This window comes from Paractinoplanes ovalisporus (assembly GCF_016834655.1).
In the GTDB taxonomy this organism is placed as follows: domain Bacteria; phylum Actinomycetota; class Actinomycetes; order Mycobacteriales; family Micromonosporaceae; genus Actinoplanes; species Actinoplanes ovalisporus.
In genome coordinates, this window is record NZ_JAENHP010000016.1 from 57,467 (window position 1) to 172,809 (window position 115,343).

At 70.7% G+C, this 115,343-nt stretch carries 99 protein-coding genes and 1 pseudogene (2 of these 100 running past the window's edge); 60 read left to right on the forward strand and 40 right to left on the reverse strand.

Annotation, left to right across the window (positions count from 1 at the left end; translation table 11 throughout):
- Positions 1-173: the start of an alpha/beta fold hydrolase gene (locus JIG36_RS35095; protein ID WP_307873038.1), read on the reverse strand. The gene continues 607 nt to the left of window position 1, outside the view; only the first 173 of its 780 coding nucleotides appear in the window; it begins with the start codon at positions 171-173; its stop codon lies off the left edge, out of view.
- Between the two features lie 50 nt (positions 174-223).
- Here JIG36_RS35095 and JIG36_RS35100 point away from each other — a divergent pair, with 50 nt between their 5' ends.
- From JIG36_RS35100 to JIG36_RS35125, 6 genes are all read left to right on the forward strand, one after another.
- Positions 224-1,108 (forward strand): bile acid:sodium symporter family protein, encoded by an 885-nt coding sequence (locus JIG36_RS35100; RefSeq protein ID WP_203380725.1) that lies wholly within the window; start codon positions 224-226, stop codon positions 1,106-1,108.
- A gap of 193 nt (positions 1,109-1,301) precedes the next feature.
- The gene (locus JIG36_RS35105; RefSeq protein WP_203380726.1) at positions 1,302-2,132 is read left to right on the forward strand and encodes a rhamnogalacturonan acetylesterase; all 831 of its coding nucleotides are present in this window, start codon (positions 1,302-1,304) and stop codon (positions 2,130-2,132) included.
- Positions 2,133-2,575: 443 nt separating this feature from the next.
- Complete coding sequence (locus tag JIG36_RS35110) at positions 2,576-3,901, forward strand: protein-glutamine glutaminase family protein (RefSeq protein ID WP_203380727.1); 1,326 nt, start codon at positions 2,576-2,578, stop codon at positions 3,899-3,901.
- 13 nt (positions 3,902-3,914) lie between these two features.
- Positions 3,915-4,169, forward strand: a complete 255-nt coding sequence (locus tag JIG36_RS35115) for a hypothetical protein (protein WP_203380728.1) — start codon at positions 3,915-3,917, stop codon at positions 4,167-4,169.
- Positions 4,170-4,276: 107 nt separating this feature from the next.
- Positions 4,277-4,495 (forward strand): hypothetical protein, encoded by a 219-nt coding sequence (locus tag JIG36_RS35120; protein ID WP_203380729.1) that lies wholly within the window; start codon positions 4,277-4,279, stop codon positions 4,493-4,495.
- Between the two features lie 55 nt (positions 4,496-4,550).
- Positions 4,551-7,130 (forward strand): ATP-binding protein, encoded by a 2,580-nt coding sequence (locus tag JIG36_RS35125; RefSeq protein ID WP_203380730.1) that lies wholly within the window; start codon positions 4,551-4,553, stop codon positions 7,128-7,130.
- Here the strand turns inward: JIG36_RS35125 and JIG36_RS35130 are convergent.
- Positions 7,099-7,941, reverse strand: coding sequence for a helix-turn-helix transcriptional regulator (locus JIG36_RS35130; protein WP_203380731.1), 843 nt, complete (start codon positions 7,939-7,941; stop codon positions 7,099-7,101). The genes JIG36_RS35125 and JIG36_RS35130 overlap by 32 nt on opposite strands.
- Before the next feature lie 100 nt (positions 7,942-8,041).
- On the opposite strand from JIG36_RS35130, the gene JIG36_RS35135 reads away from it, so the two are divergent.
- Complete coding sequence (locus JIG36_RS35135; protein WP_203380732.1) at positions 8,042-8,875, forward strand: oxidoreductase; 834 nt, start codon at positions 8,042-8,044, stop codon at positions 8,873-8,875.
- On the opposite strand, the gene JIG36_RS35140 is transcribed toward JIG36_RS35135, so the two are convergent.
- Genes JIG36_RS35140 through JIG36_RS35150 form a run of 3 tightly spaced genes read right to left on the reverse strand, consistent with a single transcriptional unit; the run spans position 8,841 to position 11,378 of the window.
- Positions 8,841-9,725, reverse strand: a complete 885-nt coding sequence (locus JIG36_RS35140) for a hypothetical protein (protein ID WP_203380733.1) — start codon at positions 9,723-9,725, stop codon at positions 8,841-8,843. The two genes, JIG36_RS35135 and JIG36_RS35140, sit on opposite strands and share 35 nt — an antisense overlap.
- Positions 9,722-11,074: a hypothetical protein gene (locus JIG36_RS35145; protein ID WP_203380734.1), complete on the reverse strand. Its 1,353-nt coding sequence runs from the start codon at positions 11,072-11,074 to the stop codon at positions 9,722-9,724. Before JIG36_RS35145 ends, JIG36_RS35140 begins: the two co-directional genes overlap by 4 nt.
- The gene (locus JIG36_RS35150; protein WP_203380884.1) at positions 11,067-11,378 is read right to left on the reverse strand and encodes a DUF6403 family protein; all 312 of its coding nucleotides are present in this window, start codon (positions 11,376-11,378) and stop codon (positions 11,067-11,069) included. The genes JIG36_RS35145 and JIG36_RS35150 overlap by 8 nt, the downstream gene beginning before the upstream one ends.
- A gap of 226 nt (positions 11,379-11,604) precedes the next feature.
- Here JIG36_RS35150 and JIG36_RS35155 point away from each other — a divergent pair, with 226 nt between their 5' ends.
- The 7 genes from JIG36_RS35155 to JIG36_RS54370 all read left to right on the forward strand — a co-directional run bounded on the left by JIG36_RS35155 (position 11,605) and on the right by JIG36_RS54370 (position 16,218).
- The gene (locus JIG36_RS35155; protein ID WP_203380735.1) at positions 11,605-11,985 is read left to right on the forward strand and encodes a DUF2089 domain-containing protein; all 381 of its coding nucleotides are present in this window, start codon (positions 11,605-11,607) and stop codon (positions 11,983-11,985) included.
- Between the two features lie 5 nt (positions 11,986-11,990).
- A complete protein-coding gene (locus tag JIG36_RS35160) occupies positions 11,991-12,221 on the forward strand; it encodes a hypothetical protein (protein ID WP_203380736.1) in 231 nt (76 codons plus the stop codon).
- A gap of 10 nt (positions 12,222-12,231) precedes the next feature.
- Positions 12,232-12,660, forward strand: a complete 429-nt coding sequence (locus JIG36_RS35165; RefSeq protein ID WP_203380737.1) for an SHOCT-like domain-containing protein — start codon at positions 12,232-12,234, stop codon at positions 12,658-12,660.
- A 14-nt stretch (positions 12,661-12,674) separates the two neighbouring features.
- Entirely contained in the window at positions 12,675-13,442 is a 768-nt protein-coding gene (locus tag JIG36_RS35170; protein ID WP_203380738.1) for an ABC transporter ATP-binding protein, read from the forward strand.
- Positions 13,439-14,200: an ABC transporter permease gene (locus tag JIG36_RS35175; protein ID WP_203380739.1), complete on the forward strand. Its 762-nt coding sequence runs from the start codon at positions 13,439-13,441 to the stop codon at positions 14,198-14,200. The genes JIG36_RS35170 and JIG36_RS35175 overlap by 4 nt, the downstream gene beginning before the upstream one ends.
- Before the next feature lie 208 nt (positions 14,201-14,408).
- Positions 14,409-15,569 (forward strand): MFS transporter, encoded by a 1,161-nt coding sequence (locus tag JIG36_RS35180; protein ID WP_203380740.1) that lies wholly within the window; start codon positions 14,409-14,411, stop codon positions 15,567-15,569.
- Entirely contained in the window at positions 15,559-16,218 is a 660-nt protein-coding gene (locus JIG36_RS54370) for a FadR/GntR family transcriptional regulator (RefSeq protein ID WP_203380741.1), read from the forward strand. The genes JIG36_RS35180 and JIG36_RS54370 overlap by 11 nt, the downstream gene beginning before the upstream one ends.
- Here the strand turns inward: JIG36_RS54370 and JIG36_RS35190 are convergent.
- On the reverse strand, positions 16,215-17,897 hold the full coding sequence (locus tag JIG36_RS35190; RefSeq protein WP_236048824.1) for a CocE/NonD family hydrolase: 1,683 nt from the start codon (positions 17,895-17,897) through the stop codon (positions 16,215-16,217). The genes JIG36_RS54370 and JIG36_RS35190 overlap by 4 nt on opposite strands.
- Before the next feature lie 201 nt (positions 17,898-18,098).
- Here JIG36_RS35190 and JIG36_RS35195 point away from each other — a divergent pair, with 201 nt between their 5' ends.
- From JIG36_RS35195 to JIG36_RS35205, 3 genes are read left to right on the forward strand one after another with little or no spacing between them, the layout of a single operon-like run.
- Positions 18,099-18,611 (forward strand): peptidase M23, encoded by a 513-nt coding sequence (locus tag JIG36_RS35195; protein ID WP_203380742.1) that lies wholly within the window; start codon positions 18,099-18,101, stop codon positions 18,609-18,611.
- Between the two features lie 7 nt (positions 18,612-18,618).
- Positions 18,619-19,116, forward strand: coding sequence for a PH domain-containing protein (locus tag JIG36_RS35200; RefSeq protein ID WP_203380743.1), 498 nt, complete (start codon positions 18,619-18,621; stop codon positions 19,114-19,116).
- Positions 19,113-20,606, forward strand: a complete 1,494-nt coding sequence (locus tag JIG36_RS35205; protein WP_203380744.1) for a PH domain-containing protein — start codon at positions 19,113-19,115, stop codon at positions 20,604-20,606. Before JIG36_RS35200 ends, JIG36_RS35205 begins: the two co-directional genes overlap by 4 nt.
- On the opposite strand, the gene JIG36_RS35210 is transcribed toward JIG36_RS35205, so the two are convergent.
- Genes JIG36_RS35210 through JIG36_RS35220 form a run of 3 tightly spaced genes read right to left on the reverse strand, consistent with a single transcriptional unit; the run spans position 20,588 to position 23,399 of the window.
- Positions 20,588-21,613: an ABC transporter substrate-binding protein gene (locus JIG36_RS35210; protein ID WP_203380745.1), complete on the reverse strand. Its 1,026-nt coding sequence runs from the start codon at positions 21,611-21,613 to the stop codon at positions 20,588-20,590. The genes JIG36_RS35205 and JIG36_RS35210 overlap by 19 nt on opposite strands.
- Entirely contained in the window at positions 21,610-22,626 is a 1,017-nt protein-coding gene (locus tag JIG36_RS35215; RefSeq protein ID WP_236048825.1) for an ABC transporter permease, read from the reverse strand. The genes JIG36_RS35210 and JIG36_RS35215 overlap by 4 nt, the downstream gene beginning before the upstream one ends.
- Positions 22,623-23,399 (reverse strand): ATP-binding cassette domain-containing protein, encoded by a 777-nt coding sequence (locus JIG36_RS35220; RefSeq protein ID WP_203380746.1) that lies wholly within the window; start codon positions 23,397-23,399, stop codon positions 22,623-22,625. Before JIG36_RS35220 ends, JIG36_RS35215 begins: the two co-directional genes overlap by 4 nt.
- 136 nt (positions 23,400-23,535) lie before the next feature.
- Between JIG36_RS35220 and JIG36_RS35225 the strand changes: the two genes are divergently transcribed.
- Genes JIG36_RS35225 through JIG36_RS35240 form a run of 4 tightly spaced genes read left to right on the forward strand, consistent with a single transcriptional unit; the run spans position 23,536 to position 25,914 of the window.
- Entirely contained in the window at positions 23,536-24,252 is a 717-nt protein-coding gene (locus tag JIG36_RS35225; RefSeq protein ID WP_236048831.1) for a YbaB/EbfC family nucleoid-associated protein, read from the forward strand.
- Between the two features lie 27 nt (positions 24,253-24,279).
- The gene (locus JIG36_RS35230) at positions 24,280-24,603 is read left to right on the forward strand and encodes a hypothetical protein (RefSeq protein ID WP_203380748.1); all 324 of its coding nucleotides are present in this window, start codon (positions 24,280-24,282) and stop codon (positions 24,601-24,603) included.
- Between the two features lie 56 nt (positions 24,604-24,659).
- Positions 24,660-25,433: a hypothetical protein gene (locus JIG36_RS35235; protein WP_203380749.1), complete on the forward strand. Its 774-nt coding sequence runs from the start codon at positions 24,660-24,662 to the stop codon at positions 25,431-25,433.
- A complete protein-coding gene (locus tag JIG36_RS35240; protein ID WP_203380750.1) occupies positions 25,426-25,914 on the forward strand; it encodes a hypothetical protein in 489 nt (162 codons plus the stop codon). Before JIG36_RS35235 ends, JIG36_RS35240 begins: the two co-directional genes overlap by 8 nt.
- Positions 25,915-26,131: 217 nt before the next feature.
- Here the strand turns inward: JIG36_RS35240 and JIG36_RS54375 are convergent, their stop codons facing one another.
- Positions 26,132-27,517, reverse strand: coding sequence for a S8/S53 family peptidase (locus JIG36_RS54375; protein WP_307873039.1), 1,386 nt, complete (start codon positions 27,515-27,517; stop codon positions 26,132-26,134).
- A 220-nt stretch (positions 27,518-27,737) separates the two neighbouring features.
- On the opposite strand from JIG36_RS54375, the gene JIG36_RS35250 reads away from it, so the two are divergent.
- The gene (locus JIG36_RS35250) at positions 27,738-29,504 is read left to right on the forward strand and encodes a hypothetical protein (protein WP_203380752.1); all 1,767 of its coding nucleotides are present in this window, start codon (positions 27,738-27,740) and stop codon (positions 29,502-29,504) included.
- Positions 29,505-29,793: 289 nt separating this feature from the next.
- Entirely contained in the window at positions 29,794-30,405 is a 612-nt protein-coding gene (locus JIG36_RS35255) for a response regulator transcription factor (protein WP_203380753.1), read from the forward strand.
- Here JIG36_RS35255 and JIG36_RS35260 read toward each other — a convergent pair.
- The gene (locus tag JIG36_RS35260) at positions 30,398-30,703 is read right to left on the reverse strand and encodes a hypothetical protein (RefSeq protein WP_203380754.1); all 306 of its coding nucleotides are present in this window, start codon (positions 30,701-30,703) and stop codon (positions 30,398-30,400) included. The genes JIG36_RS35255 and JIG36_RS35260 overlap by 8 nt on opposite strands.
- A gap of 219 nt (positions 30,704-30,922) precedes the next feature.
- Here JIG36_RS35260 and JIG36_RS35265 point away from each other — a divergent pair, with 219 nt between their 5' ends.
- The 4 genes from JIG36_RS35265 to wrbA all read left to right on the forward strand — a co-directional run bounded on the left by JIG36_RS35265 (position 30,923) and on the right by wrbA (position 34,498).
- Positions 30,923-31,513, forward strand: coding sequence for a hypothetical protein (locus tag JIG36_RS35265; RefSeq protein ID WP_203380755.1), 591 nt, complete (start codon positions 30,923-30,925; stop codon positions 31,511-31,513).
- Between the two features lie 170 nt (positions 31,514-31,683).
- Complete coding sequence (locus JIG36_RS35270) at positions 31,684-32,043, forward strand: putative quinol monooxygenase (RefSeq protein WP_203380756.1); 360 nt, start codon at positions 31,684-31,686, stop codon at positions 32,041-32,043.
- Positions 32,044-32,047: 4 nt separating this feature from the next.
- Positions 32,048-33,862 carry an FAD-dependent monooxygenase gene (locus tag JIG36_RS35275; protein ID WP_203380757.1) on the forward strand — a complete coding sequence of 605 codons (1,815 nt, stop codon included), beginning with the start codon at positions 32,048-32,050 and terminating at the stop codon, positions 33,860-33,862.
- Positions 33,863-33,895: 33 nt separating this feature from the next.
- Positions 33,896-34,498, forward strand: coding sequence for an NAD(P)H:quinone oxidoreductase (gene wrbA / locus JIG36_RS35280; RefSeq protein ID WP_203380758.1), 603 nt, complete (start codon positions 33,896-33,898; stop codon positions 34,496-34,498).
- A gap of 15 nt (positions 34,499-34,513) precedes the next feature.
- Here wrbA and JIG36_RS35285 read toward each other — a convergent pair whose 3' ends face one another.
- From JIG36_RS35285 to JIG36_RS35325, 9 genes are all read right to left on the reverse strand, one after another.
- Positions 34,514-35,191, reverse strand: coding sequence for a GAF and ANTAR domain-containing protein (locus JIG36_RS35285; RefSeq protein ID WP_203380759.1), 678 nt, complete (start codon positions 35,189-35,191; stop codon positions 34,514-34,516).
- Between the two features lie 138 nt (positions 35,192-35,329).
- A complete protein-coding gene (locus JIG36_RS35290) occupies positions 35,330-35,599 on the reverse strand; it encodes a YciI family protein (RefSeq protein ID WP_203380760.1) in 270 nt (89 codons plus the stop codon).
- Positions 35,596-36,516: an amidohydrolase family protein gene (locus JIG36_RS35295; protein ID WP_203380761.1), complete on the reverse strand. Its 921-nt coding sequence runs from the start codon at positions 36,514-36,516 to the stop codon at positions 35,596-35,598. Before JIG36_RS35295 ends, JIG36_RS35290 begins: the two co-directional genes overlap by 4 nt.
- The gene (locus JIG36_RS35300; protein ID WP_203380762.1) at positions 36,503-37,615 is read right to left on the reverse strand and encodes a vWA domain-containing protein; all 1,113 of its coding nucleotides are present in this window, start codon (positions 37,613-37,615) and stop codon (positions 36,503-36,505) included. The genes JIG36_RS35295 and JIG36_RS35300 overlap by 14 nt, the downstream gene beginning before the upstream one ends.
- Positions 37,602-38,471: an AAA family ATPase gene (locus JIG36_RS35305; RefSeq protein WP_203380763.1), complete on the reverse strand. Its 870-nt coding sequence runs from the start codon at positions 38,469-38,471 to the stop codon at positions 37,602-37,604. Before JIG36_RS35305 ends, JIG36_RS35300 begins: the two co-directional genes overlap by 14 nt.
- Complete coding sequence (locus JIG36_RS53610) at positions 38,468-39,472, reverse strand: xanthine dehydrogenase family protein molybdopterin-binding subunit (RefSeq protein ID WP_203380764.1); 1,005 nt, start codon at positions 39,470-39,472, stop codon at positions 38,468-38,470. The genes JIG36_RS35305 and JIG36_RS53610 overlap by 4 nt, the downstream gene beginning before the upstream one ends.
- Positions 39,469-40,857 (reverse strand): xanthine dehydrogenase family protein molybdopterin-binding subunit, encoded by a 1,389-nt coding sequence (locus JIG36_RS53615; RefSeq protein WP_203380765.1) that lies wholly within the window; start codon positions 40,855-40,857, stop codon positions 39,469-39,471. Before JIG36_RS53615 ends, JIG36_RS53610 begins: the two co-directional genes overlap by 4 nt.
- The gene (locus JIG36_RS35320; protein WP_203380766.1) at positions 40,857-41,336 is read right to left on the reverse strand and encodes a (2Fe-2S)-binding protein; all 480 of its coding nucleotides are present in this window, start codon (positions 41,334-41,336) and stop codon (positions 40,857-40,859) included. Before JIG36_RS35320 ends, JIG36_RS53615 begins: the two co-directional genes overlap by 1 nt.
- Before the next feature lie 437 nt (positions 41,337-41,773).
- Positions 41,774-42,538, reverse strand: coding sequence for an FAD binding domain-containing protein (locus JIG36_RS35325; protein WP_203380767.1), 765 nt, complete (start codon positions 42,536-42,538; stop codon positions 41,774-41,776).
- A gap of 656 nt (positions 42,539-43,194) precedes the next feature.
- On the opposite strand from JIG36_RS35325, the gene JIG36_RS35330 reads away from it, so the two are divergent.
- Both JIG36_RS35330 and JIG36_RS35335 read left to right on the forward strand, forming a co-directional pair.
- A complete protein-coding gene (locus JIG36_RS35330) occupies positions 43,195-43,893 on the forward strand; it encodes a GntR family transcriptional regulator (protein ID WP_203380768.1) in 699 nt (232 codons plus the stop codon).
- 1,093 nt (positions 43,894-44,986) lie between these two features.
- Positions 44,987-46,321, forward strand: coding sequence for a glycoside hydrolase family 6 protein (locus JIG36_RS35335; protein WP_307873040.1), 1,335 nt, complete (start codon positions 44,987-44,989; stop codon positions 46,319-46,321).
- Between the two features lie 233 nt (positions 46,322-46,554).
- Here the strand turns inward: JIG36_RS35335 and JIG36_RS35340 are convergent, their stop codons facing one another.
- Both JIG36_RS35340 and JIG36_RS35345 read right to left on the reverse strand, forming a co-directional pair.
- On the reverse strand, positions 46,555-46,854 hold the full coding sequence (locus JIG36_RS35340; RefSeq protein WP_203380770.1) for a hypothetical protein: 300 nt from the start codon (positions 46,852-46,854) through the stop codon (positions 46,555-46,557).
- A 93-nt stretch (positions 46,855-46,947) separates the two neighbouring features.
- A complete protein-coding gene (locus tag JIG36_RS35345) occupies positions 46,948-47,598 on the reverse strand; it encodes an NAD(P)-dependent oxidoreductase (RefSeq protein WP_203380771.1) in 651 nt (216 codons plus the stop codon).
- A gap of 94 nt (positions 47,599-47,692) precedes the next feature.
- On the opposite strand from JIG36_RS35345, the gene JIG36_RS35350 reads away from it, so the two are divergent.
- Positions 47,693-48,112 (forward strand): winged helix-turn-helix transcriptional regulator, encoded by a 420-nt coding sequence (locus JIG36_RS35350; protein WP_203380772.1) that lies wholly within the window; start codon positions 47,693-47,695, stop codon positions 48,110-48,112.
- Here JIG36_RS35350 and JIG36_RS35355 read toward each other — a convergent pair.
- Entirely contained in the window at positions 48,084-49,844 is a 1,761-nt protein-coding gene (locus tag JIG36_RS35355; RefSeq protein ID WP_203380773.1) for a hypothetical protein, read from the reverse strand. The genes JIG36_RS35350 and JIG36_RS35355 overlap by 29 nt on opposite strands.
- A gap of 51 nt (positions 49,845-49,895) precedes the next feature.
- On the opposite strand from JIG36_RS35355, the gene JIG36_RS35360 reads away from it, so the two are divergent.
- Positions 49,896-50,915 carry an aldo/keto reductase gene (locus JIG36_RS35360; RefSeq protein ID WP_203380774.1) on the forward strand — a complete coding sequence of 340 codons (1,020 nt, stop codon included), beginning with the start codon at positions 49,896-49,898 and terminating at the stop codon, positions 50,913-50,915.
- A 3-nt stretch (positions 50,916-50,918) separates the two neighbouring features.
- On the opposite strand, the gene JIG36_RS35365 is transcribed toward JIG36_RS35360, so the two are convergent.
- Positions 50,919-51,437 (reverse strand): cupin domain-containing protein, encoded by a 519-nt coding sequence (locus JIG36_RS35365; RefSeq protein ID WP_307873041.1) that lies wholly within the window; start codon positions 51,435-51,437, stop codon positions 50,919-50,921.
- A gap of 3 nt (positions 51,438-51,440) precedes the next feature.
- Complete coding sequence (locus JIG36_RS35370; protein WP_203380775.1) at positions 51,441-52,379, reverse strand: NADP-dependent oxidoreductase; 939 nt, start codon at positions 52,377-52,379, stop codon at positions 51,441-51,443.
- Positions 52,380-52,615: 236 nt separating this feature from the next.
- Here JIG36_RS35370 and JIG36_RS35375 point away from each other — a divergent pair, with 236 nt between their 5' ends.
- Positions 52,616-53,038 carry a hypothetical protein gene (locus JIG36_RS35375; RefSeq protein WP_203380776.1) on the forward strand — a complete coding sequence of 141 codons (423 nt, stop codon included), beginning with the start codon at positions 52,616-52,618 and terminating at the stop codon, positions 53,036-53,038.
- Here the strand turns inward: JIG36_RS35375 and JIG36_RS35380 are convergent.
- Positions 53,035-54,237 (reverse strand): MFS transporter, encoded by a 1,203-nt coding sequence (locus JIG36_RS35380; protein WP_203380777.1) that lies wholly within the window; start codon positions 54,235-54,237, stop codon positions 53,035-53,037. The genes JIG36_RS35375 and JIG36_RS35380 overlap by 4 nt on opposite strands.
- 142 nt (positions 54,238-54,379) lie before the next feature.
- On the reverse strand, positions 54,380-57,034 hold the full coding sequence (locus tag JIG36_RS35385) for an AfsR/SARP family transcriptional regulator (RefSeq protein WP_203380778.1): 2,655 nt from the start codon (positions 57,032-57,034) through the stop codon (positions 54,380-54,382).
- 140 nt (positions 57,035-57,174) lie between these two features.
- Here JIG36_RS35385 and JIG36_RS35390 point away from each other — a divergent pair, with 140 nt between their 5' ends.
- From JIG36_RS35390 to JIG36_RS35410, 5 genes are all read left to right on the forward strand, one after another.
- Positions 57,175-58,842 carry an ABC transporter substrate-binding protein gene (locus JIG36_RS35390; protein WP_203380779.1) on the forward strand — a complete coding sequence of 556 codons (1,668 nt, stop codon included), beginning with the start codon at positions 57,175-57,177 and terminating at the stop codon, positions 58,840-58,842.
- A gap of 96 nt (positions 58,843-58,938) precedes the next feature.
- Complete coding sequence (locus JIG36_RS35395) at positions 58,939-59,946, forward strand: ABC transporter permease (protein ID WP_203380780.1); 1,008 nt, start codon at positions 58,939-58,941, stop codon at positions 59,944-59,946.
- Positions 59,943-60,887 (forward strand): ABC transporter permease, encoded by a 945-nt coding sequence (locus JIG36_RS35400; protein ID WP_203380781.1) that lies wholly within the window; start codon positions 59,943-59,945, stop codon positions 60,885-60,887. Before JIG36_RS35395 ends, JIG36_RS35400 begins: the two co-directional genes overlap by 4 nt.
- Positions 60,888-60,892: 5 nt before the next feature.
- Positions 60,893-61,876 (forward strand): ABC transporter ATP-binding protein, encoded by a 984-nt coding sequence (locus JIG36_RS35405; protein ID WP_203380887.1) that lies wholly within the window; start codon positions 60,893-60,895, stop codon positions 61,874-61,876.
- Complete coding sequence (locus tag JIG36_RS35410; RefSeq protein WP_203380782.1) at positions 61,873-62,967, forward strand: ABC transporter ATP-binding protein; 1,095 nt, start codon at positions 61,873-61,875, stop codon at positions 62,965-62,967. Before JIG36_RS35405 ends, JIG36_RS35410 begins: the two co-directional genes overlap by 4 nt.
- Positions 62,968-62,984: 17 nt before the next feature.
- Here the strand turns inward: JIG36_RS35410 and JIG36_RS35415 are convergent, their stop codons facing one another.
- From JIG36_RS35415 to JIG36_RS54380, 3 genes are all read right to left on the reverse strand, one after another.
- Complete coding sequence (locus tag JIG36_RS35415) at positions 62,985-65,663, reverse strand: hypothetical protein (RefSeq protein ID WP_203380783.1); 2,679 nt, start codon at positions 65,661-65,663, stop codon at positions 62,985-62,987.
- Positions 65,664-65,909: 246 nt separating this feature from the next.
- Complete coding sequence (locus JIG36_RS35420; protein WP_203380784.1) at positions 65,910-68,813, reverse strand: LuxR family transcriptional regulator; 2,904 nt, start codon at positions 68,811-68,813, stop codon at positions 65,910-65,912.
- 88 nt (positions 68,814-68,901) lie between these two features.
- Positions 68,902-71,631 (reverse strand): helix-turn-helix transcriptional regulator, encoded by a 2,730-nt coding sequence (locus JIG36_RS54380; protein ID WP_203380785.1) that lies wholly within the window; start codon positions 71,629-71,631, stop codon positions 68,902-68,904.
- A gap of 102 nt (positions 71,632-71,733) precedes the next feature.
- Between JIG36_RS54380 and JIG36_RS35430 the strand changes: the two genes are divergently transcribed.
- From JIG36_RS35430 to JIG36_RS52625, 3 genes are all read left to right on the forward strand, one after another.
- Positions 71,734-72,531: an alpha/beta hydrolase gene (locus JIG36_RS35430; RefSeq protein WP_203380786.1), complete on the forward strand. Its 798-nt coding sequence runs from the start codon at positions 71,734-71,736 to the stop codon at positions 72,529-72,531.
- A complete protein-coding gene (locus tag JIG36_RS35435; protein WP_203380787.1) occupies positions 72,531-73,292 on the forward strand; it encodes an SDR family NAD(P)-dependent oxidoreductase in 762 nt (253 codons plus the stop codon). The genes JIG36_RS35430 and JIG36_RS35435 overlap by 1 nt, the downstream gene beginning before the upstream one ends.
- A gap of 91 nt (positions 73,293-73,383) precedes the next feature.
- Entirely contained in the window at positions 73,384-74,550 is a 1,167-nt protein-coding gene (locus tag JIG36_RS52625; protein ID WP_236048832.1) for an AbfB domain-containing protein, read from the forward strand.
- Here the strand turns inward: JIG36_RS52625 and JIG36_RS35445 are convergent.
- Together JIG36_RS35445 and JIG36_RS35450 are read right to left on the reverse strand one after the other, a co-directional pair.
- Entirely contained in the window at positions 74,502-75,521 is a 1,020-nt protein-coding gene (locus JIG36_RS35445) for an NAD(P)H-dependent flavin oxidoreductase (RefSeq protein WP_203380788.1), read from the reverse strand. The genes JIG36_RS52625 and JIG36_RS35445 overlap by 49 nt on opposite strands.
- Positions 75,522-75,568: 47 nt before the next feature.
- The gene (locus JIG36_RS35450) at positions 75,569-75,931 is read right to left on the reverse strand and encodes a DUF4267 domain-containing protein (RefSeq protein ID WP_203380789.1); all 363 of its coding nucleotides are present in this window, start codon (positions 75,929-75,931) and stop codon (positions 75,569-75,571) included.
- A gap of 85 nt (positions 75,932-76,016) precedes the next feature.
- On the opposite strand from JIG36_RS35450, the gene JIG36_RS35455 reads away from it, so the two are divergent.
- From JIG36_RS35455 to JIG36_RS35480, 6 genes are all read left to right on the forward strand, one after another.
- The gene (locus JIG36_RS35455; RefSeq protein WP_203380790.1) at positions 76,017-76,589 is read left to right on the forward strand and encodes a TetR/AcrR family transcriptional regulator; all 573 of its coding nucleotides are present in this window, start codon (positions 76,017-76,019) and stop codon (positions 76,587-76,589) included.
- Between the two features lie 79 nt (positions 76,590-76,668).
- Positions 76,669-77,427: a hypothetical protein gene (locus tag JIG36_RS35460; RefSeq protein ID WP_203380791.1), complete on the forward strand. Its 759-nt coding sequence runs from the start codon at positions 76,669-76,671 to the stop codon at positions 77,425-77,427.
- On the forward strand, positions 77,427-77,858 hold the full coding sequence (locus JIG36_RS35465) for a hypothetical protein (protein ID WP_203380792.1): 432 nt from the start codon (positions 77,427-77,429) through the stop codon (positions 77,856-77,858). The genes JIG36_RS35460 and JIG36_RS35465 overlap by 1 nt, the downstream gene beginning before the upstream one ends.
- On the forward strand, positions 77,855-79,087 hold the full coding sequence (locus tag JIG36_RS35470; RefSeq protein WP_203380793.1) for a hypothetical protein: 1,233 nt from the start codon (positions 77,855-77,857) through the stop codon (positions 79,085-79,087). The genes JIG36_RS35465 and JIG36_RS35470 overlap by 4 nt, the downstream gene beginning before the upstream one ends.
- Positions 79,088-79,098: 11 nt before the next feature.
- Complete coding sequence (locus JIG36_RS35475; RefSeq protein WP_203380794.1) at positions 79,099-81,738, forward strand: S8 family serine peptidase; 2,640 nt, start codon at positions 79,099-79,101, stop codon at positions 81,736-81,738.
- A gap of 20 nt (positions 81,739-81,758) precedes the next feature.
- Positions 81,759-85,109: a hypothetical protein gene (locus tag JIG36_RS35480; protein WP_203380795.1), complete on the forward strand. Its 3,351-nt coding sequence runs from the start codon at positions 81,759-81,761 to the stop codon at positions 85,107-85,109.
- Positions 85,110-85,155: 46 nt separating this feature from the next.
- On the opposite strand, the gene JIG36_RS35485 is transcribed toward JIG36_RS35480, so the two are convergent.
- Together JIG36_RS35485 and JIG36_RS35490 are read right to left on the reverse strand one after the other, a co-directional pair.
- Positions 85,156-85,911, reverse strand: a complete 756-nt coding sequence (locus JIG36_RS35485) for an AfsR/SARP family transcriptional regulator (RefSeq protein WP_203380796.1) — start codon at positions 85,909-85,911, stop codon at positions 85,156-85,158.
- 77 nt (positions 85,912-85,988) lie between these two features.
- Positions 85,989-86,153: a hypothetical protein gene (locus JIG36_RS35490; RefSeq protein ID WP_236048834.1), complete on the reverse strand. Its 165-nt coding sequence runs from the start codon at positions 86,151-86,153 to the stop codon at positions 85,989-85,991.
- A gap of 490 nt (positions 86,154-86,643) precedes the next feature.
- Between JIG36_RS35490 and JIG36_RS35495 the strand changes: the two genes are divergently transcribed.
- The 3 genes from JIG36_RS35495 to JIG36_RS35505 are packed head-to-tail and all read left to right on the forward strand — an operon-like array spanning position 86,644 to position 92,328.
- Entirely contained in the window at positions 86,644-88,542 is a 1,899-nt protein-coding gene (locus tag JIG36_RS35495) for a hypothetical protein (protein ID WP_203380798.1), read from the forward strand.
- 22 nt (positions 88,543-88,564) lie between these two features.
- Positions 88,565-89,164: a hypothetical protein gene (locus JIG36_RS35500; RefSeq protein ID WP_203380799.1), complete on the forward strand. Its 600-nt coding sequence runs from the start codon at positions 88,565-88,567 to the stop codon at positions 89,162-89,164.
- On the forward strand, positions 89,161-92,328 hold the full coding sequence (locus tag JIG36_RS35505) for an ATP-binding protein (protein WP_203380800.1): 3,168 nt from the start codon (positions 89,161-89,163) through the stop codon (positions 92,326-92,328). Before JIG36_RS35500 ends, JIG36_RS35505 begins: the two co-directional genes overlap by 4 nt.
- On the opposite strand, the pseudogene JIG36_RS35510 reads toward JIG36_RS35505, so the two are convergent.
- Positions 92,318-98,890, reverse strand: a pseudogene (locus JIG36_RS35510) (beta-ketoacyl synthase N-terminal-like domain-containing protein); the annotation flags it as partial. The gene JIG36_RS35505 and the pseudogene JIG36_RS35510 overlap by 11 nt on opposite strands.
- Positions 98,891-99,035: 145 nt before the next feature.
- On the opposite strand from JIG36_RS35510, the gene JIG36_RS35515 reads away from it, so the two are divergent.
- Genes JIG36_RS35515 through JIG36_RS35530 form a run of 4 tightly spaced genes read left to right on the forward strand, consistent with a single transcriptional unit; the run spans position 99,036 to position 102,460 of the window.
- Positions 99,036-99,512, forward strand: coding sequence for a hypothetical protein (locus tag JIG36_RS35515; RefSeq protein ID WP_203380802.1), 477 nt, complete (start codon positions 99,036-99,038; stop codon positions 99,510-99,512).
- A 50-nt stretch (positions 99,513-99,562) separates the two neighbouring features.
- A complete protein-coding gene (locus tag JIG36_RS35520; RefSeq protein WP_203380803.1) occupies positions 99,563-100,186 on the forward strand; it encodes a type II secretion system protein in 624 nt (207 codons plus the stop codon).
- Between the two features lie 10 nt (positions 100,187-100,196).
- Positions 100,197-100,853, forward strand: coding sequence for a type II secretion system protein (locus JIG36_RS35525; RefSeq protein ID WP_203380804.1), 657 nt, complete (start codon positions 100,197-100,199; stop codon positions 100,851-100,853).
- Positions 100,850-102,460, forward strand: a complete 1,611-nt coding sequence (locus tag JIG36_RS35530) for an RICIN domain-containing protein (protein WP_203380805.1) — start codon at positions 100,850-100,852, stop codon at positions 102,458-102,460. The genes JIG36_RS35525 and JIG36_RS35530 overlap by 4 nt, the downstream gene beginning before the upstream one ends.
- Here JIG36_RS35530 and JIG36_RS35535 read toward each other — a convergent pair.
- Together JIG36_RS35535 and JIG36_RS35540 are read right to left on the reverse strand one after the other, a co-directional pair.
- Complete coding sequence (locus JIG36_RS35535; RefSeq protein WP_203380888.1) at positions 102,445-103,320, reverse strand: Sco1979 family transcriptional regulator; 876 nt, start codon at positions 103,318-103,320, stop codon at positions 102,445-102,447. The genes JIG36_RS35530 and JIG36_RS35535 overlap by 16 nt on opposite strands.
- A gap of 156 nt (positions 103,321-103,476) precedes the next feature.
- A complete protein-coding gene (locus tag JIG36_RS35540) occupies positions 103,477-103,647 on the reverse strand; it encodes a hypothetical protein (RefSeq protein ID WP_203380806.1) in 171 nt (56 codons plus the stop codon).
- 172 nt (positions 103,648-103,819) lie between these two features.
- Here JIG36_RS35540 and JIG36_RS35545 point away from each other — a divergent pair, with 172 nt between their 5' ends.
- The 6 genes from JIG36_RS35545 to JIG36_RS35570 all read left to right on the forward strand — a co-directional run bounded on the left by JIG36_RS35545 (position 103,820) and on the right by JIG36_RS35570 (position 111,970).
- Positions 103,820-104,188, forward strand: a complete 369-nt coding sequence (locus tag JIG36_RS35545) for a CU044_2847 family protein (protein ID WP_203380807.1) — start codon at positions 103,820-103,822, stop codon at positions 104,186-104,188.
- Positions 104,189-104,193: 5 nt separating this feature from the next.
- The gene (locus JIG36_RS35550) at positions 104,194-105,906 is read left to right on the forward strand and encodes a VMAP-C domain-containing protein (protein WP_203380808.1); all 1,713 of its coding nucleotides are present in this window, start codon (positions 104,194-104,196) and stop codon (positions 105,904-105,906) included.
- Positions 105,907-105,914: 8 nt separating this feature from the next.
- Entirely contained in the window at positions 105,915-106,922 is a 1,008-nt protein-coding gene (locus JIG36_RS35555) for an AAA family ATPase (RefSeq protein ID WP_307873042.1), read from the forward strand.
- Positions 106,919-109,681 carry an SAV_2336 N-terminal domain-related protein gene (locus JIG36_RS35560; protein ID WP_203380810.1) on the forward strand — a complete coding sequence of 921 codons (2,763 nt, stop codon included), beginning with the start codon at positions 106,919-106,921 and terminating at the stop codon, positions 109,679-109,681. The genes JIG36_RS35555 and JIG36_RS35560 overlap by 4 nt, the downstream gene beginning before the upstream one ends.
- A 76-nt stretch (positions 109,682-109,757) precedes the next feature.
- A complete protein-coding gene (locus JIG36_RS35565; RefSeq protein WP_307873043.1) occupies positions 109,758-111,542 on the forward strand; it encodes a CocE/NonD family hydrolase in 1,785 nt (594 codons plus the stop codon).
- A gap of 44 nt (positions 111,543-111,586) precedes the next feature.
- A complete protein-coding gene (locus tag JIG36_RS35570) occupies positions 111,587-111,970 on the forward strand; it encodes a hypothetical protein (protein ID WP_203380811.1) in 384 nt (127 codons plus the stop codon).
- On the opposite strand, the gene JIG36_RS35575 is transcribed toward JIG36_RS35570, so the two are convergent.
- Together JIG36_RS35575 and JIG36_RS35580 are read right to left on the reverse strand one after the other, a co-directional pair.
- Positions 111,936-112,448 (reverse strand): hypothetical protein, encoded by a 513-nt coding sequence (locus tag JIG36_RS35575; protein WP_203380812.1) that lies wholly within the window; start codon positions 112,446-112,448, stop codon positions 111,936-111,938. The two genes, JIG36_RS35570 and JIG36_RS35575, sit on opposite strands and share 35 nt — an antisense overlap.
- Positions 112,449-112,528: 80 nt before the next feature.
- Positions 112,529-113,914: a carbohydrate-binding protein gene (locus tag JIG36_RS35580; protein ID WP_203380813.1), complete on the reverse strand. Its 1,386-nt coding sequence runs from the start codon at positions 113,912-113,914 to the stop codon at positions 112,529-112,531.
- A gap of 150 nt (positions 113,915-114,064) precedes the next feature.
- Between JIG36_RS35580 and JIG36_RS35585 the strand changes: the two genes are divergently transcribed.
- Positions 114,065-114,853: an NPP1 family protein gene (locus tag JIG36_RS35585; protein WP_203380890.1), complete on the forward strand. Its 789-nt coding sequence runs from the start codon at positions 114,065-114,067 to the stop codon at positions 114,851-114,853.
- 24 nt (positions 114,854-114,877) lie between these two features.
- Here the strand turns inward: JIG36_RS35585 and JIG36_RS35590 are convergent, their stop codons facing one another.
- Positions 114,878-115,343, reverse strand: the 3' portion of a protein-coding gene (locus JIG36_RS35590; protein ID WP_203380814.1) for a hypothetical protein. The gene runs 140 nt beyond the window's last position; the window shows 466 of its 606 coding nt (coding positions 141-606); its start codon lies beyond the right edge, outside the window; the stop codon is at positions 114,878-114,880.

Consider the following 115,343-nt stretch of genomic DNA (forward strand, 5'->3'; position numbering starts at 1 on the left):
TGTCCCGGTCGTTCGAAGGCGTAGACCCGGTGATCGGGAACCAGCGCGTCGGACTGGGCCCGCAACGACTCGAGGGAACAGAAGCCGCCGTGCAGCAGCAGGACCGGTTCGCCCTCGCCGGCTATCTCCGAATAGAGGTCGACACCGTTGATCGGGAGATAGTCCGTCCGCACCCGTCCAGCCTATGGCCGGGACGTAGTGATCCAGGGCACAATCCTGCGCCATGGACTCGCCGTTGACCGCCGTCGGTCTGCCCATCGCGCTCGGCATCATCATGTTCGGGCTGGGTCTCGGCCTGACCGTCGCCGACTTCCGCCGCGTCGTCAGCTATCCCCGGGCGGCCCTGATCGCGCTCGGCTGCCAGGTGCTGCTGCTGCCCGTCCTGTGCTTCGGCTTGGTCGTGCTGCTCGATCTGCCCCCGGCCCTGGCCGTCGGCATGATGCTGCTCGCGGCCTCCCCCGGCGGCACCACGGCCAACCTCTACAGCCACCTGTTCGGCGGCCACGTCGCGCTCAACGTGACCCTGACCGCGGTCAACTCGGTGCTGGCGGTCGTCACCCTGCCGATCGTCGTCAACCTGTCGGCCACCCACTTCCTCGACGGCGGCGGATCCATCGGCCTCCAGTTCGACAAGGTGCTCCAGGTCTTCGCGATCGTGCTGGTGCCGGTCGCCATCGGCATGGCCGTGCGCGCCCGCTTCCCTTCTGTCGCCGAGCGTCTGGCCCGACCGGTCAAAATCGTGTCGGTCGTCGTCCTGGTCGCGGTGGTGGCCGGCACGATCCTGAAGGAGCGCGAGAACGTCGCCGACTACTTCGTAGCCGTGGGCCTGGCAGTCCTGCTGTTCAACGTGGTCAGTCTCGCCATCGGCTACGGCGCCCCTCGCCTGGCCGGCGTGGGCCGCCGCGAGTCGATCGCCGTCGGCATGGAGATCGGCATCCACAACAGCACGCTGGCCATCACCATCGCGGTCAGTCCGGTCCTGCTGAACAGCACCGAGATGGCCGTGCCGGCCGCCGTCTACGGCATCGTCATGTTCTTCACCGCCGCCGCCTTCGGCTACCTGGTGACCCGCCGCCACGCCCGCGAGACAGAGGCAGCCGCAATGTAGCCCGCGAGCGGAACCCTATCGATGGTCAGGCCGCCTGCGACTGCGAATCGCCGCAGCGGGCTCCCACACCTTCTCGCCTCATCCGTGCTCCTCCTCGTGACCGAGCCCGGCTGACTACCCACGCCCCCATCCCGACAGCATCATGGGCAGGAAAGCGCTTGCCTATATTGATGAGCGTTGATTTAATGGCGACATGGTGCTGGATCGGAGAACGCTGCTGCGGGCCGCCCTTGGCGGGGCGGTTGTCTCGGCGTACGGGACGGAACCGGCGCTGGCCGGAGGCCGCGGCAACCGCCGGACCGTCTTCGTGGCCGGCGATTCGACCGCCGCCACCTATGCGACCGCCGACGTGCCGCGCGCGGGCTGGGGGCAGGCGTTGCCCGTGTTCCTTCGGCCGGACATCGCGGTGGAGAACGCGGCACTGTCGGGGGCCAGCTCGAAGAGCTTCGCCGATCTGGGGCGGCTCGACCTCATCCTGGCCGCGATCCGGCCCGGCGACGTGTTGCTGATCTCGTTCGGGCACAACGACGAGAAGGCCGAGGATCCGGCGCGCTACACCGAGCCGTGGACCACCTTCCAGGACTATCTGCGGCTCTACCTGGACGGCGCTCGTGCGCGGCGGGCCCGGCCGATTCTGGTCACCCCGGTGGAACGACGCCGATTCCGTACGGACGGCACGCCCTATCTCTCGCACGGCGAATATCCGGACTCGATGCGGGCCCTGGCCGAGGCCACCCGTACGCCGCTGATCGACCTGACCGCCCGTTCGTTCGCGCTGTGGAGCGAGCTCGGGCCGGAACCGACCAAGGACTACTTCCTCTGGCTCGACCCGGGTGAGATGCCCAACTATCCGGACGGCGTCGCCGACAACACGCACTTCCAGGCGCACGGGGCGATCGAGGTGGCTCGCCTGGTGGCCGCCGCGGGCGCGGGGATTCCGGGCCGCGACCGGCGCGCCCTGCACGATCCGTCCATTCCGGACGACGTGCTGGCCTGGCCGCCCACCCGCCCGGCCGAGAGCTGATCGGCTCGCACCTTTCCGCCCGGCCGCGAGCCGCCCGGCCGCGAGCCGCCCGGCCGCGAGCCGCCCGGCCCGAACCTCGCCGCACGGCCGCGAGCCGACCGGCCCAGACCTCGCCGCGCGGCCGTGAGCTGACCGGCTCGGACCTCCGCACGGGTGATGGCCGCACGGGCGGTCACCGCGCTGCCGGTGATGGACCAGGCGGCGCCGCCGGAATGGCATTTCGGCCTATTTCCCTCTTGCCGTAAATGCAAGGAGCGGCTGTCGGATCTCGAACACGCAAGCGCATCGACTTTGACATGGCGGGCTCGGGAAACGAGACTGATTGACGTCTGAAATGGCTCGTCAATCGCCGGGAAAACAATTCCGGGCCGCCGTTCGCGCTGCCCACGGTGGCTCGACGGCGCCATGATTTCCCAAGCTTGTTCTCCGATCGGAGGTCATCCATGCCACGATCGAATGCTCTCGTCGACGAGGTCCGCGGCATCGGTCGGCCGCTTGGAATCGCCTCGAAAGCGGCCGACGCGGCGCCCCCGGGAATGGCGACCGTAGCCTTTGCCGGCGGGGTCAACGCACGTCTCGACATGTCGCAGGACCACGCGCCGGGCTGGCTCGCCGCGCTCGAGCAGATGCGGTCGGCGGGGCTGAACGCCTACGTGGAGATCGACCCGGGCACGGCCGAGATCACCCGGGTGCTGTGCCCGGTCGAGGTCGGCGTCGGTGCCATGGAGGAACGGGACGACGCGGTCGAGGTCGAGCTCGTGGTATCCCATGCCCGGCACTGGCTCCGCCGCGACAACCCCGACTTCGAGGAGCTGCGGGCGTTGCTCGAAGCCGCCCGGGCCGGCGACACGCTCGTGCTGGTGACCGAGACAATCGACCAACACGAGATCATCGACGTCCGGCCGACCCCAAAAGCGGTGCCGCGGCCCGCGGATGAGCAGGCCGCGACCGACAGCGGTCCCACCGCGGACGCGCCCGTGGCGTTCTCGGTCGCCCAGCAGATGTTCGACCTGGTCAACGGGCGCGTGTGCTGTTCCGCCGGTCCGGGCGGTTCCTGCATCCCGTTCACCTTCCCCGACGACGGGTGCTGGGGCCGGGCCCACGAGATGTGCCGGCTCATGCAGGCGGCCGGCACCCAGCCGGGCAAGGTGTGGATCTATGGAAACCTGCACGTGGTGAGCGCCAACAAGCCGGACTGCAACGTCTACTGGGGCTGGCACGTCGCGCCGACGCTGTCGGTGAACACCGGTTCCGGCCCACAGACGTACGTCGTCGATCCGGCACTGTTCCCCGGGCCGGTGACGCAGCCGGTCTGGGCCTCGGTGCAGGGCGACCCGAATCCGGCCCTGGTGCCCACCGGCGCCGACGTCTTCCACCGCTCGTTCAGCGGCGCCGTCGTGTTCGACCCCACCTACAGCCAGACGAACTCGGTGCTGGCCACCTACCGCGCCCAGCTTCAGCTGCGCTCCGCCTCCAGCGACGGGCCACCGCCCTACCTGAACTGCGAACCCAACCCGCCGCGGGTGCAGTGGCGCGGCACGATCGGGCCCGGCGCGACCCGGCGCTGGTTCACCTTCGGCTGGCCGGCCACCTGGCACGTGCTCTGGACCATCATGCCGACCTCGATCTGCCCGGGGGCGCCGCAACTGTCGTGGAAGGTCGCGGTGGAACGGGCGAGCGCCACGCAGTGCACGTACTGGATCACCGTCAAGAACCAGACCTCGCGGACGGTCCGTTTCGAGGGCCGCTATGACGTCCTGAGCAAGTGACCGGGAGCGAACCATGAGGACCGGAACCCAATTCACGGCGACCATCGGCCCCAACACCACCAGGCGCTGGTTCACGTTCGGCTGGCCGGCCGGGTGGCACGTCGTCTGGTACATCATGCCGACGTCGCCGGCGGTCGGCGCGCCGCAGATCGACTGGGACGTGGCCGTCGAACGCGCCTCGTCCACCCAGTGCACCTACTGGATCACGGTCACCAACCTGACCGGCGCCAACGTCACTTTCGACGGCCGCTACGCCGTCTTTCCCTGACCGGGCCCGGCTCGGCTCGGCTCGGGCTCACGAGCCTGACCGGGCCCGGCTCGGCTCGGCTCGGGCTCACGAGCCTGACCGGGCACAGCACACGAGGAGGCAACGTCATGCGTATCGCGGTCGAGCTCGACGGCTGGGACGGCAAGGGTGAGATCGTCGTGCGGATCAGCACGGAGGGGAACGCCCCGACGGCCGCCATCCGGACTGAGGACGACGCCGGCACCGACGCCGGAGCAGCCCCGGCCGACCTGGCCGACGGGAGCACCGACGCCGAAACGGCGGCCATCGACGCCGGCCCGGCCCCTGACCTGGACGACAACCGGTGATCCGGGCGATAGGGTCGAACCCGGAAGACATCAGGGCATGTCGATGGGGTGATCGATGGGGCGGCCGGACGGACCGGAGACCGACGCCGTCCGGGCGTTCGCCACGCTGCCCGATCCCGCCCAGGCCGGCAGCCTCGACGACGTGGCCGAGCGGCTGCGCCGTCTGAAGGTGTGGGCCGGCGACCCGTCGTACGACACCATCAAGGACCGGGTCAACGCGGCCTGGACCGCGGCCGGACGCCCGGCGCGGGAGCTGACCCGCCGGTCCACGGTGGCCGACTGTTTCCGGGCCGGCCGGCGGCGGCTCAACACCGACCTCGTCGTCGCGATCGTCGAGGCGCTGCACCCCGACCGGGGTTACGTCACCCAGTGGCAGCAGGCCCTGCGAGCGGTCGGCGCCGAGATCGACGCCGTGTCCCAGGTCCGCGTGCAGGACAGCCTGCCGCCGGAGGTGCCCGGGTTCACCGGACGGCGTGGGGAACTCCAGCGGCTGCGCCTCGCCCAGCAGCGCGGCGGCGCCGTCGTGATCTCGGCGATCGCGGGGATGGCCGGCGTCGGCAAGACGCAGCTCGCGATCCACGCCGGGCACGAACTGGGCCGTAGGAGACCGTTCGACCGGGTGCTGTTCGTCAACCTGCGGGGGTTCCACGCCGACCGGGCCCAGCCGCCGGCCGATCCGGCGGCGGTGCTCGACGGGTTCCTGCGTGTGCTCGGCGTTTCCGGTCACCGGATCCCGCACACGCTCGACGCCCGCGTCACCGCCTACCGGGGGCGGCTGGCCGGGACCCGTACGCTCGTCGTGCTGGACAACGCGGCCACCACCACGCAGGTGCGGCCGTTGCTGCCGGACACCCCGGGCTGCCTGGCCCTGATCACCAGCCGGCGTACCCTGACCGGCCTGGACACCGCCACCGCGCTCACCGTCGACGTGTTCACCCCGGACGAGGCGGCGGCTTTCCTGCGGCGCGCGGTGGCCGACCTGCACACGGCCCCGGAGCCGGAAGCGCTGGCCCGCATCGCCGACCGCTGCGGCCACCTGCCGCTGGCGCTGAGCCTGGTCGCCGGGCACATCCGCAGCTTCCCCCACTGGACGCTGGCCGACCACGCCGACCGCCTGGACGAACGCCACCGCGACCGGCGCCTCGACTCCGGGGTCGAGCTCGCCCTCGAACTGTCCTATCAGGATCTGCCGGCCGACCGGCAACGGCTGCTGCGCCTGGCCGCACTGCACCCGGGTCAGGACTTCGACGCGTACGCCGCGGCCGCCCTGGTCGACACCGACGCGCCGACCGCCGCGGCCCGGCTCGACCATCTCGCCCACGACCACCTGCTGCAGCCGACCACACCGGGCCGGTACGCCTTCCACGACCTGGTCCGCGCGTACGCCACCGACCGCGCCCACGACCAGGACCCGCCGGCCGCCCGCCGGGCCGCGCTGACCCGCCTGTTCGACTACTACCTGGCCACCGCCGGGGCGGCCATGAACACGCTGCACCCGGGCGAGGCCCAGCAACGACCCCCGGTGCGGGCGATCACCACCCCGGTCCCCGACCTGACCGGCTCGGAGAGCGCCATCGCCTGGCTGGACACCGAACGGCCGGTGCTGATCGCGGTCACGGCGCACGGCTCCCCCGAACACGCCGTCGCGCTGGCCCGAACCCTGTCGCGTCACCTCAAGGGTGGCCACCACAACGACGCCCTGACCGTGCACGGCCACGCCCTGCGGGCCGCGCGCGAGCTCGGCGACCTCGACGGGCAGGCCCACGCTCTCAACGGCCTCGGTGTGGCCCACCGGCGGCTCGGTTCGCCCAAGCGGGCCACCGACGACCTCGAGACCTCGCTGGAGTTGTTCCGCCGCACCGGGGACACCGCCGGGGAGGCGGCCACCCTCTATGAGCTGGCCACGGTCATGCAGTGGACGGGGCGCTACCCGGAGGCCATCGACTACAAGCAGCAGGCCCTCGCCCTCTACCGGCAGGCCGGCGACCGCATCGGCGAGGCCAACATGCTCAGCGGCATCGGCCTGACCCTGGAACGGCTGAGCCGGTTCACCGAGGCGATCGACCACTGCGAGCAGGCCCTCGCGCTGGACCGGCAGATCGGCAACCGCCACGGCGAGGCCCAGGCGCTGAACATCCTCGGGGACATCGAGACGCGGGCGGGCCGGCACGAGTCGGCGGCCGGCCACCTGGAGCAGGCCCTTGCCCTGTTCCGGCAGCTCGGCAACCACAACAACGAGGCCGGGGCGCTCGACAGCCTCGGCATCCTGAACACCGTCCTGGGCCGGCCGGAGCGGGCCATCGACTATTTCGAGGCGGCGCTGGCCGTCTTCCGCGAGCTCGGCAACAAGGGCGGCGAGGTCGGCACGCTCAACGGTCTCGGCGAGGCCGCCTTCGCCGCCGGGCGGCTGACCGACGCGCTCGCCTACCACGCCGAGGCGCTGACCACGGCGGTCGACGTCGACATGCCCGACGACCAGGCCATCGCCCACGCGGGCCTCGGCCACACCCACCGCGCCCTCGGCGACCACGCCCGGGCCCGGGACCATTACCAGCAGGCCCTGACGCTCTACACCGCCGTCGGCATGCCCGAGGCCGAGGAGATCAGGGCCCTGCTGGATCAGAATCCCGGGTAAAGCTCGCGTGCAGGCTGCCGAGCAGGGTCAGGGCCTCGGCGCTGGGGCCGGCGGGCTCGGGCTGGTAGACGACGAGGAGCTGACCCGCGGCCCCTCGTACGTCGAAGGACTGGGACACGAGCGCAAGCGGCCCGACATCGGGATGGTCGAACCTCGTCGCGGTGCGCGTCTTGCCATAGACCGCGTGGGACGACCAGAGCGCGGCGAAGTCGTCGCTCTCCTCGCTGAGGGCGTTCACCAGCTCGCGCAGGCGTGGGTAGTCCGGGTCGAGGCCGGCCGAGTGGCGCAGGCCGGCCACGATCGACTCGGCGAAGACGTCCCAGTCGGCGAAGAAGTGGCGGGCCACCGGGTCGAGGAACGTCATGCGGGCCAGGTTGCCGACCGCCTTGAACGGGGCGAACAGCGCCTCGGCGAGGGCGTTGACCGCCATGAAGTCCTTGGCCGGGTTGCGCACGAAGGCGGGCGCGCTCGGGTGCCCGTCGAGCAGGTGCTGAAGTGGTTCGCTGACCTTCTCGCGCGGGGCCGGGCGGGAGTCGGGTGCGGTGCCGGCCAGCCGGAACAGGTGGTCGCGGGCGTGGTCGTCCATCCGCAGGGCCTGGCTGAGGGCCTCGAGGATCTGCGGGGACGGGCTACGTTCGCGGCCCTGCTCCAGACGGGCGTAGTAGTCGCTGTTCATCCCGGCCAGCACGGCGACCTCCTCACGCCTCAGCCCGGCCACCCGGCGCCGCCCGTACGAGGGAAGCCCCACGTCCTCGGGTCGCAGCCGGGACCGGAGCGCGCGGAGGAAACCGCCGAGGTCGTTGCCCTGCATGCCTCGAGGCTAAGCCGGGCCCGGCCGTCGTGCCTGGGTATGTCATGCCCAGGAAAGACCTGTCCTGGCCCCGGGCGGCCGCGGCGAACAGGCTCGGTTCATGACCAAGACCTTTCTGATCACCGGGGTCAGCAGCGGCCTCGGCCGGGCCTTCGCCCTCGCCGCGCTGGAAGCCGGGCACACCGTTGTCGGGACCGTGCGCAAGGACACGGACGACTTCGCCGGCCTTCATCCAGAGCGTTCCCACGTACGCCTTCTCGACGTCACCGACGACGACGCCGTCCAAGCCGTGGCCGCCGACGTGGAGAAGTCGGTCGGTCCCATCGATGTGCTGATCGCCAACGCCGGGTACGGGCTGGAGGGCACGTTCGAGGAGACTCCGTTGGCGGCCGTGCGCGACCAGTTCGACGTGAACGTCTTCGGCACCGTGTCCACCGTCCAGGCCGTCCTGCCGTACATGCGCGAGCGCCGCCGCGGCCACATCCTCGCCGTCACGTCCATGGGCGGCCTCGCGGGTTTCCCCGGCGTCTCCGCCTATTGCGGCAGCAAGTTCGCCGTCGAGGGCATCCTCGAATCGCTCGCCCAGGAGGTCGCCGGGTTCGGCATCCACGTCACCGCGGTCGCACCGGGCTCGTTCCGCACCGACTGGGCCGGGCGCTCGATGACCCGGGCGCCGCGCCGCGTCGCCGACTACGACGAGCTGTTCGGCCCCATCCGCGACGCCCGGCGGGACGCGAGCGGCCGGCAGCTGGGCGACCCGGCCCGCGCGGCCGCGGCCGTCCTGCGGATCCTCGATGTGGATCAGCCGCCCCGGCACCTCGTGCTGGGCTCCGACGCGTTGCGGGTGGTCCGGACCGCCCGCGACGCCGTCGACCGCGACCTCGCCGCCTGGGACGAGCTCAGCCGCTCGACCGACTTTCCGCAGCCCGCTTGATCATCGCCCGGCAGCGGGCGGTCAGGTCGGCCCACTGCTGGTCGGAACCGCCCGCGCTGTCCGCGGCCGTGATCTCCTCCAGCAGCGTGGCGTAGTCCGCGGCCAGCCGCCGGGCGGCGGGACCGACAGCCGCCGGCCGGGCCGCACGGTCGAGGTCGATGATCTGCTGGGCCAGCGTGGCCGAGGCGGCGCTCAAGGTGCTGCGGGCGTCGGCGGCGGCCTCCCGGCGATCCAGGCGGGCGGCGGCCCGGCGCGCGGCTCGACGACCACCGGCCCACACGGCGGCCGCTCCGGCCAGCACTCCGGCGAAGGCCGCGGCCACGAGCAGGTAGCGGGGCAGCGACGGGCTGATGGTGCGGGCGCCGTCGGGCACGGTGCCGGCCCGCACGAGCCGGTCGTAGTTGACCGCGACGACCTTGAGGGCCTCCAGCGGGCGGTCGGCGAACGCGTCGATGCCGTCGCCGATCACGGTCTCGGCGACGGCGGCCCGGCCGAAGTTCTCGTCGTCACGGCCGGGCAGCCACGCACATCCGTACCGGTCGAATCCGCCCTCGCCGTCGGGCTTGACGGCCAGCACGACGGTGCCGGCGGCTGCCCGCTCGGTGCCGCCGCAGCTGTCCCGCAGGTCGGCTCCGGGATCGAGCAGCAACACGACCACGCGCCGGTTGCCGAGGACGCGTTCGGCCGCGGCCCGGTCCAGGTCGTAGCTGGGCGCCGCATAGACCGAGGAGCCGCGGACCGTACGGGCGACGGTGTCGTCCAGCAGCCCGCCGGTCCACAGCGCCCACCCGGCCAGAACTAGGCAGCCCACGACGGCCAGCCCGAACGGAGACCTGAGAAGGCGCCTCACGACGGACCGCCCCGCAGATATTCGCCGGGCCGGTAGCCAGGGAACGGCAGGCTCCGGCCGGATTCGTCGAGCTCGGCCTCCGCGGCGTCGAGCAGCCTCTGCACGTGCCGCTCGGGCAGGTTGTCGTCGAGGGCGGCACGGGCCGCGCTCAGCTGGGTGATGCCGCGGGTGAGGGCCGGATCGCCGGAGCGGCCGGTGAGGGCGGACTGCTCGACGGCCAGGGCGGCGAGGGCGGCCAGCCGGGCCGGGCCCGCGGTCGGTCGCCAGCGGCTGGTGGGGCGGGCCACGGGACGTACGGAAAGCAGCAGGAACACCAGAACGCAGGCGGCAAAGAGCCAGGGCAGCGCGGGCATCCCCACCCGGACGGGGTCGAACGGCACGTACGGCAGCGGGCGTTCGAACAGGCCCGCGTAGCGCAGGTCGGTGACCCGACCGAGGTAGGCGCCGAGGACGTTGCGCTGCGGGTACGCGTACCGGCTGATCCGATCGCCGCTCTGGGCGTAGAAGGTGACCGCGGCCAGCTCGGCGAAGTCGGCCGCCTGGGGTCCGCTGTACTCGATCCAGTCGCCGTACATCACCAGGATCGGGGTGTCCGGGAAGACGCTCTGCAGGGCTCGGCCGTAGTGCGGCAGGGGTTCGCCGAACGGTTGCCGGGGCAGCGCGGCCACCAGGGGAGCGCGGTCGGGAAACGCGGTCGTGACGGCCTTCGGCAGCTCGGTGAGGGTGGCGCCGGGGGCTGTGAAGCGTCCGGTGCTCCGCAGCCCGGTCACCATCGGGGCCAGTTCGGCCGACGTCGGCTCGCGCCACTGCGTCACGGCGGCCGGCTGGAGCTGTTCGTCCTCTTCACGGATCGCGAAGATCAGGCTGACCAGGGTCGCGGTGACGTCGCCGGTGGCGAACTCGGCCCGCCACTCGGGCACGGTGCTGTGCGACGACTGGTAGAAGCCTCCGGTCACCTGGGTCCCGATCACCCGTACGGTGGCCTCCTTGACGGCGCGTACCCGGTCGCGTTCGGCCTCGTCCAGGCCGGGCGGAGCGACGATGATGCGGATGTCGGCGCCCGCGATGGCCGCGCCCACGCGCTCGGTGTCCCAGCGCGCCACCGCGCCGGGCAGCCGCACCACCGGCTGCACCTTGACCAGGGCGGTCATCTCCTCGGCGGAAGGCACCGTGGCGGCGCTGAGCTCGCCCGCCGACCCCTCGGCGATGCGGCCGCCCGCCGAGGGTGACTGCCCATAGCTCACGGCGACGCTCTGTCGCTGAGCGAGCAGGAACAGCACGAACACCGCGGCCGCGATTCCCAGCACGATCCAGCGCGCCCAGCCGCGGGCCCGGCGCAGGTCAGGCATCCGTGGCCGCCCGCCACATCGAGTCGGCCCGGCGGGCGTGGTCGGTGGCGGTGCGGGCGGCCGCCGGGCCACCGCCACCGGCGACGACGAGCTCGGCCTCGGCCAGCAACCGCTCGGCCTCTTCAACGGTGACCGGTGCCGCGTCCCGGCTCACGGCCGCGCGGTCGATCGCGGCGCGGGCGGCCGACCAGGCCACGCGGCGTTCCAGGCTCGCGGCGCGCAGGCGGGGCACCAGGACCGAGCCGACGCCGGCCGCGCACAGCAGCACGACTCCGACCGGCCAGACCCACCAGGACAGCGACATGACCTGGGTCATTCTGCCCTATCGCCAGATGACAGCCCTTGATCCACCCCGTCACCCGATGACCCGCCTCCGCGAGCGGCTTCGGAGAAATACCGACGCCTCGTTTCACTGCGAGTCGGATCAAGATTATTAATGTTGATCTTGAATAAGTTAATCACAGGCCTATGAAGACTCAAGATAAGGCGGTATACCTAGAGGGCATCGCGTTACGGGAGAGGAGCCGGCGTTGGACTGGCAGGAGCTGACGGACCTGACCAAGGGGCAACCGTTCACGGTCGAGCGGGTGCGCCTCACCGGCAGCGGCATCGCGATCGAGGGAGCGTTCGAGCCGCCGCAGCTGGCCCAGCTCAGCATCGACGACCAGGTCTTCGTCGCCGCGTTCGTGCGGGCCCATGGCTCGATCAAGGAGATGGAGCGGATCTTCGGGGTGAGCTACCCGACGGTCAAGTCCCGGCTCAACCGGGTCGCGCAGCAGCTCGACTTCGCCGAACACGTCGAGGCCACCGAGACCGGCCCGGCCCCGGCGAGCGCCGAGGTCATCGACCGCCTGCAGCGCGGAGAGATCAGCGCCGAGGAGGCCCTGGCCGAGCTGGAACAGCAGCGGTGATCCCCATGCTGGCGGCTGTTCGCTACCGCGGCCGGGACGGTCGCCGGCGGCGCTGGTTCGTGCCGTTGCTGCCGTTGTTGCTGCTGCTCATCCCGATCCTGTTGATCGCCTGCGTCTACTTCCGGATCAGCCCCCTGGGCGGCCTGCGCGGTCTCGGGCGCGTGGTGTGGGCCCTGCCGGGCGCCGTCTTCGACCTCGACGACGGCGAGACCGCCTTTTCCATACATCTCAGATGAAGGACCCGTCATGAATGAGCAACGCCGTCAGATCCTGCAGATGCTCTCCGAGGGCAAGGTCACCGCCGACGAGGCCGAGCGCCTCCTCGACGCGCTCGACCGGCAACAGCCCGAACCTCCACCCACCCCCGCCGCCTATCCCAAGGCCCGGCCCAAATACCTGCGGGTCGTGGTGCATTCGGAAGAGGGCGGCAGCGACGGTCCGACCCGGATCAACGTACGGGTCCCGATCCAGCTGTTGCGGGCCGGCGTGAAGCTGGCCAGCCTCGTCCCGCCCCAGGCCCTGCTCAAGGTGAACGCCGAGCTGGGCAAGTCGGGGGTGCCGATCGACCTCACCCAGCTCAAGCCGGAGCAGCTGGAGGAGCTCATCGACCAGCTCGACGAGGTCACCATCGACGTCGACGATCCGGGCGCCAAGATCCAGGTCTTCGCCGAGTAGCCGGGACGAGACGCATGGACCAGAACCCGGCGATCCGGGTCCGCGGATTGCAGAAGTCCTTCCAGCAACTCCACGTTCTGACGGGTGTCGACTTCGACGTCGCCCGGGGCAGCGTCTTCGCCCTGCTCGGCTCGAACGGCGCCGGCAAGACCACCGTCGTGAGGATCCTGTCCACACTGCTGCGGCCCGACGACGGCACGGCCACCGTCAACGGTTGCGATGTCGTCGCGCAGCCGGCCCGCGTACGGGAATCGATCAGCCTGACCGGCCAGTTCGCGGCGGTCGACGAGATCCTGACCGGCCGCGAGAACCTGATCATGGTGGCGCGGCTGCGCCGGGTGCCCGATCCGCGCCGGGTCGCCGACGACCTGCTCGCGCAGTTCGGCCTGGCCGACGCGGGCGCACGCCGGGTCGCCACCTATTCCGGGGGCATGCGCCGCCGGCTCGACATCGCCATGAGCTTCATCGGCGACCCGCCGGTCATCTTCCTCGACGAACCCACCACCGGTCTCGACCCCGAGGCCCGGCTCGAGGTGTGGAAGATGATCCGCGACCTGGCCGGTGGCGGCACCACGATCCTGCTGACCACCCAGCACCTGGAAGAGGCCGAGAAGCTGGCCGACCGGATAGCGATCCTGCACCGGGGCACCATCATCGCCTCGGGCACCCTGGCCGAGCTGCGCGAACTGCTTCCGCCGGCGCGGGTCGAATACGTGGAGACGCAGCCCACCCTGGAAGAGATCTTCCTGGCCACCGTCGGCGGCGGGGAGGCCCAGCGATGACCACGCACGCGTTCAACGACACCAACGTGATGCTCGGGCGCTCGCTCAAGCATGTGACCCGCAGCGTCGACACCATCATCACGGTCACGATCATGCCGATCGCGTTCCTGCTGCTGTTCCGCTACGTGTTCGGCGGGGCCATCGAGGCGAACACCGACAACTACGTCAACTACCTCATGCCGGGCGTGCTGCTCATCGCGATCGCGAGCGGGATCTCGTACACGGGATTCCGGCTCTTCAACGACATGCAGAACGGCATCTTCGAACGCTTCCACTCGATGCCGATCACCCGCTCGTCCGTCCTCTGGGGCCACGTGCTGACCTCGCTGGTCGCCAACGCCATCTCGGTGGCCGTCATCGTCGGGGTCGGGCTGATCATCGGCTTCCGCACCTCGGCCGGCGTGCTCGCCTGGCTGGCCGTGGCCGGGATCCTGGCCCTGTTCACCCTCGCCCTGACCTGGATCGCGGTGCTGGCCGGCCTCTCCGCCTCCACCCCCGACGGCGCCAGCGCCTTCTCCTACCCGATCGTCTTCCTGCCGTTCGTCAGCTCGGCGTTCGTCCCGACCGAGACGATGCCCGGCCCGGTGCGCGCGTTCGCCGAGAACCAGCCGGTGACCTCCATCGTCGACTCGACCCGGGCCCTGCTCGACGGGCAGCCGGTCGGCAGCGACGTCTGGCTGGCCCTGGGCTGGTGCGCCGGCATCGGCATCGTCGCCTACGTGTTCGCTGTTCTGGCCTACCGGCGCAAGGTCCGGTGACCGGGTGGCCGCACCGGAGCGTGCGGCCACCCTTCCCCCACGATTCAGCAGCCGAGACGGCCCGCGGCGCTGGTGCGTTGCCAGCGCCCGGCACTGGCGCGACACCCTGACGATCCTGGACGACCTGGGTGATCGCGCCACCGCCGACGTGAGGAGGCTCATTTAGATTCATCCCATCATCCCATGATTTACTGCCGGGGTGACCTTGATGGCTCCTCCCCGGCTGCATCGTGGCGTCCTGCTGGCCGTCGCGCTGACCGCCCTCAACCTGCGCACCGCGGTGACCGGCTTCAGCGTGCTGACCGGCCAGGCGGGCGACGAACTGCACTTCGGCCCGGTGGTCGCGGGCGCCATCGGCACGATCGTGACGGCCTGTTTCGCGGTGGCCGCGTTCGCCGCGCCGCCGCTGGCCCGCCGCCTCGGGCTGGAACGGACGGCCGCGCTCGCGGTGACCGCGACGACGGCCGGCATCCTGCTGCGGGCCGTGGCCTGGTCGCCGACCGTCCTGATCGTCGCCACCGTGATCGCGTTCGCCGGGGTCGGCGCGGCCAACGTCATCCTGATCCCGATCGTGAAGCAGCACTTCCCGCAGCGACTGCACGCGGTCAGCACCATGTACATGGTTCTGCTGCAGGTCGGTCAGCTGGCCGCCCCGCTGCTCGCGTTGCCGCTCGCCCACGCGTACGGCTGGCGGGTCGCCGCGGGCGGCTGGGCCCTGGTGACCGCGGTGGCGGCGGTGCTGTGGTTCGTCACCGTCCCGAGGTCGAGTGCCCCGACCCCGACCCCGGCTCTTATTGACTGGCGTACACCGCTGGTGCTGGGCCTGATCGGGCTGATGGCGATGACCACGCTGCACGTCTACACGCTGGTCACCTGGTTCCCGGCCATGCTCGAGGACGCCGGGCTGAGCACCACCGGGAGCGCGCTGCTGCTGTCCTGGTTCGCCGGCCTGGGCCTGATCGCCGCCTTCGTGGTGCCGCCGCTGACCACACGACTGCGCAACCCGTATCCGATCGTCGTGGTGTGCGCGGCGCTGATGGCCGCCGGTTATCTGGGCATGTTCGCCGCCCCGGCCGCCGGAGCCTTCGTCTGGGCGACCGCGTTCGGCCTCGGGGTGAGCACGTTCCCGCTCTGCCTGACCCTGATCGGCGCCCGGTCGGCCGACGCCGCGAGCGCGTCCCGGCTCTCCGGCCTGGTCCAGGGTGTCGGCTACGGCATCGGCTGTGTCGGGCCGCTGGCGCTGGGCGCGATCCATCAGGTCACCGGCGGCTGGAACACGACGTACGGGCTGCTCGCCGTCACCCTGCTGATCACCCTCGCCGCCGGATGGGCGGCGTGCCGGCCGGTTAGGCTGCAGCGTGCCTCTTGATCGCGCCGGCCTCGGCACCCAGGTGACGGAGTTGTTCCGGTCGCGGATCACCGACGGCACGTGGCCGGTCGGCAGCAAGATCCCGACCGAGCCCGAGCTGGTCGAGTGGAGCGGCGCCGGCCGCAACACGGTCCGTGAGGCGATCAGCTCGCTGGTGCAGGCCGGGATCCTGCGGCGCGAACAGGGCCGCGGAACCTTCGTGGTGTCGACGTCGGACCTGCGCTCGTCGGTGTCGCGCCGGGTCGCCGCCACCTCCCGCCGCGACAGCCTGGAACTGCGACTGGCCCTCGACGCCGCCTCGGCCCGGATCGCCGCCACCCGCCGCACCGAGGCCGACGCCGAACGCCTGGTCACGCTGCTGCGCGAGCGAAACGCGGCGTGGACCGGCCACGACCTGCACGAACGGGTCCGCGCCGATTCGGCCCTGCACCGGGCGGTGGTCGAGGCCACCCACAACCCGCTGCTCGGCGACGTCTATGAGGGACTGCTCGAGGTGTTCGAGGAGGTGCAGCTGCACGACGTGGCCGGGGAGACCGACGACCTCGCGCAACTGCACGCCGACCTCGTCGACGCGATCGTCGCCGGCGACCCGGAGCGGGCCGCCGACGTCATGGCGGCCCTGCTCCAACCGATGATCAACGGTATTTAGCGCACCAGCGGCAGCTCGATGCTGCTGGCGGTCGGGTCGACCGAGAGGCGGGTGCCGGGCAGCGGGCGCAGCGTGTAGTCGTAGTCGGTCGAGATGACGGCGACACCGATCTGGTGGCCGGCCCGGAACACGTGCTCCTGCGGCTGCATGTTCCAGCGGATCCCGTACGCCTTCCCGGGCGCGACCGGCTGCGACCACGACCGGGAGACGCGGTTCTGCGGGTCGGTCCAGCCGCGGGTCACCACCACCGGCTCGGCGCCGCCCGGCCCGAAGTCGACCAGCAGCGCGGTGAGATTGGCGGCGGTGCGGTTGTCGACGCTGACCTTCAGTTTCACGTACGGGGTTCCGCTGAGCCGCACGTCGCGGGTGAGAACGGGCAGCCGGTAGACGAGCCGGTCGGCCGGATCCCCGGCGATCAGCTCCTCCGCCGTCCGGGTGCGGCCGTTGTCGGTGAACGTGTCGGTGCGCGCGGGCCCGGTCGCGAGCGGCACCACCGTCTTGCGGCTGCCGGGGACCGGCCACGACGTCGTCCGTTCGATGACATTGCCGTCGCCGTCCTCCAGCGTGACCGGGGCCTCGCGGTCGATCCCGTTGTCGGCGCCGTAGATGTAGTGGTCGATCCAGCGGTCGACGGCGTCGTTGAACTCCTGCGAGCTCGGGCTGCCGTGCCCACCCTCGTAGAGCCAGAGCTTGCGGTCGACCCCGGCCCGGCCGAGCGCCTGCCAGAACTGGATGCCCTGCTGCGTCTTGACGTTCCAGTCGCGCAGGCCCTGCGACACGAAGACGCTGGCCCGGATGTTGCCGGCGCGGGCCGTGTAGTCACGCTCGGCCCAGACGCGCGAGTAGTCGCCGGTGACCCTGTCCTGGATGCGGGTCAGCTCGTCCATGGCCGAGGCGCAGACCTCCGGGTTGGCCCGGGTGAGGATGTATTTCGCCATGACGTCGAGGTCTTCGCCCTGCCAGCCGCCCGGCGCCACGACCAGCCCGTTGGCGCGGTAGTAGTCGTACCAGCTGGTGACGGCCGAGATCGGGATGATCGTCTTGAGCGCCGACCGGCCGGTGATGGCGGCCATGATGGGCAGGGTGCCGTTGTAGGACACGCCATACATCGCCACCCGGCGCACCGACCAGCTCGCCGCGACCGTTTTTCCGGCGGTGTCGAAGGCACGGCCCTTGCCGTCGAGCCAGTCGACCACGGCCCGCATCGCGGCGGTCTCGTCGTTGCCGCCGGTGTCGGGGCAGCCGGTCGACAGGTTGGTGCCGAGGCTGTCCATCGCGATCATGGCGTAGCCACGCTCGGCGTAGTGCTTCCAGGCACCCTGCTGCCGCCGCTGGGCACTCAGCGCCGCGTCGGCGAGCCGGGCCGAGCGCGCGCCGACGGCGGTCTTCGTCTCCTGCGGCAGGCGGTCGACGTCGACGCTGGGATACGGAACGTCAGGACCGCTTCCCGCGTACGGCGTGGGGAAGACGATCGAGCCCACTCGCGCCCCCGCCGGCCGGGTGATGTTGAGGTGAACCCGGTCACGCACCCCGTCGCCGTCGGAGTCGAGCGGCGTCTCGACCCACACGTCCTCGACAACGTTCTCCGCGGCGGGCGCAGCCGCAGCGGGTGACCCCGGCAGAGCGGGCAACCCGATCACGGCGAGGGTCAGCACGCTCGCCCACATGCGTCGCATCATCCATAGAGGATGACCGATCTCATGATCGTCCGCAGCCCCGCCCCGATCTACGGCGGGAGGCGGTCTCGTCAACCGGGCATTCGAGCACATTGACCTCATCCGCACGCCTGACGATCTCCGCCGTGCTCCCCATACTGCTGGGCGTCGATGGACCGGTAGCCTTCCCCGGACTCCCCCACCCCGGAAGGCATCCCCCTAGTCGTGCGCGCCCTTTTTGTGATCGCCCTGGCCGTGCTGGCCGGTTTTGTACTCAGTCCGATGTTGAAAGCGGGCGCCGACTGCACACCCGCCGCCGCCACGGCGGTCCCGAGCCGGTGGAGCGAGGAACAGGTCGCCAACGCGCGCACGATCGTCACCATCGGCAACGAGCGGCGGGTGCCGACCGAGGCCCAGGTCATCGCGATCGCCACCGCCCTTCAGGAGTCGAGCCTGCGCAACCTGAAGGGCGGTGACCGCGACTCCATCGGCCTGTTCCAGCAGCGTCCGAGCCAGGGCTGGGGCACCCCGAAGCAGCTGCGTGACCCGGCCTACCAGACCCAGAAGTTCTACGACAAACTGCTGCGTACGGACGGCTGGCAGAAGATGCGGGTCACCGAGGCCGCCCAGGCCGTGCAGGTGTCGGCGTTCCCCGAGGCGTACGCGAAACATGTCCCCGCCGCCACCACTCTGGTCGATGCTCTGAGCGACTCGAAGTCCTGCGCCGCGTCCGTATAGTTCGGGCATGACCGATGGCGACATCCGGCTCCGCCCACCGCGTCATCCCGTCGACCGGCGCTCCGTCGGGTGGTGGTCGACGAACCTGATCCTGCTCTTCGCCACTCCGGTCGTGGTGCTGGTCCTGCTCGGTGCGCTGATCCGCCCGGCCCGGTTCTGGCTGGTCGCGCCGGCCGTCGTCATCGCGGTCGCCGGTCTGGTCCTCGTGCTGGCGTTGCCCCGCTGGTGGTTCCGCGTGCACCGCTGGGAAGTCACGGAAACGGCCGTCTACACCCGTACGGGCTTCTTCTGGCAGGAATGGCGGGTGGCACCGCTGTCGCGGATCCAGACCGTGGACACCCGTCGCGGCCCGGTCGAGCAACGGTTCGGACTGTCCACCGTGGTCGTGACCACGGCGTCGGCCAAGGGCGCGGTCACCATGCCGGGTCTCGACCACGCGCTCGCCGAAGAGGTGGCCGAGCAGCTCACCGTGGCCACCCAGGCCGTTCCCGGTGATGCCACGTGAGCCCGGAGTGGCAGCGGTTCGACCGGCGGGCCGTACCGGTGTCGGCGATCTTCATGACCGGGGTCGCGGTAATGGCCGGTGTGCCGTCGGCGATCGGCCTGTCCGACATCTCGGTGGCGGTCGCGCTGGGCTGGGTGCTTCCCGGCGCGGTCCTGGTGGTGGTGGCCGGCACCGTCGCCGAGTGGCTGCGCCTGCGCTACAGCCGCTACCGCGTCGGCCCCGAGCGGGTCGAGCTGCACACCGGCATGCTGATCCGGAACCGCCGTTCCCTGCAGCGCGACCGGATCCGTACGGTCGACGTCACCGCCAATCCCCTGCTGCGTGTCTTCGGCCTGGTGTCGGTGCGGATCGGCACCGGCGAACACGCCGAGAAGGGCACCGTACGGCTGAACCCCGTCACCCGCGCCACCGGGGACGAGCTGCGCCGAACCCTGTTGGACCGCGCCGCCGAACCGGTCGCCGATGGCACCCTGGCTGTGTTCGACCCCGGCTGGATCCGCTACGCACCCCTGTCGTTCGTCGCCCCGCTGCTGGGTGCATCCGCGGTCGGTGGCGCCCTCAACGTGGCCGACTGGGTCGGCCTGTCCGGCGGCCTGGTCGAGTGGACGATCGACCGGCTGGGCGGGCTGGGCCTGATCGGCGGCATCGCCGTGCTGGCCGGGGTGGCGCTGGTGCTCGGTGTGATCGGCGCGCTCGGGCTGTGGGTCGAGATGTGGTGGAGTTACCGGCTCGACCGGGAGCCGGGCGGCACGCTGCGGGTGCGGCGGGGCCTGCTGACCACCCGGTCCATCTCGGTCGAGGAGCAGCGCGTCCGGGGTGTCGACCTGGTCGAGGCGCTCGGCACGCGACTGGCCGGGGCGGCCCGGGTCGACGTGGTGGCGACCGGCCTGGCGACCGGCGCGGAGCAGAACAAGGCCCAGCACAGCACCCTGCTGCCGGCCGCACCCACCGAGCTGGCCCAGCGGGTCGCGGCCGGCATCCTGCGCGAGCCGGTCTCACCGACCGAGGCGGTCCAGCTGACCCCGCACCCGGTCGCGGCGCGCGGTCGCCGGCTGCGCTGGGCCTTGGCCGGGGTGCTGGCCGGCGAGTTCCCGCTGGTCCTTCTGGGCGTGCTGCTGACCGAGGTGCTGCTGCACATCGCGTGGATCTCGGCGCTGGTCGCCGTGCCGGTCGCCGTCGCCCTCGCCGTGGACGCCTACCGCAGCCTGGGTCACGGCATCCACGGCGACTATCTGGTGGCGCGCAGCGGTTCCGTACGCCGCAGCACCGTCGCGCTGCAACGCCGCGGCATCATCGGCTGGACCGTGCGGCAGTCGGTGTTCCAGCGCCGGGCCGGTCTGGCCACCGTGAGGGCGACGACCGCGGCCGGTTCCGGTGCGTACTCGATCCGCGACGTGGCGGCGGGCCGCGGCATCGAGGTGGCCGACGCCGCGGTTCCCGGCCTGTTGACGCCGTTCCTGGAAGAGCCGCCTCAGCAGCTCGACTTGTAGGCGGCCTGACCGCCCTCACCGTTCAGGTTCTCCTTGGTGATGGTCGTGAAGCCGGTCTGGATCTTCGGGGTGATCTGGCCGCCGTCGAGGGCGGCCACGGCCTCGTCGACGCCGTACTGGCCGATGTTGCCCGGCTGCTGGGCGATCAGGGCCTGGACCGTGCCCTCCTGCAGGGCCTTGATCTGGTTGGGTCCGGCGTCGAAACCGACGATCTTCACGGTGCTGGTCTTGCCCGCCTGCCGTACGCCGGTGGCGGTGCCCTCGGCCGCGAACAGGTTGGCCGCGAAGACGCCGATGATGTCGGGGTCGCGCTGCAACGCCGAGGTGATCAGGTTGGCCGCCGTGGCCGGGTCGTTGTGGGAGTACTGCACCGGCAGGTACTGGAACTTCGAGTCGGCCTTGGCCGCGTCCTCGAAGCCCTTGATGCGCAGGTCGACCGTGGAGACGCCGGGGTCGGTGGACATCACCATGACCTTGCCGCCGTCCGGGTTGAGCTTCTTGATGGCCTCGAACGCGGCCGCCCCGCCGCCGACGTTGTCCGAGGCGATGGCGCTCGCGGCGTACGACGGGTCCTCGGTCGTGGTGTCGACCAGGATCACCTTGATGCCGGCGGCGGCCGCGGCCTGCAACGGGGTCTGCATGGCGGTGACGTCGGTGGGGGCGATCAGGATCGCGTCGGGTTTGGCGGCCACGACCGAGTCGAGGATCGGTTTCTGCAGGGTGGGGTCGAACTTCTGCGGGCCCTGCGTCTTGACCGTGACGCCGAGCTTGGCCGCCTCGGCCTCGATGCCGCACTGCATGGTGATGTAGAACTCGTCGCCGGTGACGCCCTGGATGAACTGCAGGCTGTAGTTCTTCGACGCCTTGGCCGGGGCCGCGGGCGCCGAGGCGGCGGGGGCGCTGGGATCACCGGCGGCGGTGTTGGCGGCGCTTCCGGTCGGCTTCGAGCTGGTGCATCCGGCGAGGGCTACGAGCGCGGCGACGGCGACGGCGGAGGACTTCTTCATGAGACGGTCCTTTGCTTGACCTTTACCAGGGAGAGGATCGAGGGGCGGGAACTGCCGCGCTGGGCGGCGGCGCGGCGGGACTGGTCGACGTACACGGCGGCCACGAGCACCGAGCCCACGGCGACGCCCTGCCAGAAGGCCTCGACTCCGATGATCACGAACCCGGCCTGGAGAACGGCCGGGATGAAGAGGCCGACGACCGTACCGAAAATGGATCCTTGGCCGCCGAAGATCGAGGTGCCGCCGATCACCACGGCCGCGATCACGTTGAGATTGGTCAGGGACTGTCCGGCGATCGTGGTGGTGCCGAACTGGGCCAGGGCCAGCACAGCACCCAGCCCGGCGCACGCGCCCGAGAGGGCGTACACGTAAATCAGGTGTCGATCGACGTTGATGCCGACCCGGCGGGCGCCGAGCTCGTTGGAGCCGATCGCGAACGTGTAGCGGCCGAACCGGGTCTTGTGCAGCACGATGCCGCCGGCGATCACGACGACGAGCGCCACGAACGGCAGCGCCGGAATGCCGACAATCTTGATGTACGTGTTGAAGTCGGTCAGCGCCATGGGCACCGAACGGATGTCGATGCCGCTGGTGATCACCTGGGCCAGGCCGAGCGCGACCGAGAGCGCGCCGAGGGTGACGATAAGCGGCGGGATCTTGGCCTTGGCCACCAGGAAACCGTTGAGCGTGCCCCAGGCGATGCCCGCCACCAGCGCGCCGAGGATGCCGATGAACGCGGTGGACCAGCCGTCGCCGCCGACCGCCTCCATGATCTTCGCCGCCACGACCGAGGAGAAGACCAGGACCGAGCCGATCGACAGGTCGATGCCGGAAGTGATGATCACGAAGGTCATGCCGACGCCGAGCACCGCCCAGACCGCGATGTTCTGCGAGATGAGCGAGAAGTTGCTGGTGGACAGGAACTTGGTGCCGGCCGCCACCGAGAAGGCGGCCACGATGACGAGCAGGACCCCGAGGATCCACACCGACTGCATCCCGGCCAGGCGCCTCATGTGTCCCCGCTCCCGTTGACGTCCTTCATGTCCAGGGCGCCGGTCATGGCCCCGACCAGCTGCTCGACGGTCGTGCCGCGGGCCGGCATGGTGGCGACCCGGGTGCCCAGGCGCATCACCTGGATGCGGTCGGCGACCTCGAGCACGTGCGGCATGGAGTGGCTGATCAGCACGACGGCGATGCCCTTGTCCCGTACGCGCTTGATGGTGTCCAGGACGTTCTTGGTCTGCACCACCCCCAGGGCGGCAGTCGGCTCGTCGAGGAACACGATCTGGTCGGCCCAGCTGATCGCGCGCACGATGGCGATCTGCTGGCGCTGGCCGCCCGACATCGAACCGACCGGCGAGGAGAAGGCGGTGACGGTGCCGCCGAGCTCGGCGAACCCGGCCTCGGCCCGCGCCCGCATCAGCTTCTCGTCCATGAAGCCGAGGAACCCCAGAAGGCCGCGCCGGGGGATCTCACGACCGAGGAACATGTTCTGTACGGGGTTGAGGTGCGGAGCCAGGGCGAGGTCCTGGTAGACGACCTCCATCCCCATGCCGGACGCCTGGTGGGGGCTGGTGATGACGACCCGGTCGCCCCGGAACCAGACCTCGCCGGCGTCGACCGCGAGGTTGCCGGTCAGCGCTTTGACCATGGTGGATTTGCCGGCCCCGTTGTCGCCGATCAGGGCGACCACTTCACCGGCCTCGATGTCGAAGGACGCGTTGTCCAGGGCGCGGACGTGCCCGAAGCTCCGGGAGAGACCGCGTGCCTCGAGAAGTGGGGCCATCCCTCTGTAACCTCCTGGACACAAACAGTAGGACATTGATCGACGCCTGTCATCGGTGTCACGGTCCGTGGCGATACAGCGGACGGCGGGGCAGGCGCGACCCCGCTAGAGTGTCGGGTCCAAGGGGGACGTGACGATGTGGCATGGGGATCAGTTCGACGTGACGCGGCTCAAGCAGCTGCAGGGCGAGGCCGAGGCTCTGGCCGGCCAGCTGTCGGCGGCGGCCGAAGCGAGCAAGGGGCAGTTCACCGGTCGTGACAACGACGGCGCGGTCGAGGTCACCGTGGGCGACGACGGCTCGGCCACCCGGGTCGACCTCGACCCGCAGTGGCGGCGCACGGTCGGCGACGGTCTCGGGCTCGCCGTGGTGGCGGCGCTGCAAGACTCGGCGGCCCAGCGGATGGCCGCGTGGGGTTCGGCGCCGGCGGCTCCCGCCGAGGCCACGCCGGCCCCCGACCCCACCCGTGGCACCGAGATCGGTGACCCGTCGTCGCGGCAGTCGATGCTCGCGCTGCGTGACCTGTTCGACCTGATCGGCGAGGTCACGGCCGGGCTGCACGACCTCAGCCACCAGCCGGGCGCACAGCCGGTGAGCTCCACCAACAACAGCCGTACGGTACGGGTCACGGCCGCCGGCGGCACGGTCAGCAGTGTCGACTTCGACGACGAGTGGCTGCGGGCCGCTTCGCACGAGCGCATCGCTCAGGCCGTGCTCGAGGCTCTGGAGGCGTCCGCGCGCGATGCCGCCGCCGAACGGCAGCGGGCGGTCGACGCCGTGCCCGGCCTGGGCCGGGTCCAGCGGCTCACCGAGTCGCCCGAGACGCTGCTGCGTGAGATCGGCCTGATCAGATGAGCATGGTGACGACGGGAGGGCGGGCCGATGGGTAACCCGACGAGCGAAGAGGTCTACGCGGCGACCGGTGGCATGCGCGCCGACGCCGGTGTGTGGGGTGGCATGGCCGGTCAGCTCGACACCGCGGCCCAGGTCGCCCGCGGGCTGACGCTGAGCGCGTTCGAGTTCTCCGGGCTGGGCCATCTGGCCGGGCTCGACGACAAGTACGCCGAGCTGCAGAACCGGGTCGCCACCATGCTGAGCTCGGGTGCGGTCACCTTCGACGGCATCTCCGACGCGTTGAAGAAGAGCGCCGACGACTACGACCGGGACGAGCAGAACACCGTCCACCGCATGAAGAACGTCTACTGAGCTTTCTGCTTTCAATTCACGGGGAGACGAGCCACATGGGCTCCAGCGCAGCGGTGATGTCAGAGGGTGAGTTCCGCGAGAAGCTCGCCGACCTCGATCGGATGATGAAGGAGGTCAGCTCCACCGTCGAGACGCTGTTCAATCGCTGCAACCGGGCGATGCGGTTCATGCCGCCCGGCATCTCGCACGGCATGGCGGCCTCCCTGGGCAAGCTGAACGACCTGATCGCCGACTTCTTCGAGGAGATGGCGAAGATCCTGCTCAACCCCGGCTGGCCGTTCGGGCTGATGGCGGCCGGTGACGAGTGGACCTCGAAGGTCGGCGGGCCGCTCAGCGAGCTGTCGAACAAGCTCGGCCCCGACCAGATGAAGATCGACAACTACTGGACGGGCCGTGCGGCCGAGGCGTACGGCAATGTCATTCCCGCCCAGCAGAAGGCGCTCGACTCGATCAAGACGATCACCGACTCGATCGACAGCAACCTCACCAAGACCGCGGTCGGCATCTTCGCCATGTGGGCCGGTGTCATCCTGGCCGTCGTCAGCTATGTCGCCGAGCTGATCGCCGAGGCCGGCGCGGCCGCCACGGTGGTCGGCGCCCCACCCGCGGCGGCCGGCGCCGGCGTCTCCACGGCGAAGGTCATCGGCCTGGTCGTCGCGTGTGTCGCGCTGTTCGTGACCTTCGTCGGCACCATCGTCGACTCGGTGACCTCGCTCAACCAGACCCTGCACAACGGCGGCACCTGGCCGCAGGCCACGACCAGCGAGTTCAACGACGGCAGCCTCTCCGACGGCGACACCACCGACTGGCGGTACAAGACCGATGACTGACCCGGCCCGGCGCACCCTGAACCCCGGCGGCGGAGCGATCCTGCGCCGCACCTACGGCAAGCTGCTGGCGGTGTCCGTCGTGGCCGCGGTCCTGGTCTGGCTGATCGCGGTGTCGGTGGTGGTGGCGCTGGCCGGCGACGGCGACGGGGTGCTGGTCGTGCTCGCGTTCGTCGTGCTCGCGTTCGTCGTGCTCGCCGTGACCTCGGTGTGCCTGCTGGCCGCCATCGTCCGGGCCCGCGCCGCCATCCACGGCGACCAGGTCGGGGTGGCCGCGCTGCACGGTTCCGACGGCTTGTCCCGCACCGGAAGTGCAGTCGGCTGGGTCGGCGCGGCGGCGTTGGTGGTGCTGGGTTTCGTGCTGAACACGCAGGACGTCGACAACGCCCTGCTGTCCGGGATCGTCCTCGCCGGCACGGCCGTGATCCTGGCCGTAGGAAACGACGGCACCCACCGCATCACCAAGCGCCTCATCGCCGCCTGACCCCACCCGGCGCCGGCACTTCGGCCCCCGGCATCTCGGCGCCCGGACACCTCGACTCCGCGCACCTCGACCCCGCGCACCTCGGCGCCTGGACACCTTGACCCCGCGCACCTCGGCACGCGGACACCTTGATCCCGCTCACCTTGACCCGCGGTGGACCTCGTCGGGGATCGCCACGGTTAGGTTTCAGGCTGCGGTGAGAGCTGCGGCTGGGCTTTTACGCGGTGGCGAGGGCGGCGGCGACGAGCACGGCTGCGAACGAGGTGCCGTAGAGCGCCGCGCCGGTTGTTGTCCTGGCTTCCGTGCCTAGGAGGTGGCCTACCGGGCGATCGACCACTCCCCCGAAGGCCGGGACGACGTGCACGGTCATTTCGGGAGGGGCCGGGCAGTTGTAGTCGGCCGGCTCCTGCGTCTCGTCGGTGGCTACGGCCACGAGCGCGCCGGGCAGCAGGGCTGGGTAGGACATGAACTCGTCCGGGCCGCGGTTGCCGGCTGCGCAGACCACCACGGGCGTGCGGCTGTTCTGCTTTCGGGCGTGTTCGGCGATCCGCGCGATCAGGTTCCGTTGTCCGAGCTGGTCAGGAGTCAGATCGGCGCGCAGCGGCAGCACGACGATCTCGCAGCGGTCGGCCTGCAGCGCCACGTTCAGGGCGTTGAGCACGATGGACGACTCGGCTGCTTCCTGAGCGCTCTCCGTGATCCGGAAACTCTGCACCTCGGCCCCGGGAGCGGCCCAGCGGAGAAGGCTGCCGGTCGCCGTACCGTGCCCGTTGTAGTCCACCGGCTCCTCGGCCAGGGTGGTACGCGTCGCAAAGCCGACCTGGGACGACGCGCCTTGATCGCCGGTGTCGATCAGGATGATGCGGCGGCGTTGCGGCCACGCGGCGCGGTGGTCGGCGCCCAGCGCACCGGCCGGCAGAGGGACCTGCATCGAGGTGAACGGGCGGAGCCGGTCTTCCTCGAGCCGGACGGTCCATGCGCTTTCGTACCGCTCAGTGCCGGTCGTGGCCGGCCGGTAGAAGTAGCCCTCCTCGGCAACCACGTCGCGGATTTCCAGCCGGGCCAGGGCCGCCTCGAGTTCGGCCACGACCTGCGGCGACGAGACGCCTTTCCGGCCTGCATGCCGCGCCGCCCGCCCCAGGGCCGCCGTCGCCGTCGCCGTCGCCGGATCCTGATACGCGTTACCGTGACGCACCTGGGCGAGTCGCAGGGAATCGCCCGAATCCAAGCCGGACGAGGCGGGCACTGGCAACAGGACCGGCGGGTCGGTCGGCACGGAGAAGTCACGGGTGACCCGGCCCCAGAGAGCGATGAGTTCGGTCAGGCGTTCAAGCGGCCCGGCGAGCGTCGTGAAGTCAACCGGCGGTCGCACCCTCGTCCGGTCGGCCATGGTTTCATCCGGCGGGGTCGCCCGGGGTGGTTTCCGACCCGGCGTAGCTTCGAGGAGCCGGTCAATGAGCGCCTCGCTACCCGACTCCGCCCGGTCTGGCCGACTCCTCTTCTGAGCCCGGGCTGCAGACGCCGCCTCGGATTCCGGCTCGTGGTCAGGCCGGTTCGCGCCGTCGGCCGGCTTACGCACCGGATGCGTCATGGCCGCCTCCACACTCGAAGCGATTCACCCGAGCCTAGCGCCCACGCCAGCAGCGAAAGACCGACAACCATGACAAAAGCCCGACGATCCCGTACGGCCGGTGGAGCCGTTGCCCAAGACGACGTACGGACGGGGACGAGGTGCCAGATCTTGGAGTAAACCGTGTCAGCCACCGGCGAATGGGTAGGTGAACATCGATGGATTGGCCCCGGGCACCCGCAGGAGGTGGATCGTGCGAGGGAACATCGCAGCTCAGCGCATAGGTCGCCTACTGCTGCTGATCGCACTGGCGGCGGCCACCTACTTTGCGTTGACAATCTTCGATCACGCCGCACGAGCCGACGAAGGTGTGACCGACGGTTCCCCAAGCGCAAAGTCCCCCGTGCGCGAGATAGCGGCAAACGCCAAAGCGGAATCCCAGGCCGTCGCGGACACCATCGGCAGCGCCGGCAACAGCAATAAATCACGCGATAGCGACGACTCAGGCGCCGGCCGTGGCGACAGCTACAGCTCGGGTGCCGGGCGCAGCAATAGCGACAGCTCGGACGCCCGGCGCAGCAATAGCGACAGCTCGGACGCCCGGCGCAGCAATAGCGACAGCTCGGACGCCCGGCGCAGCAATAGCGACGACTCGGGCGCCGGGCGCGGCGATAGCGCGGGCGCTCGGCGCGGCAATAGCGATCACTCGGGTGTTGGCGCTTCGACGCTCACGAAGGTACGAGATGTCGCCAAGGCAGCCACCCGGGCCGAGCGGCCGAAGGCAGCCACGCAGACGGGACAGTTGAAGGCAGCCACGCGAGCGGAGCGACCCAAGCCGGTTCCGTCGAAGGTGGAGCGGGCGAGGGTAGTTCCTTCAAAGGCAAAGCCCCTGAGAGCTGAAGTTCAGAAAGCCGATCCCGCAAAGGTCGCCCCGGTGGCCCAGCCATCAAGGGTCGTGCTCCCAACAGTCAAGGAGCGCAGCAAGGCGGCTCCGGTGGTGTCTCGGGTGGTTTCGACTCTGAAGGCAGGCGACCGCGCGCTCGCAGCTTCACAGGACGAGCAACGCAAGACTGAGGTGCGGCTGACCAAACCAATCAGCGTGCCCGCAGCCAACAGCATCTCCCAGCGGACAGTGCCGGCCGTCCCGGTCGAGGTGACCAAGCCGCTCATCAACGCGCACAACACGCTCACAACCGCGACTACCCCGACGCTCCATCGCACGCTCACCGACGCGAAAAGACTGGCCGCATCTGCGCGAACGGCCAACGCATCGCTCATACACGCGCAAATACTGACCACAACTGCGCGAACGACCAACCCATCACTCATAGACGAGACGGCACTGACCACATCTGCGCGAACGGCCAACCCATCGCTCATACACGCGCAAATACTGACCACAACTGCGCGAACGACCAACCCATCGCTCATAGACACGACAGCACTGACCACAACTGCGCGAACGACCAACCTGTCGCTCGTGGACGGGACGGTGCTGACTGCGCGCGTGCCGTCTCGGGAGCTGTCTCTCGCGGAATCGAGTGCGCCGAATGTGTCCGTGGTGTCGCGTGAGCTGCCTGTCGTGAGCGTGGCCGCGGCGACAGTGCCCGTACGAGTGCAGGAAACACCAGTCGCGGGCGTGGTGAGGCCTGTTCCGCTCAAGCGTTCGGCGCATCGGGCGGGATCGCTGATCGCGACCTTCCAGGCGGTGACACCGTCCGTGGTGGCGTCGTTGGCACCGTCCGTCATCTCGGATCTGCCGGTCGCTGCGGTTCGGCACGACGCCGGTCTGCGGTCCGGGCGGGGTCCGGAGCCTGTGCCGCCGGGCTCGCCGCTCCGGCCGGGTAGCTCCTTCGCGGGCAGCGGCCACCTGCGCGACGCGGGTGGCGGCGGTAACGCGCCTCCGACGGGTACCGTCCCGTCGTCCTGGCGGCCGGAAATCACTGCCGCCGCCATCGCTTCACCCATCGATGCGAGCGCCTTCGGGCGGAGCGTCCGGTACAGCGGCCCTCCCAGCTGATTCTGCGGTCCGGAACCGGGCCGCCGCCGGTGAAACGCCCCGGCAACGGCCACCGGCCGGCTTCCGACGTCGAGATCGTCGAGAACTCCTGCGCCGCCGAAGACCTCCGCGAGGATGGGGAGGTCCAGAAGCATCAGGGACTTCCACGACGTCACGTCACGGGCCTCTTCGACGAGGAGGAATCCGCGACTCCGACCCGAGGGTGACCCGGGTGAGCGCGCGCGACAGAACCCGCGCTTTCGGATGCCGGCCTTCCCACCGCACATGACTTTCTGGCTGGGAGGCCACCGTGATCCGCATTCTGCTTGCTGAACCCATGAATCTGCTGCGCGGCGCCCTGGCGCTGGCGCTTTCGACGGAGGAGGACTTCGCTGTTGTCGCGGAGCTGCGCTGTCTCGATGAGGCGGCTCTAGACATTGCCCGCGCTTCGACGCCGGACGTTGCCGTGGTCAACGTCGAGCTGCTGACCGGCGACGGGCTGAGTCTGCTGAACCGGCTCAGCGTCGAGCGGCCGCACTGCGCCATCCTGGTGCTGGCCGGCCCGGACGCCCCCGGGAGGCTCCACCGCGCCCTCGACGTTCACGTGCGGGGTGTCGTCGGCACCCAGGCCACGCCGGGCGAGCTGGTGCACGGCATCCGCCAGCTGGTGCGCGGGGAACGGGTCATCGACGCCGGGCTGGCCGTCGCCCTGGTTGCCACGCCGCGAAGCCCCCTGTCGGCGCGGGAGCTGGACGTGCTCAGCGTGGCCGCCTCGGGGCTGCCGTCAGCGGAGGTCGCGGCCAAGCTGCATCTGACCGCCGGCACTGTCCGCAACTACATCTCGGTGATCCTCCACAAGACCGGCGCCCGCAACCGGCTCGAAGCGGTCCGGGTCGCCGAAAGCGCGGGCTGGCTCACCTGACGACAAAGACGTGCACAGACGCGCGGCTCGCGGGCACAACCAACGCGAACAGCGCGGACAGCAAAGCGAGCAACGCGAACAACGCGAACAACGCGAACAACGCGAACAACGCGAACAGCAAAGCGAACAGCGCGGACAGCAAAGCGAGCAACGCGAACAACGCGAAGCGAGCAACGCGCGGACAGCAAAGCGAGCAACGCGAAGAGCGAAGCGAGCAACGCGCGGACAGGAAACGACCAACACGCGCACCGCAGAACGACGCGCTGACGCGGAACGACGACAGCAGGGCAACGCGCACAAGCGCGCACAAGCGCGCACAAGGAGGACAAGGAGGCGACGAACGGGCGGGGCGGGACCTGACTTTTGTCAGCTACCGCCCCTCACTCCACTCATCGTCAACCGATGACAGCGCTCACTGGGACGGATCTCCGCAGACATCGAGGCTTGTCGGTGGATGGCGGCGCGGCCGGGGCAGGACTCCGGAGGACGGGCGCCGCACCACACCGGAGGAGGAACGATGACACACCGGCAACGGCTCACGATGATCGTCGTGACGGTGATCGCGGCCCTGGGGCTGGCCAGCACGGGAGCGAACGCGGCCGCCCCGCCCGAACAAGCAACACCAGCGGCCACGGCCCCGGGACAAGCAGCACCAGCGGCCAAGGCAGCCGCAATTCCCAGCACACCCGTGACCGGCAGCTTCACGGACGCCAAGGGCGGCACCGGCACCTTCGCCGGCAAGTTCACACCCAGGGCGTTCTCGGCGCCGGGCGGCAACCTCGTGGCGACCGGCACCCTGACCGGCACGCTCACCGACTCGACCGGCGCCGCCGTCGGCACCGTCACCCGTACGGTCAGCGCGCCGGCCGCCATCGCCCTGGCGACCTGCCGCGTGCTCGACCTGACCCTCGGCCCGCTGCATCTCGACCTGCTCGGCCTCGTGGTCGACCTCAACCAGGTGCACCTGGTCATCACCGCCGTCAGCGCGCCGGGAAACCTGCTCGGCAACCTGCTCTGCGCGATCGCCGGCCTGCTCGACGGGACCCCCAGCGCCGCCACGCTGGCCGCGATCCTGACCTTCCTGCTGGCACTGCTGGCGCAGCTGTAACGGGCGGCCGGCGGTAACGGGCGGGCGGCTCCGACAAGCGAGCGGCGACAAACGGACAGCCGAAACGAGTACCGCTCAGCGGGACTAGCCCTCGGCGATGCCATCGAGCGGAAACCAGACTGTCACGGCCAGGTGCAGTTCCCGGCCGTGACAGTCGAAGGAGAACCGCCATGAGCGATGGACGTCCCGTGCTCCCGGAGCCGGACGAGGACGAGACCGGGCCCTACACGCATCTGGGTTTTGCGCGGGCCCGGTCCGGCCACGAAGACGAGGTCGAACGCCTGATCCTGGCCCTGGTGGAACCGCTGCGGGCCGAGGAGGGCGCCCTCGAGTTCCATGTCCACCGCGACCGCGCCGACCGGAGCCTGTTCGTCATCTACGAGATGTTCCGGTCCAAGCCCGACCTCGAGAAGCACCTGGCACAGCAGCACACCCGTGATTTCGTACGGGAAATCGCCCCTCATGTCGAAGGCCCGCTGCGGCAACAGTTCCTGCGCATGTCGAGCGCTCTGCCGGCCACGGTGAGGTGAGCCGATGGGCCTCGTCGTGCTGGCCGTCGTGGCCCTGATCCTGGCGTTCGGGCGCCGGGGCTGGGCGGCGATCTCGGGCCGCCCCCTGCCGCGCGTCCACGTCCGCCCGGGCGCCACGGGCTTCCGCCGGTTCATCGACGGCATCGGAAAACACAAGGGCCAACCCGTTTCCCGTACGGCCACAGCACCGCACCCACCAGCAGAAACGGACGACACGCCGGTCGGCACCGAGGTTCTGGTGGTCGGCGCCGGCCCGAGCGGCCTGATGACCGCCGCCCTCCTGCTGCGCCAGGGCATCGCCGTACGCGTCGTCGACGCCGGCGCGGGCCCGGCCACCGAGTCGCGGGCGTTCGCTGTCCAGGCCCGCACCATCGAACTGTTCCGCTCACTGGGACTGGCCGACGAACTCCTGCGGCACGGCGTGGTCAACACCGGCATCACGTTCCACATCAAGGGCCGGCCGGTGGGCGGGCTCGACTTCGACCGGGCGCGGGCCGGCGACACCCCGTACCCGTTCATCCTCATGGCCCCGCAGAACGAGGTCGAGCAGGTGCTGCTGGACGACCTGGCCCGCCACGGCCTCACGGTCGAGCGCGGCGCCCGGCTGGAATCGCTGACCCAGAACGAGTCCGTCGTCAAGGCACGTCTGAGCACCGGCGAGGTCACCTGCCGCTATCTGGTCGGCGCGGACGGCGCCCACAGCACGGTCCGCAAGCAGCTCGGCCTGAGTTTCGCGGGAGACGGGTACGCGCAACGGTTCCTGCTCGCCGACTGCCGCGTGGACTGGCCGTTCGACCACACCCGGTTCCGCATCTTCATGAACTCCGAGCGCATCGGGCTGTTCCTGCCGCTCGACGGCGCCGCCTGTTCGCGGGTGATGACCACCGACCTGAGCGGTGGCGACGGACCGCTGGCCCTGGACGAGCTGCAGACCGCGCTGCGTCAGGCGATGCGGGTTCCGGTCACGCTTTCGAATCCAGTGTGGACAACGCGGTACCGCGCTTCCATCCGCCAGACCGACCGGTACCGGGCCGGCCGCGGGTTCCTCGTGGGCGACGCGGCCCACATCCACTCACCGGCCGGCGGGCAGGGCATGAACACCGGCCTCCACGACGCGGCCAACCTGGCGTGGAAGCTGGCGGCTGTGCTGCGTACGGGAGCAAGCGACGCGCTGCTGGAGAGCTATCACGACGAGCGTCACCCGGTCGGGGTCCGGCTTCTGCGCTTCACCGACCGGCTCTACAAGGTCGCCGCGGCGCTGCCCGGTTGGCGGGGACGCCTGCGCGATCTGGTCGGGCCGTTCCTGATCGGCCGGATGTCGGCGGCGCCGGTGCCGCACCGCAAGGCGTTCCGGCGGCTGTCCCAGATCGGGATGGCCTACCCGCCGGGCCCGTTCGTCGTCAACGACCTGCTCTACTCGCTGAACGGGCCGCACGCCGGGCAGCGGGCGCCGGACGCGCGGATCGGCAGCGGGCGTTCGATGTTCGACCTGCTGACCGGCTACCGGATGCACGTGGTCGCGTTGTCCCGCAAGCCGATCGGTGACGCCGAGACCACCGAACTGACCGCCCGGCTGGGTGAGCTCGGCGCCGCCACCCACGTGATCGCCCGGGTGGCGTGCCGCCCCGACGAGCGGGTCGAGCACGTCGAGTCGGTGGAGGTCTTCGAGCGGTACGGCCTGACCCACCCGGATGCGCAGGCTCTGTTCCTGATCCGCCCCGACGGCCACGTCGCCTGGCGGCGCGACGACCTCGACGTCGAGGCCTGCCGCCGTTTCCTGACCCAGCTGCAAGGCGGCCGCAGCCGCGCAACCGTGTGACAACGAAACGACCAGACGACGAAAGGACCGGCCATGGCCAGGGTTCTGGTGCTCTACCACAGCATGTACGGCCACATCGAGGCGATGGCGGAGGCGGTGGCCGACGGCGCGCGCAGTGTCAGCGGCGCCCAGGTGGCACTCAAACGGGTGCCCGAGACCATGCCCCCGGACGCGTTCGCCGCCATCGGAGGCCGGGCCGACCAACCGGCCCCGATCGCCGATCCGGCCGAGCTGGCCGACTACGACGCGCTCATCTTCGGCACCGGCACCCGCTTCGGCAACATGTCCGGCCAGATGCGGACGTTCCTCGACCAGACCGGTGGCCTGTGGGCGTCGGGCGCGCTGGTCGGCAAGGTCGGCTCGGTGTTCGTGTCGACCGCCACCCAGCACGGCGGCCAGGAGTCGACCGCGCTGTCGTTCCACACCACGCTGCTGCACCACGGGATGGTCGTGGTCGGCCTGCCCTACGCCGAGCAGCGCCAGATCGGCTTCGACGAGGTCAAGGGCGGCAGCCCGTACGGGGCCAGCACCATCACCGGCATGAAGGGTGAACGCATGCCCAGCGACCTGGAACTCAGCATGGCCGGTTTCCAGGGCCGTCACGTCACGCAGATCGCGAGCCGCCTCTTCGGCTGAACGATGCGTGGGGGCTCAGCCGGGCCACTCGCCGGTGCCGACCAGCTTCTCGGCCACGGCCACCAGCCTCTGATTGGTGTCTTGGGAGGTCTTCTTGAGCAGGGCGAAGGCCGCCTCCGGGGTGATCCGCAGCCGCTCGGCGAGGATGCCTTTGGCCTGCCCGATGAGGTCACGCGATTCCAGGGCGAGCGTCAGCTGGGCCACGCGCCGGCTGTCGGCCAGCGCGAGGGCGGCCAGCGTCGCGTAGAAGGCCGCCAACCGGCGCTCAGCGGCGGCGAAGGCGTGGGACTGCTCGCCGTAAAGGCTGAGCGTGCCGAGCCGGTGCCCGTCCACCCAGAGCGGCAGGCACAGCATGCTGCACACTCCCTGAGCGACGGCGGTGGCGGCGATTCCCGGCCACCGCCGGTCGGTTGCGGTGTCGTCGACGACCACTACCTGCTGGTCGCGGGCGGCGTCGATGCAGGGTCCCGTGTTCTGCTCCTGCTGCAGCCGATCGAGCACGCGCGGTGGATCACCGAGGGTGGCCTTCGGGGTCAACCGGCCACGCTCCAGCTCGATAACACCGGCCCACACCGCGGACGGAACCGTCTGCGCGGCCTGGGTGACGATCGCGGTGAGCACGTCCGGCGCCTCGACCCGCAGGGCTCGCGCGGTCGAGCTGAACAGTTCGAGCATCTCCTCCGGCTCCGCCACCGCACTCCCCTCTCGTCCGCGTGGGTCCGACCAGCACGAACACAGGAGTAACCCGTTGGAGTCGCCGCAAAACCCCGGGCATCCGTCACCTGATCGGATGCTCCGGCACCGGGACAGGCTCGGTCACCACAGCGTGGTTCAGCTCCCGATGGTGATCTTCCATTCCTTGAGCTGCCGGTCCTTCGTCACCCCGTGGCGGGTGTAAGGGTCCTGGTCGACCAGGGCCTGCGCGGCCTCCTCGTCGGCGGCGGTGAGCACGATGATGCCGCCGCTGAGATCGGCGAGGGGGCCGGCCAGCCGCAGCGAGCCTTCGGCCTGCAGCTTGGCGAGGTGTTCGAGATGCTCGGGCCGGCGCTCGGCCCGCTCCGGGGTGTCGTTGTACCCGTACGTGAGGATGAAGTGCTTCATGACTCAACCCTTCCCGCGTTTCCAAGGCCGTAGACCCGGCGGGCCGTACGGGCAAAGATGTCGGCCTGTTCGTCGCCGGTGCGATGCCGCAGGGCGTGTTTCCAGGCGCCGGTGAGCTCGGACGCGCTCGTCCACAGTGTCTCGACCGGCAGGTTGGTGCCGAACATGGCCCGGGCCGAGCCGAACTGGTCGAGCACCTCGTCGGCGACGAGCCGGATCAGCCCGGAGTCGACGCGGTGCACGAACGTTCCCTGACCGGTCAGTTTGACCACGACATTAGGGCAGGCGGCCAGCTCCCGCAGCCCGGCCCGCCATTCGGCGACGACGGCCGGGTCGGTGTGGTCGGTCAGCATCCCGGCATGGACGAGCACAAATGTCACGCCGGGGTGCTCGGCGACGAGCGCGGCCGCGTCGTGCATCTGCCCGGCGAACACCTGCAGCTCGAACAGCCAGCCCAGCTCGCCCAGGGCCGCGATGTTGGCCCGGAACACGGGATCCTTCATCCGGTCGGGCCCGTCGGCGAACCGGAATTCCGGGCGCTCGTGCCAGTGCAGCTGCAGGCGGGTGCCGACCACGAGCGGGCTGATCGCCTGCTGCGCGCGCATAACCTCGGGAGCGTCCGGCGAGAACAGATCGGCGCTGCCCACGACGGCCATCGGCCAGCCGGTCCGCTCGTGCTCCCCGGCGATCCAGCGCACCTCGTCGACGACCCGCTCCAACGGCCAGTTCGGCTGCACATAGACCGAGGCGCGGATGCCGGCCGACGTCGCGTCGCCGATGTACTCCTCGATGAGGTAGTCGCGCCGGATCGGTTCGTACGGACCGAAGATGCGCGGCACCATCGGCCCGGAGAGCCACGGCATGTCGGCCTGGCGCCAGACGTGGTGGTGCGAGTCGACGATGTCACCCGGATACATGAGAAAACCTTTCCCGTACGGCGGTGAGCGCGGTTTCCAGGTCCCGGACCCCGGCCAGCACATCCAGGTCGGGGCGGACCGCCGCCATTCCCCGGGTCAGCGGCCGGTAGGCGGGATCGCAGGCGAGCGGCGACCACCAGCACAACCGGTGGGCGAGCCGGGACAGCCGGCGGGTGGCCCCGGCCATGGCCCCGCAGTCACCCCGTTCGAGACCGTCGGACAGGACCAGGACGAGCGCGCCGCGGGACATGGTCACCAGGCGCGTGCTGCCCAGGAACGCCTGCAGGCTCTCGCCGATCCGGGTTCCGCCCTCGGCGTCGAGCACCAGGTGGGCCAGCGCACCGAGGGCGTCGTCGGTGTCGGGAGCGCGCAACGCCGGGGTCACCCGCGTCAGGCGGGTGCCGAACGTGAAGACCTCGGCCCGGGCGCAGGTGGCCACGACCGCGTGCGCGAACCGCAGGTAGTCGGCGCTGTACTGCTTCATCGAGCCGGACACGTCGACGAGCACGAGCACGCGGCGCTCGTGCGGCGGGCGGTGCCGCCAGTGCAGCCGGATCACCTCTCCTTGCGTACGCAGGGACCGGTGGTAGGTGGCGCGGAGGTCCAGGCGCTGGCGGCGGTGGCCGGGCCGGCTGCGCCGCGAGCGGGTCGCGGGGACGGCCCGGGGCAGCTCACGCGAGATCTGCCGCAGGAGCTCGCGGGCGTGGGAATCGGTGCCGGCGAACCGGACGACCGATTCCGGGCTGAAGCTCCCCGCCGCGAGCCCGGATCCTCCGCGACCCTGGTCGATGACCGCCTCGCCACTCCCGGAAGCACCGGTCGGCTGCTCGCCCGCCGAGGTGGCGACCGGCTCCTCGGCGACCACGGAGGCCGTACCGAAGAACTTGTGGAAAACCTCGTCGTAGGCCGCGCGGTCGGGCTCTGAGGTCACGAGGGTCGCGGCGCCGAGCCAGTAGAGGTCGCCCACTGTGGACGGTGGTAGGGTGTCGACCGCGGTGAAGAAGTCACGCTGTTTGGGGACCGGGACGGCCAACCCGCGGGCGTGCAGCTGCCGGAGAAAGGCGAACAGGTGGTCCCGCACCGCATCAGCCGACGTCATCGGGAAAGACCTCGCCGGCGTGGGCCAGGACCAGGGCCACGTCCTCCTCGTTCTTCAGCACCAGGCCGAGTGACGCGCGCAGAGCCTCGGCCGGTTCCGCGCCCTCGGCCGCGAGGACGAGCGAGCCCTGAGCCCAGGCGATGGCCTCGGCGATCCCGGGCCGTTTCAACGGGTTCAGCGAACGGATGATGTTCACCGAACGCACCAGCCGTTCCGCGCTGCGCGCGCTGAGCCCCGGAGCCTGGGCCTCGAGGATCGTGCGTTCGCGTTCCGGGTCGGGATAAGGGATCCAGTGGTAGAGGCAGCGGCGTTTCAGGGCGTCGTGCAGTTCCCGCGTACGGTTCGAGGTGAGCACCACCAACGGCGGGACAGTCGCCGCGATGGTGCCGATCTCGGGGATCGTGATCTGGAAGCCGTCGAGGAACTCGAGCAGGAACGCCTCGAACTCGCTGTCCGCGCGGTCGATCTCGTCGATGAGCAGCACCGCGCCCCGACGGCTGCGAAGCGCGCGCAACAGGGGCCGTTCCAGGAGGAATTCGCTCGCGTACAGATCGGCGACGGCCTCGCCCCGCACCTCGGCCGCCCGCAAACTCAGCAACTGCTTGGGATAATCCCACTCGTAGAGCACCTGGGACACGTCAATGCCCTCGTAGCACTGCAACCGGATCAGTTCGCGGCCCAGCGCGTCGGCCAGCACATGCGAGATCTGCGTCTTGCCGACACCGGGCTCCCCCTCCAGCAGCAGCGGCCGGCCGAGCGCGATCGCCAGCCGTACGGCGGTCAGCAGGCCCTCGTCGGCGAAGTAGCGCCGCTCCTCCAGCTGCCGGTTGAGGGTGTCGCGGCCGGGTGTCGTCATGCGCGCAACGCGTCCAGGCCGCGCAGAACCGACTCGGGGGTGAACGGCATGGTGGTCAGCCGGACCCCGCACGCGTCGAAGATGGCGTTGGCGATGGCCGGAATGGGCGCGTTGGCCGTCATCTCGCCGATGCCCTTGGCGCCGAACGGCCCGTTGGAGGCCGGGCGTTCCAGGATCACGCTGGACTGCACGGGGATCTCGGCCGGGCCCGGCATGAGGTATTCGCAGAAGTCGACCGGCCCGTGGTCGCGCGAGGCCGGATAGTAGGGCTCGGTCGACTCGAACACGGCGTGCGAGACACCCATCCACCCGCCGCCCTCGACCTGCTGGGCGGCCATCGCGGGATTCAGGGCACGGCCTATCTCGTACGCGTTGTGGAGGCTGAGCACGGTCACCACGCCGGTCTCGTCGTCGACCTCGACCTCGGCGACCGTGCAGGCGTGGGCCTGGCACGAGTCGGGATCCATCTCGCCGGTCTCGGGCACCGGATAGTTGCGCTCCTTGAGGAAGATGCCCCGCCCCGAGATGGTGCGGCCCTGCTTGAAGTGGGCGGCCAGGGTGATGTCAGCGATGTGGATCTTCGTCTCGGGGCTGCCCTTGAGCCGTACGAATCCCGTCCCGTCGGTCTCCAGATCGCCCGCGTCGACCTCGAGCTCGTCGGCCGCCACGGCCAGCATCACGTCGCGGGCCTCACGGGCGGCCATGATGACCGCGTTGCCGACCCGATGGGTGCCCCGGCTGGCGAACGTGCCCATGCAGTGCGGGCCGGTGTCGGTGTCGGCGGTGTCGACGATGACGTTCTCCATCGGCATGCCCAGCGTCTCGGCCGCGCACTGGGCGACCACGGTCTTGAGCCCCTGACCCAGGTCGACCGAGGACAGGCTGATGACGAAGGCGCCCATGGTGGTGGCGTGGATCAGCGCCTGGGACGGGTCACCGCCGAGGTTCATGCCGGTGGGGTAGTTGACCGAGGCGTACCCCCGGCCGCGCAGCAGCGTCATGGCTGGTCTCCTCGGGGCGTGCTCGACGTCAGGGCGCGGTATTCCTCGGGCAGCTCATGGCCGACGAGGGCGGCCGCCCGCTGGATGACCTCGATCAGGGCGGTGCCCTCGGCGATCTTGCGGTGGGCTTTCATGTCGCCGTCGCGGTAGGCGTTGCGCAGCCGGAACTGCAACGGGTCCATGCCGATCGCCCGGGCGACCCGGTCCATCTGCGACTCCAGCGCGAAGTCGGCGATCGTGACCCCGAAGCCCCGCATCGCGCTCGAGGGCGTCCGGTTCGTATAGACGCAATGGCAGTCCGCGTAGACGTTCGGGATCGTGTAGGGGCCCGGCAGGTGCGCGCACGCCTTCGTCGTCCCGTACGGGGAATGCCGTGAATAAGCCCCCGCATCGACGTAGAGCATCACCTTACGCGCGACAATCCGCCCGTCGTCCATGACGCCGTCCTTGATGTAGATGCGCTCGGCCGCCCGCGGCGACGAAACCTGCATCTCCTCCTCGCGCGAGTAGACGAACTTGACGGGCCGGTTGGTCAGCGTAGCCGCGATGCAGGCCAGCGGCTCGACCATGACGTCCACCTTGCCGCCGAACCCGCCCCCGACGGTGCCGCCCTTGACCTGCAGGTCGGAGAACGGGCGCTCGAGGATCAGGGCGGTGTTGTCGAGCGTGAAGAACGCGGCCTGGGTGTTGCTGTGGATCAGGAGCCGCCCACTGCTCTGCGGCACCACGACACAGCCGGTGGTCTCGGTCGGGGCGTGCTCGATCGGGGCCGAGCTGTAACGCCATTCGAAGATGTGGTCGGCCTCGGCGAAACCCCGCTCGACGTCACCGAACCGCAGCCGGCGGCAGTGGTGACCCTCGTACACGAAATAGTTGGTGCCGGCCTGCTTGATGATCGGCGCGTCCGGAGCCAGCGCCTCCTCGACATCGAGGACCGCGGGCAGCTCGGTGTAGCTCACCCGGACCCGGGCCGCGCCCTCGGTGGCGGCCGCCTCCGAGTCGGCCACCACGGCGACGATGGGTTCGCCCTTATAGAGCACGCGGTCCTCGGCCAGCACCGGCTCGTCGTTGGGTTCGATGCCGATCAGCCGCAACACCACATACCAGTTCGACGGCACGTCCCGGTGCGTGATGACCCGCAGCACGCCCGGCACCCGCAGCGCCTCCGAGACGTCGACGTCGTCGATCCGCGCATGGTGATGAGCCGATCGGTGGATCTTGACGTGGGCGAGATCGGGGAAGGTCCGGTCCTCGAAGAATTCCGTACGGCCGGTGACATGTCCCAGCGCGTCCGAACGCTGGACGGTCTTGCCGATGACGGTGAAGTCGCCGGTCCTACGCTCGTCCTTGAAGTACTCGGTGTCGATCGGGTTGACGCGCGGCATCAGAGGTTCGCCCCCGCGCGACGACGTTCGGCGGCGTCCAGGATGGCGCTGACGATCGGCTCGTAACCCGTGCACCGGCACACGTTCCCGCTGATCGCCTCGTTGACCTCGTCACGCGTCGGATTCGGGTTGCGGTCGAGCAGCGCCTCGGCCGACATGATCATCCCCGGTGTGCAGAAACCGCACTGGGTGGCGAACCCGTCGAGGAAGGCCTGCTGCACGTCGCTCAGCTTCCGGCCGTCGGCGAGCCCCTCGACCGTTGCCACGTCGGAGCCGTCCACGGTCACCGCCGGGACCAGGCAGGACACCACGGGCTGCCCGTCCAGCAGGACCGTGCACGAGCCGCAGGCGCCCTGGGCGCAGCCCCGCTTGGCGCCGGTCAGGCCCAGTTGCTCGCGCAGGGCGAGCAGCAGTGTCGTCTCGGGCCGGGCGATGAACGTCCGGCCGACCCCGTTGACCTTGAGATTGACGATTTTCACCGGCGGCCTCGTTCGGGTCAGCGGCTTGCGCCGCGGATGGACTGTTCGTTCGGTGCGTTTCCGCCGTGCGCGGGGTGCTCGTTCGGTGCGTTTCCGCCGTGCGCGGGCTGCTCGTTCGGTGCGTTTCCGCCGGGCGCGGGATGTTCGGACTGTGCGTTACGCCGGGCGCGGGATGTTCGGACTGTGCGTTACGCCGGGCGCGGGATGTTCGGACTGTGCGTTTCGCGGTGCGCGTGTTGAGCGGACTGTGCGTTGCGCCGTGCGCTTGGTGAGCGGACTGTGCGCTTTGCCTCGGCCGGGATGTTCGGAGGGTGCGTTTCGCTTGGGCGGGATGTTCGACGGTGCGCTCTTTGCCGTGGGCGATGTTCGGGCTGTGCGCTTTGCAGTGGGCGGGATGTTCGGACTGCGCGCTTCTTTGCCGTGGGCGGGCTGGTCGGTCAGTGACCCAGCAGCGCTCGCCGTAGGTGGACGGGGAAAACGCGCTTTCGGTACCAGGCGGAGGCGTACGCGTCGTCGGCCGGCGACAGCTCGGCCAGGCCGACCCGGGCGGCGGCGGCCACGGACTCCTCGGTCAGCGGCCGGCCGGCGAGCGCCTGCTCGACCGCGGTGGCCCGGACGATGTGGTCGCTGACCCCACCGAGGGCGACCCGAACTCCGTGCTCGGTGACGACGGCGGCCACCGTGACCACGGATGCGGAGTTGAAGCGGCGGCGGGAGGCCTTGAGATACCGGAACGTCCCGGGCGTGGGCAGCTCGAAGGTGACGGCCGTGACCAGGGCGTGCTCTCTCAGTGGCAGCTCCACCGGGGCGTCGTGGCCGAACAGCACGGCCCGCGCGTCAAGGGCGACCAGCGCGACGGTCAAATCCCCGTACGGCTGATGGGCGAAAAGGTTGCCCCCGACGGTCGCGAGGTTGCGCACCGGAACCGAGGCGATCGAGCGGACGACCGGGTTCAGGATCTCGAGCCGGGGGTCGTGCTCGACCTGAGACAGCGTGGTGGTCGCACCGATGGTCACTGTCGAGCCGGTGACGGTGATGCCCGCCAGCCCGGCGCGGCGGAGGCTGACCAGTTCGGTCGGCGGCGATCCGTGGTTGTTGAGGGACGGCATCAGGAGGGTGCCGCCACCGATGACGACGGCTCCCGAGTCGATCAGGCCCACAGCTGCGGGCACGTCCTCCGGGACATGAACCTCAGTCAACATGCGAGATCCTTTTATCGATAATCGATAATTCAACGTATCGGCGTCTTACTATGTTGGTCAACAGAGAGCGGTCATCAAGTCACGGTCCGCGTCGCACCGGCTGAGGACGTCAGGCGCAGGTGCCGCTGAGAGGAATTGCCAGCGCGGGCGTTTCCGGACGGGTTACTGGCGCGGGCGTTGCCGGAGGAGTTGCCGGACGGGTTACCGGCGCGGGCGTTGCCGGAGGAGTTGCCGGACGGGTTACCGGCGCGGGCGTTGCCGGAGGAGTTGCCGGACGGGTTACCGGCGCGGGCGTTGCTGGAAGAGTTGTCGGCGTACGTGCCGCTGAACGGGTTGTCGGCGCAGGCGTTGCCGGAGGAGTTGCCGGCGCCGGCGCTGCTGGACGGTTACCGGCGCGGGCGTTGCCGACGCGGGCGTTGCTGGAAAAGTTGCCGGCGCAGGTGCCGCTGGAAGGGTTGTCGGCGGAGGTGCCGGTGCAAGGGCTATCTGCGCGGGTGTCGTAGGAGGGCTGTCGGCGGGGCGCTGCTGGAAGAGTCGCGGGCGCTGGTGGGAGGACTGTCGGCGCGGCGTTGCTGGAAGAGTTGCCGGCGCGGGCGCTGCTGGGAGGGCTGTCGGCGCGGGTGCTGCTGGATGAGCCAGACGTGGGAAGGACGAGATTGACGAACCCAACGGGACACCTGTCGAGGCCCACTCTCAGTGACGGCATCCGGGACGGTCTGGTCGAGATGATCGTGTCGGGCCGCCTGCGGGCGGGTGAGCGGCTGGTCGAGACGAGGATCGCGGCCGATTTCGGGACGAGCCAGGCCCCCGTACGGGAAGCGTTGCGCGAGCTCGAAGGACTGGGCCTCGTCGAGAGCCGCCCCCGTCGTGGCCGGCACGTGTTGCCGTTCGTCGAGCAGACCATTCGGGAGGCGTACGTGGTGCGGGCCGCTCTGGAAGAGACGGCCACGCGGCTGGCGATGCTCAGCGGGAAGCTGCCGCTGGAGGCGATGCGCGAGGACGTCGCCGAGATGCGCCGGTGCGCGGCCGCCGGTGACGTGCGCGCGATCGGGCTGGCCAGCACCAGCTTCCACCGTCACGTGGTGCGGGCCGGCCGCAACTTCCTGCTCGAGCGGGCCTGGGAGGCGTTGCAGATCGAGGCCCGGACGGCGATCGCCCTGATGGTGCTCAAACCGGACCTGACCCACGTGGCCGACGAACACGCCGACCTGCTGACCGTCCTCGAAACCGGCGACGTGGAGGCGGCGTGCCTGCACACGCGGTCGCACCAATGGGCCTACGCCGACCTGCCCCACGACATGCACGGCGCCGCCCGGACGATCCGCTTCCCCACCGAGACCGCTGCGCAGACCTGACGTCCGACCGGGAGGATGCCGCCGCCCATGGCGAGGGTCAGTGCCTAACGGAAGGGAAGACGCCGCGCGGGAAGGGGTTCGCACACCGCCTCGGAAGGCGCTTCGCACGCCGCGCGCAACAGGCAGATCCCACACCGTGCGCGAAGGCAGCTCGCGCGGCGCGCGGGAAAGCAGTTCGCGCGGCGCGCGGGAAAGCAGTTCGCGCGGCGCGCGGGAAAGCAGTTCGCGCGGCGCGCGGGAAGGCAGTTCGCGCGCCGTATGGGAGGACTGTCGACACACTTAGCAGGCAGGGCGGTTCGCACGCCGTTAAGGAATCAGCTCGCACACCACGGCCAATGGGTGGTTCGCACGCCGCGCGCAACAGCAGTTCGCACTCCACAATCGCTAAAGCGTCCTAGGAACCTAGTTTGCAAGTGTCTCTCAACGTGAGGCGATCACATGACGCCGCACGGTGAGGCGGGAGGGTTGGACGACACCCGCGGCGAGAGCGGGACGGGCGGACGCCACCCCACGCGAGGCGGAGCGGCGCGCGAGGGCAGAAGAGGGCGCGCGAGGGCGGAAGGAGTGGCGCGAGGACGGAAGGCGACGCGCGAGCAGGAGGAGAGCGCGAGGACGGAAGGAGTAGCACGAGCGCGGAAGGAGTAGCACGAGCGCGGAAGGAGTAGCACGAGCGCGGAAGGCGACGCGAGCAGGAGGAGAGCGCAAGGACGGAAGGAGTAGCGCGAGGACGGAAGGAGTAGCGCGAGCGCGGAAGGCGACGCGAGCAGGAGGAGAGCGCGAGGACGGAAGGAGTAGCGCGAGGGTGCAAGGCGACGCGCGCGGGCGGAAGGAGATGCGCGACGGTGGAAGGGCGGCGCGAGGACAGCACGGGGGCACGGGGCGCGAGGGTGGGAGGGGTGGGGTGGTAGCCCGACGCCGTACGGGAAAGCGGTTGCCTGTTGGCGGCGGCCGAAGGTGTTGAAAAATCGATGTTGATGACTCGGTTGCTGGCGCTGAGCTGCCGGGTTACCGTTCGGGAGCGCTCCCACACCGGACGTCCCCTTCGGAAGGAAGCACCTTGTCCCCCATTACTCCCCGCCGCTCTGTTCTTGCGGTGTCGGTTGCTTGCGCCACGGTTGCTGTTGGGCTGGCCGCCGGCTCTGGCACCGCCTCGGCCGGCACGCTCTCCGGCACCCTCTACCGTGACCCCGACACCGCCGTTGCCCGGTGGGTGGCGGCCAACCCCGGCGATTCGCGTACGGCGCTGATCAGCTCTCGGATCGCGAGTCAGCCCGCCTCCCGCTGGCTGTCCAACTTCAACCTGAGCACCGTCCAGTCCGAAGTCTCCACGTACGTCGGTGCGGCCGCCGGCGCGGGGCAGGTTCCGGCGCTCACCGTCTATGGCATCCCCAACCGGGACTGCGGCGGCGCCAGCGCGGGCGGCGCGCCCGACCTGACCCAGTACCAGACCTGGATCGGTGGGATCGCCCGCGGGCTGGGTGGCCGCACCACGCTGATCCTGCTCGAACCCGACTCGATCGCGCTCCAGACCTGCCTCAGCGCCAGTGAGATCAGCGCCCGCAACCAGGCCCTGGCCACCGCCACCCGCACCCTCAAGGCGGCGGGGGCCAAGGTCTATCTGGACGGTGGGCACTCGGCCTGGAACGCCGGATCGGAACAGGCCCGCCGGCTGGTCAACGCGGGAGTCGCCGACGCCGACGGCTTCTATACCAACGCCTCGAACTTCCAGTCGACTGGGAACGAGACCACGTTCGGGCGGTCGGTGCTGAGTGCGCTGTCGGGCTCCGGCGTCACCGGCAAACGGCAGGTCATCGACACCAGCCGGAACGGTGGCGCGGCCGGCGACTGGTGCGGCGACGACAACACGGACCGGCGGATCGGGCGCTACCCGACGCTCGACACCGGCGACGCGAACATCGACGCCTTCCTGTGGATCAAGCCGCCGGGCGAGGCGGACGGGTGCGCGTACGCGGCCGGTTCGTTCCAGCCCAGCCTGGCCGCGAGCCTGGCCACCGGCGCCGCGAACCCGCCCACGACGACCCCGCCCACCACTCCCCCGACAACACCGCCCACCACGCCGCCGACGGCCCCGCCCACTACTCCTCCGACGACTCCGCCGACCACCAACCCTCCGGCGGGCGCGTGCGGCGCGGCCTACACCACGTCGAGCTCGTGGCAGGGCGGCTTCCAGGGCCAGGTGACGGTCAAGGCCGGCGGCAGCGCGATCAGCAGCTGGTCGGTCTCGTGGACCCTGGCCTCCGGACAGTCGGTGAGCCAGGTCTGGGGCGGCACACTCTCGGTGAACGGTTCGACGGTCACCGTGCGCAACGCCGCCTGGAACGGCTCACTCCAGCCCGGCGCGACGGCCGAGTTCGGTTTCATCGCCTCGGGCCCGGCCGGCGCATCCGGCCTCACCTGCACGGCCTGACGGCTCAGCGAGCCCGCGCAACCTGACGAAGTCAGCGAACCCGCACAACCTGACGGATCAGCGAGCCTACGCAAGCTGACGAATCAGCGAGCCTACGCAAGCTGACGAAAGCAGCGAGCCAGAACGGCACGACGGCGGCCCGGTAGCGGAGACGCGGCCGGGTCGCCGTCGTGCCGGATCAGTAAGCAGGCACGTCGGCCCACACCACCCCGGGTCGCCGCCCCAGCCCCGCACTAGCGAACCGGCAGGCTGACGCGCCGGCCCATGCCCACCTTCGCGGCGTCGGTGACGGTCACCATGGCGTACGCGCCGGACGGCACGCCCTCCCGGGTCGCCACCCGCGACGCCGCCTTGAGGAGCGTCCGCTCGTTGGCCCCGGCGATGAAGAAGACGTACTCGTCGCCGACCTCCTCGCCGTCCTCGACCTCTTCGAGGCGAAGTTCGTCCTCCAGGTCGATCAGGAAGTCGCCGACATCGTCGATCCACTCGTCATCCGCGGTCACCGGGAAGTGGATCTCCACCATCACTGCCATGCCGATGATGATTCAGCACCGGCCGCCGCCGGCCGCAGCTAGGGTCGGGGCCGAGGCGCGGCGAGGCCCCGGGGTCGGGCCCTCCAAACCCGCTCAGTACGCCAGGTTGAGGTGTGCCCGGTGGTGGTCGCCCGTCTCGATCAGGTCGAGGAGACCGGTCGCGTAGTCCATCCCTGAGATCGCGCCCCCGCCGTCGGGAGTCAGGGCGACGTCGTCACCGACCCGGTATTCGCCCCGCCGCTCCCCCGGCGCGTGCGCACCGAACCCGCCGGCCGGGCTGACGAACACCCAGTCCAGCGACGGCGGAGACGCGGGCAGCTCGTCGGTGATCAGCGCCGCGGCGGCGACGATCTCGTCGTGGAACGCGGCCGGGGCGTGGTTCAGGTCCTCCACGAACCGCGGGGCCCCGGGCGCCGGACGCAGCGACGAGAACCCGCCGACCACGTACAGGCGGGCCCCGGCCGCGTCGGCGAGACGCCCGATCGTGCGGTAGGCGTCACGGAACGCGGTTCCGGCGAGCTCACCACGCGGAGCGAGCGCACCCACCACCACATCCGCGCCGGAGACGACCGATGCCAGCGCGGCCTCGTCCGCGGCGTCGCCCTGGACGTAGGTCACGGCGGGGACCCGTACGGAGGGAACCGAACGACTGAACGCGGTGACCTCGTGACCGCGAGAGGCGGCCTCGGCGACGACGGCCGATCCGGCGTAACCGGTGCCGCCGATGACAACGATGCGGGACATGGGGTGCCCCTTCCTGGAGAGAATTCCGCGACCCGCGACCGGGCCGACTCGGTTACCGTAAGAGAGCAACTACCCGTCGGGAAGAAGGCACTTCTTGGAAACCAACGCACTCGGGAACCCGTATCAGGCCGGCTGTGCGACCCGTCGCATCCTCGATCGGATCGGCGACCGGTGGACCGTGCTGGTCGTGGGCGTGCTCGGCGAGGGCGACGCCCGCTTCTCCGAGCTGCGGCGGCGCATCGACGGTGTCTCGCAGAAGATGCTGACCCAGACGCTGCGGGGCCTCGAACGTGACGGGCTGGTCCGCCGCACGGTCTACCCCGAGGTGCCGGTGCGTGTCGAATACTCGCTCACCGTCGCCGGCCGTACGCTCCTCGAGCCGCTCCGCGCCCTGCAGAAGTGGTCGATCGAGCACCTCGGCGACGTAGCGACGTCCCAGGACGCCTATGACCGACGCGAGCAGGACGCGAGCGACCGGCGCGAACTCAGCGCCGCCACGCCTCGCGCACGTTGACCAGCAGCACACCGGCCGCGGCGGCGAACAGCACGAACGCCACGATGTAGCGCCCCTCGAACCACAACACCACCATCAGGGCGATGGCCGCCGCCGCGAGCAGCAGACGCAACAGAACGGCCAGGAACTTTCCCCGTACGAGGCCTTCCACGCACAGCAGCCCGAGGAGCCAGACGACGGCGAGGTCGAACCCGCCGGTCGCCAATGGCGAGATCGCCAAGCCCCCGGCCACCAGGATGAGCGGGGTGCTCAGCACGGCCCACCACGACCGCAGCCGGCCCCGGAAACCGATCGCCGCCTCCATCGGCAGTCGCCGGTGCATCAGATGGGCGTGCGGCGGCTGAGTGACGGTTTCGGCCATGACCGTACGGGCCTGTTCGTCGGCCAGCCGCGTGCGTTCCATCCGCAGGCCGAGGAGCCGGCGTTCCTCCTGGTGCAGCGCCCGCACCTCGGGCGACGCGACGGGCAGACCGGCCGCGGCCAGGGCCAGCTCCCGCTTGACCCGGGTGATCTCGGTGTCGAGCGCTACCAGCCGGTCGTCGTTCTCGCGCCGGCGCTGCTCGACCAGGGCGCGCTCGGCCTCGGGGCTCGGCGCGACCTTGGCCAGGCCGGCCCAGCCCACCGGGTCGGCCCACGACTGGCGGGCGGTGCCGTCGCGCTCGTACCGCGGGCCGGCCGGTCCCCGTTCACCGCCGAGCCGGTCGCGCGTGTCGCGGCCCCACAGGCCCCGGAAATCCCGTACCCAATCGGTGTCGTCGCCGATCACCACCGCGCGCCACGCCTCGGGCTGTCCGGGGCCGACCGCCCGGCCGTCACCCCGGGCGTAGTCGACGTACGGGATCCCGACCCCCTGACGGCTCTCGGCCGCCCACGGCGCGAACAGCCGGGCCGACCAGCGCAACGCACCGACGACACCCCGCAACGACGGCGGCCGTACGGTGATCAGGTAGTCCCCCGGCAGGTAGGCGCCCGAGTGTGAGCCGGCCCCGACGTAGACGACCGGGTGCCGCCCGTCGACCAGAGTCAGGTCGGGGTCGTCCCAGCGCCGCCGCAGGTCGTCACCGATCTCGTCGTGCGCCGAGAAGACGACCCAGCGGGGCGGCGGCAGTTCGCCGGGCCCGGTCTCGCCCGTACCGTCCAGATAGATCGTGACCTGCTCCCAGTCGGCCTCGTGCTCGTTGACCCCGCCGAACGCCGACCGCCAGTTGTTGAAGCTGTAGAAGTACCAGTACTGGCAGACGATCCACGGGTCGTCGCGCAGCACCCGGCCGTAGTAGATCGGCCGTTCCGGTTCGAGGTGGTCGCGCTGCAGCAGGAACGAGTGGGCCGCGCTGCCGCCCGGCACCCGCCCCCGGAAGAGCAGCGAGATCCGGTTGGCGGTGTCGATGAACCGCGCCATCAGCCCGACCGAGGCCAGCCGGCTCGACCGCCGCAGGTGGGCCGGGCGTTCCCGCAGCGGGATGTGGGCCGTGCCGAGGCGCCCGTGCCCGTTGCCGATCCCCGACAGCGACAGTTGCAGGCCCTGCGCGGGCCCTCCGGCCCCGGCCAGCCCGTCGAGGGTCAGCCCGCCCGGCGCCACCTGCTGCACCGGGCTCTCCCCGGCTTCCAGGCGCCAGAGCCCGGCCCGGTTGACGTACCGCTCGGCCGAGACCGGGAAGAAGTATTCGCCCTGCGTGAAGCGGGCCGCCGGCTCGTAGGCGCGCAGCAGGCGCAGATCATCCTCAGTCCCCACGTCGGCACGCTACCGCTCGCGTCCGCCGGCGCCGGGGATAGGTTGGGGGTCATGGAATACCGCACTCTCGGGCGCAGCGGATGCGCCGTCTCCTCGCTCTGCCTGGGCACCATGACCTTCGGCAACGAATCCGACGAGAAGGTCTCCCACGCGCAGCTCGACCGGTTCGCCGAGGCCGGCGGCACGTTCGTGGACACCGCCGACGTCTACTCGGCCGGTGAGTCGGAACTGATCATCGGCCGCTGGCTGGCGTCGCGGCCGGCCGACGTCACCGACGCCGTGGTGCTCGCCACCAAGGGCCGGTTCCCGATGGCGTCCGACCCCAACGGCGCCGGGTTGTCGGCCCGCCACCTGACCCGCGCGCTCGACGCCTCGCTGACCCGGCTCGGCGTCGACGCGGTCGACCTCTATCAGGCCCACGCGTGGGACCCGATCACCCCGCTGGAAGAGACCCTGCGCACCCTGGACGGTTTCGTCCGGGCCGGCAAGATCCGCTACTACGGGTTCTCCAACTTCACCGGCTGGCAGCTGACCAAGGCGGTGTCGCTGGCCCGCGAGCTGGGACTGACCGGCCCGGTCAGCCTCCAGCCGCAGTACAACCTGCTGGTCCGCGAGATCGAGTACGAGATCGTCCCGGCCTCGCTCGACGCCGGCCTCGGCCTGCTGCCGTGGAGTCCGCTCGGCGGGGGCTGGCTGACCGGCAAATATCAGCGGGACCAGCGCCCGACCGGGGCCACGCGTCTCGGCGACAACCCGGAACGCGGCATGGAGGCCTATGACCGGCGCAACATCGCCCGTACGTGGGATGTGGTCGAAGCCGTGCAGCGGGTCGCCGAGGCCCGGGGCGTGTCGATGGCCGAGGTGGCGCTGGCCTGGGTGACCGACCGTCCCGGCGTCACGTCGACGATCCTGGGCGCCCGCACCCTCGACCAGCTGGAGGCCAACCTGAAGGCGGCCGGCCTGCACCTCACCGCCGACGAGACGAGCGCCCTCGACGAGGCCAGTGACCTGCGGCCGGGCGACTACCCGTACGGCCCGCTCGGCGTCGACCAGCGCAGCCGCACGATCTGACGCCTACAGGAACTCGCTCCGGTATTCCGGGGCCAGCTCGGCCGCGCGCCGTCGCCGTTCCGCCTGCTCTCCGGGCGAGAGCTGCGGCGGCGGCGCGTCCGGGCCCGCGATCACGTCACCGATGCGCAGGAAGTATTCGTCCTGGCCGGCCGGGGTGCACATGCAGAGCATCCGGGCCGGCGCGCCGGAGACGTTGCGGAAGTTGTGCGGCGCGTTGGCCGGGATGTTGATCGTCGACCCCGCCCGTACGGTGTGCTGCTCGCCCCGGAACGTGAACTCGATCTCGCCCTCGAGGATCGTGAACATCTCTTCGACGTCGTGCCGGTGCGGCGGCGGGCCCCCGCCGTCGGGCACGCGCATGTCGATCAGGCAGTAGCGGCCGTCGGTCTGCGCGCCGGTGATCAGCATGGCGTACATGTTGCCGACCAGCGAGACGTACGTGGTGCCGGGGTCGTCCGGGTTCGCCACGGTCAGCGAGCGGGACGGATCGTCGTCGGGGATCACGGTGGTGGGCTCCTTCACTTCTCAGACGGTGATGACGACCTTGCCGCTGGGCAGTTTCCCGGCGGCGGCGTCGGCGTGCAGGGCGGGCAGCTCGGCCAGTGGCACCCGGCGGGCGACCTCGACGCGCAGCTCACCCCGGTCGACCAGGGCCACCAGGTGCGCCAGCTGCTCGGCGTCGCTGCGGACGAACAGATCGATTCCCCGTACGCCGCGTTCCTCGTCACCGGGGGCGGGCATCCACACCGTGGTGTTGACCAGCACTCCCCCGGGCCGGATCAGGCCGGGCAACGCCGCCAGCCGCTCCGGGTCGATCGGTGCGAGGTTGAGCACCGCATCGACCGGCTCACCGACCGCCGTGGCGACATCGGCCGTCGTGTGGTCGATGACCTCGTCGGCGCCCTCGGCCATGACCCGGTCGCGACTGCGGGGCCCGGCCGTGGCGATCACGTGGGCGCCGGCCTGCTTGGCCAGCTGCACGGCGTAGCCGCCGACCGCACCGCCGGCGCCGTTGATCAGCACGCGCTGCCCGGTGGTCAGCTTGGCGTGCTCGAACAGCGCCTGCCACGCCGTGAGCCCCACCGCAGGCAGCGCCGCGGCGTCGGCGAGTTCGATGCCGGCGGGGGCGGCGGTCAGGATCCCGGCCGGGGCCAGCACGAACTCGGCCGAAGCGCCGTCGGCGGTCATCGGCAGGAACCCGATGACCCGGTCACCGACCTGGAAGCCGGTCACGCCGTCGCCGAGCGCGTCGACTGTGCCCGAGACGTCGATGCCCGGGGTGTGCGGCAGGGTCACCGGGATCGGCCCCTGCATGAAGCCGCCGCGGATATTGGCGTCGACTCCGTTGAACGAGGTCGCAGCGACCCGGACCCGCACCTGACCGGCGCCGGGAAGGGGCTGCTCGACGTCCTCGTACCGCAGGACGCCCGGATCGCCGTACTCGTGGAAACGCACTGCCTTCATGGTCCTGCTCCTCATGCTCCCGCTGTTCCGCTTCGAATTCGAAGCATCTGCGACCCAAGGTAGCCCCGCTTCGAATTCGAAGCAACACGTCGACCTGTGGCGTCAGGCACAGCAACATGGAGCCGCCCAGCAGAGCTGGAACTGACGGAAATTGCCGTGAACCTCGGGGCTTGGCGGTCCGTGTTGGCTGCGAACTCCGCTTCGGAGGCGGACACACCGCAAGCCTTGGAGGAACCATGAAGAAGTCCCGGATCATCGCCGGCGTGCTCGGCCTGACGACGGCCGCGCTGCTCGGGGGCACCGTCGCCGCGGCGCCGGCCCAGGCTGCGTCGGGTGGGGCGGGGGCCTGTGGCCTGGGTCTGCAGCCCGTCCTGCGGTTCGACGGGCTCGGGCACTACATCGTCACGGCCGGGTTCAGCGGGGCCAAGCGGGCGGTCGCCTACTCGTTCACCGAGTACATCGTGGTCAACGGCTCGGGCCGGTTGCACACCCAGCAGGGCACCCTGTTCTTCCGGTCCAGCCTGACCAAGCGGGTCATCGGCACCCTTCCGGCCGGCGGGCCCACCACCGTCGAGGTGGTGCTGGGCGGCTTCTACCGGGTGGCGGGCAACCCGATTCCCTGCCTCGTGACCGGCAGCGCCGCCGGAACCTATACCTAGGGAATCCTGGCCTCGATCGGCGTGGGGGCGCGCCTGACGGTCAGCACGGCTGCGGTGCCGAGCAGGCCGCTCAGGCCGGCCACCGTGGCCGGAGTCAGGCCGGCCTGCACGGCGGCGCCCGCCGCGAGGAAGGCGAGGCCCTGGCCGACCAGCAGGCCCGAGGAAGCCACGCCCATTGCGCGACCGCGGAACTCCGGGGCCACCCGGCGGACGAAGACGGCGTTGAGCGGGACGATGAAGGAGGCTCCGGCGCCGGCCAGCACGAGCAACAGCAGCACCACGGGCAGGCCGGGGTGGGCGAGGGCGGGGGTCAGCGCCAGAGTGGACAGCAGCGCGGCCGGGCGCAGCAGGCGCTCCCGGGTTTCCGGGGTCACCACGCGGGTGAACACGATCGCGCCGAGCAGGAAGCCGACGCAGGGCGCGGCCAGCAACAGACCGGCCGCGGCCGGGCCACCGCCCAACGTGACCGCATAGGGATAGGCGATCGCCTCGGGCGCGAACGAGAAGGCACTGGCCACCCATACCAGCGCCAGACACGTCCGCAGCCATGGATCGGCCAGGATGTAACGGAAACCGTCCCGGGTCTGGGCCAGCAGACCCTCCGGCGAACCCTCGGGCAACGCGGCCGGGCGATGCACGATGCCGGCCGCGATCAGCAGGGCCGACAGCACGAACGTCACCGCATTGCCCAGCAACGACCAGACCGGGCCGACCGCCGCGACGATCACACCGCCGGCCACGAACCCGAACAACTGGCCCAACTGCGAGGTGATGTTGCTCAGGCCGTTGCCGGCGATATACGCCTCGCCGGGCAGTACCTCCGGCATGATCGCCGCGCGGGCCGCCACGAACGGGGGCGAGAACAGGTGGGCCGCATACAGCAGGACGATCGCCACCCACAGCGGCAGGCCGGGCACGGCCACCAACGCGATGAGGGCCGCCCGGGCGATGTCACATCCGATCAGCACGGCGCGGCGGGGCAACCGGTCCGCGTACGTGGAAAGGATCGGACCCCCGAAAACGCCGGGCAGCCACGCACTCGCGTACGCGATCGCCGAGAGCAGCGCCGAATCCGTCCGGTCGAAGACGAGAACGGCCACGGCAACTGCCGCCACCTGGTCACCCAGATACGACAGGACCTGACCCGCGTACAGGAAACGGAATTCCCGGAAGCCGAAAAGCTCGCGATACGTCGCCATGATGGGTGGCGCCGCCCGACGTCCCGGGCGGCGCCGTTTCCCCTAACCCCAGGTCGCCCCGCGGCGGCCCCAGGTGGCACCCTTGCTGTTCGTGCTCATGCCGGACTCCCTTCCCTGACATCAGGTCGGGATCGACGATCTCTCACGAACCCTGCGGAATTCCTGCGGCCAGCCGCTCCCGCACGTCGGCCGCGTTGGGGTGGCCCAGGTCCTCGTAGATGCCGAGCGCCTCGCGCCACACCGCCGCCGCCTTCGCGTCGCGTCCGCAGGCCCGGTGGGTGTCGCCCAGGTGGACCAGGGTGTCGGCCACCCAGTAGCGGTCGCCGACCTGCCGGTACAGCCGCAGCGCGGTCTCGTAACAGTCGACCGCGGTGTCGTACTCCCCCAGGCCGTGCCGGATGAAGCCGAGGCTGTCCCAGACGGCGGCCCGGTTGTCGACGTCGCCGCTGTCGCCGTAGAGCGCCAGGGCCTGCTCGCAGGCCTCCAGCGCGCCGGTGAAGTCGCCGAGCTGGGCGCGGTAGAAGCCGATGGTGTTGAGCGTGTTGGCGGTGCCGTAGTCCGAGATCTCCAGGGCCCGCTCGGCGTGGGCCAGGGCGTCCCGCATCCGGCCCTGCCGTTCGCACAGGATCGCCATCTCGTGGTGCACGCTGGACTGTCCCGCACGGTCGCCGGCCCGGTCGTAGTGGTCGAGCGCCAGCCGGTAGTTCCGATCGGCCTCGGCCGCGCGCTCGAGCAGGGTCCAGGCTCGGGCCAACCGTCCGTACGCGTAAGCCCGCGCCCGCTCGTCGCCGACCGTGGCCAGCGCCGCCTCCCACACGGTGACCAGGTCGTGCCACGGGCCCTGCCGGTAGAGGAAGGTGTCGAGGGTCCACGCCAGCTGCCAGGCCCGGTCACCACCGGTGTGCGTGGCCCAGGCGAGCAGCACGGCCCGTTCCGCGGCGAACCAGCGCATCGCCGTCTCGGCGTCCGGCACCGGGCGCGCCGGCTCGATCGGCAGGATCGGGGCGAGCCGGGTCGGTGCCAGCAGCATCGCCGCCGCGACCGCGGTGCCGAGATAGTGGTCGAGCAATCGGGTCTCGGCCTCGTCCCGCGCGTCCAGATCAAGTTCCAGTTCTTGCGCGTACGCCTTCATGAGGTCGTGCACGAGGTATCGACCGGGTGCGTGCTCGGTGATCAGGCTCGCGCGCACCAGCTCGGACAGCTGCCCGGCCGAACCCACCGCGGCGGCCGCGAAGTCGGGGCCCGGATGGAGGCCGATCAGCCGGAACAACCGCGCCGCGGCCGGCGTCAGCGCCTCGTACGACCAGGAGAACACCGCCCGTACGTCCGTGTCGGGGGTGTCGCCGGCCAGCGTGGACCACCGCTCCCGCGTGCCGGCCAGGCCCTCGGCCAGCGCCGCCAGACCGAGCTCGGGCTGCATGACGGCGTGCGCGACGGCCAGCGTGAGCGCCAGCGGCAGCCGCGCGCACAACCCGATGATGGCGTCCCCGGCCGCCGGATCGGTCGCCGTCCGGTCCGCGCCGAGCCGCCGGTCCAGCAGCTCCTGGGCCTCGCCGGGGCTGAGCACGTCGAGCCGCACCGGGGTCGCGCCGTCCGCGGCGACCAGCCCGGTCAGCTGGTTGCGGCTGGTCACGATCGTCACGCAGGAACCCGCGCCGGGCAGCAGGGGACGCACCTGGTCGCTGTCGCGGGCGTTGTCGAGCACCAGCACCAGCCTCTTGCCGGCCAGCCGGCTGCGTAGCAGCGCCGACTGGGCGTCGGCCTCGGCCGGGATGCGCGGCGCCGGTACGCCGAGCGCACCGAGGAAGCCGCGGACCGCCTCTCCCGGTTCCATCGCCGACCGCTGCGGCCCGAATCCGCGCAGGTCGACATAGAGCTGGCCGTCGGGGAAGCGGGCGGCCGCGCGGTGCGCCCAGTGCACCGCGAGGGCGGTCTTCCCCACGCCGGCCGATCCGCCGATGACGGCCAGCGAGGAGACCTTGTCGAGGGCGGTGAGCGCCTCGGCCCGGCCCGCGAAGCCGGTCACGTCGGCCGGCAACTGGGCCGGCACCGGTTCGAACGGGACCGTAGCCACGGTGCCGTTGCTGGTCAGGATGGTGGCGTACGCGGCCTGGGTGGCCGGGGCGGGATCGGCGCCCAGCTCGTCGGCGAGGCGGCGGCGCAACGCCGCGTATTGGCCGAGCGCGTCGGCGGTGCGGCCGATCGTGTGCAGGGCCCGCATCAGCACGACCGCGACCGGCTCGACCAGCGGCTGCTCCTGCGTGATGGCGCCGAGCGGCCCGATCACCGAAGCCGGGTCACCCGACTCCAGCTCGGCCTCGGCCCAGGCCACGACGGCGAGCAGACGTTCGCGGTCCCAGGCGGCGCGCATCGCGGCCGCCCAGTCACCGGCCAGCCCGGCCAGCGGCTCGCCGCGCCACAGCCGTACGGCCGAACGCAGCCGCTCGACGTCACCGTGCGCCTTCCCGGTGAGCTCGCGGAACCGCAACAGGTCGACCCCGTCGGCGGGCAGGTCGATCAGGTAACCGCCGGACCGGCGGATCAGCGCGTCCCGGCCGCCGCGTCGCAGCGCACCCCGCACCCGGGCCAGATGGGACTGCAGGGTGTGCCGGGCCCGGGCCGGGGCCGACTCGCCCCAGACCCGGTCGATCAGCGTCTCGGCGGTCACCACCCGGCCCGCCTCACAGGCGAGGGCGGCCAGCACCGCGCGCTGACGGGGCTCCCCGATCGGCAGCTGTCGATCACCGGCCCACAGCTCGACCGGCCCCAGCAGACGTACCTCAAGATCCAGCGACATCGATCCTCGATCTTGGACCACATAGGACACGATCCGATACCAACCCGCCATTTTCACGGCCGTCAGTGGTTAGTGTCTCGCCATCGGTGACCACTCGTCACCGCACGACATTGTCCGTACCCATAGGACGAGGTGGATAGATGCGTGCATCAGGGAAAGGGCTCCGGTCGGCCCTCGCGGCCGGCACCATCGCGGTGCTGACGATCGGCGCGGCCGGCTGTGCGGAGAGCGACCGCGACAACGGAGGCGGAGAGGGCTCGGCGAGCGGAGGCACGTTCATCTTCGCCGGCGCCGGCGACCCGAAGAACTTCGACCCGATCTTCAACGACGACGGCGAGTCGTTCCGGCCGATCCGGCAGATGTACGACACCCTCATCACCCACAAGCCCGGCACCGCCGAACTGACCGGCGGCCTGGCCGAGAGCTGGGAGAACGACGCGTCCGGCAAGGTCTGGACGTTCAAGCTGCGCCAGGGCGTCAAGTTCCACGACGGCAGCCCGCTCGACGCCGCGGCCGTCTGCGCGAACTTCGACCGCTGGTTCAATATGAAGGGCGAGGCCGCCCAGTCCCAGATGATCTATTACCAGGACGTCTTCGGCGGGTTCGCCGGCAGCAAGGACGCCGTCTACGACAACTGCAAGGCGCAGGACGCCTCGACCGCGGTCGTGACGATGACCCGCTACAAGGGCGCTTTCCCGGGCGCGTTCACGCTCACCGCGTTCTCGATCGCCAGCCCGACTGCGATGAAGCAGTACGACTCCGACACCGTCACGCAGAACGGTGACTCGTTCTCGTACAGCGCCTTCGCCAACGAGCACCCGACCGGCACCGGCGCGTTCACGTTCGGCGGCTGGAACAAGGCCACCGGCGAGATCACGCTGAACAAGAACGCCGACTACTGGGGCGACAAGGCCAAGGTCGACAAGATGATCATCAAGATCATCAAGGATGAGAACACCCGGAAGCAGGAGCTGCGCGCGGGCACGGTGCAGGCGATCGACTACCCGGCCCCGGCCGACCGCAAGGCGCTGGCCGACGAGGGCTACAAGGTGCTCGACCGGCCCGCCTTCAACATCCTCTATCTGGGCATCAACCAGAAGAACCCCAAGCTCAAAGACCTGCGCGTACGCCAGGCGATCGCGTACGCCCTCAACCGCGCGCAACTGGTGCAGACCAAGGGGCCGGGCGGCGCCGCGGTGGCCGACGAGTTCCTGCCCAACACCGTGCTCGGCTACGCCCAGGACGTGCAGAAGTACGAGTACAACGTGGACAAGGCCAAGCAGCTGCTGTCCGAGGCCGGCGCGACCGGGCTGACCCTCAACTTCTACTACCCGACCGAGGTGACCCGGCCGTACATGCCGAACCCGCAGGAGATCTTCACGGTGCTGGCCAATGACCTGCAGGCGGCCGGCATCAAGGTCAACGGCGTGCCGCGGCCCTGGAACGGCGGGTTCAAGGACGACGTGCAGCAGTTCGGCAAGCAGGACCTGCACATCCTCGGCTGGACCGGCGACTACAACGACCCGGGCAACTTCGTGGGCACGTTCTTCGGCCGGGGCAAGGTCGAGTTCGGCGACCAGGCCATGACCGAGATGTTCGACGCCATCGGCAAGGCCGACGCGACCGTCGACCAGGCCGCCAAGAAGACCGCGTTCGAGCAGGTCAACCGCGACCTGGCGGCCAAGTGGCTGCCGGCCGTGCCGATCTGGCACGCGCCGCCGGCTTTGGCCACCACCAAGAACGTCGAAGGCCTGGTGCCGAGCCCCCTGACCGCGGAGGAGTTCAACACGGTCTCGGTCACCAAGTAAGCGTTCCAGCGCGACAATCCGGCGCGCCGGCCGCCCTGGGGCGGTCCGGCGCGTCGGTTCCGGCGTTTCGGTTCGGCGTGACACAAAGGAAAACCCATGCTCAGAGTGATCTCGCGCCGGCTCGTGCAGCTGGTCGTCACCCTGCTGGCCCTGATGACCCTGGTCTTCTTCTGGCTGCGCAGCCTGCCCGGCGGCCCGGTCGACGCGCTGCTGGGCGAACGGGCGACCCCGCAGACCCGCGAACTGCTGACCCGGGCCCTCGGCTACGACCAGCCGATCTGGGTGCAGTACGGCCGGTTCCTCAAGAACGTGGTGACCGGCAACTTCGGCAACTCCATCCGTACCGGCGAGCCGGTGACCGAGGTGATCAGCCGTGCCTTCCCGGCCACCGTCGAGCTGGCGGTCGCGGCCATCATCATCGCGATCGGGCTCGGTGTCCCGCTGGGCTACCTCGCGGCCCGGCACCGCGGCCGGCTGCTCGACAACGCGACCATCATCGTCACCCTGGTCGGCATCTCGATCCCGATCTTCTTCCTGGGCTATCTGCTCAAGGACTGGCTGACCCAGGGCCTGCACCTGTTCCCGCCGTCGGGCCGGATCAGCACCGGCATGGACAACACCGACGTGACCGGGTTCTTCGTGCTGGACGGGCTGCTGACCCGCGAACTCGACGCCTCGGCCGACGCGCTGTGGCATCTGGTGCTGCCCGCCGTCACGCTGGCCACCATCCCGCTGGCGATCATCATCCGGATCACCCGGGCCAGCGTCCTCGATGTGCTCGACGAGGACTACATCCGTACGGCGGACGCCAAAGGTCTTCGCAACCCGACCATCCGCAAGCGGCACGTGCTGCGGAACGCGCTGCTGCCGGTCGTCACGATCATCGGCCTGCAGACCGGCGCGCTGCTGGCCGGCGCGGTCCTGACCGAGAAGGTCTACAACTGGGGCGGGCTGGGCACGCTGATCACCGACTCGATCGGGGGCAGCCGCGACTACCCCGTACTGCAAGCTCTGATCCTGCTCGCCGCCGCCGTCTTCGTCGTGGTCAACCTGCTGGTCGACCTCTCGTACGCGGTGATCGACCCGAGGGTGCGTGTGCGATGACCCGGGCCCTCTCCGACCACAAGCGCCGCCGCATCGACGAGCTGATCGCCCGCACGTCCGAGCCGGGCGGGGTCAGCCTCCTGCGGGACGCCGGCCGGCGGCTGCTGCGCAACCCGACCGCGATCGTCGGGGGCACCATCATCCTGCTGTTCCTGGTCATCGCGATCTTCGCGCCGCTGGTGGCGCCGCACGACCCGATCCAGCGGTTTCCCGAACTCACCCAGAAGCTGACCGTCGACAGCATCCCCGGCGCCACCGCCGGCCACCCGCTGGGCAGCGACCCGCTCGGGCGTGACTTCGCGTCCCGGATGATCTTCGGCGCCCGCCAGACGCTGTTCGTGGGCGTGCTCGCCACCCTCATCGGCCTGCTGATCGGCGTGCTGCTGGGCGCTCTGGCCGGTGCGATCGGGGGCTGGGTCGACAACCTGCTGATGCGGCTGACCGATGTCATGCTGGCCCTGCCCAGCCTGCTGCTGGCGATCACCCTGGTCGCGCTGGCCAGCCGGTCCACCCAGTGGACGGTGATCATCGCGGTCGCGATCGTCAACGTACCCATCTTCGCCCGGCTGCTGCGCGGGTCGATGCTGGCGCAACGCGAGAGCGACCACGTGCTGGCGGCCCGCGCGCTGGGCGTGAAACGACGCGACATCGTGCTGCGGCACATGCTGCCGAACTCGCTCACCGCGGTCATCGTGCAGGCCACGCTGACGTTCGCGGTGGCGATCCTGGACGCGGCCGCGCTGTCGTTCCTCGGCCTCGGCGACCCCGACATCAACCGGGCCGAGTGGGGCCTGATGCTGGGCGTCGACGGCGTCCGCTATTTCGAGGTACGGCCCGAGCTGGCCTACTTCCCGGCCCTGGCGATCATCCTCGTGGCCCTCGGCTTCACCCTGCTGGGCGAAAGCATCCGTGAGGCGCTCGACCCGAAGAACCGGCGGTGACGGTCATGCCCCTGCTCGACGTCCGCGATCTCTCGGTCACCTTCGAAAGACGAGGAACACGGCCCGTACGGGCGGTGGACGGTGTCAGCTTCACCGTGGAACCCGGCCAGACCGTCGGGCTGGTCGGCGAATCGGGCTGCGGCAAGTCGGTGACCAGCCTGGCCATCATGGGTCTGCTCCCCCGGCGCGGCAACAAGGTCACCGGCGAGGTCCGTTTCGAAGACACCGACCTGCTCACGTTGCGCCCCAAGGACCTGCGGGACTGGCGGGGCCGCGACATCGGCATGATCTTCCAGGACCCGCTGTCCTCCCTGAACCCGGTGATACCGCTCGGCGTCCAGGTGGCCGAGGTGCTGGAACGCCACCAGGGCCGCACCCGGCAGGCGGCCCTGCGCGAGGCCCGGGAACTGCTCGACGCGGTCGGCATCCCCGACCCCGCGCGCCGGCTCAAGGAGTTCCCGCACCAGCTCTCCGGCGGCATGCGGCAGCGGGCCCTGATCGCGATCGCCCTGGCCTGCAAGCCACGCCTGCTGATCGCCGACGAGCCGACGACGGCGCTCGACGTGACCATCCAGGCCCAGATCCTCACGCTGCTCAAGGAGCTGGTCGACGACTCCGGCACGGCCCTGGTGATGATCACCCACGATCTGGGCGTGGTGGCCGGGCTCTGCGACACGGTCAACGTCCTGTACGCGGGGAAGGTCGTCGAACGGGCCTACCGGCACGACCTGTTCGCCGAGCCCCGGCACCCGTACACCCACGGTCTGCTGCAGTCGGTCCCCCGCCTCGACGTCGACCGGGGCGAGCGGCTGCACCAGATCCGCGGCTCGGTCAGCGACAACATCCCGTGGCCGGAGGGCTGCGCGTTCGCCCCGCGCTGCGACCGGCTGGTCGACGACTGCATCGGCGAGACGGTGCCGCTCGAGCCCACTTTCCGCGGCGGCGCGCTGCGGTGCACCAACCCCGTACCGAAGGAAGTGGCGGTATGAGCGACGCGCTGGTCGAGATCGACGACCTGAAGGTCCACTTCCCGATCAAGAGCGGCCTGCTCTTCGACCGTACGGTCGGCCACGTCTACGCCGTCGACGGTGTCTCGCTGACCATCGCCAAAGGCGAGACGTACGGCCTGGTCGGCGAGTCAGGCTGCGGCAAGTCGACGCTGGGCCGCGGCCTGCTGCGCCTGGTCGAGCCCACAAGCGGCAGCATCAAGTTCGACGGCACCGACGTACGGGCCCTGGCCGGCGAGAAGATGCGCCAGTTCCGCCGCCGCATGCAGATGGTGTTCCAAGACCCGATGTCGAGCTTGGATCCCCGGCAGTCAGTGCAGTCGTTGCTGGTGGAGGGCTTGAAGGCGCACGGCCTGCACGCGGACGCCCCGACCCGGTTGAAGTCCACGCTCGACGCGGTCGGCCTGCCGGCATCGGCCCTGAGCAAATATCCCCACGAGTTCTCGGGCGGCCAACGCCAGCGGATCGGCATCGCGCGGGCCCTGGTGCTGGGCCCCGAGCTGATCGTGGCCGACGAGCCGGTGTCGGCGTTGGACGTGTCGATCCAGGCTCAGGTGGTCAACCTGCTGGGCGACTTGCAGGACTCGTTGGGCTTGACCTACTTGGTGATCGCCCACGACCTGGCGGTGATCCGGCACATCTCGGACATAATCGGCGTGATGTATCTGGGTGCGCTCGTGGAGGAGGCGTCGGCGGATCAGCTGTATTCGCGGCCGTTGCACCCTTATACGCGGGCTTTGCTGTCGGCCGTGCCCATCCCTGATCCGCGCGTGGAGGACCGCCGCGAGCGGATGTTGCTGGCCGGCGACCTGCCTTCACCCGCCAATCCGCCCAGCGGTTGCCGTTTCCGCACGCGTTGTCCTTGGTCGCAGTTGCGCTGCGCTTCGGAGCGCCCTGCTCTGCGCGTCTTCGACGATTCCGGCCAACGGGTGGCGTGCCACTTCGCCGCCGAGATCTTGAGCGGCAAGTTGCGCCCACACGAGGTCCGAGCCGAGCTGGTCCGCCCCGACTCGCCCGGCGCCGACGCGGGTGGCGAGTTGATCCCTACCCAGCCCGACCTGCCCACCCAGTAGGCAGGGCCACTCGTCACCTACTTGGACGTCCCAGCTTGACCGGCCTTGTCGGCAGCTGGCGGCGGCGCGGGCGACGTCGCGAACACCGAAGCGACCGCGATCGTCGCGATGGCAGTAGCTGCTGTCGTTGCCCCCGCCACAACAATCGCAGTGACCGGCGCCCCGAGAGAACGCAAACTCCGGAAACTCCGAAGGCGGCTCCAAGCCACGCCCGCCTGATCACACAGGCGCCGTTCCCAGAGCAAGCCGAGCACCATGCAGAAGACTATGACTTGGCCGGCGCGAACTGCTACACCGAGGACCACAGTTGCGCCGGACGTCGGAGTTCCGAGCTCCAGCCAAGGCAGGACTGAGGCTCCGGTAGCGCCTCGCGCCACGGAGTTCGCGACTACTTGAAGAGTTTCCGGGACTATCATCAGCACCATGAGCGTCCGGGCCTTACTCATGGCATTGGAGCCTCGAATTACGGGGTAAAAGTACCCGAACAACAGTCCATATCCGATCCATCGCAACAAGTAGAACAACGCAGCCACGATCGCGGCACCGCTGATCGTAACGACATTCTCGTTAGCGTTTACGGTCACGAATGCCCATCCGTCAATAGCGATTGCCGGCAGCGCCAGCAGCAGAGCGTATCCGGCGGCAACCGAACCTGACCTCCACGGCAGGTCCCCGACGTGGCTGCCAAACGCTGCGCGCTCAAGAGTCATCGCACTACTGCCACCCTTCCGATAGCCGGAATTACGTGTGGCAGCATCGTCAAGGCGAGCCTGAAGCTCGTCGTACTCGGGCAGATCGACCTCGCCAGACACGATTTTACTGCGCGCAGAGCGAAACAAGTCCTCAGCGGTCGCGACCATGAAACGCTGACGCAACGCAGCGCGCACAAGCATCTTGTGGTCGGGCTTGGTAATTGACGAAAGGGTTCGGATATCCCCCCGACCCAGGTTCCCCCTGAACCAGATCAGGAACAACAGAAGCGCAAGGACCGGAGCGGCGAAGTCGCCGAACGACCGCGCGTTGGGAACCCGCGCCAACGATGCCACCAGAACCGTTGCCGCAACCCACGCCAGCGGATTTCGCAGCGCAGAGCCGGTGGCCGCCGCAGAACGCAGATAGGTGACGGACAGAATGACAGTCACGATGCCAAGCAAAGTGATCATGTAACCACCGACGAGGATCGCACTACTCGTGTCCACCATGGCGTCGAGGACGCCGGACGGATCGGAAACAACCAGGACCGGAGGCAACGTGGACAGGACAGCCAACATATGGGCCGCGATTCGTCCGCTCGGCCACCCAACCTCGGCTTCGCGCATCAGCACAGTCACGATCGGCGTCACCAGGACGCCGATCCCCAAGGCGAACCAACCCGCCGACGCCGTTGCTTCTTTCCCTTGATTCGCGAGCACGACAGCGGCAACCATGGCGATTACCGCTGTTCCAAGACATAGAGCCGCCTTGGAGAGAGGGTTTCCCCGGGACGCAACAGAACCAATATAATGACGTGTTGCTTCTCCCGGTAGAAACCAGGAGGAAGTCAGCAGAAGAACCAATCCGGCAATGACCGGCCAGCCAAATGATATTTCTACACCATCGGTTGTTCTGCTGTATGCCGCCCAGCCCAGGAAACAGATCGAGAATATCAAGGCCGACCGGACGGCACTCCACTCAAGGTGCGGCAGTCCGCGCCCACCGTTGAACACCGCAACGAATGCGACCGGCAACGCCACTAACGTCAGGGATATCAATGCTGACACACCACCCGCCGAAGCAGCCGAGGGAAAGAACCATTCCCATCTCGACCCGACCGCGGGCCACCACCCCAGTTCACTCAAACCGATCCATACCGACGACGCCGCCGCCAGAAAGACAATAGCCACCGCTACCCGGTTCGCGATAAGAGCCGTGGGATGACGTTTCCGACGTGTAAGCACGGCCAAAGCTATCCAAGGCAGCAGACCACAAACTGACCAGTAGAACGTCGACATCAGAACCGCGACGTCGCCTTCCGCCCGGGGCAGAATCGGCCGATCGGGATCCCTGACCTCATTTTCCGCAAATATTGGCACACCTGCACCGATGGACACTGTCAGGTTATCTTCGGCTGAACCGGGATCGAACTGCAGCTCAATCCCTTTCGCATTGATGACATCTGGTTTCGACGCCGTGACACCAGCGATCACAGCGGTCGTTGTGTGAATATGCCAGGTCTGCCGGCGTACAAGTGAGTCCCCGCCCACAGCACTGGCAAAGACAACGTCCTCGGCGCCCGTAGAGGGATCGAGTAGCTGCTCGTATCCGCCCGTGAAGGCCATACTCACCACGGATCGATCCTGCAGATAGTCAAGAGTCGGATCACTGAAGGTCCACGAATACGGGAGCCCGATCACATCGACGAGGTTTCCGATGCCGAGCTCATCACGATTCCAAGCCTGGACCAATTGATCTTCCGCGCGCAAAGTCAGCTTGTAGCTGCACCCCACGGCGGGGCGCGAAGCGGGTTCCACGTAACAGGAGGCGTCCAGGCTTCGCCCTGGATGGGCCCGGATCTCACTGTCATGATCGCTTTCTGCAGCTTCGGCATCGAGATCATAGAAACCGGTCGAATTACCGACCAAAGCGGCACCAAGAAGCCCTGCTACCAGGAGCGACAGGGTTGCGATGAGACGCCATGGTCGATCCCGGAACCGCATCACTCCTTAGTAGAATCACCGGCGGTCGCGCGCAATAGTCTGCCCGTACCCAACAAGCCACCCCTTTCCCGCTTGCCAATAAGCAATGCACGAGTTCGGAAGGTAAAGAGATCCAAAGGACTTCGCGGCACTGATATGATCGGCGGTTCGTTCAGCGCGTCGGAGTCTCGCCACACGCGTGCACTGCGAGGCGGACAATGTCGTCCTTCGCGCACCGGCCGAACCTCACCGAGCACATCGCTTTGATCAAGCACCTCGGAGGGCGGCAGCCAGTTTGCGGCGGGAGGTGATGGCCAGCTTTCGGTAGATGCGGGTCAAGTGATATTCGACGGTGGATGTGCTCAGGAACAAGCGGGCGGCTATCTCGCTGTTAGTGGCTCCGGCGGCGGCCAGCGCTGCTACCTGGCGTTCCTGTGGGGTCAGGTCGCGGTCGGGGCGGTTGGTTCTCGGGGTGGGGTGGTCGCCGGTTGCTTTCAGCTCCAGCTGGGCCCGTGCGGCGAAAGCCTCGGCTCCCATCTGGGCGAACATGTCGTGGGCTGTGCGTAGCTGGGAGCGGGCGTCGGCTCGGCGGCGACGGCGGCGTAGCCACTCGCCGTACAGCAGGTGGCTTCGGGCCTGTTCGGTGCGGATCTGGGTGTGGGCCAGCAACTCCAGCGACTCCTGGTAGAAGGCCTCGGCGTGGTCGTCGTCGGCCATCAGGGCGCGGCCGCGGGCCAGCAGGCCAAGACCCCAGGGAGTGCCGCTGACGGGAGCGCGTTCCTCCATGCGTACGAGGGCGGCTTTGGCTGCCTCGTGGTCTCCGCCGCGTACTCCAGACTCAACGATCTCGTGCAGGGAACGTGTTGCGGCGCCTGGCTTGTCGCGGTCGAACGAAGGCTTCAAGCAGTCCAGGGCCGCCGGGTAGTGGCCCAGGCTGATCTCCAGGATGGCCACGGAGTTGCGGACGAAATGGTCGAGGCCGGTGGCTTCGGCGGCCATGGCCCGGGTCTCGGCCTCGCGGCCCCGCCACGCCAGCAGTTCGATTCGCTGGGTTTCGCCGCGCAGCGGTTGTCCTACGAGGGTGGACAAGGCGGCCAACTCGTCCTGCAGGGCCTCGGCGGCGTCGAAGCGGCCCGCTCTCAGCTCCCAACCGGCTCCTACGGCGAGGGTGGTCCGCAACGTGCCCAAAGCGCCGGTTCGGCGGTCGTACTCCTCGAGCCGGGTCCAGGCCCGGCGGCCGGCGTCCTCGTCCCACAGGTCGTCGGCGGCCAGGGTGCTGATGACGGCAAGTGGAGGGCCTTCCTCCACTACGCCGGCGTCCAGGGTGGCCAGCGCGGCGCGCATCAGGGGCACGGCCGCCCGGTAGTCGCCCGTCAGGCGCGTGGCGTAGCCGATCAGGAACAGGTCCGCGTACGTCGGCCGGGCCGTTTCCATGGCCGGCGACGCCATCACCGTGCGGGCCAGTTCCAGGGTGGAGTTGTGGTCGCCGGCGATCAGGATGGCCTGCATCGCCTCGAACAGCATCCGACGGGTCAGCACGGCGTCCACGCCGGCGATCGACTCGGCCGCTTCCAGGAGCATCGCGGGCGCGGTGGCGTAGTGACCCGCGTACATCTCGGCGGTCGCGCGCGCCTGGCGGGCCAGCGTCAGGGAAAGGTCGGGGCCGCTCGGGTTCTGGGCGGTGCGCCGGGTGCCGTCATCAGCGCGTGCGACAGACACGGCGCGGGACTCGGGTTGCGCAGGGGGCCGGGACGCCGAGGGGACGGCGGGGACGAGGTGGGCCGCGTGGCTGGACTCGGCTCGGTCGAGGAGTTCGCCGGCTGCGGCCGGGTCGCCGAGAACGAGGTGGGCTCGGGCGGCGGCGACCAGGCGTGCGGCCCGGGCCCGGGGGTCGGGTGAGAGGTCGGCCGCGCGGGAGAGGAAGGCGGCCCGCTCGGAGTGGCCGCCGCGTTCGGCGGCCCTCTCCAGCAGGGTGGCCACCTCCTCGTCGAGCCCGATGGTGGCCTGCGCGCGGTGCCACGCATGGCGGTCGGCGTCGAGCACGGGGTCGTACACGGCAGCCAGGGCCGCGTGCACGCGCCGGCGCTCCGGTGCCTCGGCGCCCCGGTAGACGGCCGAACGGATCAGCGGGTGCCGGAAGTCGAGGGACGGGGTGAGGATGCCGGCGGCCAGTGCGTGGTCGATCTCGTCGGCGGCGATCTCCAGATGGATGGCGGCCCGCCAGAGCAACGACGGCTCGTTCGGTGGGGCGGCCGATACGAGCAACAGCAGCAACCGGGTCAGGGCGGGCAGCGGCCGGATCTGGTGCCGGAAGTGGGTTTCCAGCCGGTCGCCGACGGGGAGCGGGGTGGGCAGCGGGGCGATGCCGGCCAACTGCCCGGGGGTGAGTGTGCGGGCGAGCTCGATCAGGGCCAACGGATTGCCGCCGGTGCCGGCAACGATGGTCGCGGCGACCGCGTCGTCGAGGCGTACGGGAATGCCTGCCGGAAGCGGGTCACGACCATCGACACGTACGGGAATGGCTGTCGGAAGCGGCTCTGGGGCGTCGAGGCGTACGGGAATGGCTGTCGGAATGGGGTTTTGGGCGTCGACGCGTGCGGGAACGCTGGCCGACAACAGGTTTCGGGCGTCGCCGGGCGGCAGGCCGGTCAGCGTCAGCGCGGGAAGACCGCCGGGACTGTCCTCGCGGGTCGCGAAGAGCAGCCCCAGAGCCTCGGCGTGCAACCGGCGCGCGACGAACGTGAGGGCGTCGGCCGACTCGCGGTCGAGCCATTGCGCGTCGTCGATCAGGCACAGCAACGGTTGCGGCGCGGAGGCTTCGGCCAGCAGCGTGAGTGTGGCCATGCCGACGAGGTAGCGGTCGGGTGTGGGGCCGGCGGTGCGGCCGAACGCCGTACGCAGGGAATCGCTCTGTGGCTCGGGAAGCGCGTCGATCTCGCCTAGCCACGGACGCAGCAGGCGGTGCAGCGCGGCGTACCCGAGGCACATCTCCGGCTCGACCCCGGCGATCGCCACGACCCGTACGTCGGAGGAGCACCGCGCCTGGTCGAGCAGGCTGGTCTTGCCGACGCCGGGCTCACCGACCAGCACCAGGGTTCCGCTGCGGCCCTCGCGCACGCCGGCCAGCAGGTCGGCCAGGGCGCGCTGTTCCTCGTGACGACCGATGAACATCCCGGCCTCACCCCCCGCGTCTCAGGGGATCACCCGCGGGCGCCGGAATCGCCAGGGACGGACCCTAAGCGCCGGGACTAGGGTCTGTTCAAGAGGGGTTGCGCAGGGCCTCGGCCAGCAGGCGGCGGGACGAGATGCCGAGCTTGGCGTAGATGCGGGACAGGTGATATTCGACGGTCTTCTGGCTGACGTAGAGCTCGGCCGCGGCCTCCTGGTTCGTCCGGCCGTTGGCGATGACGTGCGCCACCGACAGCTCGCGTTCGGTCAGGGTGAGCGGTCGGCCGGGGGCGCCTTCGGCCACGGTCAGCCCGGTCGCGGTCAGGTCCTGTTCGCACCGCTGCTGGAACGGTGTGGCCCGCAGCGCGGCGAAGCGGCGGTGGGCCCGGGTGAGCCAGGTCGCGGCATCGCGGCGTGAGGTGGATCCGGTGGCCAGCAACAGTTTCCCGTACGCGTGCTCCAACGCGCCCCGATAGAGCGGCGCGGTGTCGGCGTCCACCTCGAACGTCAGTGCCTGCCGGTAGGTCTCCTCGGCGTCGCGCGGCCGGTTGCGGGCCTCGGCGATCTGGCCGGTCAGGCGGGCCACGACGTCGCGCAGGTAGCCGCCGTCGTGTTCGGCCCGCAGGTCGTGCAGCACCGCCTCGGCCTCGTCGAGCCGGCCGGTGCCGGTCAACGCCTCGACGAGCAGCGACTGCTGCCACAGCCGGAAGGGCCGGTATCGCAGGCGGGTGCCGTCGAGCAGCGGCCCCAACGAGCGGTGCATGCCGGCGTGGTCGGCGCGGGCCTGCGCGACGGTCGCGGCGGCCAGCGACGAGTAGACGATGTCGGGCGGCGACCCGAACGACTGCACGATGTGGGAAAGCTCGTCGAGCCGGCGCTCGGCACGCGGCCACTCGCCGCGGCCGGCGTCGACGCAGACCGCCGCGAACCGGCCCGCCGCGTCGAAGGCCAGCTGGTCCTGGGAGGCGGCGACGGCCCGGGCCCGCTCGGCGGCCGACTCGCTCTCGTCCCACTCGCCGGCGAGGTAGTGCACGACCGACTGCAGCGCCAGGGTCGCGGGGCCGAGCCGGGAACTCGCGCCCTGCTGGTCGCGCAGGGCGACCGTGCGCAGGTCGGCGCGGGCGGCGGGCAGGTGTCCCAGGAACAGCCGCATGACGCCCCGAGTGGCCAGGGTGTCGAGGTTGTCGTCGCGGACGTCGACGCCGGCCTCGGGCAGGTGGGTGAGGTCGTCCAGGGCCGCGGCCGGGCCCACGTGCCACATGCGGCCGGTGGCGAGCAACGCGCGGGTGAGATCGGTGGTGGACGGGTCGAGGTCGCCGATGTCCAGGGTGCGGCGGGCGATCCGTACGGTGTCGGCGCCGCGCCCGCTCGCGATGGTGATCTGGGCCAGGAACAGGCTCGCCAGGGCGGCGACCCAGCCGGCGCCGGGCGTCGCGCGGGCCTCTTCCCAGGCCTGGCCCAGGTGGGTCTCGGCGGTGGGGATCCGGCCCGCCATCATGTCCATGATGCCCAGCACACAACTGCGCAGCGGGCCGGGCGCGCAGTCCTCGACCTGCGGCCGCAGCGGCAGCACGGCGTCGGCCCGCAGGGTGAGCAGCGACTGGGCGCACGAGGTCAGCAGCCGTCGCTCCCGGTCGTCACGGCCGGTCGACAGGGCCGACGCCCAGCGCAGGCGGGTGGCGGCGACGGCGTTGCGCCCGAGGGCGGCCTCGGCCGTTCCGGACTGCTCGAGTTCGGCCGCCAGGTCGTCGTCGGTGCTGTCGGCCGCGGCGACCCGGTGACTCCAGCTGGCCGCCGTGCCGACGAGCCCGGCCGCGCCCGCGTGCAGGGCCCGTCGCCGGGCGGGGCTGAGCGCGTCGTAGATCGCGTCGCGTTGCAGGGCGTGCACCAGGGCGACCGGGCTCTGCGGTTCGCTGGGCCACCACACGGCCAGGCCGGCGGTCAGCGCCGGTCCGAGCGCCTCGGCCGGGTCGGCCAGACCGGCGAGCCGGCCGACGGCCGACAGCGGCATCCGGGCGTCCAGGACGGCCATCGCCTCGAGCATTTCGCGGGAACCGGCCGGCAGCCGGTCGAACTGGGTGTTGATGGCGAGCAGCAGTGAACGCGGCACCGGCCAGCGCTGCTGGGTGTCGTCGCGCAGCACGTCGGCCGGAACCTCGGTCAGCACCGTGCGGGCGTGCAGCGGGTGCCCGCCGGTGTAGGCGTGCAACCGCTCGCTCAGGCCGGGCGTCAGCGGGCCCGCGATCAGGGCCCGGGCCAGGCTCGCGACCTCGTCGCCGGACAGGCCGCCGAGTTCGAGCCGGGTCGCCCGCTCGGACGACCGCAGCAGGTTGTCGGACTCGGCCACCGGGCGGGTGGCCAGGATCGTCAGGACCCGGTCGGACCACAGGCGGCGCAGCACAAAACCCAGCGCCTGGACGGATTGCCGGTCGGCCCACTGCAGGTCGTCCACGACCACGGCGACGGGCCGGCCCGACTGCTGCAGTTCGCCCAGCAGGAGCAGCAGCTGCCCGCCGATCACATGCGGGGTGGACCCGGGAGCCGGCTCGGCCAGCAGGGGGAACCCGGCGACGGCGGCCCGGTCGAGCCGGCGTGTCAGTTGACCCGTGACGCCGTACGGGAAATCGGTCTCGGACGGATCCGCCGTGGCCCACAGGACGGTGAAGTCGTCGAGCGACGCCGTGAAACCACGCACCAGGGAGGTCTTGCCGATGCCGGCCTCGCCCTCGACGACGACCAGCCGGGAAGCACCGGCCCGGACCTCGTCGGCGCAGGCCCTCAGTTGCTCGGACTCCGCCGCCCGGCCGACGAAGAGCGTCACCCGATGACCTTATGAACCCCGGGTTCGCCGGCGCAACCCGTCGATCGGGACTGTGGTGTTTCCCTGATCCGCGGCACGGGTCGCCGTGGTGTCCTGACGCCCATGACGACACCGACGCCCGTCCTGTTCATCCACGGCCTGTGGCTGCACGCCACCTCGTGGCAGCCGTGGATCGAGCTGTTCCGTGAGCAGGGGTACGCACCGGCCGCGCCCGGCTGGCCCGGCGACCCCGACACCGTGGCCGAGGCCCGGGAGACGCCCGAGAGCATCGCCGACCACGGCATCGACGACGTGGTCGACCACTTCGCGGGAATCATCCGCGGCCTGGACTCGGCGCCCATCCTCGTCGGCCACTCCTTCGGCGGGATGATCGCGCAGAAGCTGCTCGGGCAGGATCTGGCCCGGGCCGCCGTGGCGATCGACGCCGCCCAGATCAAGGGGGTGCTGCCGCTGCCACTGTCCGCGCTGCGGGCCACGCTTCCGGTGTTCAAGAACCCGGCCAACAAGCACCGCGCGGTGTCGCTGACCGCCGAGCAGTTCCGGTTCGCGTTCGGCAACGCGATTCCCGAGGCCGAGTCGGACGCGCTGTTCGAGGCGTGGACGATCCCCGCCCCCGGCAAGCCGCTGTTCGAGGCGGCGGCCGCGAACTTCGACCCGCACTCGCCGGCCAAGGTCGACACCGCCAACCAGTCGCGCGGCCCGCTGCTGCTGATGACCGGGGGAAAGGACCACACCGTGCCGGAGGCGGTCGTGCGGGCCACGCTCAAGCAGTACCGGCACTCGGAGGCGGTCACCGACATCACCGAGTTCCCCGACCGGGGTCACTCGCTGACCATCGACAACGGCTGGCGTGAGGTCGCGGAGACCGCGCTGACCTGGCTGCGGCAGCAGGGTCTCTGATGGACGGCAAGCAGGTGATCGTCACCGGCGCGAGCCGCGGCATCGGCCTGGCCGTCACGGCCGCGCTGGCCGCCGCGGGCGCGTCGGTGACGGCGGTCTCCAAGGGGGGATCGCCCGAGCTGAAGGCCCTGGAGGAGACCGGCCGCGTGGTCTCGGTGCTGGCCGATCTGACCGATCCCGAGGCGCCGGCGGCGGTCGTCTCCGGGCTGCCGGGCGTGGACGTGCTGGTCAACAACGTGGGCGCGGTCCGGCCCCGCACCGGCGGGTTCCTGTCGGTGACCGATGCCGACTGGGAGGCGACGCTGGGGATCAACCTCCTTTCCGCCGTACGCATGACGCGCGCGGCACTCCCCCGGATGCTCGAGCGCAGGGCCGGCAGCGTCGTGACGGTCAGCTCGGTCAACGCGGTGCTGCCGGACCCGTTGGTGATCGACTACAGCGCCGCCAAGGCCGCTCTCACCAGCTTCTGCAAGTCGCTGGCCAAGGAGTACGGGCCGGCCGGGATCCGGGTGAACACGGTCAGCCCCGGCCCGGTCGCCACCGCCCTGTGGCTGGGCGGCGGCGGGGTGGCGGCCGCGGTCGCCGGTGCCACCGGAGGGGATCCGAAGGCGATCGCCGACCAGGCCGCGAGCCAGTCCGTCACCGGGCGGTTCACCCGTCCCGAGGAGGTCGCCGATCTCGTGGTGTACCTGGCCGGCGACCGGGCCGCCAACATCACCGGCGCCGACTTCGTCATCGACGGAGGGCTCGCCTTCCACTGAGAGACGGCCTTCACAGTTCGAACACGGCCCAACAGATTGACACATTTACATTGATGGAACGAACACGTAACGTACGGGCCGGGAGGTTCCGATGCGTGTTTCCGCGTGGCGTGTCTCGTTTCTGGCCCTTGTCCTGATCCTGGCGACCAGCCTGGCCGCGCCGGCGCAGGCCGCGGTCACCGGCGGCACCCGGATCCTGCCCCTCGGCGACTCGATCACCGACGGGTTCAACGTGCCCGGCGGTTACCGGATCAACCTGTGGCGCACGCTCATCGGCGCCGGCCACCTGGTCGACTTCGTCGGCTCGCAGTCCAACGGCCCGGCTGATCTGCCCGACCGGGAACACGAGGGCCACTCGGGCTGGCGGATCGACCAGGTGGACGCGCAGGCCACCGGCTGGGTGACCGCCACCGCGCCGCGCAGCGTGCTGGTACACCTCGGCACGAACGACATCGTGCAGAACTACGACCTGCCCAACGCGCCCGCCCGCCTGTCGGGGCTGATCGACAAGATCCGGGCCGCCGCACCCGGCGCCGACGTCTTCGTCGCGTCGATCGTGCCGTTCAGCGACCCGGCCCGCGAGTCCGCCGCCAACGCCTTCAACGCCACCCTGCCCGGCATCGTGCGCGGCAAGGGCTTCAAGGTGCACTTCGTCGACCTGCACGCCGCCCTGACCACCGCGCAGCTGGCCGACGGCGTGCACCCGAACCGCGAAGGGTACGACCGGATGGCCGCCGGCTGGGCCTCCGCGCTCGCCTCGGTGCCCGGAGCGGCGGGTGACGACGGCGCCGCGACCACCCTGCCGACCGGTTTCCGCTCGCTGCGCGTGACCACCAACGGCTACACCGACCGCTACGTACGTCATCAGGGCGGCCTGGGTTACACCGAGCACGTCGACGGCGGCAGCAGCGCGCTGCTCAAGCAGGACGCGACCTGGCAGGTGGTCCCGGGCCTGGCCGGCGGTTGCTACAGCCTGCAGTCGCGCAACTATCCCGGCCACTACCTGCGACACCAGAATTCCCGCGTACGCATCTCGGCCGACGACGGCACGTCCCTGATGCGAGCCGATGCGACCTGGTGCCCGCGAACCGCCCCGGGCGGCGTACGCCTGGCGTCGTGGAACTTCCCCGGCGCCTACCTGCGTCACTACGCGAGCGAGCTGTGGCTGGCCACTCCGGGCGGGGCCGGCACGTGGGAGAACGTCGCCAGCTATGCCCCCGATGTGACGTGGTCGTTCGACGCCCCGTGGGCCCCCTGATAGCGCCCTAGCATCTCGGCCGCCTGGGCGGTGATGTCGGCGATCACCGAGGCCGCGCTCTTCACCGCGTCGACCAGACCGACGCCCTGCCCGGCCAGCAGCGGCATCTCCTCCAGGTCGCCCGTGGTGGCGCGCGTCGGCACGAGGTTGGGGAACCGCGGGACTTCGATCTCCTGACCGCCCAGCACGGTGCGGCCGATCACCGGTCGCTCGGCGCCGGCCGGGTGGTCGAGGGCCCGGTTACGTAGCACCCGCATCGGATTGAAGTCGGGTGTCTCGGGGCCGAACTGCGATGTCCGTACGGTCTCGGTCGCCGTTGCCGTGATCAGACGCTCCTTGTAACCGTCGTGGGCCGCGGACTCGTCGGTGGCCACCAGGCGGGCGCCGATCCAGGCCCCGTCCGCGCCCAGCATCAACGCCGCCGCCAGCCCCCGCCCGTCCGCGATGCCGCCGGCCGCGAGCACCAGCGCCGGGGCGACGGCGTCGACCACGAGCGGTACAAGCGCGAACGTCGGCAGCGTGGCGAAGTTGTGCCCGCCTGCCTCCAGGCCCTGGGCGACCACCACGTCGACGCCGTCGCCGGCCGCCCGCTTGGCCGCCTCGACCGATCCGACCTGCTCGAAAACCCGCACCCCGGCCGTGTGCAGCCGGTCGATCCAGGCTCGCGGCGGATGCCCCCAGTAGAACGACACGGCCGGTACGGGGTCGGTGCAGACCACGTCGATCTGGTCGTCCGTGGTGAACCCGGTGATGAAGTTGACGTGGAACGGCCGGTCGGTGCCGGCCCGGATCCCGTCGACGACCTGCGCGAGCACCGGCGCCGGCAGCAGGCCGACCCCGAGCGCCCCGAGGGCACCGGCGTTGCTGACCGCGACCGGCAGTTCCGGTGTCATGGCGACGAAGGCCATTCCGGCCTGGGCGATCGGCGTGGAGAGTCCGTATTCCTCGGTGAATCTGGTCCGTAGCTCCATCCGGTCCACAGTGGCACCGTCGCCGCGCAAAGCCTGTCGCCCACCCGTCAGAGCGCGAACAGCAGAGCGGCACTGATCAGGACGGTGATGGCGGTGGCGAAGTGGACGCCGTACGCGGTGGCCTTGGAACCGCCGTTGCGCAGCACGATCAGCGTGTCACCGAACGGCGCCACGGCGACCACGAGCATGAACCAGGCCTCGGCCGGCGCGCCCGCGAAGGCGAGCAGGGCCAGGCCGACCAGACCGTACGTGAGGTCGCGGACGCCCTTCACCGTCAGGTAGGGGGTGTGCTGCTCCGGGACGCCGTATCCGGCCGCGGCCGCCTGGGGCGCCAGCAGGAACCGCGCGCCGATGAAGACGATGAACAGGTTGAGGACGATGGCGAGCCCGTACGCGAAGAAGGTGAGCATCTCGACTCCTTGCTAGCAGTGCTAGAACTACGAGCAACACTAACAAGGCATCGACAGGGGCGCTAGTGGCGCTAGGATTCCTGTCATGTCGATTCGGGAGCGCCGGGAGCGGGAACGTCAGGAGCGGGAGCGGCTGATCGTCGACGCCGCCCGGGAACTCGCCGAGTCCGAGGGGTGGGAGGCCGTCACCACGCGGCGGCTGGCCGAGCGGATCGAATACAGCCAGCCCGTGCTCTACAGCCACTTCAAGGGCAAGGACGCCATCATGGCCGCGGTCGCCCTCGACGGCTTCGCCGAGCTGGCCGCCGAACTGCGAGCGGCCCGCGCCTCGGCCGCCGACCCCCGCGCCGCGCTGGCCGGGGCCGCCGCGGCATACGCGAGGTTCGCCGAGACCCGGCCCGTCGTCTACGAGGCCATGTTCACCAGCAAGGTCGACCTCACGTTCGCCAGCGACGAGACGCCGCCCGCGCTGCAGGAGGGCTTCGCCGAACTGCGCGAGGCCGTACGCCCGTTCGCCGGTGACGACGACCTCGGTGCCCGTACGGAGGTGTTCTGGGCCGGCCTGCACGGCCTGGTGACCCTCACCCGGGGCGGCCGTCTGCCCGCCGAGGGCCACGAGGAGCGGCTGGCCCTGCTGATCCGCCGCTTCACCGGCTGACCGGGACGTCCCGCGCCCACAAGCGTGGTGACGACGCAGTGACGGACCGCTCCTACGGTTCTGCCCGAGGAGGCGAACCATGGAACGTCGCGACACTTACTCGACCGTGATGCCACCTGCATGGTGGACGGACCCGGAGCTGCAGGATCTCGCGGACGGTTTACGGTCGGCGCTGCGAGACGAGTACGCCGACGCCGACGACCAGGAGATGAGAACCGCCGTCACCTCGATGATGGACTCCCTCAGCCCGGCCGAGGCGTTCAACTTCGGATCGGTACTGGGCCAGCTCTCCAAGGGCGCCGGTCAGGTGCTGAACGACCCCACGTTCAAAGCAGTCGCCGGGACCGCTCTGCCCGCGGCCGGCAAACTGGTCGGTGGCCTCTACGGCGGTCCTGTCGGCAGCGCGCTCGGCGGCCGGCTGGGTGGTCTCGCGGCGGGAGCCCTGACCGGCGGTGGCCCCCGGCCACCGGTCGCCGCGCCCGCGGTTGCGCCGTCCTCCCCCCGGACTGCCGCGGTAGCCGCCGGGTCGGACGCGGCCAAGCAGGCCCTGATCCTCAGCAAGCAGCAGGATGTGATGCGGAGCCTGCTCGCCACCGCACTGGGCCAGCTCGGCCAGACAGCGGTCAGCGGCATTCCGAACGCCAAGCTCCTGAGCGAGATGAGCCGCCTGTTCGGCGAGGCCGCAGCGGATGCCGATGCGCTGATGTATTTCGAGCATGACGCGGATTCGGCCGAGGCCGCCGGGTACGGCGCACCTGCCGCGACGCTCTACGGCGACCTGATCGGGGCCGACGATCTGGAGCTCGCCGAGGCCGCCGAGTGGCAAGAGGCGTATTGATGAACGCAACCGAGCTCGATGACGTGCAGGCGCTTCTCGACCGGGTACGGCCCGATCCCACCGGTTTCGCTCAGCGGCTGCTGGTGCAGGTGATGGCCCGCTTCGGCGACGTGCCGGAACCGGACCCGGCCATCTTCTTCACCGAGAACGACGAACCGGACGACCGCGTCGCCGGACCGACCATCACCGTACCGGTCGAGCCGACGCCCTACCCCGACCCCGAGGTCGAGGTCGAGGTCGACACCAACATGTTGCTCGCCGCCGCACTCGGAGCCTGTCGGTGCTGGGGTCTGCAGCCCGGCTGCGCGGTCTGCGCCGGGCACGGCTGCACCGGCTGGGTGCGGCCCGACCGCGAGTTGTTCGACGAGTTGATCCAACCGGCCGTGGCGCGTATGCACGACCGCCCGAGCGAGAAGGAAGAGGACCGATGAGCGAGGCGACTTACGACAGCCTCGAGGCCGAGGCCTATGAGGGCGAGGCTTACGAAGGCGAAGCTTTCGAGGGCGAAGCCTACGAGGGCGAGGGTGAGGCGTACGAGGCGTACGAAGAGGCCTCCCGATCGCGGGCCGATCGCGAACGTCAGCGCCGCATCATGGTGGCACGTCAGCGTCAGCTGAGGCAGCGCCGGGGACCGGTGGTCCGGCCCGTGCCGCGCCCGCGCCGGACATCAGCCGGAGCTCCGGCACCACGCCCGGCGCCGGCCACGTTGAACGCGGTTCGCGCCGTGGACCTGGACGCCAAGGTGGCTCAGGACTCCCTGCAGCGCCAGCTGCAGCAGGCCAACCAGCGGGCCAGCCGGTCGATGTACTCGGCGTTGGCCACCGGCGCTGTCGGCCAGGCCCTCGACACCTATCAGGACAACCTCAAGGACCACCCGTTCGTGCGGGCGGCCATCCGTTGGGCGCCGCTTGCCGTTCTGCCTCCGGACAAGAGCCGCAAAGGTATCGAGGCGGTGGCCCTGCACCCGGCGTTCATCAGCGGTGCCCTGATCGGTGGCATCTTCCTGATCGGCAAGCTCACCAACCCGGACAAGACCGTCCGTTCGATCGAGCTGACCGTGCCCACCCTGCTCGACGTCGATGAGAAGGGCACACTGCTGGCCAAAGCCCTGGACCGCGACGGCCGGACGCTCACCGACGTGACGATTGCCTGGAAGTCCTCGAATCCTTCGATCCTCGCCTTCGACGGCGATACCGCGTCGTTCACGGCTCTGGCCGCCGGCCTGGTCACGGTGACGGCAAGCAGTGGCGACGTGCAGGAGAGCGCATCGATCCGAGTGGAGTCCGCTGCCGCGATCCGGTCGATCGCCGTTTTCGCGCCAACCGCGCTGACCGTCGGCGACGGTGGCACCGTGGTGGCCACTGCGGCCGATCGCGACGGCCGTCTGGTGCCCGGCGTGAACGTCAGCTGGAGTTCGTCGGACAACAAGATCGTCACGGTGACCCCGAACGGCACGTTGCAGGCGGTCGGCCGCGGAGTCGCGGTGGTGAGCGCGGTTGCGGCCGGTGTGCAGGGAAGCGTCGCGATCAGGGTGGCGCCCGCCACCACCCAGACGCCGAACGGCCCGGGCGAACAGCCGTCCGCGTCGTCCGAACCGTACTCCCCGCCGTCGGCACCCACCCTGACGGCTACGGCAACCGGCGAACAGAACGACAGCTGAGTCGGTGCGCGGTGGATCCGGCGCTCTGGGAGGAGCTGCGGGCCGGCGACGACCGGATGATCGAGGCGATCATCCGGCTCGTCCGGCCCGGGATGGACGTGCCCGGCGTACGGATCGTGTCCCGGTTCGGAACTATCGCTACTTGCCGGATTCCTGCGGCCGATGTGATCACTGTGCGGGCGCGGCCCGAAGTGCTCAGCCTCAAGGCCGCGCGGGGCGTGAGCCCCGGCTGGCGAGAAACCGACGAACCGCCGGCTGAGCCCCGGCGACTTCCCGGCGACGAGCGGCGTGGACCGTCGCTCGCGCCGACAGGGGCCGGCGTGGTGGTGGCCGCGGTCGACTTCGGGCTCGACTTCGACTGCGCGGCTTTCCGGACCGCAAGCGGCGACACCCGGCTGCTGTCGTTCTGGGACCAACGCGACCAGGCCTCCGGCGGTCCGGTCTCATCGTACGGCTATGGGGTCGAACACGATCGCGAGGCGATCGACAGTGCGTTGCATGACCCCGATCCGTACAAGGCTCTCGGCTATCACCCGGCCGTCGCTGACCCGCGCGGCCGAGGGGCACACGGGACCCGAGTGCTGGACATAGCGGCCGGTAACGGCCGGGCCGGTGGGCCGGCGGGCTTGGCCTCGGAGGCTGATCTGGTTTTCGTGCATCTCGCCGACCGGCGCACCGGTGGGGTGGGCAGCTTCGGCGACTCGGTGCGGCTGCTGGAAGCAGTCGATTTCGCGACCCGCACGGCCGGCGCGAAACCCTGTGTGGTGAACATCAGCGCCGGGCGCATCTGCGGGCCCAAGGACGGAACCACGCTGGTGGAGCAGGCGTTCGACCAGCTGCTCGGCGCCCGCCAGGGGACCTTCGTGGTGGACAGCGGCGGCAACTACTACCGATGGCGGGCCCACTCGTGCGGAGTCCTGCGACAGGGCGAGCGGAGGACACTCACGTTCGTGGTGGATCCGACCGACGTGACGCCCACCGAGCTGGAGATCTGGTACGACGGCCGGGACGAGTTCGCGGTTCGGATCGACCCGCCCGGTCACATCACGGCCCGGGCGGTGCGGCTCGGTGAGCAGGCCGAGCTGCTGGCCGACGGGCAGATGGCCGGACGGCTCTACCACCGCGCGTGCGACAGCAACAACGGCGACCATCACATCGAGGCCTATCTCAGCACACCAGGCCAAGCCGGCGAATGGACCGTCACCCTGGAGGGCCGCCGCGTCACCCACGGGCGGTTCCACGCTTTCATCGAACGCGACGACTCCTGCCCCAGCTGCCAGGCCCGGTTCAGCGCACGGGACGCACGCCGGCGCACTACGCTCGGCTCGATCGCCACCAGCCACTTACCCCTGGTGGTCGGCGCCTACGACGGTTTCCGGCCTGGTCGGCCCCCGGCCGGTTTCACCAGCGCGGGGCCGTGCCGGGACGGTCGTAGCAAGCCGGATCTGGTCGGCCCGGGCGTGGGCGTGCTGGCGGCCCGGTCGGCGCCGGCCGGAGCCACCGGCAGCACGGGCCTTCTGGTGCGGGGGAACGGGACCAGCTTCGCCGCGCCGCACGTGGCCGGCGCGGTGGCGCTCTGCTACCAGCTCGGCGGTGCCCGCCTCACCGCCGACGACATCCGCGCCCTGGTTCTAGGGAGCTGCGATCCGCCGCCGACAGCCGACCGCGGGCGACGGCTCGGGCGGGGCTACCTCAACGTCGACGCCTTGATCGCGGACACCGTCCGTTTCGTGACGGCACCTCGGACCTCCGAGGAAGAGCCGCCTGCCACGCCACGCCATCGGGACGTCGTGGTGATGATTCGCGAGATCGGCAAACCCGGGGACGTAGCCGACCACTGGCGTGCTCAGGCCCGCCCGGACTGGGCACATCCGTTGTCCGCCCTCGAGCGCGGCTACGTCGAGGCGTTCACGGACCTACGGACACCAGCCTCCCTGCGCATGCGGGGGCCGGTCGACCCCGCACGCCTGACCGCCGACGAGCGCGGCGAAGCCAACCGCTGGTTCGGTGGCGACGCCCAGCGCTATGCCGCTTACGAGACTCGCCGCCGCATCGTCGCCAACTACGTCTTTGCCCATCCGGCCACCATTCAGCTCGAACTCGGCCTCTACCGGCTGGTCCGCGACGTCGATCCGATGCACTTTGCGTTCGAACGGGGCTGGCAACTCGGGCGCGGGCGGGAGATGTTCACCGCCGACGACGTGTCCGAACTTGGTGCCGCCGGTGAGTTTCTCCTCGCGCTGACCGTCGTCTGGGGTTTGGGGCGTGTGCTGTCGGCCGTGCGGCCACCGGCCGGATCCAGCCGGTCGGCCGGGGCTCTCACCGACCCGGTCTGGGACCTGCCGCCGGAGGGCGGCGTCCGGATCAACGGGCGCTGGTATACCGAGCACGCCCTGGAACGCATGGCCCCGGATACACCGCCGGTCCGGGCCCGGCTACGCACCCGGGTCGGTCAACGATTGCTGCGGCTGGGCATCGGACCCGGCCATCCTGCCTACGACCGAGTGCTCTCCCGGGCCCTCGCCGGCCTCGATCCCCGGGGTGTACCGCCCTCCGTGGTCGAGGCCGAGATCGCCCGGGCCGGAAGCACCAATGTCCGGGTTGTCACCGCCGACCGGGGCCGCGTGGTGGTCACGGTCATCCGCCGGTAACGCCGAAAGGGAGTTCCGCCATGGAAGCCGAGGATGCCGTCGTCCTGCTCGCAGCCGCGCCCGCCACCGCCTACCGGGAGTACCTCTACCGGCCTGGTGGCCGACTGGCCCGTTGGATCGACGACCGGTTCGAGGTGCTGGCCAGGCCTGGCCTTCCGGTCCGGCGGCCGCCGCGGGCCGGAGACGTGTTGCTCGAAGTGCGCCTCGGCGCCGGCAGTGGCCGGTGCCGGACACTCGGCCCCGGCGAGGCCGGGCCAGGCCGGTCCAACGACGGGCTGCCGCCCGGCCAACTGCTCCTCCGGCCGCGGCGACCCACCACGGTCACCGAGCCGCAGGCCGTGGAGCCCGCCACGGTGCTGGAACATGCCTTCGGAGATGACGAGGCCGGCCCGCCCGCCCCGGCACCGGTGGACACGGCTGCGGCCGTGCCCCCGTTCGCCGCGGCCGAACGCTCGGCCCTCGCCCGCCCACTGCTCTCCGCGCGGCAATCGGCTGAGGCGGTGGCGTGGACGCGCCGCATGCACCCGGCCGTCTCGGGTGTCGGCCCCGACGACCTGAGGGCCCGCCTGCGCGAATACGTGGATGAGGCGGTCGTAGCGGCTGCCGTACGCGGCGACGCCGACGCTGTGCTGGTCGAGAGCGTGCACCAGTTCCAGATCAAGTGCTACCGCGATCCCCGTGAGCACGACGGCCGCGCGGGCGAGTCGACCCTGGACAGCCTCGGCCTGGTCATCCGGGCCGGCACCGGCTTCCGCGGTGCCGACCGGGGCAACGCCCGGGCGCTGCAGCGCCTCCGGAACCTCAAAGCGGGGGCCTTCACCGACGGTCTCACCGCGGCGAGCTGGTTCGACGCGATGGCCGACCCGTCGGTGTTCGGCCGGCGCACCGTGGGCGGCGCCGGCCTGCACCTGCTGCTGGTCCGGCGTCTGCGGGAGGCCGAGCGGTATCTGCTGTCTCTCCCGGCTTATCAGGGCAAGACCCCAGCCGCGCTCGGCGCCGCCCTCGGGATCACCGAGCCGCACGGGGGCGCTCGTCCGGGTCAGGCCACCAGCGGCAGCGTACATACGTTCGGGCTGGCCATCGATATCGGCTATCTTGCCAATCCCTGGATCAACCACGATACCTCCTGGACAGCCCTGAAGAACGCGGCGAACCTGGTCTCCGGCACCCGGCTGACCGCGCGGACCGTGACCGCCTACTTTGCCGCGCTCGGCGAGTCCGGCCGGCCTACCGGCGACATCTGGGACGAGTTGCACCGGCTCAGCGCGGAGCTGGTCACCTATCTTCGGCTGGCCGACGATCCAGCGGCATTGCGCGCGGCGCTCAGGCCGGGACTGACCCAACCGGGAGAGACCCCGGACGCAGCCGTCGAGCGGTGGCGCTCGCAGATCCGCCGGGATCGCGAGCGTCTCGTCGCCAACGACTTCAGCCATGGGCGGCGTCCCGAGAACGGCTTCCTCAAGCTTCCCCGCGACCTCGTCGTCGCCCTGCGCGACCGGGCGTGCCTGGCCTGGGGCGCGGTCGACTTCGGGCCGAGCGCCGACGGCAGCGGCGACATGATGCACTTCGACGCGCGGATCGGCGGGGTGGGTGAGGCGCTGGCCCGCGGTGTCAATTACGTGCCGCCCCGCGGCCACCCGTGCCTGACGGCCCGGCCCGCAACGCCCGTCGGCACCGTTGCCCCGACCGAGAAGACGGCCGAACACGCCGGTGGGCGGCTCTGGACCTTCGTGCCCGACGGGTACGGGCTGCCGGTGGCGGTCTACTGCCCGCCGGCCGCTCTCACGGCACCGGACGTCGAGATACTGCTGTTCGCCCATGGTCTGCTGGACGGCTGCCCACGACCCAGAAACGTGCCGGCCGGGTTCGTCACCGACCAGCCGTTCGCGCTCGGGCCGATCGTCGCGGCGTCCGGCCGGCCGATGGTCCTGGTGGTGCCGCTGCTCGACTGGCGTCGGCCCGGCGGTGAGGACGTCTTCGGACGCGGGCACGAGCTGTGGCACGCCTTGGCCGCCCCCGCCCGCTTCGATGCGCTGATCGGCGAGGTCATGGCCCAGGTCGGCCGGGTGCGCGGCTCGGCCGCGCCCGGCGCGGCATCCCTGGTGGTAGCGGGGCACTCCCGGGCGTACGACTTTCTCGATCCGCTGGCGGCCGACCACCGCCGGCACAATGGCGCTCTGCTGAAGCTGACCGAGGTGTGGGCCTTCGACACGACCTACGGCAAGCGGGTGGAACCGTGGGTGGAATGGCTGACGGCGAACCCGTCGCTGCGCGTGCGGGTCTTCTATCGCCCAGGCTCTCCCCACCGCTCCTCGCGGACCGCGGCCGGCGGCGAGGCGTTCGCCCGCCACGCCGGGCCCAGGCTGACGGTGACCCCGGTGACGGAGGAACACTGCGACATCCCGGCCGCACGGTTACGGGAGCTCCTGCCGGCGACGCACGCTGAGCAGACCTCTGAGACGTGGGAGGCCGAGGACGCGCCCCCGTCGGCCCAGGAGCTGACCACCCGCATCGTCCGGTCCATCGGCGTCTGGGAGACCAACCGAGGCGGCCGCCAACCGATGCCCCGGGAATCTGAGCTGGACACGGTTGCCGCAGTGCCGGCCAGCATGGCCACCGTCGAGCAGGCCACGATACCGTATGCGATCACCGTCCTCCGCCGGCACAAGGCGCTCAGGGACCAGGCACAACCGCCACTGACGCTCAAGGAGCTCAACGCCGCGGACGCCCGGGTGACTGCAGTCAAGGAACTGCTCGACGCGGTCGCCGTCGCATCGTCCGACGGCGTCACCCCGGACGCCTTCATAGCTGCTCACGGACCGGCCGTGAACGCAACCGGCCTCAGCCACGACGACGTGCGTACGATGTTCCGGGCGGAGATTCTCCGGGAGACCCTGAGCGTCGCTCGCGCCGAGAGGAACGCGGCCGGGCGGGCGGCCCGGGCCGGCGCCGTCGCGGAGAAGAAGCCGGCCCGGGAGCAGAAGGCAGCGGCTGACGCGGCCCGGCAGCGATCGGTGGTGGCCTCGGTGGCCGGCATTCCCGAGTACGACCGTCTGGGACTGGGCTCGGGGAGCCTCACGTCCTATGTCAACAGCCCGTCCAAGTGGGGTGAGAACGCGGCCGGCTGGGCACGCCGCGCGGTGCGGGCCATGCCGGGCGATGTCGCGGCCCGGATCGAGGCGGTCGCCACGTCGGATCATGGACAGGCTCTGGCCGTCCCCACCGTCCACAACCGGGTCGCCGACGAACTGGCCAAGACCCCGCAGCCCACCACGGAGCAGGTTGTCCGGGCGGTCGCCCGTCGCAACAATCCGAACGAGGCCGGATACGAGCTGAATGTCTGGAAGACCTACCAGCGTCTCTATCCCTGAGACGCGCGGTCGCGCCCGTCCGAGCATCGGGCGGGCGCGGCCGTCGTCACCCCACCGCCGTCGGGACCAGGCCGACCAGCACGGCCAGGTCCTTGCTCGGCGTAACACCCAGCTCGCGGCGCACGAGCCGCCGGTACGCCTCCAGACACCGACGTGCCTCGGCCAGATTGCCTCCGGCGACGTGGGCTTCGAGCAGCACCCGCTGAGTACTCTCCCGCAGCGGATCCGCGGCAAGCGCGACCATGACGGCATCGACCGCGTCGGCGCAGCGGCCGGACCGTACGAGAACGCGTCCCAGCACCTCGACCGCATGCAGCATCCGCTGTCGCAGCCGCTCGCGTTCCAGCAGTGCCCAGTCGTCGTACCAGCCCGGCAGAAGATCGAAGGCTTCGGCCATCGCCGGCCGGACAGTCAGGTCGGCCGGCGACGGACATCCGGTTATCAGCCGCGTCGCCCAGTCATCGAGCAGGTGCACGTCGACCGATACCCGCTCGTCGATGGCGATCGACGTTCTCCCGACGCGCAGCAGCGGAAGCCCGGTCGCCCGCAGCCGCCACAAGGCCGACCGCAGGCTGGCCGCGGCGCGGCTCTCCGGACTCCCCGGCCAGAGCGCACCCGCCGCGGATCTTCGCTCGACCGGGCCGTGATGGAGCGTCACAAACGTCAGAACCCGCTTGCTGACCTCGGGGATCTCGATGAGGCGGGAGCCGGCGGCGACGACCGGCCCGCCGAGCATCCGCAGAACAATCCGTTCGCTGCCGGCCTGGGCCGGGCTCAGCGCTTCCATCCAGTTCGCGGCCATGGCACCCCCCTGCGCAAACAACGACGCCGACTATAGGTGCGGTCCGTCACCACCGCGTCACTTGCGCTGCTGATCCGTCACCTCGTACCTCGCACCTCGCACAGAAATCTCAGCACCTCGTCCACGACGTCGGTGACATCGACAGTCCGCCGGACCCAGTCGTCCCCCGACCGGTCGCTGATGTCGGCGTTGGTGCTGACGGTGATCAGCAACTGGCCGGGCCGGGTCTCGGTACGGATCACGCAAATCCCGGTTCGGGGAATCTCGGCCACGACATCGATCCTCGCCCTCGCCCGTCACCCGGCCATCACTCGCCCAGCCGGAGCCTCCGGATGACGGCGGCCACCTCCTCCGGACGGAGGTGTTCCGGGCCGCCCGGCACGGTCTGGTGACACTGACCCCGGGGCGGCCGTCTGTCCGCCGGGGGCCACGAGGAGCGGCTGGCCCTGCTGATCGGGCGCTTCACCGGTTGACGCCCTGGATTCGAACAACGGTGGATGATCGGATGAATGCCCTCACCATTCACCGACCGTTCGGTGGATTACATTCCGGCTCGGAATTGACGCCGTAATACCGGCCCCGAAGAACGGGCAATACGGGCTTCTGGTGATCATGTCAAGGCGTGCGGTAAGGTCCGGTTGGCCGCTTCGGAAGATCGAATTCCGGCTCCTTTCCGCGCAATTCCGGGCGGCCGCCGGCGCGTAATCTTGAAGGCGATCGTGGGGTGACGATTTGCTGACCCGCATCGGGGCGTCCGGGTCGATCGGGGGCGCCCCGCCGGCGGATCGGCAGCGCGTCGACGAGGCCATCCCGCGCGACCTGGGCATCCACAACGCGATCACGGCTCCCGACGCGGCCGACGACCTGCCGACGTACGTGGAACGCGATTTTGACTTCAAACTCCGCGTCGCGCTCACCCCTAATGCCGATCGCGGGCCATTCGTGGTCATGCTCGGTTCCTCCTCGACCGGCAAGACGCGATCGCTGTACGAAGCGGTGCGCACGATGTATCCGGACTGGTGGCTGATCCAGCCGCCGCACGCCGAATACCTGCTCGACCTCAAGAACGATCCGCCCGGCCGCACCGTCTTCTGGCTGGACGAACTGCAGCAATACCTCGGCGGCCGCGCGCCGCTGACCGCCGAATGTGTGCACACCCTGGTGCGGCACGGCAACGTCGTGGTCGGCACGGTGTGGCCCAACCAGCTCGGGACCCTGACGTCGGCGTCGGAGGACATCCGGCGGCTGATGAAACGGGCGGTCCAGATCAGCGTCCCCGACGTGCTGACACCGGCCGAGCTGAACCAGGCGCGGGGTGTTGCCGAGAGCGACAGCCGGATCCGGCAGGCCCTGGACACCCGCGATGCCGGGCTGACACAGGCCCTCGCCGGGGGCCCGGCTCTGATCATGGCTTGGGAGCAACCGGCCAACCCGTACGCGAAAGCGATCATCACCGCCGCCGCCGACAGCCACCGCCTCGGGGTGCACGCGCCGCTGGGCGAGGAGCTGCTGGCGCGCGCGATGTTCGGCTATCTGCGGCCGGCCCAACGGGTGCTCCCGGCCCCGATGTGGATCGAGGAGGCGAAGCCGCACGCCACCCGGCCCCTGCACGGCGACGTCTCGGCGCTGTCCCCGGTCGACGACGGGAAACCCGGCAGCCTGGCCGGATACGTCGTCGCCGACTACCTCGCCCAGCACCTGCGGCAGATCCGGCGCACGGCACCGGTGCCGGACGAGACCTGGCGGGCCTTCGTGGAGGGGGTGGACCGCCCGTCCGACCTGCGCCGCCTCGCCGACGCCGCGACGGCCCGGATGCGCTACTGCTATGCCCTGCCCGCGCTGCGCCGCCTGGCCACCGAACACGACGACCCGCGGGCCGCGACCGAACTGGCCGACCTGCTGATCCGGCAGGGCCGGTTCGAACCGGCCCTCGAGGCGCTGCGCCACCGGCTCGACGCCGACCCCCGTGACCGTGAGACCGGCCGCCGGCTCTTCCACATCCAGGAGCTGTGGGACCGGGTCGAGCAGCTGCGTCCGGCGGCCGACGCCGGCGACCGGGCCGCCCGCGACCGCATCGCCGAGATTTTGGTCGACGGCGGCCGCAGCGACGACCTCCGGCGCCGCGAGGAACAGGGCGACGTGATCGCGACCGAGCGCCTCGTGGAACGCCTCGTCGAGCGCGGCTGCGTGGCCGAGGTCCGCGAACGAGCCGATCAGGGACAGGTCGTGGCGGCCGAGGCCCTGGCCGACCTCTATGTCGCGTGGGGCGAGGTCGATCTGCTGCGCGAACGGGCCGGCAAGGGTGATCGCACGGCTTCGCGGCGTCTGTCGCGGGTGCGCTCGGCGGGGGCCCGGGCGGCGGCGGCCGAGGTGGAACGCCGCGAGTTGAGCGCCGCCGTGGACGAGGGCAAACCCGAGGCCGCGCTGCAGCTGTCGGCTCTGCTGTTCGAGCTGCGCGACATGAACGGCCTCGCCGCCGAACTGGACGCCGGCACCGAGGGCGCGGCCGACCGTTTTCTGGCGCTGCACACCGCGATGAACACGCCGCCCGAATGGACGGCGCGCCTGCGGGCCTTCGGCCTGAACGCTGACGGGTCGGAGTTGCTCGGCCCCGATTCCTTCCCGTTATGACTCCGCTGTGAAAGGACCTTTGATGTCGGGCGACCTGACCCCCTCGGAATACGCGATCCTGCTGTTGCTCCGCGACGAGGACCGGGAGATCTCCAACACCGAACTCGACCACCGGTACGGGTTCCGGCTGACGGGGGCGCTGTACGCGAGGCTCAACGGCACCGGTTACGTCATCACGAACACTCAGCAGCGCCCCTATCGGCACCGGCTCTCGGCGGCGGGCACCAAGGTGCTGCGGGAGCCGCTGGTGACCGACGAGGAAGGCGACATCACCGAGAAGCGCACCTTCCGCGAGAAGGTGCTGTGGGCGGCGCTGTTGAGTCTGCACGCGAAGAGCAGCGTGCCGGCGCCGGACAATCGGAGCCTGGACGAGCGGGTGCGGGCCGCCTATGCCGAGGTGGCCGGTGGCGAGGGTGACTGGGTGAGCCTCACCGTCATCCGGCCGTTGCTGGCGGACGTCGCCAAGGCCGAGCTCGACCGGGCGCTGGAGAAGATGCTCGACGCGCCCGACGTGCGGCTGGACACCGAGGCGAACCGGCACCGCGTCGGCGACGAGGAGAAGGCGGCGGCCGTCCGCATCGGCGGCGAGGACAGGCACAAATTGGCGATCGGACTGCGATGACCGACGAGGAACGTGCCGCGCTGGCCGCGCTGCGGTTCAGCTGGGCCCAGGTGCCCGACGACGTATGGCGCAGCTCGCCGTTCCATGTCGACGGACTGCATGCGACCGTCGTCCAGGATGTGCTGGAGGGCATCGCCGAGGCGGAGGCCAGTGCCGACGCCAGCCCGATCGGCCTGGTCCTCCAGGGTCCGGCCGGGTCCGGCAAGACCCACCTGCTCGGCTGGGTCCGGGAGCAGGTCCAGCGGCGCGGTGGCTACTTCTTCCTGATCGGTGTGCTCGACGGCCGCAAGTTCTGGGACGCGGTGCTCCTCTTCCTGATCGACGGGCTGGCGCGACCGGCCTTCGACGGGGAAACCCAGCTGAGCCTTCTGCTGCGACGGTTGTCGGCCCGAGTCGGCGCGCCCCGCAACGCGCGGCGCGCCGCGATGGGCCAGACGGGACTGACGCGCCCGGCCCTGGACGCCTTCATCGACGGACTGCGGGACTACGCACCACACCTCGCCCTGCAATGCCGGGACACCGCGCGGGCCCTGACCCTGCTGGCGTCCGGCGACGAGGAGCACCAGGACATCGCCGACACCTACCTCGCATGCGAACCGGAGGCCGTCCCGGGCGAACGCCGGGCCTGGGGCATCCGCTCGAAGTCGCGGACGCAACAGGAGATCGTCCGGGACATCTCCTGGTTGCTGGCGTTGACCGGTCCCACCGTCTTCGCCCTGGACCAGCTCGACACTCTGGTCGCGCAGGCCGCCGTGCAGGACGACCTCGCCAAGGTGTCGGGCGAACTGGTCGTCCTGCAGCAGACCGCCGCGCTGACGGGCCTCGCCGGAGGCCTCATGGAACTGCGCGAGTCGACCCGGCGCACACTCACTCTCGCCGCTACCCTCTCGACCACCTGGGATCTGATCGAGAGCCGGGCCATCAGTTCGTTCCCCGACCGGTTCCGGCGCAACCTGGCCCTCGGCGGCATCCGGAGCCCGGAGCTGGCCCGCCAGATCATCGAGAAACGGTTCGCCGCACGCTATACGTCGGTGGGCTTCACACCGCCCTACCCGACCTGGCCGATCCAGCCTCGGGTCTTCGCCGAGGCCGTCAACTACACGCCGCGCCGCCTGCTCGTCGACATCAACCGCCACATCCGCGCCTGCCTGCTCGACAACGAGGTGCGGGAACTCGGGAGCCTGGCCGAGCTGTCCCCCGAGGACTGGACGGTCCAACCGGCCGAGAAGATGGCGCCGGCCGCGTCCGACGAGGCGCTGCTGCGGGTGGAGGACCGCTTCCAGGAGCTGAAGCGGGAGGCGGACGTGACCTCACCGTTGGAGCATGACACCGAGGACAAGACCGTTCCCGCTCTGCTCTCGGCCGGCCTGCACGCCTGGATCGTCGAGCGCGGCGACGCGGGCCGGATGTTCAGCGTCGATCCCCCGCCGAGCGCCAAAGCCGACCTGCATGCCCGCCTCCGTCGTGGTTTCGCCGACGGCAGCGAGGAGGACCCCCGCTCGGAGGACCAGGTGCACTGGTGTTTCCGGGCCATCAGCGACACCCACCACGGCACGGCCGCACTCCACCGGATCCGCCGCGCCCGGACGGCGGCCGGCCTGAGCGCCGACGTCGCCAAGCGGAAGCTCTTCCTCATTCGGAACGGCCCGTGGTCCCAGTCGGCCAAGACCCAGGAGGAGACCGCCCAGTTGAGGGAGGACGGCGGCGTCACGCTGGGCATCGACGAGGCCGATCTGCGAGTGCTCGACGCCCTGCACCGGCTGCGCATGGAGAACCCGGCCGAACTGCACGCCTGGCTGATCCGGTACCGCCCGACCGAGCAGATCACGCTGTTCAAGGAGGCCCTGGCCGACGTCGATTCGTGGACCGTGCCGGCTTCGCCCCCGGCGGAGGCGCGGCCGCCAGTTGTGCCCGAGGCTGTGGCGGGGTTCCCGATCGGCCGGACCCACGGCGACGACCACGTGCCGGTGACCATCGACCTGGAGGCGCTGCGCAAGCACGCGGCGATCTTCGCGGCCTCGGGCTCCGGGAAGACGGTGCTGATCCGGCACCTGGTGGAGGAATGCGCGCTGCTCGGCGTCTCGGCCATCGTGCTCGACCCGAACAACGATCTGGCGCGGCTCGGCGACCCCTGGCCGGAACCACCGGACCGCTGGCGCGCGGGTGACGACTCCCGGGCGGTGGAATATCTGGCCGCGACCGAGGTCGTGGTGTGGACGCCGCGCCGGGAGACCGGCCGCCCACTGAGTTTCCAGCCGTTGCCCGACTTCGCGAGCGTGCGCGACGACCCCGACGAGTTCGCCGCCGCGGTCGAGGCAGCCGCCTCCGCGCTGGCCCCGCGCGCCAACGTGCTGGCCCGAACGAAGAAGGCCCACCTCGGGCTGGCCGTGCTGCGCAAGGCGATCGAACACTACGGCCGGCAGGGCGGAAGCAGCCTGCGCGGGCTGATCGAGCTGCTGGCCGACCTGCCCGAGGGGGTCAGCGAGCTCGCCGACGCCACCCGGATCGGGGCCGATCTCGGGCAGACGCTCACTGCTTCGATGGACAACGACCCGATGTTCGGCGGCGGCGGGACACCGGCCGATCCGGGGATCCTGCTCACCCCGTCGGCCGGCAAACGGGCCCGGATCTCGGTGATCAGCATGATCGGGCTGAACGACGAGGCGCGGCAGAGCTTCGTCAACCAGCTGCAGATGAGCCTGTTCGCGTGGATCAAGAAGCATCCCGCCACCGATCGGCCGTTGCTGGGGCTGCTGGTCATGGACGAGGCGCAGAACTTCGCGCCGTCCGGGGCGATGACCGCCTGCACCCAGAGCACGCTGGCGTTGGCGGCACAGGCCCGCAAGTACGGTCTCGGGCTGCTCTTCGCGACCCAGGCGCCCAAGAGCCTGCACAACCGGGTCTCCGGCAACGCCGCGACCCACCTGTTCGGCCGGCTGACCGTGCCGGCGCAGATCGCCGCGGCCCAGGAGATGGCCCGCGTGAAGGGCGGCGAGGTGCCGGACATCGGCAGCCTCACCTTCGGCGAGTTCTACGCGGCGCTGGAGGGCGAGGCGCCCCAGAAAATCGATACCCCGCTCTGCCTCAGCCACCACCCGAGCAGCCCGCTCACCGACGAGGAGGTCATGGAGCGGGCCCGCCGGCCCCTCCCCGTCAGCGGCTGACCCGGAGGAACGCCCGGATCGCGGCAGCGACCTCCTCGGGGTGGTGGTCGAGCATGGTGAAGTGGTCGCCGGGCACCTCGACGCGCTCGTGCGGGGCCGAGCGGGTTGCCCGCCACTCCCCCGCCGGCATGGTGTCCCGTGGGGACGCGGCGGCGACCAGCAGGCTCGGGGTGGTGAGGGGGCCGGGGCGCCAGCCGTGCATCAGGCGCAGGTAGGCGCCGGCCGCCAGCAGCGTGGTCTGTTCGGCGGCCGGGTCGAGGTGGGCCCGCAGCCGGCCCAGGCCCTCGGTGACCAGGGCGGCGATCCACTCGGTGGCGTCGTAACCCAGGTCGACCTCGTACGTGTCCAGCAGCATCAGCCCGGCGGCCGGAGTGCCGGTCTCGGCCAGGCGGGCGGCCACTCCGTGGGCCAGCAGGCCGCCGCTGGAACGGCCGATCAGCACCAGCGGGCGGTCGCCGGCGGCCGAGCGGGACGCGGCCGCCAGGAGGTCGAACAGGTCGTCGCGGGTCCCGGGCAGGTGGGCGCGGGACTGGAAGCCGGGCAGGGCCAGCACCGACGCGCCGCCCAGGGCTCGCGCGAGGCCCTGGAACTCGGCGGCTCCGGCCGGGCCGAACGACGGGACGCCGACGAACGCGGGCCGGCTCCGGCCGTCGTCGCGCACGGCCAGCAGCGACGGCGCCGGGGTTCGGGGGCCGATCGGCAGGGCGGAGGCGCTGATCAGCAGGTTGACGGCGAGCCGGGCGTCGGTGGCGGCGATCGCGTGGAACATCTCGGTCAGCGACCGTGGAGGCTCCGCCGGGGGCGGAACGGCGGTGGCGGGACGGCCGATCTCGGCGGCGATCCAGGTGGCCAGGGCGGCCGGAGTCGGGTGGTCGAAGACCACGGTGGCGGGCATCGTCACCCCGGTCGCGGCGACCAGGCGGGTCCGCAGCTGGATCGAGCTCACCGAGTCCAGGCCCTGGTCGGTGAACGCGCCCCGCACGTCGACGGTCGCGGCGTCGGTGTGGCCGAGCTCGGCCGCCACCTCGTCGCGGACCAGGGTCTCCAAGGCCGTCTGCAACTCGTCGCCGGTGAGGGCGCCCAGGTCGGGGCGCGGTGCGGAGGAGCGCGGCGAAGAGGCCGGCGCCGGCGTACGGGAGGCCAGGTGGATGGGGGCGAGCACCGGCTCGTCCGAGCGCAGCGCGGCGTCGAAGGCGGCGGTCACCTCGGACGGTGTCATGGGCCGGATCCGCGTACGGCCGATGGGCATGCCCCCGTCGAGGGCGAGCGGGCCCCAGGCCAGGGCCAGAGCCGGTTTCCCGGCGGCGTGGCGACGGCGGGCGAGGTCGTCGAGGAAGGCGTTGCCGGCGGCGTACGCGGCCTGGCCGGGGTTGCCGAGCAGGCCGGAGGCGGACGAGCAGAGCACGAACGCGGCCAGATCGCCGGTCAGCTCGTCCAGGTGCCAGGCCGCGTCGACCTTGGGCCGCAGCACGGCGTCGGCGCGTTCGCGGGTGAGGGTGGCCAGGGGTCCGTCGTCGATGACGCCGGCGGTGTGCACGACCGCGGTGACCGGCGGGTCGGCCTCGGTCAGAACGCGGGCCAGCGCGTCCCGGTCGGCCACGTCGGCGGCCCGTACGGTGACGGTCGCGCCCGCCACCTCGAACGGCGACCCGCTGCGGCTGACCATGAGCAGGTGCCGTACGCCGTGGGCCGCGACCAGGTGTCGGGCCAGCAACCCGGCCAGCGCACCGGATCCGCCGGTGACGAGAACCGTCCCGTCTCCGAAACCGGTGGCGGGGCCGTCGGGGGTGACCCGCACCAGCCGCGGCGGGACAAGGTCGATCTGGCCCGGATACTCGGCGGCGGCGACCCGGGCCAGCCCCGCCATGACCGGCGAGGTCGGCTCGACCACGATCGGCCCGGCGCCGTCCAGTTCCGTCCGCAGACGGGTGGCGGCCGCCCAGAACTGCTCGTGCACCTCGGCCGGGCTCCCCGGAGGTTCGAACTCCTGGGTCCACACCGGACGGTACAGCGGGGCGGGCAGCGACCTCAGGGTCAGGCGCTCCACGTCCAGCAGCGGCCGCCCGGCCGGTTCGGCGAGCTGGACGCTGAGCGTGTCCGGCCCGGTTACGGTCAGCCGGACCCTCGCCGCGGGCGTCCCGGCGCCGTAACGCCTGACACCGGACCAGACGAACGGCACCCGGGGCGTCGAGTCACGCCCGGCGGCCAGGCGAGCGGGGTGCAGGGCGGCGTCCATCAGCGCCGGGTGCAGCCCGGATCGGCCGCCGGCCGCGGAGGGCAGGCGGACATCGGCGTAGACGGTGTCGCCGTCACGCCAAGCCGCAGTCACGCCCTGGAAGGCGGGCCCGTAGTCGCCGTCGTCGTAGAGCCCGGTGAGGTCCAAAGGCTGCGCGCTCGGGGGCCAAGCGGTGGCCCAGGACCAGGACGGGGACGACTCTGTGCGCGGGGAGCAGTGGCCCGAGGCGTGCTGCTCGTCACCCGCGTAGATCTCGAGCGCGCCGTCGCCGCGCAGCACCAGCCGCAGCTCGATCTCGGTGTCACCCACCGGCAGCGGGCGGGTGATGGTCAGGTCGTCGAGCACGGGTGCGCCCGCCCGTTCGCCGAACGCCGTGGCCAGCTCGACGAAGAAGGTGCCGGGCACGATCGCCTCGCCGCCGACCCGGTGGTCGTGCAGCCACGGCTGTGTCACGGGTGACATGCGGGCGGTGGCCACGCGATCGCCGCTGCCGGGCACCTCGACCACGGTGTCCAGGCCGCTGGTCACACGGCGGGCAGTCGAGGACAGCCAGAACCGCTTGCGGTTGAACGGATACGTGGGCAGGGTCGCGGCCACGCGGGCATCCGCGACGCCGAGCAGAGCCGCCCGGTCGACGTCGACGCCGTGAGCCCACAGCGCGGCCGCGGCGGACTCGGACGCGACCAGCACGCCCTGCGGGATGAGCGGGGCCAGGGATGCGGCCGGGCTCATCTCGACGACCAGACCGGGCAGGGCGGTCACCGCGTCGCCGAAGCGCACGGGTTGCCGGATCTGGCGCACCCAGTAGGCGGCCGAGCGCATGTCACCGGTGTCGGCCGGGCGTCCGGTCACGGTCGAGATGATTCCCACGGCCGGTTCCCCGTACGAGATTCCGGCCGCGACCCGCTCGAACTCGGCGAGCATGGGCTCCATGCGTACGGAATGGAAAGCGTGACTGACCCGCAGCGCCGTGGTCCGGCGGCCGTCCTGCCGCAGGGAGGCGGCCAGCGCCTCGACCGCCGCGATGTCACCGGAGAGCACGACCGACCGGGGACCGTTGACCGCGGCCACGTCCACGCCCGGCGCGAGCAGCGGAAGAATCTCCTCCTCGGTGGCGTCGACGGCCACCATGGCCCCGCCCGAAGGCAGCGCGCCCATCAACCGCGCGCGGGCCGACACGAGGGCGGCCGCGTCTTCCAGGGTGAGGATGCCGGCCACGTGCGCCGCCGCGAACTCGCCCACCGAGTGTCCGATCAGGACATCGGGCCGGACGCCCCAGGAAGCCATCTGCCGATACGCGGCCACGCCGTACGCGAACAGGAAGGGCTGGGCATACTCCGTACGGGAGAAGTCCGGAACCGGATTCCCCAGCGCCGCCATGGCCTCGGCGAACGCCGCTCGGAAAACATCGAAGGGCAACAGGCCGGGCCGTTGCGCGCCCTGCCCGGGGAAGGCGAACGCGACCCGGCCCGCCGGCCGCCCGTCACCGGTGACAAGACCCGGATGCGCGCGCCCGGCCGCCAGGGCGGCCAACGCGTCCCGATCGCCGGCCGGCATGACCGCCCGGAATCGTTGCGCCGGCTTGGTTCCGAGCGCCGCCGGCGAAACCTCGCCACGCTCCAGCAGAAGCTCGGCCTGGCTTTGCAGGGCGGTCTCGTCGGCCGCGGACAACAGCAGCGGGCCGGCGCCGGACACGGATGACACCGGTGACTGAGCCGGCGCCTCCTCGAGGATCACGTGCGCGTTCGTGCCGGAGATGCCGAACGCCGACACCCCGGCCCGCCGCGGCTGCGCGGAGGCGGGCCAGGGACGGGATTCGGTCAGCAGCGCCGCGTCGCCCGCGGTCCAGTCGACGTGCGTGCTGGGCCGGTCGACGTGCAGGGTGCGGGGCAACCGCTCGTGCCGCATCGCCTCGACCATCTTGATGACACCGGCGACACCGGCCGCGGCCTGGGCGTGGCCGATGTTCGACTTCACCGTGCCCAGCCACAGCGGGCGGCCCGTGGGACGGTCCCGCCCGTAGGTGGCCAGCAGCGCCTGCGCCTCGATCGGGTCACCGAGCAGCGTCCCGGTGCCGTGCGCCTCGACGGCGTCCACATCGGACGAACGCAGGCCCGCGTCGGCCAGGGCGGCCCGGATCACGCGTTGCTGGGCCGGGCCGTGCGGGGCGGCGAGGCCGTTGGAAGCGCCGTCCGAGCCGACCGCGGAGCCCCGCAGCACCGCGAGCACGGGATGGCCGTGCCGCTGCGCGTCGGAAAGCCTTTCCAGCAGCAGCAATCCGGCGCCCTCGGACCAGACCGTGCCGTCCGCATCGGCCGAGAACGCCTTGACCCGGCCGTCGGGAGCGAGCCCGCGCAGCCGGCTGAACGCGACGAACGGACCCGGCGTGGACATCACCGTCACCCCGCCCGCCACGGCGAGGGAAATGTCACCGGCACGCAGGGCGCGGGCCGCCTGGTGCAGCGCGACCAGCGAGGACGAGCAGGCGGTGTCGATGGTGACGGCCGGGCCGGTGAGCCCGAACGTGTAGGCGATCCGGCCCGAGGCCACGCTGCCGGCCGAGCCCAGCCCGAGGTGCCCCTCCAGCTCGGCGGTCGGTTCCTCGGCTCGTCCGGCGTAGTCGCGGTACATCAGGCCGACGTACGTGCCGGTGTCGCTGCCCCGCACGGTGGCCGGGTCGATCCCGGCCCGTTCCCACAGCTCCCAGGCGGTCTCCAGCAACAGCCGCTGCTGCGGGTCCATGGCCAGCGCCTCGACCGGCCCGATGCCGAACGGCGCCGGGTCGAACCCGGTGACGTCGTCGAGGAATCCGCCCGCCTTCGCGTACGTGTGACCGGCCGCGTCCGGGTCGGGGTCGTAGAGGCCGGGATCCCAGCCGCGGTCGCGCGGGAACGGGGCGATGGCGTCGATTTCCTTGTCCACCAGCGACCACAGGTCTTCCGGTGACACGACACCGCCCGGGTAGCGGCAGGACATCGCCACGATCGCGATCGGGTCGTCCTGCTCCTGGGCGGAGCCGAGCTCGTGCCGGATCACCTTTCCCGACGCCGTACGGGGAATCGCGTCGATGAGGCGGATCTCGTCGGGCGCCTTGGCCGCGGACATTTTCTGGCGTACGGCCTGAAGCAGAGCCGCCGTGTCGAGGTGCGGCCCGGCGGGTACTACGTAGGCGACCGCCACCTGTCCGAGCCGGTGGTGCGGCCGCCCGGCCACGGCGACGTCGGCCACCTCGGGCCGGTCGCGCAGCACGTTCTCGATCTCGGCCGGGTGCACGTTGGCCCCGCCACGGATGATGAGGTCACCGGCCCGCCCGGTCAGCACGAGCTGGTCGCCGACGAGCCGCCCGAGGTCCCCGGTGCGATACCAGCCGTCCAGGTCGGGCTGCCCGCGGTAGCCGCGCATGACCGCGCCACCCACCAGCACCTCACCCTCGGCGCTGATGCGCACCTGGGCCAGCGGGCGGCCCACCGAGCCGTCGGCGACGATCTCCTGCCCCGGCTTCTCCATGGCGATCGCGCCGCAGGTCTCGGTGCTGCCGTAGCTGTTCACCAGCGGCGCCCCCAGGGCCCGCCGGACCGCGACCCGCATCGACGGCGGGCAGGGCGCGCCACCGGTGACACACATCTTGAGCGACGGCATCTCGACCGTGCGCTCACCGAGGGCGGAGAGCAGGCCGTGGTACGTCGTGGGGACGCCGGTCAGCACGGTCGGGCGCACCCGCTCCAGCGCCGCGACCAGCTCGCCGTCGGTCGGGTGGTCGAGGATCGTGGCCCGGGCCCCGAGCACCACGACACCGATGACACAGCGCGCGTGCCCGAGCGCGTGGAACATGGGCAGCGGCCAGAGCAGGTGGTCCTCGGCGGTCAGCCCGAGGTGGTCGACGAACATCCGGCGGGTGTTGGCCAGCCACACGCCCTGGCTCGACACGACGCCCTTGGGCCGCCCGGTGCTGCCCGACGTGTAGTGGATCCAGGCGTCCTCGTCCGGGCCGAGGTCGTCACGGGCCTGGCCGCCGCGCCCGGCCGCGACCAGCTCGTCGACCGTGACACCGGTGGCACCCACGACAACCGCCGGACGGCAGTCCTCGGCGAAGGCGGTCAGCTCGGCCGTCGAGGCTCGCGGGTTGACCGGCACCCCGACGCCGGCCGCGCGGACGGTCCCGAGCATGGCCACGGCCATGTCGGCGCCGGCCGGCAGGCTGATCAGGACGGGTTCGCCACGCCGGTGGCCGCGGGCCGCCAGCCCGGCCGCGAACCACCGGGTCCGTTCCTCCAGCCGGCCGAACGTCAGCTCGTCGTACGCTGTGTGGTCCGGTCGCTCGGATGCGTGACGCTGCAACAGTTCCGGGATCGTCTCGAGCACCCGGCAACCATGCCTGATCTTGCCCCGACCGTCGAATCTGGACCACGACAACCGTGGATGGGTCTTGATACCTTCGAGCGGCCATCTGTTTCCGGATCTCGGGGGAGCCATGAACATCAAGAGGCAGGCACAGGCAGCAGTCGCGATCGGCGCCGTCACGGCGGCGGCCGTCGCGGGTCTTCAGGCGCCGGCGAACGCGGCCTGGCCGTCGGACATCTTCCACATCGCCGACGTGCCGACGTGGGTGGTCCAGCACACCGACGGCCACGTCGAATGGGGCAACCGTACGGCGTACGTCGACGGCACGGTCACCGACAACGACAACCTGCCGATGTCGAGCACGGTCATCTTCGAGGCCTTCGCGGGCAGCAACAAGATCGATACCCAGACCCGCACCGCGAACGAGGACTCCAGCCTCGGCTGGTCCCGCAGCTTCGCCTTCAGCATCGGCGACCCCGACCTGCGCGGAGGCATCGACCGCATCAAGATCACGCTCCGGATCAACTACCCCGACGGCAGTTGGGTGAACGGCCCGACCTTCCAGATCCACCGCGACGCCGTGGCCGAGAACGTCGGCAACTACTAGCGGATCTCATCCCGCTAAGCAGGAGCGCGAGCTCGGCCGATTGTCAGGGCGTGGGTGGTGGCACGCAGCGGGCGCGGGATGACGGTTTCACCCTGATCGAGGTGGTCGTCGCCATGGGGATCATCACGGTGGTGATGACCTCCCTGACCGTCTTTCTGGTCAACTCCCGCAAAGCGGCCCGCCACGCCGCCCAGCGTGATACGGCGGTGCGGCTCGCGCTCGACGGCATGGAGAAGGCGCGCGGCCTTCGCGGCTCGGCCCTGCTCGGCGGGCGCCAGCAGTGCACGTCGTGCGCCGATGTCACCTCGGCCCAGGCCGTCTCCCTGCTCGGCGCGACGACGCGGTGGGACGCGGCCGGCACCGGGACGCTGGCGATTCCCCAGCCCGGCGTCCAGCCGGACGGCTCGGTCGTGTCCACGCCCGCCGACCCGGAAGTCGTGCTGCTCGACGCCGTTCCGTACCGGCGCTACTACTATCTCGGCGCCTGCTGGCAGCCGGCCGTCGGGGCGCTCACCACCAGCCTCACCTGCGGCACGACGGCCGCGGCGGCACCCCTGGTCCGTCTGGTCGTGGCGATCAGCTGGAACGACCCGCAATGCCCGGCCAACACCTGCGGCCATGCCGAAGCGGCGCTGTTCAGCACCGCCATCGTCGACCCCTTCCTCGTGGGCTGAGCGAGGCCGGATGAGCGACGGTGAGATGCGCGACGATGAGAGCCGCGATTCCGGATACAGCCTGGTCGAGATGCTGGTCGTGCTCGGCATCGTCTCCGTGATCGGCAGCATCTTCACGACCGCTGTGCTGCAGATCTATCGCACCGCGACCAACATCGAGGCCGAGTCGGTCGTCCAGTCCCAGCTGAGCACCGCGCTGCTGCAGCTCGACAAGACGATCCGGTACGCGTACTACATCTCCGCCGTGCACACCGAGGGCACCACCCCGTACGTCGAATATCTCGTCCAGGCCCCCGAACCGGGCGGCACCACCCTGCTCAAGCGGTGCGTCCAGCTCCGTCTGACGGGTACGGATCCGCAGAATCTGCAGCTGCAGTCGCGGTCGTGGACCGTGGCGGCGACCGTCAGCCCGAGCGCCTGGGTGCCGCTCGCCTCGAACCTCACGACCGTCGCCGGGACCGCCGCCTTCGTCCGCACGCAACCCACGACCTCGCTCAATCACCAGATGCTCGGCATCCGGCTGTCCGCCAGTTCGGCCACGACCCGGCGCACCAGCGCGGTGACCTACACGGCCCTCAACACGTACGCGAGCACCGCTCTGGACGCCTCCGCGCAGCCCTTGGCCCCCTCGGCGGAGCCCTGCTACAGCGCCTCGGCCCGGTCATGATCAGGTTGCGGGACTCCCGCGGATCGCTGCCGCTGGCCATGCTGCTCAGCATCGTCGGGATCGGCGCCGTCAGCCTGCTCGGCGCGGTCGTGGCCAGCCAGATCAGCACCACCCGGTACGACGTCAACCGCTCGGCCGCGATCAGCGCCGCCCAGAGCGGGATCGAGACCACCCTGGCCCAGCTGCGCGCCGTGCCGATCAACTCGTCGGGCGACGCCGCGCTGGCCAGCGTCCCCTGCTCGGCCACGGTGCAGGGCCCCAGCCTCAAGCTGAGCGGCGTCGTCAGCCCCGGCCAGCTCGCCGCGTTCGCGGTCAACATCTATTACCTGACCACGAACCCACCGGCCGGCGCCGACCCGGAGACCTGGGCCAAAACCAATCGGCTCGGCTGCGGCGGGGCGGGTGGTCCCTCTCTCGTTCCCATGTACGCCCTGATCGCGTCCACCGGCTCATCGGGCCCGGCCAGCCGTACGTTGCTGGCCACCTACCTGTTCCAGAGCCGCACCAAGCCCAACGTGCCGGGTGGGACGATCAAGGTCTACAACAGTGACCAGTGCCTGACCGCGCCGCGTGAGGTCACCGGGTCGTCGCCGATGACCGTGGGCACGCAGCTGGTCCTGGCGACCTGCGATGCCTCCGACCCGAAACAGACGTTCACCTACAATCCCACGCTGCAGGTCCAGCTCAAGAACAGCGAAGGCTCGACGTTCTTCCCCAACGGGGCCTGTCTCTCGGCGGCCAGTGTCGACAAGACACCGGTGACGTTCGTGCCGTGCGACGCGACCCAGCGCACCCAGATCTGGAGTCTCAACAACCGCGACAACTTCGAGGGCACCACCGACGGCGTGAATCCCAACGGCAAGTGCTTCAACGTCGACTGGACCGCGCTGCCGCCCAAGGTGCTCATCAACAACGTCATCGCCGGCAACGCGAACAAGGTGGCCAACACCCAGGGCGACGGCACCGACGGAACCCCGTGCAGCGGCATCTCGGGCGACTACACCAAGTACAAGACGTTCTTCCCCGACCCGAGCGCGGGCACCGGGGCGGCCGGCGAGGTCACCAAGCAGCTGGTCAACTACGAGCAGTTCGGGCGCTGCCTCGACGTCACGGCCAACACCTGGACGTACGCGTTCATGGTGATCTTCCCGTGCAAGCAGGCGCCCAACAAGGTCATCCAGTGGAACCAGGTCTGGTTCCTGCCGGCGGTCGCGGTCGGCGGCACCTCGGCCCAGGGCCGCGTCTACGTCAAGGGCAACGACGGCGTCACCACGTACTGCCTCTACAGCCCCGGTTCGATCGCGTGGGGCCAGTACGTGAAGCTCGCCGCCTGCTCGTTGAGCAGCGCCATCCCGGCCAACCAGCTGTGGACCCGGACCGTCTTCACCGGGGTCAGCCAGAACTCGTACCGGATCGAATCGACGTACGGGACCTCAGCCACGGCCCCCTACTGCCTGATGGCCTCCCCGACCGACTACTGGGACCAGTTCACCGCGATGCACATCAGCAAGCTCGTGCTCGGCGCGTGCAGCGGCTCGAACCTGCAGAAGTGGAACGCCTCGCCCAGCATCCTCAGCTCGGTCGTCTCCGACTACCAGGAGAAGTGATCTCGTTTGAGCAGCTCCTCGAGGATGACCCGGGTGTGTGCGGGCGGGTCGGCGTCGATGCTGACCCGGTCCATCGCCATCGCGTACTGGTCGATGTCCTCCCGCTTGTCGAGATAGATGGCGCTGGTCAGCTGTTCCACGTAGACCACGTCGGGCAGCTCGGGCTCGGGGAACCGCAGGATGGTGAACGGGCCACCGGCCGCGGCGTGACCGCCCGCGAGGAAGGGCACGATCTGCAGGCGTACGTTGGGCCGCTTCGACACCTCGACCAGATGCTCGATCTGCGCCCTCATCACCTGCTCCCCGCCGATCGGGCGCCGCAGGACGGCCTCGTCGATGACCGCCCACAACTGCGGGGCCTCGGGCTGGTCGAGGATCGACTGGCGAAGACGGCGCAGCGCGACCCGCCGGTCGATCTCCTCGGGGGGCAGGCCGGCGTGGCCCAGCATGATGACCGCACGGGCATAGTCGGGTGTCTGCAGCAGACCGGGGACGAACTGCACCTCGTACGTACGGATCACGCGGGCCGCCGCCTCGAGCCCGAGATAGGACTGGAACCAGCTGGGCATCACGTCGCCGAACTGCTGCCACCAGCCGGGGCTGTTGGCCTGACGGGCGAGGCCCAGCAACTGGTCGCGTTCGTCCTCGGCGGTCACGCCGTAGAGCGTCAGGAGGTCACTGACGTCGCGCTCCTTGAAACTGACCCGGCCCAGCTCCATCCGGCTGATCTTGGATCCGGAGCCGCGGATCGCCCACCCGGCGTCGTCGCGGGTGATCCCCTTGGCTTCCCGCAGACGCCGCAACTGGGTCCCGAGAAGGATGCGCAGGACGGTCGGGCCGGCGCCGGGCGAATCCTCCACCTGGGCCGGACCGCCCCCGGCCCCGACCTCCGCCGGAACCGTCTCACCGTCGCCCTCCACCACCCGCGGTCCTCCGCTCGTCGTCGACGTCCCTCATCACTCAGGGCCGCCGAACCGGCGCCGGTGTGAAGTTCACCGCGTGACTTTCCCAGAAAGTCAGCGCCCTGACCACAGCACGATCACCACCAGGACCACGGCCGTGACCGCCGCGACAACCGTGATGGCCAGCGACGATGTCGCCAGAAAGACACCGCCGACCGCCGTCAGCACGCCGTTTGTCACCAACACGACATCAACCTGCCCGCGCCGCTCCGGCTGCTCGGCCATGATCGGCCCCCTCGGTCACTCGTCCGTCACCGTCACGGGAGAGGGCCACCGAACCGGCCACGATGTGAAGGAGCCGGATGTCCGGCTTCGAGCGGTGGACGGAAGGCCGATGGACCGTGCCGCGCCCCACGGGTGATGCTCATCCGGCAAGAAGGCCGAGAGAGGGGCAAACGTGACGAGTGAGCTCATGAGCGTGCGGACCGAGGACGGCAGCGCCGCGCTGTTCGAGGTCGACGTCAATCCGGGTGGGCTCCGGGACGTGTCCTTCGACGGCAAAATCGTCAAGGCGAAGGAAACGCTCGAGCAGTCGCTGGTCGAGGTTCGCCGGGTCGCGCTCAAGGCGCTCGACACGTTCCGCGACGGCGGCGCCGACGGTCCGGATCAGGTGGAGCTCGAATTCGGCGTCAAGTTCAAGGCCGAGGCGGGCACCGCGGTTTTCGCCAAGGCCGCCGCCGAGGGCCACATCGTCGTACGGCTCTCCTGGAAGAGCGGCGTGGACGGACCGGGCGGACCGGGCGGTGGCGAGGCCGACGACGAATGACCTCGATGCAGTGGCAGGCACGCGTCGAGATCCCGGGCACCTCGGTGCACGGCAGCGGATTCCTCGTGACGGATCGGCACGTTCTCACGTGCGCGCATGTCGTGGCCGGCTCCGGAACAGTGAGCGTGACGCTCCGCAACGCCACGGAACCGATCACCGCGACCGTGCTCCGGTCGGGTCGCTGGTGGACGAAACGGTCCGAGGAGGCCGACGTCGCGGTCCTGGAACTGTCCGAGCCGGTGGACGTCGAGCCGGCCCGGTTCGCGCCGTACACCGCGGTTGAGCTGTATGCCGGCCAGGATCTGAACGCCCACGGCTACCCCCGCCACTTCTCCGTGGACGGTGTGAACTGCCGGTTCCACGCGCGCCCGCACCGCGAGATCCGCGCGAACGTCCAGATCGACGCGGTCGACGACTTCACGGTCTGGCTCGAGGAGGGCTTCAGCGGCGCGGCCGCCTACCATCTGGGCACCGGTCAGGTCGTCGGCATGGTGAAATCGGCCGGTCATGACCCGCGCGTGGGGGTCATCGTGCCGATCGCCGAGCTGGTGCGGCACTGCCCCGCACTGGCGGAGGTCATCGCGCTCGGTTCGCTCAGCCCGAAGGTCTACACCGAGCTGCGCGAGGCCGTCACGGCGGTGAAGCTCCGGCCGATCGAGGTCAGCCGGCTGCACAGTGCCATGCGGTCCGCGATCCCCAGCATGCCCACGCACCTCGGCACGCTGCTCGCGGTGGTGGAAGCCGTCGTGGTGGAAACGGTGCTGGTCGACGACGACCAGATGCACCGCCATCTGCGGACACTCCTCGACCACCTGGACACCCGGCCGCTCCGGAAATGGAGCCGGCGTCATCTGCCGGCCGGCCGGTCCGCGCCGTCACCGATCGAAACCCGCCGCGACGGTGCGGTCGTGGTGCGGCTGGAGCCCTCCGCGGATTCCGGGCACGAGGCGTACGACCTGACCGTGTGGACGGTGACGAGCCTGGACGGCGAGCTCACCGAGCCGGTCGTCGACGAGCGCGGCGTGGACCGTGGGCGGTGGCAGGAGCGCGTCGAGGCGGCGGTCGAACAGGGACTGACCCGGATGCCGGCGTCGGTCGAGGTCGTGATGGTGGAGTTCGTCCTGCCGCGCGAGTTCCTGGGCGAAGCGGTCGACGAGTGGACCGACCGCACCGACGACGACACACCGCTCGGCGTGTCCCGGGCGGTCGCCGTACGGGATCTCGACTGGTTCACCCACCCCAACCCGGCCGCCCTGGGCCGCCGCGCCCGCACTCTGCGCGACACCGGTAAGAGTCTCAGCGAGGTGCTGCGCTGGAAGGACTGCGGTGAAGCGCCGCCCGTCCGGACCACCAACTTCAAGGGATGGCTGCGCATGGGCGAAGGGACACTCGCGCTCGCGCTGGCCGGTGAGTGGACGGCCACGCAGTACGTCAGCGCCGCCGTCGCTTCCGGACCGCCGGTCATGCTCTGGCGCCGGCACGCCTGTTCCGCCGACGAGCACCGACATGGCGACTCGTGCACCGGCCGGTGGTTCTGTGGTGAGATGGCCGACCAGCTGCACGGGGTGACCATCGACGCGGTCGCCGAACGGGTCCGCGACCTGCGGGCACGGGCGCTGGCCTCGGCCGAGCAGGATGACCGGCACTGCGGCAGCGGACTCACGCTGCTGCTGGACGACGCGCGGCGGCGGCCGGCGCCGCTGAGCTTCGCGGAATGAGGGACGCCGTGACCGACGACGCTGACACCGCCTGGTACGTCTACCGCGGTACCGACCAGCAGCACGATCTCATCGAGACGCTTCCGGAGCCGCCGCCCTGGCGCGGCTTCGACCCCGATCCCAGTGCCGGGGAAGAGCCGCCGTTCGTGGCCGAGGACCGGGAGAAGGAGCTCCGCGCCGCGCGGCACTACCGCCCCGACCCGGAGACGGTCCGGCTGGTGAACGCCGCGCTGCTGCTGCGCCGCCCCATGTTGGTCACCGGGCGGCCCGGCACCGGAAAGTCCACACTGGCCACGGCGATCGCGCACGAGCTGGGTCTGGGCCGGGTGCTGCGGTGGAACATCACCAGCCGGGTCGGGCTGCGCGACGGGCTCTACGAGTACGACCCGCTGGCCCGGCTGTACGCCGCGAGCCGCAACGGCGACGCTCCCGCGGTGGCCGAAGAGGATCTTGGCCAATACCTCCGGCTCGGTCCGCTCGGCACGGCCCTGCTGCCTCGCCGCCGCCCCCGCGTCCTGCTGATCGACGAGATCGACAAGGCCGACCTCGACCTGCCGAACGACCTGCTGGCGCTCTTCGAGGACGGCGAGTTCGAGATCCCGGAGCTGCACCGCCAGCCCGAACGCTACGCGGAGACCGCAGTCCGGACGTACGACAGCCCCGACCGGGTCGTCATCCGCAAGGGCCGGGTCCGCTGCAGCCAGTTCCCGCTCGTGATCATGACCAGCAACGGCGAACGCGAGTTCCCGCCGGCGTTCCTGCGTCGCTGCGTCCAGATCCCGATCGCCGTCCCCGACCAGGCCAAACTCCAGGAGATCGTCGCCGCGCATCTGCCCGGCATGGCACCGGACAGCGCCGAGGTGATCCAGCAGTTCCTGCAGGAGCGGGAGGGGGCCGGCCTCGCCACCGACCAGCTGCTCAACGCCATCTATCTGGTCCACGCGGCCGGGCTCGACCGCGACGCGACCCGGAAGGCGCTCGCCCGTGCGGTGATGAGCCCACTGGTGCAGCAGTGAACCTGGAAGACCTTTACACCGCCGTACGCCGGGGCGGTGTGGAGCCCACGCCGCGGGAACTCGCCGAGACGTTGTGGCTGGCCGCCCAGATGCAGCGGAGCCGGCCCGAACCGGCGAGCGTCCGAGGCGACGACCCGGGTGCACCGGCGCCGCCGGGGCGGTTGCCGCGGCCGAAGGGCCGTCCAACTTCGGCCGGCCGGCCGGAGCCACCGCCCGCGACCGAGCTGCACCCCTACCGACCGGCGGTCCGCCGGACCCGGCCGGCTCGCGCCGAGAACGTGCCCCGGCCCATCGCCCTCTCCGACCGGCTGGCCTTCCAGCGGGCGCTCCGGCCGCTCCTGCGCCGCGTGCCGGCCCCTGGTCCCGGCACTCTGGACGAGGAAGCGACCGCCCGGCTCATCGGCGACCAACCCCCGGGGGCACCCTGGCCGGTGGTGATGCGTTCCGCCCGGCAGCGGTGGCTCGACGCGGTGGTGGTGGTCGACGACGGCGATTCCATGGCGATCTGGCGCGGGTTGGCCGCCGACGTCGTCCGGGTGCTGCGCGAGTCCGGGGTGTTCCGTCAGGTGACGACGTTCCGGCTGCGTCCGGCGCCCGGCGACGGAACGGTGGCCGAGGTGACCGACTGGCAGGGACGACCGGTGACGCCGGGCCACCTGGTCGACCCCATGAACCGCCGGGTGACCTTCGTGATCACCGATGGCGTGGACCCGATCTGGCGATCAGGGTCGGCGGGCGCGGTGGCGAGCGGCTGGGCCCGGCGTGGTCCGATGTCGATCCTGCAACCGCTGCCGGAACGGCTCTGGGCGCGAACCTGGACGCGTACGGTGGCGGGCACGCTCGCCGCACCACGGCCGGCCGCCCCGAACAGCGATCTGAGCCTCGCTCCCTTCGGCGGCCGCGCCGCACCGGACGGCGTTCTCGTGCCCGTCCTTCAGATGGATCACCGCTGGTTGCGCCGCTGGACCGCTTTGATCGCCGGAGGCCCACCGATGACCGCGGCCGTCACGGGAATCGGCGAGCCGCTGGAGGAGCCGGTGACACCGGCCGTGGAGCCGTTGACACCGGGGCAGCGCGTGCAACGGTTTCGGGCGGCTGCCTCGCCGGAGGCGTTCCGGCTCGCCCGGCTCGTCGCGCTGAGCGAGCCGCAGGTCGAGGTGATCCGCTACGTGCAGCAGGCGACGTTCCCCGACCCGCAACCGGCCTATCTGGCCGAGGTGCTGCTCAGCGGTCTGCTCCGGGTCGAGAACGCGGACCTCGGGCAGTACGGGTTCATCGAGGGCGTGGCCGAGGAACTGGTGGACACGCTCACCGTCAGCGAGACCCTGGGGGCCAACGAGTTGCTGGCCCAGGTGTCGGTCGAGGTGGCCCGGCAGAGGAACAGGACCGGGGCCGGCTTCCTCGCACTGACTCCCGCCGACGGTGACGAGCGGATGGCGTCGGGCAGCAGGCCGTTCGCGGTCACCTCGTACGGGCGTGAACGGGTGACGCTCGCCCGGCGCCGGCTCGAAGCACCGCCACCCGCTGCTCCGGCCCGCCCGGCGTCGAGACCGGTGCGGCCACGCGTCTCCAGCCGGGGCCGGCTGTCCTGCCCCTACTGCTATTCCGCGATTCGGCGGCGCGCCGATCTGTGGTTCGCCTGCACCGGACGAAAGCAGCCGGGAAAGGAGGTCTGCCGTCCCGTGGTCGATGAGGCTCGACGATCACTTACCGGCTACGCCGTTCCGTCCCGGCCGGTGTTCCCGCCCCCGTCAACGCTCCTCCCGTTCACCGGAACGTCCAGCACCGCGGACTGTCCGGACTGTGGCGGCCCGACCGGGATTCGGGTCTGTCCCCACTGCCATACCCGATTGCCTGCTGTGTTCGGTGAATCGGCGAGCCCGATGATCGCCATGGTCGGAGCGCGAGCGACCGGCAAGTCGGTCTATCTGACCGTGCTGACTCACCAAATGCGGTCGGTCCTTTTCCGCGAGTTCGACGCCGACGTTCGGCAGGTCGGCGGGGATGGCTCGGATTGGCTCGATCAAAACACTCGGAGGCTGTACGAGGACCGTTCCCTGCTCGCGACCACTGCGCGGGCGTTCGACGGCCGGACCGAAGCCATGGTGCTGGAGTGGCGGACCCGGGAGCGCACCTGGCTCGGCCAGAACCGGTTCCGGTCGAGCTACATCAGCTTCCAGCACGGCCTCGGCGACGATCTGACCGATGACACCTATCCGGGCGGGTCGCGCTATCTGGGAGCGGCCAGTCATCTCATCCTGTTGCTCGACCCGACGCAGCTGCCAGGAGCAGCCGAACGACTGCGTCTGCCCGTTTCGGGCCGACCGTACATCGACCCGGTCCGCGACGTGTTGAATTGGGTCACCGAGACGCTCAAGTCCACTGACCATTGGAACGGCCGGATGATCACCCTGCCGGTTGCGGTCGTGTTCACCAAGATGGACGCCTTCTACTCCGCCTTGGGGAAAACGCATCCGTTGCTCCTGACCCAGCGCCGGCCGGGCGGATACGACGAACAGCACGGGCGGCTGGTGCACGAGCTGGTGAGCGTCTTCCTCGACTCGTGGAACGGCCAGGACATCAACCGAACCCTGCGCGCCAATTATCGCGACTACCAGTACTTCTTCGTCTCAGCGCTGGGAGCCGAACCGAACTACGAGAACGCGACGGTGAGTCCCGCTGGGATCCGCCCGGAGCGGGTCGAAGAGCCGCTGCTGTGGCTGCTGCACCGGGCCGGAGTGGTTCCGGCGGCACCGTAGACCCTCTGTCGACGCCACATCCTGACGCCGGCGCGCGTCCTCCTTTGTGGAACTTCTCTTCTGCTGTGGAGGACATGTGCGACACCCAGTGAGGTCGGCCCTGGCCGCCGTCGGCGCGGGCTTGTTGGCCGCCCTGAGCGGGCTGCCCGCGCCGGCCACGGCCGCGACCAGCGGGCCGGCGACGATCGTAGTTCGTGACGGCGCGACCCAGCCCGTGTTCGACTACGCACAGGCGATCACCGAGGAGGTCTTCGTCGAGGTTCCGCTGGACACCGACGGGGACGGTGTGCGGGACCGGGTTCGGCTGGAGATCACCCGGCCCGGTGAGACCGAGACCGCCGGGCTCAAGGTCGGCTCGCTCATGATTGCCACGCCGTATCTGGGTGACGACTGGCCGGAGGTGCCCTATCACGACGTGGAGCCGGACCGGTTGCCGCAGGAGCGGGCCGCGGCCGTCTCGCTTGCCCGGTCCGCCGGACTGACCCGCGCCGGCGACGACGACTCGGGCTACCCGGAGGAGGGCACCTGGGAGTTCTTCGTCCGCCGCGGCTACGCCATGATCTCGATGGAGAGCCTGGGCACCGCCGGTTCGACCGGCTGCCCGGACGCCGGTGGGCCGCACGAGGCGGCCGCGACCCGGGCCGCCATCGACTGGCTGGGCGGGTCCGGACGGGCCTACGACGCCGCCGGGCGGGTGATCACCGCGCACTGGTCGGCCCGCAAGGTCGGCATGTACGGGGTCTCGTACAACGGAACGCTGCCCCTGGCCGCGGCGGTGACCGGGGCCTCCGCCCTCAAGACGATCATTCCGATGTCGGCCGTCTCCAGCTGGTACGACGAGTACCGCGCGAACGGGCTGGTCGTCGCCCCGTACGGCTGGCAGGGGGAGGACGTCGACATCCACGCCCGGGTCATCCTGTCGCGGCCGAACCCGCAAGTGTGCGCGGCCGCGATGGACCGGCTGGCCCAGCAACAGGACCGGGTCACCGGCGACTACTCGCCGTTCTGGGCCCAGCGCGACTACGCGGCCCGGGCCGGCAACATCCGGGCCAGCGTCTTCATCGTGCAGGGCCTGCGTGACTGGAACGTCAAGACGAAACAGGGCATTCAGCTCTGGGACGCCCTCGGCCGCCATGGCGTCGACCGCAAGCTGTGGCTCTACGACGGCGACCACGGCTCCGCCAACGCCCCGCAGTTCTTCCCGGCCATGCGCCGCTGGATCGACCACTACATCTACGACATCGACAGCGGCATCGAGGGTGAGGCGCCGGTGACGTTCGAGGACGCCGACGCGACGGTCACCGGCACCAGCCCGTCCTGGCCGGTGCCCGGTTCGGCCGCCGTGACGCTGCCCCTGGCCACCGGCCCGGCCCGCGTCGACACGTTCACCGACAACGGCCGCACCGCGCCGGCCGAGGAACTGCTGGAGCCCGCGGGCCACTCCCTGGCCTACCGCAGTCCGGCCCTGACGTCACCGGCCCGCCTGAGCGGCACGCCCCGGGTCGCCGTCGACGTGAGCATCGACAACCGTACGGCCGCCAACCTCACCGCCCTGCTGGTCGACTACGGCCCGGCCGGCACCGACCCGGTGATCGTCACCCGCGGCTGGATCGACCCGCAGAACCGCGACTCGCTCGCCCGTTCCGCCCCGGTCGTGCCGGGCCGGACATACCGGTTGCGCTGGGACATGCAGCCCCAGCAGCACACGTTCCCGGCCGGCCACCGCATCGGCGTGGTCGTCCTCGCCACCGACTACGACTACACGCTGCGCCCGCTGCCCGGCACCCGGATCTCGGTCCGCCCGGCGGCCAGCACGGTCACCCTCCCCCTGGTCGGGGGCCGCGCGTCCCTCCGCTTCTGAGGGCCGGTCCTCAGCCGGAACACGTGCCGGCCGAACGGACAGGCGTGCTGAGAAAAACTGGCAGCGTTGCCAAGAAAGCGGCGTCGGCCGGGGTGCTCGTCGGAGCGGGAGCAGCCATCGCGCTGCTCCTGCCGTCCGTCGCCCCGGCCGCGACCACCTACTTCTCGAAGACGACGAAGGCCACCGGGTCGGGCTCGGTGAGCTGTCCGGTGGGTTCGAAGGTCACCGGGGGTGGGGTGAACAAGCTTCCTTCCAACTCGTACGGGTCGTCGAGCTCGACCGAATACATCCTGGTCGCGTCGTATCCGAACGGGGAAGGGTGGAAGGGCGAAGGCCGTGTCGTCCGGGGCAGCCGGTCCTCGAGCGGTGACTGGCGCTACACCAGCGGAATCTTCATGCCGCCGGTGTTCGCGATCTGCATCCGCTGAGGTCAGTGCGGGTGGACGGGAGGGGCCGCCCGGCCAGCAGGCGCCGGCCGGCCTCGACCTTGGCGTCGGTCGGGTCCTTGAAGTTCCACAGCCGGGCCAGTTTCTCGGCGTCGCCCCAGTCGTAGCCGGCCTCGAAGAACGCGTCCAGCTCGCGCTGACCGGGGACGGCCTCGACCGTCCGGGTGGCGATGGAACTTGGCGTTGGCGATGCGGAAGAAGCCGGCAACGGCAGCGCGGTCGTGGCCGAGGGCGGCGGGGGCGTGGGGGCCGTGCCGCCCTCGAGGAAGTCGTGCATCTGGACCAGGCCGGCCATCAGGCCGACCCCGAGCACCGCGCTGCCGGCCGACTGGGCGATCCGGCGCCGCTTGCGGTAGCTCTGCGACAACGTCTGTACGCGGTTGTACACCACGGCGGGGTCGGTCGGCAGCCGCTCGCCCTCGGCCATCCCCTCCCGGATGCGGTCGTCGAACTCGTTCACAACCTCTAAGACGTACGTGGTGACGTGTCTGTGCAGCTGCGGGACCGGACGTGATCGGCGCGCCCGGCCCCGCGCGGTGCTCAGCGGCGGAACTGGATCCAGTTGACGTTGACGAAGTCGTTGGGCTGTCCGCTGGTGAAGGTCAGGAAGACCGTGTGCCGGCCCGACACGTTGGAGACGTTGCCGGGCACGGAACGCCAGCTCTGCCAGCCGCCCGTGTTGCCGATGGCGAAGCTGCCGATCGGCGCGTTGCCGCGGTTGTCGATGCGCACCTCGACCAGGCCGCTGACGCCGGCCCCGGCCCCCGAGGCGACCCGGGCCACGAAGTCACGGACCCCGCCCGAGCCGAACTCGACGTTGTTGAACTGCACCCAGTCGCCGGTGCGGACGGCGCCGATGTTCTGGCCGCCCTCACTCGCCGTTTCGACGATCACGCCGGACTGCGCGTTGAACGATTCGGCCTGAATTTGCGCGTACGCATCCCGGACGCCCCCGGTCGGCGGTGTCGTGGGCGGTGTGGTCGGCGGCGTGGTGCCACCGCCGCGGGTGTAGACGGCCACGTAGTCGACCAGCATGGGGTGGCCGGGCACGGTGGCCGAGGTCGGCGTGCCGAAACCGGCCACCCCGTTGGGGAAGCCGCCGCCCATCGCCACGTTGAGCAGGATGTGGTAGCCGGCGTGCCCGGTCATGTTCGTCCAGTGCGGCTCGCCGATCTGGTTCTGGTTGACCGCGTGGAACTGCTGCCCGTCCACGTACCACCGCAACTGGTTCGGTGACACGCTGCGGTCCCACTCGAAGGCGTACGTGTGGAAATTGCCCTGGCAGGTGGAGCCGGGGCAGGCCCGGTTGGCGCCGATGCCGTTGGTCTCGTTGCACGGCCCGCCCGGGTTGACGCCGCAGTGCAGCACGCCCCAGACGGCGTTGATGCCGTTGACGTTCTCCATGATGTCGTACTCGCCGATGGCCGGCCAGCTGTAGCGGTCGTTGCGGTAGGGCGCGCCGAGCGCCCAGAACGCGGGCCAGTAGCCGAGCGCGGCGTTGCCGGTGACATTGGGCATCTGGATGCGGCCCTCGATGCGCAGCACACCGTTGGCCGGGGCTTTGAAGTCGGTGCGCTGGGTCTCGATGCGCGCCGACGTCCACTGGCCGGAACCGCTGCGCAGCGGGGTGATGCGCAGGTTGCCGGAGCCGTCGTGGGCGAGGTTGCTGGTGCTGTTCGTGTAGGTCTGGATCTCGCCGGTGCCCCACTGCGGCGGGCCGCCGGGATAGCTGGTGCCGGTGTCGATGATCCAGTTCGAGCCGCTGGGCAGGGTGCCGGCGGCGCCGGTGAAGTCGTCGGCCCAGACCTGGGTCCAGCCGCTGGGAGGTGGGGGGAGGGCGGCGTTGGCGGCGACGGCCATCGCGGCCGAACCGGCCAGGGCGACGGTCGCCGCCGCGACGGCCAGGAGACGGGTTCGCAGGGTCATGGATACGCCCTTCTTCTCGGGCTTCCCGCGCGTGGAGCGCTCTCCTCGAAGTTTCCGGGGCGTTACAAGACCATTTCAAGAATGAACGGCGATCGATGCCCGTACGGGCAATTGACTGCTCTCTATTTCTTGAGCGAGGATCGCCGCGTGATGCGTGATCACCGTCCCCTGGCCCGGATCGGCGTCGTGTCCGGCCTCGCCGCGCTCATCGTCGCGGTCGTGGCGTCGCCGGCCTTCGCCGACCCGCCGCGTAACCTCCCCCAGAACGCCAACGGTTACGAGCAGTCCTTCTCCCCCGCCTACGACTACGACACCGACGGCTGTTACGCCACGCCCGCCATCGGTCCCGACGGCACGCTCAACGGCGGCCTCAACACGACCGGCGCGGTCAACGGCAGCTGCCGCGACCGCTCGGATCTCGACAACTCCCAGACCTACTCCCGCTCGAAATGCAACAACGGCTGGTGCGCGATCGTCTACGCCAGCTACTTCGAGAAGGACCAGGCCGTCGCCGGTAGCGGGCTCGGCGGCCACCGGCACGACTGGGAACACGTGATCTCGTGGGTCAGTCAAGCTTCCAACCAGGTCGAGTACGTGAGCACGACGCAGCACAGCTCGCAACGTACGTACGCCCGGTCGCAGGTACGGTTCGACGGCACCCACCCCAAGGTCGTCTATCACAAGGACGGCGCGTCGACCCACTTCTTCCGGCTGGCCAACAGCAACGACGAGCCGCCGGAGAACCACTACCACGACTGGCGCTACCCGCCGCTGGTCGGCTGGGACGGCTTCCCCACCATCGAACTGCGCGACAAGCTGACCTCGGCCAACTTCGGGTCGGCCACCCTGAAGACCCGCAACGGCTCGTTCGAGTCTCTGCTCAACGCGGCCAAGCCGGCCGGCATCCCCTTTGACCCGTACGAGGCCACACCGGGGTGAGCCGATGCGGCCCCTGAAGTCCGGTCAGGAGGTCGCGCTTGGAGCGGGCGCGGACGGAGCTCCGCTTTCCGACGGCGCCGGCGGGGTTCCGTTTTCTGACGGGGCGCCGCCCGGGCCGGGGCGTCCGTGCTTGCCGGGGCCGCCTTCGCCACGGCCGCCGTGGCCCCACGGGCCGCGCATGCCCTCGGGGCGGTCGGGGGCCAGGGTGACCGCGGTGGCGTCCAGCGAGACGCCGTCGGCGTTCACCGTGCCCTCCGCGTGCACCCGGACGCCTACCTTCACGTCCGCGGGTACGGTGGCGATGTTGATCTGCCGGGTGAAGCCGTCCCGGTCCTTGATCAGAATCTTGCCGCCGTCGATCGACGTGACCGTGCCGGCCAGGTGGGGCTTGTGCTCCCGCTGGGCCGGGGTCTCGGCCGGGGCCGAAGCGGACGGGGCCGAGGCCGACGGGTCGGGCGAGGGATCGGCGTGGGCCAGCCCGGCGACACCG

What these genes read in the sequence shown, in the direction of transcription:
- JIG36_RS35100 (WP_203380725.1), top strand. Translation starts at nt 224, where the DNA reads ATGGACTCGCCGTTGACCGCCGTCGGTCTGCCCATCGCGCTCGGCATC.
- JIG36_RS35105 (WP_203380726.1), top strand. Translation starts at nt 1,302, where the DNA reads ATGGTGCTGGATCGGAGAACGCTGCTGCGGGCCGCCCTTGGCGGGGCG.
- JIG36_RS35110 (WP_203380727.1), top strand. Translation starts at nt 2,576, where the DNA reads ATGCCACGATCGAATGCTCTCGTCGACGAGGTCCGCGGCATCGGTCGG.
- JIG36_RS35115 (WP_203380728.1), top strand. Translation starts at nt 3,915, where the DNA reads ATGAGGACCGGAACCCAATTCACGGCGACCATCGGCCCCAACACCACC.
- JIG36_RS35120 (WP_203380729.1), top strand. Translation starts at nt 4,277, where the DNA reads ATGCGTATCGCGGTCGAGCTCGACGGCTGGGACGGCAAGGGTGAGATC.
- JIG36_RS35125 (WP_203380730.1), top strand. Translation starts at nt 4,551, where the DNA reads ATGGGGCGGCCGGACGGACCGGAGACCGACGCCGTCCGGGCGTTCGCC.
- JIG36_RS35130 (WP_203380731.1), bottom strand. Translation starts at nt 7,941, where the DNA reads ATGCAGGGCAACGACCTCGGCGGTTTCCTCCGCGCGCTCCGGTCCCGG.
- JIG36_RS35135 (WP_203380732.1), top strand. Translation starts at nt 8,042, where the DNA reads ATGACCAAGACCTTTCTGATCACCGGGGTCAGCAGCGGCCTCGGCCGG.
- JIG36_RS35145 (WP_203380734.1), bottom strand. Translation starts at nt 11,074, where the DNA reads ATGCCTGACCTGCGCCGGGCCCGCGGCTGGGCGCGCTGGATCGTGCTG.
- JIG36_RS35150 (WP_203380884.1), bottom strand. Translation starts at nt 11,378, where the DNA reads ATGTCGCTGTCCTGGTGGGTCTGGCCGGTCGGAGTCGTGCTGCTGTGC.
- JIG36_RS35160 (WP_203380736.1), top strand. Translation starts at nt 11,991, where the DNA reads ATGCTGGCGGCTGTTCGCTACCGCGGCCGGGACGGTCGCCGGCGGCGC.
- JIG36_RS35165 (WP_203380737.1), top strand. Translation starts at nt 12,232, where the DNA reads ATGAATGAGCAACGCCGTCAGATCCTGCAGATGCTCTCCGAGGGCAAG.
- JIG36_RS35170 (WP_203380738.1), top strand. Translation starts at nt 12,675, where the DNA reads ATGGACCAGAACCCGGCGATCCGGGTCCGCGGATTGCAGAAGTCCTTC.
- JIG36_RS35175 (WP_203380739.1), top strand. Translation starts at nt 13,439, where the DNA reads ATGACCACGCACGCGTTCAACGACACCAACGTGATGCTCGGGCGCTCG.
- JIG36_RS35180 (WP_203380740.1), top strand. Translation starts at nt 14,409, where the DNA reads ATGGCTCCTCCCCGGCTGCATCGTGGCGTCCTGCTGGCCGTCGCGCTG.
- JIG36_RS35190 (WP_236048824.1), bottom strand. Translation starts at nt 17,897, where the DNA reads ATGATGCGACGCATGTGGGCGAGCGTGCTGACCCTCGCCGTGATCGGG.
- JIG36_RS35200 (WP_203380743.1), top strand. Translation starts at nt 18,619, where the DNA reads ATGACCGATGGCGACATCCGGCTCCGCCCACCGCGTCATCCCGTCGAC.
- JIG36_RS35210 (WP_203380745.1), bottom strand. Translation starts at nt 21,613, where the DNA reads ATGAAGAAGTCCTCCGCCGTCGCCGTCGCCGCGCTCGTAGCCCTCGCC.
- JIG36_RS35215 (WP_236048825.1), bottom strand. Translation starts at nt 22,626, where the DNA reads ATGAGGCGCCTGGCCGGGATGCAGTCGGTGTGGATCCTCGGGGTCCTG.
- JIG36_RS35220 (WP_203380746.1), bottom strand. Translation starts at nt 23,399, where the DNA reads ATGGCCCCACTTCTCGAGGCACGCGGTCTCTCCCGGAGCTTCGGGCAC.
- JIG36_RS35225 (WP_236048831.1), top strand. Translation starts at nt 23,536, where the DNA reads ATGTGGCATGGGGATCAGTTCGACGTGACGCGGCTCAAGCAGCTGCAG.
- JIG36_RS35230 (WP_203380748.1), top strand. Translation starts at nt 24,280, where the DNA reads ATGGGTAACCCGACGAGCGAAGAGGTCTACGCGGCGACCGGTGGCATG.
- JIG36_RS35235 (WP_203380749.1), top strand. Translation starts at nt 24,660, where the DNA reads ATGTCAGAGGGTGAGTTCCGCGAGAAGCTCGCCGACCTCGATCGGATG.
- JIG36_RS35240 (WP_203380750.1), top strand. Translation starts at nt 25,426, where the DNA reads ATGACTGACCCGGCCCGGCGCACCCTGAACCCCGGCGGCGGAGCGATC.
- JIG36_RS35265 (WP_203380755.1), top strand. Translation starts at nt 30,923, where the DNA reads ATGACACACCGGCAACGGCTCACGATGATCGTCGTGACGGTGATCGCG.
- JIG36_RS35270 (WP_203380756.1), top strand. Translation starts at nt 31,684, where the DNA reads ATGAGCGATGGACGTCCCGTGCTCCCGGAGCCGGACGAGGACGAGACC.
- JIG36_RS35275 (WP_203380757.1), top strand. Translation starts at nt 32,048, where the DNA reads ATGGGCCTCGTCGTGCTGGCCGTCGTGGCCCTGATCCTGGCGTTCGGG.
- wrbA (WP_203380758.1), top strand. Translation starts at nt 33,896, where the DNA reads ATGGCCAGGGTTCTGGTGCTCTACCACAGCATGTACGGCCACATCGAG.
- JIG36_RS35290 (WP_203380760.1), bottom strand. Translation starts at nt 35,599, where the DNA reads ATGAAGCACTTCATCCTCACGTACGGGTACAACGACACCCCGGAGCGG.
- JIG36_RS35295 (WP_203380761.1), bottom strand. Translation starts at nt 36,516, where the DNA reads ATGTATCCGGGTGACATCGTCGACTCGCACCACCACGTCTGGCGCCAG.
- JIG36_RS35300 (WP_203380762.1), bottom strand. Translation starts at nt 37,615, where the DNA reads ATGACGTCGGCTGATGCGGTGCGGGACCACCTGTTCGCCTTTCTCCGG.
- JIG36_RS35305 (WP_203380763.1), bottom strand. Translation starts at nt 38,471, where the DNA reads ATGACGACACCCGGCCGCGACACCCTCAACCGGCAGCTGGAGGAGCGG.
- JIG36_RS53610 (WP_203380764.1), bottom strand. Translation starts at nt 39,472, where the DNA reads ATGACGCTGCTGCGCGGCCGGGGGTACGCCTCGGTCAACTACCCCACC.
- JIG36_RS53615 (WP_203380765.1), bottom strand. Translation starts at nt 40,857, where the DNA reads ATGCCGCGCGTCAACCCGATCGACACCGAGTACTTCAAGGACGAGCGT.
- JIG36_RS35325 (WP_203380767.1), bottom strand. Translation starts at nt 42,538, where the DNA reads ATGTTGACTGAGGTTCATGTCCCGGAGGACGTGCCCGCAGCTGTGGGC.
- JIG36_RS35340 (WP_203380770.1), bottom strand. Translation starts at nt 46,854, where the DNA reads ATGGCAGTGATGGTGGAGATCCACTTCCCGGTGACCGCGGATGACGAG.
- JIG36_RS35345 (WP_203380771.1), bottom strand. Translation starts at nt 47,598, where the DNA reads ATGTCCCGCATCGTTGTCATCGGCGGCACCGGTTACGCCGGATCGGCC.
- JIG36_RS35360 (WP_203380774.1), top strand. Translation starts at nt 49,896, where the DNA reads ATGGAATACCGCACTCTCGGGCGCAGCGGATGCGCCGTCTCCTCGCTC.
- JIG36_RS35370 (WP_203380775.1), bottom strand. Translation starts at nt 52,379, where the DNA reads ATGAAGGCAGTGCGTTTCCACGAGTACGGCGATCCGGGCGTCCTGCGG.
- JIG36_RS35375 (WP_203380776.1), top strand. Translation starts at nt 52,616, where the DNA reads ATGAAGAAGTCCCGGATCATCGCCGGCGTGCTCGGCCTGACGACGGCC.
- JIG36_RS35380 (WP_203380777.1), bottom strand. Translation starts at nt 54,237, where the DNA reads ATGGCGACGTATCGCGAGCTTTTCGGCTTCCGGGAATTCCGTTTCCTG.
- JIG36_RS35385 (WP_203380778.1), bottom strand. Translation starts at nt 57,034, where the DNA reads ATGTCGCTGGATCTTGAGGTACGTCTGCTGGGGCCGGTCGAGCTGTGG.
- JIG36_RS35390 (WP_203380779.1), top strand. Translation starts at nt 57,175, where the DNA reads ATGCGTGCATCAGGGAAAGGGCTCCGGTCGGCCCTCGCGGCCGGCACC.
- JIG36_RS35395 (WP_203380780.1), top strand. Translation starts at nt 58,939, where the DNA reads ATGCTCAGAGTGATCTCGCGCCGGCTCGTGCAGCTGGTCGTCACCCTG.
- JIG36_RS35400 (WP_203380781.1), top strand. Translation starts at nt 59,943, where the DNA reads ATGACCCGGGCCCTCTCCGACCACAAGCGCCGCCGCATCGACGAGCTG.
- JIG36_RS35405 (WP_203380887.1), top strand. Translation starts at nt 60,893, where the DNA reads ATGCCCCTGCTCGACGTCCGCGATCTCTCGGTCACCTTCGAAAGACGA.
- JIG36_RS35410 (WP_203380782.1), top strand. Translation starts at nt 61,873, where the DNA reads ATGAGCGACGCGCTGGTCGAGATCGACGACCTGAAGGTCCACTTCCCG.
- JIG36_RS35415 (WP_203380783.1), bottom strand. Translation starts at nt 65,663, where the DNA reads ATGCGGTTCCGGGATCGACCATGGCGTCTCATCGCAACCCTGTCGCTC.
- JIG36_RS35420 (WP_203380784.1), bottom strand. Translation starts at nt 68,813, where the DNA reads ATGTTCATCGGTCGTCACGAGGAACAGCGCGCCCTGGCCGACCTGCTG.
- JIG36_RS35430 (WP_203380786.1), top strand. Translation starts at nt 71,734, where the DNA reads ATGACGACACCGACGCCCGTCCTGTTCATCCACGGCCTGTGGCTGCAC.
- JIG36_RS35435 (WP_203380787.1), top strand. Translation starts at nt 72,531, where the DNA reads ATGGACGGCAAGCAGGTGATCGTCACCGGCGCGAGCCGCGGCATCGGC.
- JIG36_RS52625 (WP_236048832.1), top strand. Translation starts at nt 73,384, where the DNA reads ATGCGTGTTTCCGCGTGGCGTGTCTCGTTTCTGGCCCTTGTCCTGATC.
- JIG36_RS35445 (WP_203380788.1), bottom strand. Translation starts at nt 75,521, where the DNA reads ATGGAGCTACGGACCAGATTCACCGAGGAATACGGACTCTCCACGCCG.
- JIG36_RS35450 (WP_203380789.1), bottom strand. Translation starts at nt 75,931, where the DNA reads ATGCTCACCTTCTTCGCGTACGGGCTCGCCATCGTCCTCAACCTGTTC.
- JIG36_RS35455 (WP_203380790.1), top strand. Translation starts at nt 76,017, where the DNA reads ATGTCGATTCGGGAGCGCCGGGAGCGGGAACGTCAGGAGCGGGAGCGG.
- JIG36_RS35460 (WP_203380791.1), top strand. Translation starts at nt 76,669, where the DNA reads ATGGAACGTCGCGACACTTACTCGACCGTGATGCCACCTGCATGGTGG.
- JIG36_RS35465 (WP_203380792.1), top strand. Translation starts at nt 77,427, where the DNA reads ATGAACGCAACCGAGCTCGATGACGTGCAGGCGCTTCTCGACCGGGTA.
- JIG36_RS35470 (WP_203380793.1), top strand. Translation starts at nt 77,855, where the DNA reads ATGAGCGAGGCGACTTACGACAGCCTCGAGGCCGAGGCCTATGAGGGC.
- JIG36_RS35480 (WP_203380795.1), top strand. Translation starts at nt 81,759, where the DNA reads ATGGAAGCCGAGGATGCCGTCGTCCTGCTCGCAGCCGCGCCCGCCACC.
- JIG36_RS35485 (WP_203380796.1), bottom strand. Translation starts at nt 85,911, where the DNA reads ATGGCCGCGAACTGGATGGAAGCGCTGAGCCCGGCCCAGGCCGGCAGC.
- JIG36_RS35500 (WP_203380799.1), top strand. Translation starts at nt 88,565, where the DNA reads ATGTCGGGCGACCTGACCCCCTCGGAATACGCGATCCTGCTGTTGCTC.
- JIG36_RS35505 (WP_203380800.1), top strand. Translation starts at nt 89,161, where the DNA reads ATGACCGACGAGGAACGTGCCGCGCTGGCCGCGCTGCGGTTCAGCTGG.
- JIG36_RS35515 (WP_203380802.1), top strand. Translation starts at nt 99,036, where the DNA reads ATGAACATCAAGAGGCAGGCACAGGCAGCAGTCGCGATCGGCGCCGTC.
- JIG36_RS35525 (WP_203380804.1), top strand. Translation starts at nt 100,197, where the DNA reads ATGAGCGACGGTGAGATGCGCGACGATGAGAGCCGCGATTCCGGATAC.
- JIG36_RS35530 (WP_203380805.1), top strand. Translation starts at nt 100,850, where the DNA reads ATGATCAGGTTGCGGGACTCCCGCGGATCGCTGCCGCTGGCCATGCTG.
- JIG36_RS35540 (WP_203380806.1), bottom strand. Translation starts at nt 103,647, where the DNA reads ATGGCCGAGCAGCCGGAGCGGCGCGGGCAGGTTGATGTCGTGTTGGTG.
- JIG36_RS35550 (WP_203380808.1), top strand. Translation starts at nt 104,194, where the DNA reads ATGCAGTGGCAGGCACGCGTCGAGATCCCGGGCACCTCGGTGCACGGC.
- JIG36_RS35580 (WP_203380813.1), bottom strand. Translation starts at nt 113,914, where the DNA reads ATGACCCTGCGAACCCGTCTCCTGGCCGTCGCGGCGGCGACCGTCGCC.
- JIG36_RS35585 (WP_203380890.1), top strand. Translation starts at nt 114,065, where the DNA reads ATGCGTGATCACCGTCCCCTGGCCCGGATCGGCGTCGTGTCCGGCCTC.